The sequence below is a fragment of the Falsiroseomonas sp. genome, assembly GCF_051859025.1.
GTDB lineage: Bacteria > Pseudomonadota > Alphaproteobacteria > Acetobacterales > Acetobacteraceae > Falsiroseomonas.
On sequence record NZ_JBHYGL010000023.1, the window covers coordinates 220,677 to 334,021 of the forward strand.

92 protein-coding genes (2 of these 92 cut by a window edge) are annotated in these 113,345 nt (G+C 70.5%); 34 read left to right on the forward strand and 58 right to left on the reverse strand.

What is annotated here, in order from left to right:
* Positions 1-1,303: the 5' portion of an ABC transporter substrate-binding protein gene (locus tag ACTIE5_RS19205; RefSeq protein WP_439551480.1), read on the reverse strand. It extends 161 nt beyond the left edge of the window; the window shows 1,303 of its 1,464 coding nt (coding positions 1-1,303); its start codon is at positions 1,301-1,303; its stop codon lies beyond the left edge, outside the window.
* Positions 1,304-1,377: 74 nt separating this feature from the next.
* Positions 1,378-1,692, reverse strand: a complete 315-nt coding sequence (sugE, locus tag ACTIE5_RS19210; protein WP_439551324.1) for a quaternary ammonium compound efflux SMR transporter SugE — start codon at positions 1,690-1,692, stop codon at positions 1,378-1,380.
* 85 nt (positions 1,693-1,777) lie between these two features.
* Here sugE and ACTIE5_RS19215 point away from each other — a divergent pair, with 85 nt between their 5' ends.
* Positions 1,778-3,064 carry an NCS2 family permease gene (locus tag ACTIE5_RS19215; protein ID WP_439551325.1) on the forward strand — a complete coding sequence of 429 codons (1,287 nt, stop codon included), beginning with the start codon at positions 1,778-1,780 and terminating at the stop codon, positions 3,062-3,064.
* Positions 3,065-3,073: 9 nt separating this feature from the next.
* On the opposite strand, the gene ACTIE5_RS19220 is transcribed toward ACTIE5_RS19215, so the two are convergent.
* Positions 3,074-3,712: a calcium-binding protein gene (locus ACTIE5_RS19220; protein WP_439551326.1), complete on the reverse strand. Its 639-nt coding sequence runs from the start codon at positions 3,710-3,712 to the stop codon at positions 3,074-3,076.
* 606 nt (positions 3,713-4,318) lie between these two features.
* Between ACTIE5_RS19220 and ACTIE5_RS19225 the strand changes: the two genes are divergently transcribed.
* From ACTIE5_RS19225 to ACTIE5_RS19235, 3 genes are all read left to right on the forward strand, one after another.
* Positions 4,319-5,929, forward strand: coding sequence for an MFS transporter (locus ACTIE5_RS19225; protein ID WP_439551327.1), 1,611 nt, complete (start codon positions 4,319-4,321; stop codon positions 5,927-5,929).
* Between the two features lie 63 nt (positions 5,930-5,992).
* On the forward strand, positions 5,993-6,499 hold the full coding sequence (dps, locus tag ACTIE5_RS19230) for a DNA starvation/stationary phase protection protein Dps (RefSeq protein ID WP_439551328.1): 507 nt from the start codon (positions 5,993-5,995) through the stop codon (positions 6,497-6,499).
* 22 nt (positions 6,500-6,521) lie between these two features.
* A complete protein-coding gene (locus tag ACTIE5_RS19235; RefSeq protein ID WP_439551329.1) occupies positions 6,522-7,280 on the forward strand; it encodes a DUF3750 domain-containing protein in 759 nt (252 codons plus the stop codon).
* A gap of 60 nt (positions 7,281-7,340) precedes the next feature.
* Here the strand turns inward: ACTIE5_RS19235 and ACTIE5_RS19240 are convergent, their stop codons facing one another.
* Positions 7,341-8,681, reverse strand: coding sequence for an LLM class flavin-dependent oxidoreductase (locus ACTIE5_RS19240; RefSeq protein WP_439551330.1), 1,341 nt, complete (start codon positions 8,679-8,681; stop codon positions 7,341-7,343).
* Between the two features lie 121 nt (positions 8,682-8,802).
* On the opposite strand from ACTIE5_RS19240, the gene ACTIE5_RS19245 reads away from it, so the two are divergent.
* Positions 8,803-9,783, forward strand: a complete 981-nt coding sequence (locus ACTIE5_RS19245) for a Bug family tripartite tricarboxylate transporter substrate binding protein (RefSeq protein ID WP_439551331.1) — start codon at positions 8,803-8,805, stop codon at positions 9,781-9,783.
* Here the strand turns inward: ACTIE5_RS19245 and ACTIE5_RS19250 are convergent, their stop codons facing one another.
* The 12 genes from ACTIE5_RS19250 to ACTIE5_RS19305 all read right to left on the reverse strand — a co-directional run bounded on the left by ACTIE5_RS19250 (position 9,784) and on the right by ACTIE5_RS19305 (position 21,857).
* A complete protein-coding gene (locus ACTIE5_RS19250) occupies positions 9,784-11,028 on the reverse strand; it encodes an amidohydrolase family protein (RefSeq protein ID WP_439551332.1) in 1,245 nt (414 codons plus the stop codon).
* A complete protein-coding gene (locus tag ACTIE5_RS19255; RefSeq protein WP_439551333.1) occupies positions 11,028-11,696 on the reverse strand; it encodes a cysteine hydrolase family protein in 669 nt (222 codons plus the stop codon). The genes ACTIE5_RS19250 and ACTIE5_RS19255 overlap by 1 nt, the downstream gene beginning before the upstream one ends.
* Positions 11,693-12,529 (reverse strand): ABC transporter ATP-binding protein, encoded by an 837-nt coding sequence (locus ACTIE5_RS19260; RefSeq protein WP_439551334.1) that lies wholly within the window; start codon positions 12,527-12,529, stop codon positions 11,693-11,695. Before ACTIE5_RS19260 ends, ACTIE5_RS19255 begins: the two co-directional genes overlap by 4 nt.
* Positions 12,530-12,531: 2 nt before the next feature.
* The gene (locus ACTIE5_RS19265) at positions 12,532-13,572 is read right to left on the reverse strand and encodes an ABC transporter substrate-binding protein (protein ID WP_439551335.1); all 1,041 of its coding nucleotides are present in this window, start codon (positions 13,570-13,572) and stop codon (positions 12,532-12,534) included.
* Positions 13,573-13,589: 17 nt separating this feature from the next.
* Positions 13,590-14,375 carry an ABC transporter permease gene (locus ACTIE5_RS19270; RefSeq protein ID WP_439551336.1) on the reverse strand — a complete coding sequence of 262 codons (786 nt, stop codon included), beginning with the start codon at positions 14,373-14,375 and terminating at the stop codon, positions 13,590-13,592.
* Entirely contained in the window at positions 14,372-15,250 is an 879-nt protein-coding gene (locus ACTIE5_RS19275; RefSeq protein ID WP_439551337.1) for an amidohydrolase family protein, read from the reverse strand. The genes ACTIE5_RS19270 and ACTIE5_RS19275 overlap by 4 nt, the downstream gene beginning before the upstream one ends.
* A gap of 54 nt (positions 15,251-15,304) precedes the next feature.
* Entirely contained in the window at positions 15,305-16,456 is a 1,152-nt protein-coding gene (locus ACTIE5_RS19280) for a Gfo/Idh/MocA family protein (protein ID WP_439551338.1), read from the reverse strand.
* Between the two features lie 62 nt (positions 16,457-16,518).
* A complete protein-coding gene (locus tag ACTIE5_RS19285; protein ID WP_439551339.1) occupies positions 16,519-17,532 on the reverse strand; it encodes a cytochrome d ubiquinol oxidase subunit II in 1,014 nt (337 codons plus the stop codon).
* Positions 17,529-18,884, reverse strand: coding sequence for a cytochrome ubiquinol oxidase subunit I (locus ACTIE5_RS19290; RefSeq protein WP_439551340.1), 1,356 nt, complete (start codon positions 18,882-18,884; stop codon positions 17,529-17,531). The genes ACTIE5_RS19285 and ACTIE5_RS19290 overlap by 4 nt, the downstream gene beginning before the upstream one ends.
* 3 nt (positions 18,885-18,887) lie before the next feature.
* Entirely contained in the window at positions 18,888-19,451 is a 564-nt protein-coding gene (locus ACTIE5_RS19295; RefSeq protein ID WP_439551341.1) for a GbsR/MarR family transcriptional regulator, read from the reverse strand.
* Between the two features lie 78 nt (positions 19,452-19,529).
* Entirely contained in the window at positions 19,530-20,990 is a 1,461-nt protein-coding gene (hydA, locus tag ACTIE5_RS19300; protein WP_439551342.1) for a dihydropyrimidinase, read from the reverse strand.
* Between the two features lie 6 nt (positions 20,991-20,996).
* A complete protein-coding gene (locus tag ACTIE5_RS19305; protein ID WP_439551343.1) occupies positions 20,997-21,857 on the reverse strand; it encodes a 6-bladed beta-propeller in 861 nt (286 codons plus the stop codon).
* Between the two features lie 206 nt (positions 21,858-22,063).
* On the opposite strand from ACTIE5_RS19305, the gene ACTIE5_RS19310 reads away from it, so the two are divergent.
* The gene (locus ACTIE5_RS19310) at positions 22,064-23,020 is read left to right on the forward strand and encodes a tripartite tricarboxylate transporter substrate binding protein (protein WP_439551344.1); all 957 of its coding nucleotides are present in this window, start codon (positions 22,064-22,066) and stop codon (positions 23,018-23,020) included.
* Here the strand turns inward: ACTIE5_RS19310 and ACTIE5_RS19315 are convergent.
* Entirely contained in the window at positions 23,017-23,787 is a 771-nt protein-coding gene (locus tag ACTIE5_RS19315; RefSeq protein ID WP_439551345.1) for an HpcH/HpaI aldolase family protein, read from the reverse strand. The two genes, ACTIE5_RS19310 and ACTIE5_RS19315, sit on opposite strands and share 4 nt — an antisense overlap.
* Before the next feature lie 100 nt (positions 23,788-23,887).
* Here ACTIE5_RS19315 and ACTIE5_RS19320 point away from each other — a divergent pair, with 100 nt between their 5' ends.
* The 3 genes from ACTIE5_RS19320 to ACTIE5_RS19330 are packed head-to-tail and all read left to right on the forward strand — an operon-like array spanning position 23,888 to position 25,861.
* Positions 23,888-24,592 (forward strand): carboxymuconolactone decarboxylase family protein, encoded by a 705-nt coding sequence (locus ACTIE5_RS19320; protein WP_439551346.1) that lies wholly within the window; start codon positions 23,888-23,890, stop codon positions 24,590-24,592.
* The gene (locus ACTIE5_RS19325; RefSeq protein ID WP_439551347.1) at positions 24,592-24,981 is read left to right on the forward strand and encodes a RidA family protein; all 390 of its coding nucleotides are present in this window, start codon (positions 24,592-24,594) and stop codon (positions 24,979-24,981) included. Before ACTIE5_RS19320 ends, ACTIE5_RS19325 begins: the two co-directional genes overlap by 1 nt.
* Before the next feature lie 16 nt (positions 24,982-24,997).
* Positions 24,998-25,861: an HpcH/HpaI aldolase/citrate lyase family protein gene (locus ACTIE5_RS19330; RefSeq protein WP_439551348.1), complete on the forward strand. Its 864-nt coding sequence runs from the start codon at positions 24,998-25,000 to the stop codon at positions 25,859-25,861.
* Positions 25,862-25,916: 55 nt separating this feature from the next.
* Here the strand turns inward: ACTIE5_RS19330 and ACTIE5_RS19335 are convergent, their stop codons facing one another.
* Positions 25,917-27,062 carry a Gfo/Idh/MocA family protein gene (locus tag ACTIE5_RS19335; RefSeq protein WP_439551349.1) on the reverse strand — a complete coding sequence of 382 codons (1,146 nt, stop codon included), beginning with the start codon at positions 27,060-27,062 and terminating at the stop codon, positions 25,917-25,919.
* 195 nt (positions 27,063-27,257) lie between these two features.
* Here ACTIE5_RS19335 and ACTIE5_RS19340 point away from each other — a divergent pair, with 195 nt between their 5' ends.
* The gene (locus tag ACTIE5_RS19340; RefSeq protein ID WP_439551350.1) at positions 27,258-29,579 is read left to right on the forward strand and encodes a serine/threonine-protein kinase; all 2,322 of its coding nucleotides are present in this window, start codon (positions 27,258-27,260) and stop codon (positions 29,577-29,579) included.
* A 249-nt stretch (positions 29,580-29,828) separates the two neighbouring features.
* On the opposite strand, the gene ACTIE5_RS19345 is transcribed toward ACTIE5_RS19340, so the two are convergent.
* From ACTIE5_RS19345 to tssA, 11 genes are all read right to left on the reverse strand, one after another.
* Positions 29,829-30,920 carry a hypothetical protein gene (locus tag ACTIE5_RS19345; RefSeq protein WP_439551351.1) on the reverse strand — a complete coding sequence of 364 codons (1,092 nt, stop codon included), beginning with the start codon at positions 30,918-30,920 and terminating at the stop codon, positions 29,829-29,831.
* A 23-nt stretch (positions 30,921-30,943) separates the two neighbouring features.
* Positions 30,944-31,612 (reverse strand): OmpA family protein, encoded by a 669-nt coding sequence (locus ACTIE5_RS19350; RefSeq protein ID WP_439551352.1) that lies wholly within the window; start codon positions 31,610-31,612, stop codon positions 30,944-30,946.
* An 82-nt stretch (positions 31,613-31,694) separates the two neighbouring features.
* Entirely contained in the window at positions 31,695-33,251 is a 1,557-nt protein-coding gene (locus tag ACTIE5_RS19355) for a class I SAM-dependent methyltransferase (RefSeq protein WP_439551353.1), read from the reverse strand.
* A complete protein-coding gene (tssG, locus tag ACTIE5_RS19360; RefSeq protein WP_439551354.1) occupies positions 33,248-34,228 on the reverse strand; it encodes a type VI secretion system baseplate subunit TssG in 981 nt (326 codons plus the stop codon). Before tssG ends, ACTIE5_RS19355 begins: the two co-directional genes overlap by 4 nt.
* Entirely contained in the window at positions 34,225-36,054 is a 1,830-nt protein-coding gene (gene tssF, locus ACTIE5_RS19365) for a type VI secretion system baseplate subunit TssF (protein WP_439551355.1), read from the reverse strand. Before tssF ends, tssG begins: the two co-directional genes overlap by 4 nt.
* 3 nt (positions 36,055-36,057) lie before the next feature.
* Entirely contained in the window at positions 36,058-36,528 is a 471-nt protein-coding gene (tssE, locus tag ACTIE5_RS19370) for a type VI secretion system baseplate subunit TssE (RefSeq protein WP_439551356.1), read from the reverse strand.
* A 35-nt stretch (positions 36,529-36,563) separates the two neighbouring features.
* Positions 36,564-37,343 carry a type VI secretion system accessory protein TagJ gene (locus tag ACTIE5_RS19375; RefSeq protein ID WP_439551357.1) on the reverse strand — a complete coding sequence of 260 codons (780 nt, stop codon included), beginning with the start codon at positions 37,341-37,343 and terminating at the stop codon, positions 36,564-36,566.
* A gap of 29 nt (positions 37,344-37,372) precedes the next feature.
* Positions 37,373-38,905, reverse strand: coding sequence for a type VI secretion system contractile sheath large subunit (gene tssC, locus ACTIE5_RS19380; protein WP_439551358.1), 1,533 nt, complete (start codon positions 38,903-38,905; stop codon positions 37,373-37,375).
* Positions 38,906-38,927: 22 nt separating this feature from the next.
* Positions 38,928-40,421, reverse strand: coding sequence for a type VI secretion system contractile sheath large subunit (tssC, locus tag ACTIE5_RS19385; protein ID WP_439551359.1), 1,494 nt, complete (start codon positions 40,419-40,421; stop codon positions 38,928-38,930).
* 3 nt (positions 40,422-40,424) lie between these two features.
* Positions 40,425-40,931: a type VI secretion system contractile sheath small subunit gene (gene tssB / locus ACTIE5_RS19390; protein ID WP_092958817.1), complete on the reverse strand. Its 507-nt coding sequence runs from the start codon at positions 40,929-40,931 to the stop codon at positions 40,425-40,427.
* A gap of 203 nt (positions 40,932-41,134) precedes the next feature.
* Entirely contained in the window at positions 41,135-42,253 is a 1,119-nt protein-coding gene (tssA, locus tag ACTIE5_RS19395) for a type VI secretion system protein TssA (RefSeq protein ID WP_439551360.1), read from the reverse strand.
* A gap of 173 nt (positions 42,254-42,426) precedes the next feature.
* On the opposite strand from tssA, the gene tssH reads away from it, so the two are divergent.
* Both tssH and ACTIE5_RS19405 read left to right on the forward strand, forming a co-directional pair.
* Complete coding sequence (tssH, locus tag ACTIE5_RS19400) at positions 42,427-45,084, forward strand: type VI secretion system ATPase TssH (protein WP_439551361.1); 2,658 nt, start codon at positions 42,427-42,429, stop codon at positions 45,082-45,084.
* A 65-nt stretch (positions 45,085-45,149) separates the two neighbouring features.
* Complete coding sequence (locus tag ACTIE5_RS19405; RefSeq protein WP_439551362.1) at positions 45,150-45,629, forward strand: Hcp family type VI secretion system effector; 480 nt, start codon at positions 45,150-45,152, stop codon at positions 45,627-45,629.
* 79 nt (positions 45,630-45,708) lie between these two features.
* Here the strand turns inward: ACTIE5_RS19405 and ACTIE5_RS19410 are convergent, their stop codons facing one another.
* Positions 45,709-48,663, reverse strand: coding sequence for a caspase family protein (locus ACTIE5_RS19410; RefSeq protein ID WP_439551363.1), 2,955 nt, complete (start codon positions 48,661-48,663; stop codon positions 45,709-45,711).
* 2 nt (positions 48,664-48,665) lie between these two features.
* Complete coding sequence (locus ACTIE5_RS19415; RefSeq protein WP_439551364.1) at positions 48,666-49,739, reverse strand: hypothetical protein; 1,074 nt, start codon at positions 49,737-49,739, stop codon at positions 48,666-48,668.
* A gap of 206 nt (positions 49,740-49,945) precedes the next feature.
* Between ACTIE5_RS19415 and ACTIE5_RS19420 the strand changes: the two genes are divergently transcribed.
* From ACTIE5_RS19420 to ACTIE5_RS19460, 9 genes are read left to right on the forward strand one after another with little or no spacing between them, the layout of a single operon-like run.
* Positions 49,946-51,928 (forward strand): type VI secretion system Vgr family protein, encoded by a 1,983-nt coding sequence (locus tag ACTIE5_RS19420; RefSeq protein ID WP_439551365.1) that lies wholly within the window; start codon positions 49,946-49,948, stop codon positions 51,926-51,928.
* A 2-nt stretch (positions 51,929-51,930) separates the two neighbouring features.
* Entirely contained in the window at positions 51,931-52,521 is a 591-nt protein-coding gene (locus tag ACTIE5_RS19425; protein ID WP_439551366.1) for a DUF6931 family protein, read from the forward strand.
* 1 nt (position 52,522) lies between these two features.
* Positions 52,523-52,825 carry a PAAR domain-containing protein gene (locus ACTIE5_RS19430; protein ID WP_439551367.1) on the forward strand — a complete coding sequence of 101 codons (303 nt, stop codon included), beginning with the start codon at positions 52,523-52,525 and terminating at the stop codon, positions 52,823-52,825.
* Positions 52,826-52,832: 7 nt separating this feature from the next.
* Positions 52,833-54,239, forward strand: a complete 1,407-nt coding sequence (tagH, locus tag ACTIE5_RS19435) for a type VI secretion system-associated FHA domain protein TagH (RefSeq protein ID WP_439551368.1) — start codon at positions 52,833-52,835, stop codon at positions 54,237-54,239.
* A 47-nt stretch (positions 54,240-54,286) separates the two neighbouring features.
* A complete protein-coding gene (gene tssK / locus ACTIE5_RS19440; protein ID WP_439551369.1) occupies positions 54,287-55,627 on the forward strand; it encodes a type VI secretion system baseplate subunit TssK in 1,341 nt (446 codons plus the stop codon).
* Positions 55,624-56,991, forward strand: coding sequence for a type VI secretion system protein TssL, long form (gene tssL, locus ACTIE5_RS19445; protein WP_439551370.1), 1,368 nt, complete (start codon positions 55,624-55,626; stop codon positions 56,989-56,991). Before tssK ends, tssL begins: the two co-directional genes overlap by 4 nt.
* Position 56,992: 1 nt before the next feature.
* Entirely contained in the window at positions 56,993-60,493 is a 3,501-nt protein-coding gene (gene tssM / locus ACTIE5_RS19450) for a type VI secretion system membrane subunit TssM (RefSeq protein ID WP_439551371.1), read from the forward strand.
* Between the two features lie 2 nt (positions 60,494-60,495).
* On the forward strand, positions 60,496-61,005 hold the full coding sequence (tagF, locus tag ACTIE5_RS19455) for a type VI secretion system-associated protein TagF (protein WP_439551372.1): 510 nt from the start codon (positions 60,496-60,498) through the stop codon (positions 61,003-61,005).
* Positions 61,002-61,721: a PP2C family protein-serine/threonine phosphatase gene (locus ACTIE5_RS19460; protein ID WP_439551373.1), complete on the forward strand. Its 720-nt coding sequence runs from the start codon at positions 61,002-61,004 to the stop codon at positions 61,719-61,721. The genes tagF and ACTIE5_RS19460 overlap by 4 nt, the downstream gene beginning before the upstream one ends.
* A 164-nt stretch (positions 61,722-61,885) precedes the next feature.
* On the opposite strand, the gene ACTIE5_RS19465 is transcribed toward ACTIE5_RS19460, so the two are convergent.
* The 3 genes from ACTIE5_RS19465 to ACTIE5_RS19475 all read right to left on the reverse strand — a co-directional run bounded on the left by ACTIE5_RS19465 (position 61,886) and on the right by ACTIE5_RS19475 (position 63,962).
* Positions 61,886-62,644, reverse strand: coding sequence for an SDR family NAD(P)-dependent oxidoreductase (locus tag ACTIE5_RS19465; protein ID WP_439551374.1), 759 nt, complete (start codon positions 62,642-62,644; stop codon positions 61,886-61,888).
* Positions 62,645-62,646: 2 nt separating this feature from the next.
* Positions 62,647-63,420: a crotonase/enoyl-CoA hydratase family protein gene (locus ACTIE5_RS19470; RefSeq protein WP_439551375.1), complete on the reverse strand. Its 774-nt coding sequence runs from the start codon at positions 63,418-63,420 to the stop codon at positions 62,647-62,649.
* A 71-nt stretch (positions 63,421-63,491) separates the two neighbouring features.
* Complete coding sequence (locus ACTIE5_RS19475; protein ID WP_439551376.1) at positions 63,492-63,962, reverse strand: MarR family winged helix-turn-helix transcriptional regulator; 471 nt, start codon at positions 63,960-63,962, stop codon at positions 63,492-63,494.
* Between the two features lie 120 nt (positions 63,963-64,082).
* Between ACTIE5_RS19475 and ACTIE5_RS19480 the strand changes: the two genes are divergently transcribed.
* The 3 genes from ACTIE5_RS19480 to ACTIE5_RS19490 are packed head-to-tail and all read left to right on the forward strand — an operon-like array spanning position 64,083 to position 67,599.
* Positions 64,083-65,951 carry a feruloyl-CoA synthase gene (locus ACTIE5_RS19480; protein WP_439551377.1) on the forward strand — a complete coding sequence of 623 codons (1,869 nt, stop codon included), beginning with the start codon at positions 64,083-64,085 and terminating at the stop codon, positions 65,949-65,951.
* Complete coding sequence (locus tag ACTIE5_RS19485) at positions 65,948-67,177, forward strand: thiolase family protein (RefSeq protein WP_439551378.1); 1,230 nt, start codon at positions 65,948-65,950, stop codon at positions 67,175-67,177. The genes ACTIE5_RS19480 and ACTIE5_RS19485 overlap by 4 nt, the downstream gene beginning before the upstream one ends.
* A complete protein-coding gene (locus ACTIE5_RS19490) occupies positions 67,174-67,599 on the forward strand; it encodes an acyl-CoA thioesterase (protein ID WP_439551379.1) in 426 nt (141 codons plus the stop codon). Before ACTIE5_RS19485 ends, ACTIE5_RS19490 begins: the two co-directional genes overlap by 4 nt.
* A gap of 3 nt (positions 67,600-67,602) precedes the next feature.
* Here the strand turns inward: ACTIE5_RS19490 and ACTIE5_RS19495 are convergent, their stop codons facing one another.
* On the reverse strand, positions 67,603-68,592 hold the full coding sequence (locus ACTIE5_RS19495; protein WP_439551380.1) for a Bug family tripartite tricarboxylate transporter substrate binding protein: 990 nt from the start codon (positions 68,590-68,592) through the stop codon (positions 67,603-67,605).
* 132 nt (positions 68,593-68,724) lie between these two features.
* Between ACTIE5_RS19495 and ACTIE5_RS19500 the strand changes: the two genes are divergently transcribed.
* The 3 genes from ACTIE5_RS19500 (at position 68,725) to ACTIE5_RS19510 (ending at position 72,100) form a co-directional block, all read left to right on the forward strand.
* Entirely contained in the window at positions 68,725-69,735 is a 1,011-nt protein-coding gene (locus ACTIE5_RS19500; protein ID WP_439551381.1) for a tripartite tricarboxylate transporter substrate-binding protein, read from the forward strand.
* A gap of 175 nt (positions 69,736-69,910) precedes the next feature.
* Complete coding sequence (locus tag ACTIE5_RS19505; RefSeq protein ID WP_439551382.1) at positions 69,911-71,434, forward strand: ArnT family glycosyltransferase; 1,524 nt, start codon at positions 69,911-69,913, stop codon at positions 71,432-71,434.
* Between the two features lie 21 nt (positions 71,435-71,455).
* The gene (locus ACTIE5_RS19510; protein ID WP_439551383.1) at positions 71,456-72,100 is read left to right on the forward strand and encodes a glutathione S-transferase family protein; all 645 of its coding nucleotides are present in this window, start codon (positions 71,456-71,458) and stop codon (positions 72,098-72,100) included.
* 19 nt (positions 72,101-72,119) lie between these two features.
* Here the strand turns inward: ACTIE5_RS19510 and ACTIE5_RS19515 are convergent, their stop codons facing one another.
* From ACTIE5_RS19515 to ACTIE5_RS19545, 7 genes are all read right to left on the reverse strand, one after another.
* Positions 72,120-72,917 (reverse strand): YdcF family protein, encoded by a 798-nt coding sequence (locus ACTIE5_RS19515; protein WP_439551384.1) that lies wholly within the window; start codon positions 72,915-72,917, stop codon positions 72,120-72,122.
* Positions 72,917-73,789 (reverse strand): glycosyltransferase family 2 protein, encoded by an 873-nt coding sequence (locus tag ACTIE5_RS19520; RefSeq protein ID WP_439551385.1) that lies wholly within the window; start codon positions 73,787-73,789, stop codon positions 72,917-72,919. Before ACTIE5_RS19520 ends, ACTIE5_RS19515 begins: the two co-directional genes overlap by 1 nt.
* Positions 73,789-74,667 (reverse strand): glycosyltransferase family 2 protein, encoded by an 879-nt coding sequence (locus ACTIE5_RS19525; protein ID WP_439551386.1) that lies wholly within the window; start codon positions 74,665-74,667, stop codon positions 73,789-73,791. The genes ACTIE5_RS19520 and ACTIE5_RS19525 overlap by 1 nt, the downstream gene beginning before the upstream one ends.
* Entirely contained in the window at positions 74,664-75,770 is a 1,107-nt protein-coding gene (locus tag ACTIE5_RS19530) for a glycosyltransferase (protein ID WP_439551387.1), read from the reverse strand. The genes ACTIE5_RS19525 and ACTIE5_RS19530 overlap by 4 nt, the downstream gene beginning before the upstream one ends.
* The gene (locus ACTIE5_RS19535; protein WP_439551388.1) at positions 75,767-76,837 is read right to left on the reverse strand and encodes a glycosyltransferase family 4 protein; all 1,071 of its coding nucleotides are present in this window, start codon (positions 76,835-76,837) and stop codon (positions 75,767-75,769) included. Before ACTIE5_RS19535 ends, ACTIE5_RS19530 begins: the two co-directional genes overlap by 4 nt.
* Positions 76,834-78,435 (reverse strand): flippase, encoded by a 1,602-nt coding sequence (locus tag ACTIE5_RS19540; RefSeq protein ID WP_439551389.1) that lies wholly within the window; start codon positions 78,433-78,435, stop codon positions 76,834-76,836. The genes ACTIE5_RS19535 and ACTIE5_RS19540 overlap by 4 nt, the downstream gene beginning before the upstream one ends.
* Positions 78,436-78,508: 73 nt before the next feature.
* Entirely contained in the window at positions 78,509-79,258 is a 750-nt protein-coding gene (locus ACTIE5_RS19545) for a sugar transferase (RefSeq protein ID WP_439551390.1), read from the reverse strand.
* A gap of 598 nt (positions 79,259-79,856) precedes the next feature.
* On the opposite strand from ACTIE5_RS19545, the gene ACTIE5_RS19550 reads away from it, so the two are divergent.
* The gene (locus tag ACTIE5_RS19550) at positions 79,857-81,458 is read left to right on the forward strand and encodes a DUF6311 domain-containing protein (protein ID WP_439551391.1); all 1,602 of its coding nucleotides are present in this window, start codon (positions 79,857-79,859) and stop codon (positions 81,456-81,458) included.
* On the opposite strand, the gene ACTIE5_RS19555 is transcribed toward ACTIE5_RS19550, so the two are convergent.
* Entirely contained in the window at positions 81,437-82,480 is a 1,044-nt protein-coding gene (locus ACTIE5_RS19555; RefSeq protein ID WP_439551392.1) for a glycosyltransferase family 2 protein, read from the reverse strand. The genes ACTIE5_RS19550 and ACTIE5_RS19555 overlap by 22 nt on opposite strands.
* A 144-nt stretch (positions 82,481-82,624) precedes the next feature.
* Here ACTIE5_RS19555 and ACTIE5_RS19560 point away from each other — a divergent pair, with 144 nt between their 5' ends.
* Positions 82,625-83,152: a MarR family winged helix-turn-helix transcriptional regulator gene (locus tag ACTIE5_RS19560; protein WP_439551393.1), complete on the forward strand. Its 528-nt coding sequence runs from the start codon at positions 82,625-82,627 to the stop codon at positions 83,150-83,152.
* Here ACTIE5_RS19560 and ACTIE5_RS19565 read toward each other — a convergent pair.
* Positions 83,128-84,075: a glutathione S-transferase family protein gene (locus ACTIE5_RS19565; RefSeq protein ID WP_439551394.1), complete on the reverse strand. Its 948-nt coding sequence runs from the start codon at positions 84,073-84,075 to the stop codon at positions 83,128-83,130. The genes ACTIE5_RS19560 and ACTIE5_RS19565 overlap by 25 nt on opposite strands.
* Between ACTIE5_RS19565 and ACTIE5_RS19570 the strand changes: the two genes are divergently transcribed.
* A complete protein-coding gene (locus ACTIE5_RS19570; RefSeq protein ID WP_439551395.1) occupies positions 84,075-84,860 on the forward strand; it encodes a cyclase family protein in 786 nt (261 codons plus the stop codon). The genes ACTIE5_RS19565 and ACTIE5_RS19570 overlap by 1 nt on opposite strands.
* Before the next feature lie 234 nt (positions 84,861-85,094).
* Here ACTIE5_RS19570 and ACTIE5_RS19575 read toward each other — a convergent pair whose 3' ends face one another.
* From ACTIE5_RS19575 to ACTIE5_RS19605, 7 genes are read right to left on the reverse strand one after another with little or no spacing between them, the layout of a single operon-like run.
* Positions 85,095-86,051 carry a radical SAM protein gene (locus tag ACTIE5_RS19575; protein ID WP_439551396.1) on the reverse strand — a complete coding sequence of 319 codons (957 nt, stop codon included), beginning with the start codon at positions 86,049-86,051 and terminating at the stop codon, positions 85,095-85,097.
* Between the two features lie 60 nt (positions 86,052-86,111).
* Complete coding sequence (locus ACTIE5_RS19580) at positions 86,112-86,873, reverse strand: ABC transporter permease (protein ID WP_439551397.1); 762 nt, start codon at positions 86,871-86,873, stop codon at positions 86,112-86,114.
* The gene (locus ACTIE5_RS19585; protein WP_439551398.1) at positions 86,873-87,838 is read right to left on the reverse strand and encodes an ABC transporter substrate-binding protein; all 966 of its coding nucleotides are present in this window, start codon (positions 87,836-87,838) and stop codon (positions 86,873-86,875) included. The genes ACTIE5_RS19580 and ACTIE5_RS19585 overlap by 1 nt, the downstream gene beginning before the upstream one ends.
* Positions 87,839-87,852: 14 nt before the next feature.
* Entirely contained in the window at positions 87,853-88,614 is a 762-nt protein-coding gene (locus ACTIE5_RS19590) for an ABC transporter permease (RefSeq protein WP_439551399.1), read from the reverse strand.
* The gene (locus tag ACTIE5_RS19595) at positions 88,604-89,377 is read right to left on the reverse strand and encodes an ABC transporter ATP-binding protein (RefSeq protein ID WP_439551400.1); all 774 of its coding nucleotides are present in this window, start codon (positions 89,375-89,377) and stop codon (positions 88,604-88,606) included. The genes ACTIE5_RS19590 and ACTIE5_RS19595 overlap by 11 nt, the downstream gene beginning before the upstream one ends.
* 42 nt (positions 89,378-89,419) lie before the next feature.
* Positions 89,420-90,850 carry a glutamine synthetase family protein gene (locus ACTIE5_RS19600; RefSeq protein ID WP_439551401.1) on the reverse strand — a complete coding sequence of 477 codons (1,431 nt, stop codon included), beginning with the start codon at positions 90,848-90,850 and terminating at the stop codon, positions 89,420-89,422.
* Entirely contained in the window at positions 90,847-92,178 is a 1,332-nt protein-coding gene (locus tag ACTIE5_RS19605) for a Rieske 2Fe-2S domain-containing protein (RefSeq protein ID WP_439551402.1), read from the reverse strand. The genes ACTIE5_RS19600 and ACTIE5_RS19605 overlap by 4 nt, the downstream gene beginning before the upstream one ends.
* An 84-nt stretch (positions 92,179-92,262) precedes the next feature.
* Here ACTIE5_RS19605 and ACTIE5_RS19610 point away from each other — a divergent pair, with 84 nt between their 5' ends.
* A complete protein-coding gene (locus tag ACTIE5_RS19610; protein ID WP_439551403.1) occupies positions 92,263-93,054 on the forward strand; it encodes an IclR family transcriptional regulator domain-containing protein in 792 nt (263 codons plus the stop codon).
* A 6-nt stretch (positions 93,055-93,060) separates the two neighbouring features.
* Here the strand turns inward: ACTIE5_RS19610 and ACTIE5_RS19615 are convergent, their stop codons facing one another.
* Genes ACTIE5_RS19615 through ACTIE5_RS19640 form a run of 6 tightly spaced genes read right to left on the reverse strand, consistent with a single transcriptional unit; the run spans position 93,061 to position 109,538 of the window.
* Positions 93,061-94,287 carry a cytochrome P450 gene (locus ACTIE5_RS19615; protein ID WP_439551404.1) on the reverse strand — a complete coding sequence of 409 codons (1,227 nt, stop codon included), beginning with the start codon at positions 94,285-94,287 and terminating at the stop codon, positions 93,061-93,063.
* The gene (locus ACTIE5_RS19620; RefSeq protein ID WP_439551405.1) at positions 94,287-95,738 is read right to left on the reverse strand and encodes a cytochrome P450; all 1,452 of its coding nucleotides are present in this window, start codon (positions 95,736-95,738) and stop codon (positions 94,287-94,289) included. The genes ACTIE5_RS19615 and ACTIE5_RS19620 overlap by 1 nt, the downstream gene beginning before the upstream one ends.
* The gene (locus ACTIE5_RS19625) at positions 95,735-106,285 is read right to left on the reverse strand and encodes an amino acid adenylation domain-containing protein (RefSeq protein WP_439551406.1); all 10,551 of its coding nucleotides are present in this window, start codon (positions 106,283-106,285) and stop codon (positions 95,735-95,737) included. Before ACTIE5_RS19625 ends, ACTIE5_RS19620 begins: the two co-directional genes overlap by 4 nt.
* 19 nt (positions 106,286-106,304) lie before the next feature.
* Positions 106,305-107,453: a hypothetical protein gene (locus tag ACTIE5_RS19630; protein WP_439551407.1), complete on the reverse strand. Its 1,149-nt coding sequence runs from the start codon at positions 107,451-107,453 to the stop codon at positions 106,305-106,307.
* Entirely contained in the window at positions 107,450-107,695 is a 246-nt protein-coding gene (locus ACTIE5_RS19635; RefSeq protein WP_439551408.1) for an acyl carrier protein, read from the reverse strand. The genes ACTIE5_RS19630 and ACTIE5_RS19635 overlap by 4 nt, the downstream gene beginning before the upstream one ends.
* Positions 107,688-109,538, reverse strand: coding sequence for an HAD-IIIC family phosphatase (locus ACTIE5_RS19640; protein ID WP_439551409.1), 1,851 nt, complete (start codon positions 109,536-109,538; stop codon positions 107,688-107,690). The genes ACTIE5_RS19635 and ACTIE5_RS19640 overlap by 8 nt, the downstream gene beginning before the upstream one ends.
* A gap of 216 nt (positions 109,539-109,754) precedes the next feature.
* Here ACTIE5_RS19640 and ACTIE5_RS19645 point away from each other — a divergent pair, with 216 nt between their 5' ends.
* From ACTIE5_RS19645 to ACTIE5_RS19655, 3 genes are read left to right on the forward strand one after another with little or no spacing between them, the layout of a single operon-like run.
* Positions 109,755-110,129: a MaoC/PaaZ C-terminal domain-containing protein gene (locus ACTIE5_RS19645; RefSeq protein WP_439551410.1), complete on the forward strand. Its 375-nt coding sequence runs from the start codon at positions 109,755-109,757 to the stop codon at positions 110,127-110,129.
* A complete protein-coding gene (locus ACTIE5_RS19650) occupies positions 110,122-111,744 on the forward strand; it encodes a radical SAM protein (protein WP_439551411.1) in 1,623 nt (540 codons plus the stop codon). Before ACTIE5_RS19645 ends, ACTIE5_RS19650 begins: the two co-directional genes overlap by 8 nt.
* 46 nt (positions 111,745-111,790) lie before the next feature.
* Positions 111,791-113,110, forward strand: coding sequence for an MBOAT family O-acyltransferase (locus ACTIE5_RS19655; protein ID WP_439551412.1), 1,320 nt, complete (start codon positions 111,791-111,793; stop codon positions 113,108-113,110).
* A 3-nt stretch (positions 113,111-113,113) separates the two neighbouring features.
* Here the strand turns inward: ACTIE5_RS19655 and ACTIE5_RS19660 are convergent, their stop codons facing one another.
* Positions 113,114-113,345, reverse strand: partial view of an SAM-dependent methyltransferase gene (locus ACTIE5_RS19660; RefSeq protein WP_439551413.1) — the 3' end only. 665 nt of this gene lie beyond the right edge of the window; only the last 232 of its 897 coding nucleotides appear in the window; its start codon lies off the right edge, out of view; the stop codon is at positions 113,114-113,116.

The following is a 113,345-nucleotide window of genomic DNA, read 5'->3' on the forward strand; positions in this document are numbered from 1 at the left end:
GCTGCCGTACTGCCGCGTCCGTCGCCTGCCGTGCCCGCAAAAAGGCTCCATCCACCGTGGCATTGGCGTAGCCCGTGCGGTTGAGGAACCCATCGGAGGCGACCCAGGCCGCGATGTTGCCGTCCGGATCGGCGCGCCCGGACCAGATGCCGAAGGCCGCGTCGTATTGTCGCGCATTGGCGCGGGTGACGATGGAGGACGCCTCCATGGTGACGATCCGCAACCGGAACCCGGCCTCCGCCGCCATGGATTGCATGATCTCCGCCACCTGGCTTTCGACAGGGCTGTTCGGCACCAGCAGGGTGAATTCCGGGTTGGTGGCGCCGGCTTCCCGCAGCAGCGCCTTCGCGGCCTCCACATCGCGGGGCGGGATGGGGAGGTCGGCGAAATGGAAGGCGGTGCCGGGCGGCTCCGGCTGGTTGTTCGGGACGAACAGCCCCTGCAACGCCACCTGGTTGATGATGCCGCGGTCGATGCTGAGTTCGAAGGCCCGCCGCAGCCGCCCATCCCGCAGCGCGCCAGCCTGGTTGATGTAGAGCAGTTGGTAGGCGATCGACGTTGCCTCTCGCACAACCACCCGAGGCGCCCGGCGGGCCGATTCCACATCGGATGGCGCGATGCGCTCGATCAGGTCGAGTTGCCCCGCGCGCAGGTTCAGCAGGCGGACATTGTTGTCCGGGATGGGGAGGATCACGAGGCGCTGCACATGGATGTTGGCGGCGTTCCAATGCTCCGCCACGCGTTCCATCTCGATGCGCTCCTGCGCCACGCGCCGCACCAGGCGGAAGGGGCCGGAACACACCGGCTCCTCCGAAATCCGCGTGCCAAGCCGGGCCAGCGCGGTCGGGGACAGGATCATCCCCGCCCGGTCCGACAGAACGGATAGCAGCGGCGCATAGGGCTCCGACAGCCGGATCACGACGGTTCGCGGATCCGGCGCCTCCACCGCCGTCACCGGGCGCAACTCGGACCGGCGCAGCGATTCCGGTGCGGTGCGATAGCGGTCCAGGTTCACCTTGACCGCCGCCGCATCCAGGGGGGTGCCGTCATGGAAGCGGCCATCGCCGCGAATCGTCATCCGCAGCGCATGGCCGTCTTCCTCCCACGCCCAGGCCGTGGCGAGTTCCGGCCGGAAGGCCAGGTCCGGCCCGACATCGACCAGGCGGTCGCATAGCGCCGTGAAGACGACTCGCTCGACAAAGCCGGAGGACCGGGCGGGGTCGAGCATGTTGGGATCGGCGCCGATGCCGATCCGCAGCGTTTGCGCGCCGGCAGTTGTCACCAAGCCTGCCGCCAAGGCCATTCCTGCCAGCACTGCCCGCATCGCCGGTCCCCCATGCCCCAGGTCCAGGCTAGCAGCGTGCCTACTCGCGGCAATCAGCTTCCGAGTTTCAGTGTCGCGATCCCGGCTGCGATCAGGGCGATGCCGCCGATCCGTGCGGCTGTCGCGGCCTCACCCAGCACCAGCATGCCGACAACAGCGGTCCCCACCGCGCCGATGCCAGTCCAGACGGCATAGGCTGTTCCGACCGGAAGCGTCTTCAGCGCGATTCCCAGCATGCCGATGCTCAGTGCCATGGCGACCAGGGTGAGCACCGAGGGCACCAGGCGAGTGAAGCCTTCGGTGAATTTCAGCCCGATCGCCCAGCCCACTTCCAGCAGCCCCGCCAGCCCCAGCCAGACCCACGCCATGCCCTTCGCTCCCTGATGAGTCTCTCCACAAGGCCGCGATCCGGCCTAGGGTTTCGCTGCATCGCAGCGCAAGGGAGTCGCCCCCATGGACCGCTTCTTCGAACTGACAGCCCGGGGCACGACGCCCCGGACGGAGATCCTGGCCGGGATCGCGACCTATCTGACCATGGTCTACATCGTCGTGGTCAATCCCTCCATCATGGCGGCCGCGGGCATCGATCCGGGCGCGGCCTTCGTCGCCACCTGCCTGGCCGCGGCCATCGGCAGCGCGCTGATGGGTCTGCTGGCGAACTTCCCGATCGCGCTCGCGCCGGGGATGGGCCTGAACGCCTATTTCGCCTTCGCCGTGGTGGGCGCCATGGGGATCCCCTGGCAGGTAGCGCTGGGCGCCGTCTTCCTCTCGGGCTTCCTGTTCTTCCTGGTTTCCATCTTCCGGATCCGGGAATGGCTGGTGAACGGCATCCCGCTCTCCCTCAAGCTCGGGATCGCGGCGGGGATCGGCTTCTTCCTGGGCCTGATCGGGCTGCGCGGCATGGGCGTGGTGGTGGCGAACCCCGCCACGCTGGTCGGCCTCGGCCCGCTTTCGGCCACCAGCACGCTCATTGCCTGCGCGGGTTTCGTGTTGATCGCCGGGCTGGTGGCGCGGAATGTCCCTGGGGCCATCGTGCTCGGCATCATCGGCACCGCCGCCATCGGCCTGCCCTTCGGCCTTACGGAGTTCAAGGGCATCGTCTCCGCGCCGCCCTCCCTGGCGCCCACCTTCCTGCAGATGGACATCGCTGGCGCCATTGGCATCGGCCTGGTGGGGATTGTCTTCACCTTCTTCCTGGTGGACCTGCTCGACAACACCGGCACGCTGATCGCCACCACCCACCGGTCCGGCCTGATGAACAAGGACGGCACTGTGCCGAGGCTCGGACGTGCCCTCATGGCCGATAGCGGGGGTGCGATGATGGGTGCCGCGCTCGGCACCTCCACCACCGTCAGCTACATTGAAAGCGCGGCCGGCATCCAGGCCGGCGGCCGCACGGGGCTTACGGCGCTGACCGTCGCGGGGCTGTTCCTGCTGACCCTCTTCCTGGCGCCGCTGGCGACCTCCATCCCCGGCTTCGCCACCGCGCCGGCGCTGGTCTTCGTGGCCTGCCTGATGGCGAAGGGGTTGCAGGACCTGGCCTGGGACGACACCACGGAGTACCTGCCCGCGATCCTGACCGCGCTCGCCATGCCCTTCACCTTCAGTATCGCGACGGGCATCGGCCTCGGCTTCATCACCTATGTGCTGGTGAAGACGGTGGCGGGGCGGGCAGGGGAGGTGCACGGCGCCGTCTGGCTGGTCGCTGCACTCTCCACCATCAAGTTCGCGGTGATGTGATGGTGGACGTCAGACGATCCGGATCACGTGGTCGAGGTCCGCCAGCAGGTCGTCCTTGGTGATGCCCTGAAGCGTGATGCTGTCCCCGTTGGAGAAGGCGATCACGGCATTGCCCTGGATCTCGGTGACAAGCGGGGCCAGGTCCGCGGGATCGGCGACGCCGGTGGCGTTGATGCCACCCTTGATCTCCAGCACGTCGCGGGCGAGGTCGAAATCGGTGATGATGTCGTCGCCGAAATTGCTGTCGTAGTAGAATGTGTCTTCCCGCGCGGCGAAGCCAGGACCGTCGCCCGTCAGCACGTCATTCCCGGCGCCGCCCACCATGTAGTCCTCGCCCTGGCCACCCAGGATGGTGTCGCGTCCCGCCTCGCCGAACAGCGCGTCATTGTCGCTGCCGCCCTGGATCAGGTCGTGGCCCGACCCGCCATAGATCGTATCCCGGCCGGCATCGCCAAAGGCCTCGTCATTGCCGGAGCCGGCATAGACCAGGTCGCGCCCGGAGCCCGCATGGATCGTGTCGTTCCCCCCGCCCGAGTTGACGGTGTCCGCCCCGCCAGCCGCCTCGATGTAGTCACGTCGCGACCCGGCGGAGGTCGTGTCGATCGTGTCGTCACAGGCGGAGCCGTGGATGGAGGCGAAGCCGGTCATGTCATCGCTCCTTGAGGGGGCAGGCGGGACGTGGGGAATATGGTCGTTTTCGTCGAGGATAATCCTATATTTTGGACATCTGTCGCGTCAACACCTTTCTGCTCCCTTAAGGCGCGGTAGTGCCCTCATGCCGGGATATGTCGGGCCACGAGACGCTTCCTGCGAGCCGCAGCCGGCGATGTGAGTAACGAGAAATCCTTTCGTCATCAATCTAATGATGTCCGGTACCACCTGTGTCTTGCCGAGTGTGCGGCATCCACCAGCAACACGGATTTCGTCTAAATAAAATATTTTGTTCTTTTTTATTGTTCCGGACCGTCGCCGTGGCCTCACATCCCGACCGACCGATGTCGTGCCGCCAGGCATCGCCTCGCCAGCGGTCACGGCGGTATCCGGCGTTCACCGGCGGCTGCGCTCAACGAGCGGCTGCGAGCACCACGCAGCGCCTAGCCGACATCCAGCGCCGCCACCGCCAGCATGGAGCGCGCCTCCACTGCTGGCAGGACCGGCAGTCTGGAATGGCCGAGGCCCGAGACCCGAGGGTTACGTCACCTCGCGCTGCTTTGCGCTTCCCGCGGCGCGGCCGCTGCTGCCACCCTGCCGCCGATGCAACTCCCCGCCGCCCTTCTGCCCCTCCGCCATCCGGCCTTCCGGCTGCTCTGGCTGGCCAATCTGTGCAGCAACACCGGGATGTGGATGCAGAACACCGGGGCAGGGTGGATGATGACCTCCCTCGCACCATCACCCCTCATGGTCAGCATGGTGCAGGTGGCGAGCCTGCTGCCGGTCTTCCTCCTCGCTTTGCCCGCCGGCGCCTTGGCCGACATCGTGGACCGCCGGCATTACCTGATCGCCGCCCAGGCCTGGATCGCGGCAGCAGGCACCGTCCTGGCTCTGCTCGCCTGGCAGGGAATGCTCGGGCCCTGGGGCCTCGTCGCGCTCACCTTCGCCATCGGCGCCGGCACCGCCATGAATTCCCCCGCCTGGTCCGCCACCACGCCGGAGGTCGTGCCGCGCCAGGACCTCGCCAGCGCCATCGTCCTCAATGGAATCGGCTTCAACATCACCCGCGCCATCGGCCCCGCCATCGGCGGCTTCACCGTGGCATCCGCGGGGCCGGAGGCGACTTTCGCCCTTAACGCCCTGTCCTTCATGGTTGTCATCGTCGCGTTGCTGTTCTGGAAGCGGGAAGCGCCGCGCGCCGGCCTGCCGAAGGAGCATTTCCTCTCCGCGATGCGCGCCGGCATCGGCTTCACCCGGAACAGCCCGGTCCTGCGCGCGACCATCCTGCGCGGCTTCATGTTCTTCCTCTTCGCCGCCGCGGTTTGGGGCCTGCTGCCGCTGTTGGTCCGCCAGCAGCTGGGCCTTGGCCCCGAATGGCTGGGGCTCATGCTGACCTCGATGGGCGTGGGCGCCGTCGGCGCCGGCTTCCTTCTGCCTTCGCTCCGATCGCGACTCGACCGCAATGGTACCGTCACCGGTGCCGCCATTCTGGGGGGCATGGCGCTGGTCCTGCTTGGCCAGGCGCATCACTGGTTTGTCGGCCTGCTGGCCATGTTCCTGTATGGCGTCGCCTGGATCACCGGCGCCTCCACCCTCCAGGCCTCCGCCCAGCTTTCCGTCCCGGGTTGGGTGCGCGCGCGGGCCATCGGCATCTATCAGTTCGCCACCTTCGGCGGCCTCACCTTCGGCTCGGCCCTCAGCGGCTGGGGAGGCGAGGTGTTGGGCATCGGCTGGGCGCTCGCCCTCTCTGGCGCGCTCTGCGCCATCAGCGGCGTCGCCGTGCACCGCTTCTCCATCGAACCCCCCGCCGCCCCGCCGCGGGACAGCAGCCCGCCCCCCGCCATCCCGGCGCCGGAACCCGCCGCGCCCGCCTTGGCCTCCATCCTGGCCGATGACAGCAGCCGGGTGCTGGAGGTGGTGCGCTACCAGATCGACCCCGCCGATCGCGGGACATTCCTCGCCATCATGGCGGAATGCCGCCAGGTCCGGCTGCGCAGCGGTGCCCTCGGGTGGCGGTTGTTCGAGGATGTTGCGCATCCCGAGCGCTGGGTGGAGTTCTGGCTGGTGGAAAGCTGGACGGAACACCTGAGGGAGGCCGGGCGGATGACGGAATCGGACCTCGCCATTCTCGCCGCCGCCGCCGCCCTTCACCGCGGCCCGGTGCCGCCGGAGGCCGCCCGCTACCTCAACGTCCCGCCCGTCCCGCCGTCATGATGACATGCAACGACCGTCGCCGATCGACGTTGGGCCCGCTGGAACAACAGCGGAGACAACCCCATGCCGAAGACCGCCACCAAGGTCGCGAACCGCAATGACCTGCAGGACAATGCGAAGCAGACCTCCATCAGCGTCCTGTCCGCCTGCCTTACCGACAGCATCGACCTCTACAACACCACTCGCCACGCCCATTGGAACGTGAAGGGCCCGCATTTCCACGCGCTGCACATCATGTTCGAGGAATTCTACGGCACGCTGGAAAAGGACATTGATGAGGTCGCGGAGCGCCTGGTGCAGCTTGGTGGCACGGCCATGGGCACGAGCCAGTCCGTCGCCAGCGGCACGCGGCTTGCGCCCTATCCCGCCGACATCAAGGCCGGCATGGACCACCTGAATGCGCTGCTCGACCGCTACAGCGCCGTCGCCAAGGGTGTGCGGGAGGGGATCGACCAGGCGGATGAGGCCGGGGACGCCGATACGGCTGATCTCTTGACCGCCGTGTCCCGCAACATCGACAAGGCGGTGTGGATGATGGAAGCAACCGCCACGCCGACCGGCGAAGGCTGAACAACCGCCAGCGCGGCGCCTGATGTCCCCATTGCGCGTCGCGCTGTTGCTGTTCCTGCTGTTCTGGCTGCTGCCGCTCGGCGTCGCCGGGATGCTGCACCTGCGCAACGGTATCGGCGATGGCTGGTGGGCAGCGGACCGGTCCAGCGCCGGCCTGCTGCCGCCGCCGGACCCCGATGCGGCGGTGGTGCGCATCCTGGCCGCGCCCACGGTCCGCTGGCGCGGGATCTTTGCCAGCCACTGCTGGATCGTCATCAAGCCCGCCGGCGCCAGCCGCTACATCCGCTACGACTACACCGCCTGGGGCGACCCCATTCGCGTAAACGGCTTCGAACCGGATGGCCGCTGGTTCGGCCGGCTGCCCGAAGTGGTCTTCGCCGCCGATGGCCCAGCCGCCGAGGCCCTGATCCCCCGCATGCAGGCGGCGATCGAGGCCTATCCCCACCGCGCCCGCGGTGACTATCGCGCTTGGCCGGGCCCCAACTCCAACACCTTCGTCGCAGCGATCATGGATGCGGTGCCAGATGTCCGAGCCACCTTGCCGCCCACCGCCATCGGCAAGGATTTCCCGCATGACGGACGCTGGCTGCGCCTGACCGCCACCGGCTTCCGCGCCACCCTTGGCGGCTATCTAGGCCTGACGATCGGCCTGGTAGAAGGCATCGAGATCAACATCCTCGGCGCCGTCGCCGGCATCGATTTCCTCAGGCCCGCCCTGAAGCTGCCTGGCCTGGGACGCCTCGGCACGGGCATGCCCGTCGCCCCGGTCACGGGGCGGTAGCAGCCGGCGGCTGCGCCATCCCGCACGGCCTGAAGAACGCCGCGTGACACGGGGGCATCCTTACCGAAGCGGCGGCGCAGGACTGACCAGCCCCAGATTCTCCCGCAAGGTCCTGCCCTCATAGGCCGTCCTGTAGATCCCGCGCCGTTGCAGTTCCGGCACTACCCAGCGGACGAAATTCCGCATCGGCGTGGGGTAGTAGGGCGACAGCATCACGAACCCGTCCGCCGCGCCTGCCTGCAGCCACTCCTCCATCAGATCGGCCAGGCCCCTTGGCGTGCCCACGAAGACCTGGTGCCCGTTCGATGTCGCGTAGCGCCGCGCCAGTTGCCGGATGGACAGGTTCTCCCGTCGCGCCAACTCCACCAGCATCTTCTGCCGCGCATGCGCCGCATTGCTCTGAGGCAGTTCCGGCAGCGGCCCGTCCAGCGGGAAATTGCGCAAATCGAGGCCGCCTGACAGCCGCATGATCGATGGCAGTACCACCTCATCCGTCATCATCGACAGGAGGTGCTCATACATTGCCCGCGCCTCGCTCTCCGTCTCCGCGAGGACATAGTTGAGGCCGGGCATGATCTTGATGTCGTCCGGCGACCGGCCGTGGCGCATCGCGCGTTCCCGCACATCGGCGCGGAAGGCCTGCGCTTCCTTCAGCGATGTCTGCGCCGTGAAGGTCACATCCGCCGTCCGCGCCGCCAGTTCCTTCCCCGGCTCCGATGACCCCGCCTGCGCGATGATCGGCCTGCCTTGCGGGGACCGCGCGACGTTCAACGGCCCGCGCACCCGGAAATGCTTGCCCACATGGTTCAAGATGCGCAGCTTCGCGGGGTCGAAATACCGACCGCTCTCCTTGTCCCGGATGAAGGCGTCATGATCCCAGCCTTCCCAGAGCCCCACCACCACATCATGGAACTCCGCCGCCCGTTCGTACCGCAGCGCGTGGTCGAGATGCGCATCCCGCCCGAAATTCTGCGCTTCATCCTCGTTCTGCGACGTCACCAGGTTCCACCCCGCGCGCCCCTTGCTGAGATGGTCGATGGACGCGAAGCGGCGCGCGATATGGTAGGGCTCGTTGTAGGAGGTCGTGCCCGTCGCCACCAACCCGATATGCGTGGTCGTCACCGCGAGTGCTGCCAGCAGCGTCATCGGCTCGATCCGCACCGTGCGCGCCGCGCCAGCCGCCGCTTCCGTGTCCTTCCCCGCCAGCGTGATGGCCGGCGGCACCGCGGCGCTGTCCTGGAAGAACACCATGTCCATCAGACCGCGCTCGGCCTCCCGGACCACGTCCAGGTACTCCTCGAACTCCAGATCCGTCGGCACCGCATCCGGCATCCGCCACCCCGCGACATGCGATCCCGGTGGGTTGAAGAAGGCAGCGAGCTTGAGCTGACGAGGCGGCATGGAAGGCGCATGTCCCGGCGATAAGGCGCCGCAGTCTCCCGCCATATCGCGCTGCACGGAAGGCCCCTTGCCGCGACTGCGTGAAGTGATCCACGCTGCCGGCAACAGGAGGAAACGTCACATGACCAGCATCACCCTGGGCCGTCGCGGCCTGGCAAGCCTTGCTGCCGCGCTTGGCATCGCCGGCACTGCCACCGCGCAACCCGCCTGGCCCCGCGGCCCCGTGCGCTTCATCTTCCCCTTCACGCCAGGCTCCGCCGTCGATGTCGTGGCCCGCCTGATCGCGCAGGACCTTGCGGAGCGTCTCGGTCAGCCCTTCATCGTGGAAAGCCGCACCGGCGCTGGCGGCAGCATCGGCACGGAAGCCGCGGCCCGCGCACGGCCGGATGGAGACACCTTCCTCGTCGGCTCCCCTGGCAACATGGCGATCAACCCGGCCATGATGCCGAACCTCACCTTCGACGTGTCGCGCGATTTCGCGGCGGTGACGCATCTCGTCACCTTCCCGCAGGTGCTGGTGGTGTCGCCGAACCTGCCCGCGCGCACGCTGACCGAGTTGGTCGCCTACTCGAAGGCGAACCCGGGCCGCCTCAACTACGCCTCCTCCGGCGTGGGCGCGACGAACCACCTGGCGATGGAGATGCTCCGCGCCGCCACGGGGCTGGAGGCAACGCACATTCCCTATCGCGGGGGCCTTGTCACCGTGCAGGCTATCCTGTCCAACGATGTGCAGATGTGCGTGGAGGGTATCCTGACGCTCCCGCCCTTCCTGGCCGAGAACAAGGTCCGCGCCATCGCCGTCACAGGTGCCACGCGCTCGCATCTGTTGCCGGATGTGCCGGCCGTCGCGGAAACTGTCCCCGGTTTCGATGCCGGTGCCTGGGTGATGTTCTTCGCCCCCGCCGGTACGCCGCCCGCAATCATCGAGAAGCTGTCGGCGGAAACGCGCACCTCCCTCGCCAAGCCCGGCATCCGCGCGCGCCTCGCGGAACTCGGCGCGACGGTCACGGGAACGACGCCGGAGGAAGCCGCGACGATCCATCGGCAGGAATTGCTGAAGTGGCGGCGCGCGGTGGAGGTTTCCGGCGCCGCCGCGGGTTGATCAGTGCGGCCTGTGCAACTCGACGGGCTGGCGGGTGAAGGTCCGCCGCCCGCGCTTGAAGCCCATCAGCGTCGCCGATAGCTGGCGAAGGGCCGCAATCTCATCAACCGCGTCGACGACGACGAGGTCCGCGGGGTTCCCGATCGCGACACCATAGTCGCCGTTGCGGATCAGCTTCGCCGCGCCATCCGTGATCATCCCCCAGGCCGCCGCTACTTCGCGATCCGCGCCCTGCTGCACCACATTCGCGAACATGTTCGCCTGCCGCAGCAACTGCCCATCCCCGAATGGCGTGAAGGGATTGAGGATGTTGTTGGAGGCCAGGGAACAGGTGACGCCCTGCGCCACCAGCCTGGTGGCATCCACCACGCCGCGCGGCACGGCATGGTCAAAGGCGCGCGCCATCAGATAGAGATCCGTGGCCGGCAGCACGGTCAGCGCCACACCCGAATCCGCCATCCGCTTCGCGACGCCATCGAAGGCCGGCAGGGTCAGGTGCGCGAGCTTCGTCATGTGACCGACCGCAACGCGCCCCCCCCATCCATACTTGTCCGTCAATTCGCAGACGAGTTCAGTATCCAGGTCGTCCGGCACGTGCCCACTGTCGAGATGCATGTCGATATCGACATCGAAATCCCGGGCGATCTCGAAGACGCGCCTTATCTGTCCCTTGCGGTCACTGTCGAAATTCGGTGCCGCGCCGATCACACGTGCGCCGGTCTTCAGCGCCTCGATCATCAGTTCCTCGGTGCCGGGATTGTTGAGCATCCCCTCCTGCGGCATCACGCAGATCTCGATGTCCATCGCCCAGGCATAGGCGTCCACCAGCGCCTTCACGCCCTGGAAACCCCGGATGCCGACCTTGGGGTCGACCTCCACATGCGTGCGCATGCGCGTGGTGCCGTGGCTGATACACTTCTCCAGCGTACCGCTCGCGCGGCTCGTCACATCCTCCACGCTGAAGCTGTGCTTCACCTCGGACACCATCTGCATGGCTTCATGCGGAAAGCGCCTGGTCTCGCAGCGGCAGCGGTCGAGGATGCAGGATTTATCCAGATGGATATGCGTCTCCACGAACCCCGCGCAGACCAGTCTGCCGCCCGCATCCGCGCTGTCCCTGGCGGTCCCCGTCAACGCCTGCGCGATGGCGGCGATGCGCCCGCCGACGACGCCGATGTCGACAGAAGGCGCATTCTTCGCCGTACCCGGCAGGCGGGCATTCCGCAGCAGCAGGTCGAAATCCATCAAGGCGTTCCTTGCGCGCCACAGGCGGCGATGACGTCGGCGGAGGGCACCAGCCACCCGAGCGCCGCCTCGATCAGCTTGACCGAGGCGTCGTGGTAGTCCGCCCCGTTCATGCTGGCACAGATATCGGGCATCAGCACCACACGGAAGTCACGGTTGAAGGCCTCGAAGCAGGTGCACAGTACACAGTTGTTGGTGTTGACGCCGCCGATCACCAGCGTCTCCGTACCGAGGTTCTTCAGCAGCAGTTCAAGGTCCGTGTTGTGGAAGGGGCTGTAGCGGTGCTTGAACACCGTGTGCTCGCCAGGCCGGGGCGCCAGTTGGGGCACCACCTCCGTCACGACGGCACCCTCCACCGCCAGCGTCTTGCGCGGCTTCGCCAGGCCCGGGATGGGCGCGCGGTGCTGCGCCATCCAGAAGGGGTTGCGATTGTCGATCACCTCGCCCGTGTCGCTGTTCCAGCGGTGATGCGTGCGCACGAAGATGACCGGCCGCTTAGCTGCCGCCCAGGCTTCCCGCACCTGCACCGCCGCTTCGATGATGCGATCCGCATCCGGCTTCGCGACCAGCAGGTGCCCCATTTCATGGTCCAGGTGGCTGCGATTCATGTCCACCAGCAGCAGCGCTGCCCGCGCCATCACCTCCGGCGTCAACACGGGATGCGTCATGCCATCATCCGATACAGATCCCGGTTCAACTCCGCGACCAGCGCGGCAAACTCGTCACTCAGCCGCATCTCCGGCACCCGCGGCCGCGACAGCGGCACCGGGATGATCCGCGCGATGCGCCCCGGCCGCGGCGTCATCAGCACGATGGCATCGGACAGGAAGGCCGCTTCCGCCAGCGAATGGGTGACGAACAGCACCGTCTTGCGGAATTGCGCATGGATGCGCATCAGCTCGATCCCCATGCGGTCGCGCGTGATCTCGTCCAGCGCCGCGAAGGGCTCATCCATCAGCAGCACCGTCGGGTCCAGCGCCAGCGCCCGCGCCAGCGCCGCGCGGGACTGCATGCCCCCCGAAAGCTGGCCCGGCCGCTTGGCCCCGAAACCATCCAGCCCCACCAGTTTCAGCAGGGCAGGGACGTCCGGCTCCACCAGGCCCGGCCTTGGCGCCTTCTCCGCCACGATGCGGTACAGTAGCCGGACGTTATCCTCGATCCGCAGCCAGGGCATGAGGTTCGGCGCCTGGAACACGGTCCCGATCCGCCCCTGCCGGCGCAGTTCCGCCGCCGGTGTGCCGGCGATGGTGATGCTGCCCGAGGTCGGCGCCAGGAGATCCCCCACCGCCTTCAGAAGCGTCGACTTTCCGCAGCCGGAAGGACCGACCAGCGATACGAAGGCGCCCTCCGGCACCGCCAGGTGGATGTCGCTCAGCGCCTGCACCGATTCCGTGCCGCCGGCGCCGTAGACGACCTGCACGCCCTCCACCGTGATGAAGGGCGCCGCGCCCTCGGTGCCCGGCGCGCCCGCGAAGCCTCGCGGGCTGGTCACATCGCTCACGCTCAGCTGGCCGCCCTGCCATGCACCAGCGCCGAAAGGCGCAGTGCTTCCGGGATGCGATCCACGAAATCATTCGTGTAGAGCTCCCGCGCCGTTGGCCGCCTCTGCAGGTCGCCGCCCTCCATCAGGTAGTTGATGGAGCTTTCCCACTTGCTTTCATCGAAGCGCCCGAAGCGCTGGCCGAAATCGGGGCTGCGATAGAGGTCGTAGATGATGCGCAGCTTGCGCACCTCAAGCGCATGGTTGCGGTCGGGTGCGACCTCGATGACGTAGTTCATCGCGGTATCCATGTTGTCCCGCGTCCAGATCAACGACTTCATCGTCGCGCGGACGAAGCGCTCCGTCAGGTCGCCGCGCTGGGCCTCCCGCTCATTCGCCACGATCTGCGTGCCGGCGAACTTCACGCCGAAATCCTTCAGCGCCATCACGTTGCAGGGGAAGCCCCGATCCTCCAGCGTCAGCGGCTGTCCGTAGCTGAAGCCGAAGCCGCATTCCGCCTGGCCGGCTGCCACGATCTGCACCTCCGCGCCCCGGCTCACGGTCAGGAAGGTGATGTCATTGCGCGTCAGCCCGCCGGAGGCCAGCAGCGGGTCCAGCAGCCCGCGCACCTGGCTCTGGAACCAGGTGATCTTCTTGCCCCGCATGTCCGCAGGCTTGGTGATGTTGCTGGTCTTCAGCGAGAAGACGGAGAATGGATTGTCCGGCTGGTCCGCCATCACCGCGATCACAGGCAGGTTCGCGGCGCGGGACTTGATGTAGCCATCCGCATTCGCGACCAGGAACTGCTCCCGCCCAGCGGCGATGAACACCTCGTTCTGCTGCCCCGCCGCGGCGGGCCGGATTTCGAGGTTGATGCCCTCGCTCCGATAGATGTTCTGCTTGAGGCCCGCGTAGTACTGCGCATGCATGCCCCAGGGCGTGAAGTTCAGCCGCAGGATCGCATCCTGCAGGCGCCCTTGCGCGCGCGCGGGCCGCAGGCCGATCGGAATGGGCCCTGCCAATGCGCCGAGGGCCACGAAGCTGCGTCGTCCGATACCGCTCATCGTGTTCTCTCCCATGTTCAAGCCTGGACGCGAGTCGCTTCCTCAGCGGGGCGGCGCCAGGACAGTGCCCGTTCGACCGCGCCCATGGCGCCGAAGAAGCTCATGCCGATGACGGCCAGCAGGATGATGGCGGCGAAGCTGCGCGCCGTGTTAAAGTTGAAGCTGCCGGAAAGGACCAGGTAGCCGATGCCGTCCGTCGCCGCCAACCATTCAGCCACGATGGCGCCCAGCACCGCGAGCGTCGTCGCGATCCGCAGCCCCGCGAAGATGTAGGGCACGGCATAGGGCAGCCGTAGCCGCAGGAAGGTCTGGCGGCTGGTCGCGTCCACGCTGCGGAACACGTCCATCAGCCCCTGATCCACCTGCTTGAAGCCCGCCATGGTATTGATGACCACCGGGAAGAAGGCGATGGAGGCGACGACAAGGATCTTGGATCCAGCCCCCGCCCCGATCCACAGCAGGATCAGCGGTGCGATCGCGATCTTCGGCACGGATTGGCTTGCGACGAAGATCGGCATGACCATCCGCTCCACCAGCGGCCACCGGATCATCGCCATGCTCGCCGCCAGGGCAAAGATCACCGCCGCGATGTAGCCCGCCAGGATACCCCACACAGTCTGCACGGCATGGCCGAAGATCATCCGGTAGTCCTTGATGAACTCCGCCACCACGTCGCTCGGCGCCGGCAGCAGGAAGCGCTGGATGTCGAGCCCGACCACCGCCGCTTCCCACAGAACCAGCAGCGCCATCAGCGTCAGCACCGCGGCACCCTGGCCCGCCGCCCAGCGCCGCAGCGCACTCATGCCGCGAGCCCCGCCTCGGCCAGGAGCTTCGCCGGGTCCTGAAGGCTCATGTCGAAGGGGCTGTCCGTGCCGAAGATGATGCGGTCGCTGCCCACCATCTCCGCCAGGAAACGCAGCGGCGCCGCCTCGAACAGCACCGTGTCATACAGGAAGCGCTTCGCCGCCAGCGAAGGCCGCTCCGGCGCCCGCCCATGCGCCGCCGCTTCCCACGCCCGCTCCATGCGCCCGAGGATGAAAGGAACCGTTCCCCCGCCATGCGCCAGCATCACGCGCAGCGCGGGATGTTTCATCAGCGTCCCGGCCTCGATCAACCGCGCCGCGGCCACCGTCGTCTCGAAGGGATTGCCCAGCGGATTGCCGAGCTTGAGGTCATTCAGCCGCCCGCCATCCCGCACCTGCCAGGGATGGATCATCACCAGCCCCGCGCCTTCCGCCAGCGCCGCCCAGACCTCCCCATGCACCGCCTTGTCCAGGTCCATGCCATGGACATGCGCGCCGATCGCGAAATCCGCCGTGCCGTGCACGGTGCGACTGCGCGTGATCTCCGCCAGCGTCGCCGCCGTATCGCCCAGCGGCAGCACCATCATCGCCGTCATCCGCATGCCGGCCACGGTCTCCGCCAGCCAGTCGTTCATCGCCGCGATGCGCCGCGCCTGCTCCTCCGCCGGCAGTTCATACAAATAGAGGATCGGCGGCACGGAGACGATGCGGCTGACGATCCCCTGCGCCTCCATCTGCGCATGGTTGCCGTCCACATCGAAGAGCAGCGGTGGAGGTTCCTTCGGGAACGGCATGAAGTGGCGGCCCATCGCCTCCGCCAGCGCATCGCGCGGCGCCAGGTGGCCGTGGTGGTCGATCAGCGCGCCCAGCTTCATTGTGCCTCCGTTGGAGGGGATCGTAAGCCGCCCACCCCCACCGTCAATGCAGCATCACGCACTCAATTCCGGCAAATCGATCCAGCGCCTTTCGCGATCGCTGCGATAGCAGGCGTCGATCAATTGCAGCCCCTTCGCGCCGGCGATCAGCGGGGAAGGGAAGGGGGCATCCTCCGCGACATGGCGCAGGAACATCTCCCATCCACGGCGGTAACTGTTCGCGTAGGGCCCCATGTCCGGCACTTCCTGCCAGTGCTCGGCGTGCCGGTTGTCCACCAGCGCATCCACGTCCCAGCGAGGCTTCGGTGTTGCCGCCAGCGGCTGAACATGCGCGCGGTGCAGCGAACAGGTGGCGGATCCCATGGTCCCGTCCACCTTCACGGTCAGCATGTCCTCCCCCTTCACGCGTGTGGCCCAGGATGCGCTGACCTGCACCAGCACGCCGCCATCCAGTTCGAAGGTGGCGAAGGCCTCGTCCTCCACATCCACCGTGTAGGGGCGCCCCTTCTCATCCCGTCGTTCGGGGATGCGCGTCGCGATGCGGCAGGACACGCTGCGCACAGGGCCGAGCAGGCTTTCCACGATGTAGCGCCAGTGCGGAAACATATCGAGGACGAGTCCCCCGCCCTCCGCACGCCTGTAGTTCCAGCTCGACCGCTGCGCGGGATGCAACGCGCCGTCGAAGATCCACCACCCGAAGTCGAGCCGCGCCGACAGCACGCGCCCCAGCACCCCCGTCTCCATCACACTCTTCAGCTTCATGAAGCCGGGCAGGTAGATCTTGTCCTGCACCACGCCGTGCCTGACGCCGGCGGCATCCGCCGCGCTCGCGATCTCCAGCGCCTCCTCGACCGTGGAGGTGACAGGCTTCTCCAGATACACATGCTTGCCGGCGCCGATCGCGGCCAATGCGCGCTGGTGCCGCCCGCCGGTCGCGCTGACATCGAAGTAGATCGCATTGGCGGGATCGGCCAGGCAGGCGTCGCGATCCGTGCTCCATTCCAGCCCGCCATTCGCGGCGGCCAGCGCAGCCAGCTTTTCCGCATTCCGGCCGAGCAGCACCGGTTCCGGCATCAGGCGAGAGCCGTCAGCCAGCGCCAGCCCGCCATCGCGCCGCATCGCCATCAGCGATCGGCCGAGATGCTGGTTCGTCCCCAGCCGTCCTGTGACGCCGTCCATGATGATGCGGATGCTGCGCGTGGCCATGCCGTGTCCCCCGTTGATGGGGGACACGGTAGGAACGGCCGGCGCGTCCTGTCAAAGCAGGCTCAGTCGTAGCTGAGAGCCTGCGCCTTGCCGCCGAAGATGCGCCAGGCGAAGACGGTGTATGCCAGGATCACCGGCAGCACGAAGGCCGCGCCGGCCAGGATGATGGACAGGCTCTCCGGCGCGCTCGCCGCATCCCAGATCGTCAGGCGTTCCGGCACCACATAGGGGAAGAAGGACCAGGCCAGCCCTGCGAAGAACAGCAGGAACAGCCCGACCGCGCCCCAGAAGGGCAGCCGACGCAGCACGTCATTCGGCAGAGGCATGTGTCGCAGCAGCTGCGCCAGCCCCACCAGCAACGCCGCTGTCGCTGCCGGCAGCAGCGCCAGCAGGAACACCACCGGCATCTCGAACCACCGTGTCGCGATCCGTTCGCTCACCAGCGGCGTCACCGCAGAGACCAGCAGGATGCCGATGCCCAGAGGCCAGATCGCGCGACGGGCCCAGAGGATGGCGTGCCGCTGCAACTCGCCCTCGCAGCGCCAGATCATCCAGCAGGCGCCGATGAAGGCGTAGGCGATCGCCAAGCCGATCGCCGTCATGGCCGCAAAGCCGGTCGCCGCCCAGCCCTCAGCGAAGCCCAGCACATAGCGCCCCAGCATCCAGCCCTGCGCCAGCGCGGCACCCAGCGATCCTACGAAGAACCAACGGTCCCAGCGCCGCTTGCCGTGTTCGTCCGTGGCCTTGGCACGGAATTCGAAGGCCACACCACGCAGGGTCAGCGCCACCAGCATCACCGCAACGGGTAGGTAAAGCGCCGTCAGGATGATGCCATGTGCCACGGGGAAGGCCACCAGCAGAAGCCCTACCCCCAGCACCAGCCAGGTCTCGTTCGCATCCCAGAAGGGGCCGATGGCCGCGATCATGCGGTCCCGGTCGGGCTCCGCAGCCCGCGTCTCCAGCAGGATGCCCACGCCGAGGTCGAAGCCATCCAGCACGACATAGGCCAGGATCGACACGGCCATGAGGCCCGCAAAGATCACTGGCAGCCATTCCGCGGGAAGGAAGGGGGTCATGCCACCATCTCCCCCGGCGCGCTGCCGGGCTTCATCATCGAAGAGTCGGTCGCCTCCGCCATGCGGCCCTTCTTCGCCAGGCGGTAGATCGTGGTGATGTAGGCGCCGAGCAGCAGCACATAGAGCACGAGGTAGGTGACGAGGGTCGAGGCGATGGCCATGGCCGGCACCGGCCCCGCGGCCTGCGCGGTGGTCAGCACGCCCGTCACCAGCCAGGGCTGGCGGCCAATCTCCGTCACATACCATCCCGCCAGCGTCGCCACCCAGCCGCCGAAGGCCATCACGGCGAAACCGCGCATCAGCAGTACCGGCAGCGTGCCTCGCTTCCACAGGTACCAGGCGCCCGCCCAGCCCATGGCGATCATCAGCAGCCCCATCCCGACCATGACCCGGAAGGCGTAGAAGACCGGCGCCACTGGCGGGTGCTTGCCTTCGAAGTCATTGAGGCCCGGTACCACGCCCGCGGGGTCGTGCTTCAGGATCAGGCTGGCGCCGGAGGGGATCGCGATCTCGAAGCGGTTCGTGCGGTTGGCCTCGTCCGGGATGGCGAAAAGGATCAGCGGCACATGCCCGCGCGTTTCCCAATTGCCCTCCATCGCCGCAACCTTGGCCGGCTGGTGTTCCAGCGTGTTCAGCCCGTGCAGGTCTCCCACGAAGGCCTGCACCGGTGCGAGCACCGCGCCCATCACCACGCCGGTACGCAGCGCCGCCATCACCGCCGGCGCGCGATCCCCCTTCAGCCAGCGCCAGGCGGAGATGCCCGCCAGCAGGAAGGCGACCGTCAGCGCGCTCGCCATCAGCATATGCGTCAGGCGATAGGGCATGGAGGGGTTGAACACGATCGCCGCCCAGTCCACGGCATGGGCGACGCCATCGCGCATCTCATGCCCCTGCGGCGTGTGCATCCAGGAATTGAGGACGATGATCCAGAAGGCGCTCATCGTCGTGCCGAAGGCGACCAGGAAGGTGGCGCCCGTATGCACCCAGCCCGGCACGCGCCGGAAGCCGAAGAGCATGATCGCCAGGAACGTCGCTTCCAGGAAGAAAGCCGTCAGCACTTCATAGGCCAACAGCGGCCCGGCGATGTTGCCGACGCGCTCCATGAAGCCCGGCCAGTTCGTGCCGAACTGGAAGGACATGGTGATGCCGGACACGACGCCCAACGCGAAGGACAGTGCGAAGACCTTCACCCAGAAGCGGTAGGCATCCATCCACGCTTCATTGCGCGTGGCGTTGAAGCGCAGCTTGAAGAACAGCAGCACCCAGCCCAACGCGATGGTGATGGTCGGGAACAGGATGTGGAACGAGATATTGGCGGCGAACTGGATGCGCGCCAGCAGGATGGGATCCATGGCTCAACCTCCCTTGCGCGGCCGCACCAGGCCGACGACCTTGTCCTTCGCCTCCAGCAGCCGTGTCACCTTGGCGCCCAGCGCCAGCAAGGCTGCCAGACGTTCGGTTTCCAACCGCTTCACGTCCTCGTACCAATTGGTCAGGCGCTCGATCAGCCCGTGCATTTCCGCCATACGGGCCTGGGCGTGGCGCTCATCCTCACTGCCGGGCGTCTGCATCAGCAATTCGCGCAGAACGGAGAGCGTCGGGTCCACCTCCCGTTTCTTCCGCTCCTCCGCGAGGGTGCGGAGGATCAGCCAGACATCGTCGGGGGTTGTGAAGTAGTCGCGCCGGTCATCCGGGATGTGCTTCAGCAGCACCAGGTTCCATGCCTGCAATTCCTTCAGGCCCATCGATACGTTGGACCGGGAGACCCCCAGCGCCTCCACGATCTGTTCCGCATTCATGGGGGACGGGGACACGTAGAGCAGGGCGTATATCTGCCCCACCGTTCGGTTGATGCCCCAGCGACTGCCCATTTCGCCGAAATGGAGCACGAAGGACTGGACGAGCGGAGGAAGCTTCATGGCTGACCGTCATTTCAGGAATTTCTGAAATGGCGAATCATGCCGGAAATGTCAAGCTTCCCTGGCGCCCGCCCTCGGCTATTGCAGGTCGGGGTGCATCACCACTTGGCGGAAGGGATCGTAGCCGGAGGGGAAGTGCCCGGCGGGCTTCAGCCATTCATAGGGCTCCCGCTTCAGCCACCGCCCCTGGCCCTCATGGCCGAGGTATTGGCCGCGGTCATGCACCACCTGGCCGCGCAGCAGCGTCGTCTCCGCCCAGCCCGTCAGCACCATGCCCTCATAGGGTGTGTAGTCCACGGCGTGGTGCAGCCCGGCATTCGTCACTGGCGCCGTCCTGTCCCCATCCCACACCACCAGATCGGCATCGGCGCCGATGGCGACGGTGCCCTTGCGCGGATACAGCCCGAAGGCCCTGGCGGCATTGGTGGAGGACAGCGCGACGAACTCGCTCGGCGTGATGCGCCCCTTGGCGACGCCTTCCGACCACAGGATCGAAAGTCGCGTCTCGACGCCTGGAATCCCGTTCGGGATCTGGTCGACGTTGGGCTCCGTCCCCCAGCGCTTCTTCCCGTCGACCGCATCGAAATTCACTGGCGCGTGGTCGGAGGTGACGACATCGATCACCCCGCGCTTCAGATAGTCCCACAGCGACCCGCGTTCGGCGCTGCCGCGCGGCGCCGGGCCGAACACATACTTCGCCGCCTCGAATCCCGGCCGGTTCAGATCAGCGGCCGAGAGCGCGAGGTATTGCGTGCAGGTCTCCGCATGAACCCGCACACCGCGACGTTGCGCCACCTCAATCTCTGCCGCCGCTTCCGGCGCGCTGACATGGAAGATTTGGATCGGCGTATCGATCAGTTCCGCCAGCGACGCGATGCGATGCACCGCCTCCCGCTCCCCGATCGCGGGCTTCAGCACGGCCTGGTATTTGGGGTGCTTGAACCCACCCGCGGCCAGCTTCTCGCCGAGGTACTGGTGGATGCCCCAGTTCTCGGCGTGGACCGTCACCAGCGCGCCATGCTCCCGCGCCACTTCCATGACGCGCAGCAGCGCCAGGTCATCCAGCCAGTTTGTCTTCCCCGTCATGAAGACTTTCACGGATCGATGCCCCGCCGCGATCAGCGCCGGCAATTCGTCGTGCAGCACCGCTTCTGTCGGGTTCGTCACCCACAGATGAAACGCGTAATCCACCGCGCAGCGCGTCGCCCGTTCTGTGTAGGCGGGCACGATATCCGCGAGTGTCCCGTCCCGGGGTTGCAACGCGAAGGCGATGATGGTCGTGGTGCCCCCGCAGGCCGCGCTGCGCGTCGCGGTGAACAGATCGTCGGCATTCACCACGCCGCCGCTCATCCGCTGTTCCGCGTGGCAGTGGCTGTCGATGCCGCCCGGGATCACGAACTTCCCGCCAGCGTCCAGGCTCTCCCGCCCCTGCAATCCATGGCCGAGGGCCGCGATCACGCCGCCCTCGATGCCAATTTCCGCCCGGAAAACGTCGCTGGCGGTGACGATGATGCCGTTGCGGATGACGAGGTCATGCATGGTCGCTCAGCCCTTCCGCGCCAGGCGCGTCACGCGGTTGTCCCGGATTTCGGCCAGCAGGATGTTGCCCTTGCTGTCCTGCGCCAGCCCGTGCCCCGCATTCAGCACCGGCCTGCATCGGCCGATCAGCTTTCCCTCCGGCGATAGCCGCGTGAGGCGCGGGATCTGGTCGCTCACCAGAATGCACCCATCCGGTTCGACCACGATGCCCATGGGGTGGAACAGGTCCGTCGCTTCCCGGATGAAGGCGCCATCGGGATCGAAGAACTGGATGCGGTTGTTCTCCCGGTCGCAGACGATCACCTCCCCCTGCTTCCCGAAGGCCAGATCATGCGGCGTGGTGAATTCTCCCGCGCCCGCGCCCGGCGTGCCCCATGTCTTCAATAGCGTGCCGCCGGCGGAGAAGCGATGCACCACGGAATTGCCGTAGCCATCGGCCACATAGATGTCGCCATTCGGATGCGCCGCGGCATTGGCGGGATGGCTGAAGGGCCGCCCGGGCCGGTTCCGCTCCCCCAGCCGCAGCACCAGATCGCCGGCGGCATCCAGCACCTGGATCTCATGCCGGTCCCGATCCGCGACTAGCACCTCGCCCGCGGGCCCGATGGTGATGCCGTGCCCATCCGTCACGCCGGGCAGTTCAAGGCTGCGCAGCACGGACCCGTCCGGCGCCACCACCACGATCACCGGCAGGCCGGCGGGATCGCTGTAGCGATCGTAGCGCACCAGCACATGCGCATTGTCATCCGCATCCACCGCGACATCGGTGATGCGCCCGCCCTTGAAGGCCGCGCCCTCCAGCGCCCAGGGGCGCTCCACCTCGTACAGATCGTCGCCCAACCCGACGATCAGCTTCTCCTCGCGCATCACGCGACCCCCTTCGCATTCCGGCATCGCGCCCTCGCCTTTTCGGCAAGAAGCCGGCGGCATGGACACATCCGATACGCCAGTGATATGCTAGCTTCACGCCACGACGATACGCCCAATTCCCGTATCGCCATCCCGACGACAGATCGGATCGTGGTGAGGAACGCACAGTCTCCCGTCGCACCGTTGAACGAGGACTGGTCCCCATGCACGTCACCCGCCGCGCCGCGCTCGTCGCCCCGCTTGTCCTGGCTACGCCGCGCCTGGCGCTTGCCGCCTGGCCGGAGCGTCCCGTCACGCTCATCGTGCCCTTCGCCGCGGGCGGCGGCACTGACATCTCCGCCCGCGTCATGGCGCAGTATCTCGAACGCGACCTCGGCCAGCCCTTTGTCGTGCAGAACCGGCCTGGCGCCGGCGGTGCCATCGGCCTCGGCGCCCTCGCCGCCGCGACGCCGGATGGATACACGCTCGCCATCATCAACACCCCCGGCATCGTGACGATTCCCATCGAGCGCAATGCCGGCTGGACGATGGACAGCTTCACGTTCATCGCCGGCGTCGTCGATGATCCCGGCACCTTCTCCATCCACCCGGACAGCCCGATCCGGACGATGACGGACCTGGTCGAGGCCGCGAAGCGCGAGCCCCGCCGCGTCACCGTCGCGACCCAGGGCGTGGGTTCCGCCGGCCACATCAACACGCTGCTGCTGGAACAGGCGACGGGCGCGCAGCTGGAACCCGTGGTCTACCAGGGTGCCGCGCCCGCGGCGCTGGCGCTGCTGCGCAAGGAAGCCACCGTCGCCACCGCCAACCTTGGCGAGGCCCTGACCTTCGCCCGCAACCAGCCCTGGCGCACCCTGGGCGTCATGGCCGAAAGCCGCAACGCCATGGCCCCCGATGTGCCAACGCTGCGCGAAATGGGCATGGACATCCTCGGCGGCAGCCTGCGGGGCGTCGGCGGCCCGCGCGGCATGGCGCCCGATGTCGTCGCGCGACTTTCTGCCGCCATCGCCAGGGTTGTCGCCAACCCGGAATTCGTCAACACCAGCGAGCGCGCCTTCCAGCCGCTCCGCTACCTCAACGCCGCGGACTACGTCGCCTATCTCCGTGCCTCGGACGCCACGCACCGCGCCCTGTGGCGCACCCGCCCCTGGAACGTCTAGGCGCTGATCGAACGCACCTTCGCGGTCGCTGCCGATTGCAGCAGCGCCGCGTCATGCCCCGCCGATATCCAGCGGAAGCCCATCTCCTTCGCGCGGGTGAAATGCGCATCCTCCGTGATGCCGCCGATCCCCGGCACCTTGCCCGCCTCCCGGCACGCCGCCGCCACGCGGGCCGCTGCTTCCCACAGCACCGGATCCTCCTTCATCCCCGGCCGTCCGAGATCGGCGCTCAGATCCGACGCGCCGAGGAACAGCACGTCGATCCCCGGCACCGCCGCGATCGCCGCCGCATTCTCGACGGCCTGCCGCGTCTCGATGATCACCACCACCAGCGTCTCCGCCGCCAGCGCCGCCACCGCATCGCCCTGGCTGATCGCGCGCCTTCGGAAATGTGGGAACATCGGGGGCAGGGGCCTCCGTCCCTCCGGCGCGAAGCGCGTCGCCCGCGCCACGCCTTCCGCCTGCGCCACATCCTCGATCCGGGGGATCATCACGCCGAGCGCCCCCGCCGACAGCGCCTGGCCGATCGGGCCCGCCTGCGCATCCGGCAGGCGCATCAGCGGTGCGATGCCCGAATCTAGCGCCGCCAGCATGATCTCCCCCGCCGCATCGCCGCCGATCAGGTTATGCTCGCGGTCCAGCACCAGCGCGTCATACCCCGCCTGCGCCATGATGCGCGCGACATCGCCCGTCCGCGCCAGCTGCAGCGTCACGACCACCGCCGTTCCGCCCTGCGCCAGGCGTGCCTTCAACCCGTTGATCACCATGATGCGAAGCCTGCCGCCGGCGCGCGCGCGCGTCCACCCCGTCTTGCCGCCGCCGGCCTTGCATGGTCATGGTCACGCGAACACGGGAGAAGCCATCCTCATGACCGGCATGCCTGACGCCGCGGAAGTCGATCGCCGCCTGGCCGAGGTCCGCGCCAAGCGCGGCTACCTCCTTCCCCATCACGGCCTCCTCGCCATCGCCGCCCCCGCGCTTCTTGCGGGATACGATGCCGCCTACACCGCGCTGACCTTGACGCCGAGGACGATGGACGAACGGTCGAAGGAATTCGTCTGGCTCGCCGTCCTCGTCTCCACGGATGAGGCTCTGGCCACGCACCACATCGCCAAGTTCCGCAATGGCGGCGGCACGGATGCCGAGATCGAACTCGCTGTCCGCCTCGCCGCCTTCGCGGAAGGCGCCAGCCGCTTCGCCTTCGCTTCGGAGAAATGGGGCCACCATCTTCCCGCCTACAACCGGGAAGCCGCCTACCGCGCCGCGCTCGATGCCGCGCAGGCCGGCAGCACGATCCCCCGCGGCCTGGTGGAGATCACCCTCGCCGCCGTGCAGACCACGCGCCGCGCCTGGTGGGAATTGGCCGTCCATATCCGCGGCGCCTATTCGGAAGGCGTGCCGGAACTCGAACTGGCGGAGGGCCTCTCCTACGCCATGTTCCCCGGCAGCATCCCGAACTTCGTCGATGCCTGCGGCGTCTGGCAGGGCATGATCGAGCGTAACGAAGTCCCTGCCTCTGAATCCTTCCGCCTCTGGGGCGCGGAAGCCTCCCGCCAGAAGGGCTTCGGCTGATGCGCGCCATCGTCCCCCCCGGCATGGAGAACTTTCCCCAGTCGTCCGGCTACTCCCCCGGCATGATCTGCAACGGGTTCCTCTTCATGGCCGGCCAGCTTGGCCGCGACGCGCAGATGAACGTCATCCCCGACGCGGAGGCGCAATTCGCCCGCGCCTTCGAGAATGTCGGCCGCATCCTCACCGAGGCCGGCTGCACGGTGCGCGACATCGTGGACCTCACCACCTTCCATGTCGGCCTGCAGTCCCATATCGGTCTGTTCAAGCAGGTGAGGGATCGCTTCATGCAGGGCCACCAGCCCCCCTGGACCGCCATCGGGATCGTTGAACTCTCCCGCCCCGGCCTGCTGGTCGAGATCAAGGCGACCGCCCGCCTGCCGAACGCCTGAACAGGACGCGCCGCCCATGACCACGCCCCGCATCTTCCTCTTCGCCCCCGCCAATGTCGCCCGCCGGGCGGAAGGCGCGATGGCATCCGCCGCGGATGCCGCGATCCTGGACCTCGAGGACGCCGTTCCCCCGAACGAGAAGATCGCCGCCCGCGACGCCCTCGCACCCCTCCTTGCCACGCCCCGCAGCGGCACCGCGCTGCGCTATGTCCGCGTCAACGCCGCCACCACGCCGCTCTGCCTGGCCGACCTCCAGGCGGCGCTGGCCGCGGGGGCAGAGGGCATCGTCCTCCCCAAGGCCGACAATGCCGAGGATCTCGCCGCCTTCGCCTGGTCTTTCCGGCAGATCTGCGGCACGCTCGGCCGCGATCCCGCTGGCATCGAGATCCTTCCGATCGTGGAGACCGCCCGCGGCCTGGTGAACATCGCCCAGCTGCCCTGGCGCGCCTGCGGCATTACCCGCGTCGCGCTGGGCACGGTGGACCTGCTCGCCGATCTCGGCACCGGCGCATCGGATGCCGATGCCGCCATCCTCCACGCGCAGCGCCTCTGCGTCGCCGGCTCCCGCGCCGCGGGCCTGGCCGCGCCGATCGATGGCGTCCACCTCGACGTGAAGGACGCCACGGGCGCGGAGGCCGCGATGCGCGCCTCGCTCGCCATCGGCTTCGGCGGCAAACTCGCCATCCACCCCGCCCAGGTCCCGCCGCTCCGCGCCGGCCTGATTCCGCCCGCCGCCGAACTGGAATGGGCGAGGGAGGTGGACGCCGCCTACGCCGCCGCCCAGGCCAGCGGCAGCGGCGCCATCATCGTGCGCGGCAAGCTGGTGGATGAACCCGTGGCGAAGCGCGCCCGCGACCTCATCGCCATGGCGGGCGCCTGAAAGTCCTCTCCCCCCGCGGGGGGAGAAGGTTGGGTGAGGGGGGGCTCACGCAACCTCACCCCAGCTTCGGCAGGTCCACCCAGCGCCGCTCGGCCGCGCTCCGATACGCCGCTTCCGCCAGCTGCACGCCCTTCGCGCCCTCCGTCAGTGGATAGGGGAAAGGGGCGCCTTCCATCAGGTGGCGGATGAACTTCTCCCACCCCGCGCGGTAGCTGTTCACCATCCCCGTCGGCACGGGCACCGGCGTCCAATCGTCGAAGAAGCTGCGCGTCATCTTGATGGCGGCGGAGATGCCCTCCACCGGCGTCTGCTTCTCATCCTGGATCCAGCATTCATACGGGCCGCCCACGGCGGAGCCCTTGGTGCCATCCACCTGCACCTGGATGCCCGCGTCGCGCCGGACGCGCGTGGCCCATGAACAATTCACCGATGCCATGACGCCCTCCGCCAGTTCCAGCTTGGCGAAGACCGCGTCTTCCACATCCACCTCATAGGGTGCGCCATGCTCATCGCGCCGGCGGGGGATCTGCGTGCGTGCCACGGCGGAGACCGCCTGCACCTCTCCCACCAGATGATCCAGCATGTACCGCCAATGCGGGAACATATCGAGGATCAGGCCCCCGCCATCCTTCTGGCGATAGTTCCAGCTCGGCCGCTGGCCCGGATGCTCCTCCCCGTCCCAGATCCAGCGTCCCATCTCCAGCCGCACCTCCAGCAGCCGGCCGAGCACGCCGGAGCGGATGATGGATTGCAGCGTGGCGAAGCCCGGCAGGAACAGCTTGTCCTGCACCGTCCCGTGCTTCACGCCAGCCGCATCGGCCGCTGCCACCAGCGCCATCGCCGTCGGCACATCGGGGGCGATCGGCTTGTCCGTGTAGATGTGCTTGCCGGCCGCGATCGCGCGCTTCAGCACATCCACACGCCCGCCCGTGGCGCCGACATCGAAGAACAGCGTGTCCTCCGCATTCGCCAGCGCCGCACCCAGATCGTCCGTGAACCGATGAAACCCCGTCGCCTGCGCCACCGGCGCCAGGCGTTCCGCGGATCGCCCCACCAGGATCACATCCGGCATCACACGGTCGCCGTTGGACAGCGGCAGCCCGCCTTCCTCCCGCATCGCCACCAGCGCCGGCAGGTGCTGCCTGCGCGCCAATTCGCCCGTGGCGCCATTGAAGATGATGCCGAGCCTGCGCACAGCCATGCCGCTATCCCCTGGAAGAATCCCCGGCGGCGACGCTAGGCGAAGCATCCCCCGCCGTCCACGTGAGCCACCCAACTGAGCCACCGACGTGACGCTTCCCGCCGCCGCCGCGCGCCCCTATTGTTGCAACCATCGATACTGGCGGGGATCACCGCCTTCACGCAAAGATCGCGGCGCAGGCCGCAGGCGGGGTCCATGCTGCCGAGCGAGCTGTCAGGCAAATACGAGGCACGCGGCACGCTCGGCGCCGGCGCCATGGGCACGGTGGTCGAGGCCTTCGACCGCATGATCGAACGCCGCGTCGCCGTGAAGCTGGTGAAATTGCCTGGCGGTGGCGATGCTGAGGCCGAGGAAGCCCATGCCCGCTTCCGGCGGGAAGCCCAGGCCGCCGGCCGCCTCAGCCATCCCAACATCGTCGGCGTCTATGACTACGGGGAGAATGCCGACACCGCCTGGATCGTGATGGAGATGGTGGAGGGCGGCTCCCTCAAATCCATCATCGACCGCGGCGACCGCATGCCGGTGGCCGAGGTGGTGCGCCTGATGGAGGAGATCCTCTCGGCGCTGGCATATTCCCATGGCCGCGGCGTGGTGCACCGGGACATCAAGCCCGCCAACATCATGCTGGCGGGCGACCGGTCGGTGAAGATCGCGGATTTCGGCATCGCGCGGATCGAGAATTCCTCGATGACGCAGGTCGGCACCGTGATGGGCACGCCCGCCTACATGGCGCCCGAACAGCTGCGCGGCGAAGCCGTCGATGCCCGCGCCGATATCTGGGCCGCGGGCGTCGTGCTCTACCAACTGCTGACGGGGGAGAAGCCCTTCGAGGGCAACTACACCGCCCTGATGCACCGCGTCCTGAACACGGAGCCCCCGCCGCCGAGCCAGCTGGCCGTCAGCGCGCCGCGCGGCTTCGATGCCGTGCTGGCCCGTGCCTTGGCCAAGCGCCCCGATGACCGCTTCCCGAGCGCGAGCGCCTTCGCTGAGGCGATCCGAAACGCCGGCAGCGCGGAGGCCACCGGCTTCGGCTTCGGCGGCGCCGGCAAGCTGCCCGGCCTTGATGACGCGACCATGGTCGCCGCCCCATCCCGCGCGCCGGCGCCGCCACCCGCAGCCGCGCCCGCACCGATGCGCCCGGCTTCGGGCGGCACCTCCCCGGCGCTGATCGGCGGCGGCCTGGCGGTACTGGTCGCGGCCGGCGCCGCGGCCTTCTTCCTGATGGGCAAGGACCCGGCTCCGGCGCCCATCGCCAGCCTGCCCGCCGCCGCGAGCGAACCCGCGACGCCGACCCCGCCGCCCGCCGTCACGCCACCCGCCGTCACGCCACCGGCCCTGCCAGTTCAGGCCCCGGTGCCGGCCCCGGTACAGGCGCCGAGCCTGCCCGCCGCGCCGCCCGCGCCGCCGCCCGGCATCGTCACCCAGGCTGGCCCCCCCGCTGGCCCGCCCGCTGGCTCCCCCGCAGGCCCCTCGGCCGCGGCACCGCCGCCCCCCGGCCTTGGCGTGCTGGCCCCCCAGGCCGTCCCGCCGCCGGTCGCGGCCCCGGCCCCGGCGCCGCTGCCGGTCCAGGCACCCGTGGCCCCACCGCTGGCGAGCGCCCCGCTGCCCGCCGCCCAGCCGCCCGCCACCCAGCCGCCCGCCGCCCCGCAACCCGCGGCCCAGCCGGCGCCGCAACCTGCGCCGGTCGCCGCGGCGCCCCAACCCGCCCCGCAGCCCGCTTCCCAAGCAGCCCCTGCCAGGCCGGCCGCGGAGAACCCGCCCGGCCCCGTCATCGCGGCCCTGCCGACCCCCTCGCCGTCGCCCGCGCAACCAGCGCCCCAGCCGGCCGCGCCCCTTCCCGCCGCTTCGCCCGTGGCCCCGCGCGTGGATTTCCGCGCCGCCGCCCAGGCCGCCGCTTCCGCCGCGCCCTGCAGCCTGCTGGACGGCACATTCACCGACCAGGCGGTCAGTGTATCCGGCGTGCTGCGCCGGGGAGGGGATGCGCAGATCCGCCGCGTGCTGGCGGACCGGGGCGTGCCGTCCAGCGCCGCCACGCTCAGCCTGCAATCCTTCGATGGGCCCTATTGCGGCGCGCTCGACATGCTGCGCCAGGTTGCTGCCCCGGCCGGCGCCGCGCCGCGCGTGCAGATCGCCGGCACGCAGCCCCTGCAGCACGCCGACCTGCTGCGGCTGGACGTGCAGATGCCCGACCGGGCCAGCTACCTCTACGTCAGCTACATCATGAAATCGAACGAGATCGTCCACCTCGTTCCCTCCCAGCCCCAGGGTGCCGGGGCGCGGGTCCGCCTCGGCGATCCCCGTCCCGGCTTCCCGGGGTGGGAGGTGGATGAGCCCTATGGCACGGACCTCATCGTCGTCTTCGCCTCCGAACGCCCGCTGTTCCCCCAGCCGCGCCCGGTGATCGAATCCCTGGACGACTACCTGGCCGCCCTCGGCACCGCGCTGCGCGACGCCCGCACGCAGAACAGCGCAGTGGCGGCGAGGGCGGTGGTGGTGGAGACCGTGCAGCGCCGCTGAGCGGGAGGAAACTCTCGCATTCCGCTGCGGATTCCTGGTATGTTCTGGGGGCCGGCGGGCGATCCGCGCCCGGTATCGGCGGGAGAGGTCCTGAAACCCTGCTAAAACGACTAAAAGGGCTAAATGCCCTTTAGGAATCCCGGAAGTTTTTCAGTAATTCTAATGGGTTGAGCCGGACCGGGCGATCCGGCTTTCAGAATCTAAACCCACTAAAGGCGTTGAGTGCCTCCGTGGTCACACCCCGGCCCCTCAGTCCAAACCCGGCGCCCCCCGCCGCATCAGCGCCCGCATCCGCTCCACCTGCTCCGCCGGCAGCCCGAGATGCGTGGGGCTGAAGAAGCGAGGGTCGGGCGTGTGCAGCAGATAGGCCTGCGCCTCGTCCAGCATCACCTCCTCATTCCCCCGGTCATACTGTTCGCGGGCGAGGAATTGCCGGAAGGCCTCGCGCTCCGCCTCCGTGAAGCCTTCCCGCCAGACCCGGCGGATGTGCTCGGCATAGGCGGGGCGGGTGGCGAAGTAGCCATGGCTCAGCTCGTGCCGCAGCACGCTGGCCCGCGCGCCGTCATCCATCAGCGGGCCGGGTGCGGCCATGGAGATCAGGGCGATCTCCCGCTCCCGCGGCAGCAGGCCCCGGGCCAGGCGGAACTGGGCTTCCACCCAGGCCTCCTCCGGGGACAGCGCCAGGCCGTCCCGCGCCGCCAGGGCGAAGAAGCGCTCCAGCTCCGCGCCCCGGTAGTTGTGGCCGTAGTAGTAGGTGGCGGGGGTATCCCCCGCGCGAGCAATGGCGGCGGCCATCTCCGCCGGCGTCAGCACGCGGTCGCGAGGCAGCCCGGCCTTCTCCACCAGCGCCGCCACCCGGTTCAGTGCCGCGCCCTGCTGGTCGAGGCTCGGGAAGTCCAGCACGAAGACCGCCGTCTCCTCCGCCAGGCGCAGCATGGCCGGGGCCGCCGCGCGATGCGCCAGGATCGCGGCCAGGTCCATCAGCACGGGCATGCGGGAGAGGCGCGAGGGCGCCTCCGCGGGCGGCGCCTGGGCCGCGACCTGGGGCGGCGGGGTGGCCGCCACCGGGGGTGCCACCGGGGGTGCCACGGGGGGCGTGACCGGCGGGGCCGTGGCCGGGGCGGGCGTTTCCGTTGCCGGCGCCACCCAGGCCCACCAGGCAGCGCCCGCCACGCCGCCCACCGCCAGCACGCCGGCGACGGCCAGCGCCATCGGCCCGCGCCGCCGCGGGGCGGGCTGCGGCGCGGGCGCCGGGCTGCCCCAGGCGATGGCGGCCGGTTCGGGGGGCACCGGGCGCCGGGGCGTCAGGCGGACGGTCTCGTCATCGGCAGGTCCGCTCATGGTACCTCTCCGCCCGGCTGGCGTCAGTCGTCCAGGTTGATCACCTGCACGCGGCGGTTCCGGGCCTCGTCCCAGCCATCGGGAGTCGGCACCAGCAGCCTGGTCTCGCCGAGGCCCACCGCCTCCAGCCGCGCGGGCGCGACGCCGTGCTTGGCCACCAGGTAGCCCCGCACCGCCTCAGCGCGGCGTTCGGACAGGCGCTGGTTGCTGGCGGCATCGCCCACGCTGTCGGTATGGCCCTCGATCCGGAAGCGGAAGGGCGCGAGGTCCGGGGATGACAGTGCCCGGCCGAGCGGCGCCAGCGTCGCCTCCGCCTGCGGTGTCAGGTTGGCGGAGCCACTCGGGAAGGTCACGGTAATGGACACGGCCGCGACCCCCGCCGGCGCCGTGGTCCCGGGCGCCACCGCAGCGACCGGCGGCGGGGCAACCGGTGGCTTACCGGCATCGGGGGACGCGACGGCTGCCGGGGGTTCCGCGGTGGCGCCAGGCGCCACGGCCGCCGGTGCCACCGGGCTGGCCGGCGCCGTCGCATCGGCCGGCGCGGGTAGGCGGATGCCGCGGGTGCGGGGCCGCAGCTGCTCGATCAGTTGCAGCGCCGCCGGGTCGTTCTGCGCCATCGCCGGCGCCGGCAGGCCGATGCCAAGGCCGGAGGCCAGCAGCATCCCGGCCAGGGGAAGGGGAGCGTAGCGCATCGATGGTCTCCTCAAGGGGGCGGCGCCGTGGCGCCGTGCAGGCAGGGGGGTGCGCAAAGGCGGTCAGGTGGAGCGGAAGCGGTCATGCAATGCCCATGGCGCGCCACAGCGGCCAGCGTTGCCGCAGCACGCCCAGGACCGCTTCCTGCACGCCGGCCAGGGCTTCCGGCGGCGGTGTCGGGCCGGGTGGCACCAGGCGGTCCATCAGGGCCGGCACGTCCACCGCGCCATCGGGCCCCGGCGGGTGCTGCGCCATCAGCGTGGCCACCGCGACCTCCAGCGGGTCCGCGAACAGCCCGCCGCCCAGGACGGGGGTCGCCAACGCTAGGCGCGAGCCTTCGCCGGCCAGCGGGCTGACGCCATGCGGTGCCAGGCGGCGCATGGAGGCCGCGTTCATCCGCCGCGCGGCCGCCACGCTGTCGGCCGTCACCGCGCCGGGGTGCTGCCACATCGGCATCGCCACATGGCTGCCGACCAGCATCGCCAGCGTTTCCTGCGGCGTGGCGCCGCCGCAGCCCGGCAAAGCACGCAGCGCGGCGATGGTCTGCGGCCCCTGCAGCAGGGCTTCCCGCATCGGGCCGATGATGTGCGGCGGCAGGGCCGCTTCGCCGGCCTGTGCCACCAGCTTCACCTCGCCCTGCCTGAGGCTGGTGGGCAGCAGCGTGATCGCATCCGACGCGGCTTCCGCGCCTACGCGCCGGATGCCGCGGACATAGACATCCCGTCGGAAGGCCCGTGGCACGCAGAGATCGGTGATCAGCTCCCGCGCCGCCTGGTCCGGTGCCTCCCGCCACAACGCCTGCTGCCCGCCAGACAGCGTCATGGAGGGAAAATTCTCGGACAGGGTGGCGCTGCCCGCGTATTCGCAGCGCGCACTCCCCATCGCCGCGGCCACATCGGCGAAGAAGGCCGGGCGCCAATGCTCGGTGGCGAATTCATGCAGCAGGTAGCCGGGGCGGGCATCGCCCATCTCCCCCATCAGCATGCTGCGCCAGACGGAGGGCAGCAGGTTCCGCGCTTCCGCCGCCACCAGCCGCTCCACCTGCGCCCGCGCCGCGCCGAAGGCATCGCTGCCAAGGGGGGCGCTGCCAGGGGGGGCGTTGGCCAGCATGCTGCGCACCAGCCGCCACAGTGCCAGCCCCGTGGCGGCGCCTGGCATGGCGTTGTAGGTCATCAGCACCACGCCGCCGGGCTGCAGCCGGCGGCGCAGCAGGCGCAGCACGCCGTCCCGCACCCGGTCATCCACCCAGGACCAGAGGCCATGGACCAGCACCAGGTCGAAGGCGGGCAGCGCCTCCAGCGCCGGCCCGTCCAGCTCCGCCAGGTCCGTCTCCTCGAACCGCACGTTGGACAGGCCGGCTTCGGCGGCGAAGGACCGCGCTTCCGCGATGTGGGCCGGGTTGTAGTCGAAGCCGATCACCTCGGCCGCCGGGCAGCCGGCCGCCAGCACATTGGCGCTGTAGCCGCTGCCGCAGCCGATCTCTGCGATGCGCAGCGGCGTCTCCGGCCCCACCTCCCACGCCACGCCCATCATCGCGAGCGTCGCGCGCAGATGGGCGGGGGATTGGAAGCCGTGCCAGGCGGGCGGGTAGGGCTCCGCCACGGGATAGCCGCGGGACCAGGCGGCCGGGGTGCTCATGCGGACATGCTCTCCGTCTCGGGGGCGGGCGCCACCGGCCCCAGCATCGCTTCCGCCGCGTCGCGCCGGCGGGGGTGGGGGCTGGTCATCCAACTGGTCCAGCCGAGCCGCGCGCCCGTGGCACCGCCCAGCGCCAGCGGCGGCACCGCCCCCGCCGCCAGGATGGGGTTGAAGGCGAAATCCTGTTCCAGGCCGAGCTGCAGCCGCACCAACTCCACCAGCCGCCCATGCAGGGGCGATCCCGGCAGCAGCGCCCGGAACTGCGCCAGGCTCAGCGGCCCGAACTCCACCAGGAACCGCGCGCTTGGGTCCCAGATCTGCGCGCCGGCCACGGCATCGACGCCCAGCTGGCCGCCGCCACCCATCCGGCCGAGGCGCGGCAGCCGCGACTGCTCCGTCGGCGGCAGCCGGACCCAGCCGCCGGCGAATTCGACGATCCGCACCGCCATGCCGGATTCTTCCGCCAGCAGGCCGCGCAGCCGTTCCGCGCTGCGGCTGCGGGAGGCGAGGGCACCGGCGTGGTGGAGCAGCGCCGGCAGCGGCGTCGCCAGCCGCGCCACCAGATGCGGCGTGCCGAGCCCCGCCGCCGCCGCCAGCACCGTCTCCGCCGGCACCGGGTTGCGGGCGGGCCGGTACTTGGCGCCGGCCTTGACGAACAGCCCGGTGAAGCGCCGTGCCAGGAGATCCAGGAAGCGGTGCAGTGCCGTGGACCGCCGCCGCGCCTCCGCCGCCACCAGCGCCGTGTAATGCCGCGGCAGCACGCCGCCCGGGCCGATCAGGCCGAAGGTGGGGGAGGTGATCTGCCGCTCCTCCGGCACCGCCGCCGAAACCTCTCCGCCCGGCGCGCCGAGCCGGGGGCTGGTGCGGAAGTCGATCTCCGTCGGGTCCCGCCCCGGCGCGACGATGGCGGCCGCCTGGTCCAGGCTGAACCGCGCCGGTTCCCGTTTCAGGCGATCGAGGGGCGAGGGTTCGGTCACAGCAGCACCCGCGTCCCGCTGCGCGCCGGCCAGGCCGCCACGCTGCCGCCGCGCCCGCGCAGCACCGCGCCGGACCGGACGAAGGCATTGACCGAGACCTGCAGCGCCAGGAAACGCTCCAGCACCCCCGCCAGCAGGAACAGCCCGCCCGCCGTCCAGGCCTGGGGTTCGAAGGTCATCGTGATGTCGAGCCCGCGCGCGAAGCTGCCCGGGCGCACCCCCGGCAGCCGCGCCACGCCCGGCCTCGCCTGGACGGACACCAGGCCATCCAGCGCCAGCCTTGTCTCCGCCGTGTCCCGCAGATCGTGCAGGCGCATCATCTCCCGCAGCGCCATCGCCGCTTCCGCACCACCCGTGACGCCGAGGTGGTTGAGCGCGAGGTGGGAGACGAGCCGCCAGCCGCTGCGTTCCCGCAATTGCGGCCGGAGAGTCGGCGTAGGCGGAGACAGGCATTCAGCGCCCGCCGCCGGCGCGGTGGGGTCGGTGATCCGCAGCCGCGGCTGGCCGCCGCCGAAGGGCAGCAGCGAAGGCAGGTCCCGGTTGCAGCACAGCGCATCCACGCCCAGCACGCCATCGCCTGGCAAAGCGGGGTCGAAATGCGGATCGCGCAGCATCAGCCGCGTTTCGCTGCCGCCCAGCACGCCGGGCGCGGGCCGGCGTGCCGCGATCCAGTGGACACCAGGCGCGGCGCTGTCGGCGCCTTCCTCATGCCGCAGGCGGTGGAAGGCGGGCACGCGCTTCGGGCGGGGATCCTCCGGCCGGCTCAGCCGCACCGTCTCCACCGCATAGACCTCCAGCGCCGCCGGGCGCCTGGCATCCGGCACCACCAGCCAGTCGCTCTGCGTCCCATCCAGCGCGATCGGCTCGCAGGCTTGGCGGAACAGGTTCACCGCCGGCGTGCAGCCCAGCGCGATGTGCTCGGCGGAGACGCTCCGCTCCAGCTCCGCCACCGCGCGCGAGAGGTAGATGAACACCTCCATCCGCCCGCTCCGCTGCACCAGGCTGCGCGCCTCCAGCCCCTCCAGCTCCAGGTAGAGGAACTTCTCGGGGAAGGCGAAATACTCGGTCAGCAGGCGATGGCCGGTGAAGGCGCGGGGCGGCCAGGGAAGCGCGGCCTCCTCCGGCTCGAACCCCGCATGGCGCAGGCATTCGCGTGGCAGCAGGGTGGGGCGCGGATCGCCCGGCCCATCCGCCAGCGCGATCCCGACGGTGGAAGTGCAGAGCAGTTCCAGCAACTGCGTCGGCAGCGGCGCGGCGCCGCGCAGGTGCAGCCGCAACCGGTCCAGCCCCGTCGCCGCGATGGGCAGGTCCGGGATGGTGGTCGCCAGGGTCAGCCGCAGCACCGCGACCGCCCCCGCCGCCTGCGGATTGGGCGGCGCCGGCAGCGGCAGGCCCGACAGGCGCGCGGCCTCCACCATGATGGGCCACAGCGTCACGTCATGGCAGGTGCGATAGGTCAGGCGTTCGCCGCGTACCGGCTCCGTCTCGACGGTCGTGCCGCGCGGCACGCGGGATGCGCCGGTCGCTTCCGGCTTGGCCAGCAGCCGCAAGGTGGTCAGCGACGGCACCGGCGCCAGCAGATGCGGGCAGAGCAGTTCCAGCAGCGCATCCGTCAATTCGGGCAGTTCGTCATCCAGCCGGTGCTGCACCCGCGCGGCCAGGAAGGCGACGCCTTCCAGCAGGCGCTCCACATGCGGGTCGTCCACCGCATCCGGCGTCATGCGCAGGCGGCCCGCGACCTTCGGGTTCGCTTCCGCGAATTCGCCCGCCAGGCGGCGGATGGCGGCGAGTTCCCTGTTGTAGAAGGGAAGAAGATCGTCCGACATCGCCTATCCCTCCCGCACCGTCACGTCGCGGGACACGGGTTCCAGCAGCGTCTCGAAGCTCACGGGTTCCGGCACCGGGTCGGCGCGCAGCACCGCTTCCACCTTCAGCCGCAGCGCCCGGCCGAGATTCTCCTCATCCTCGATCAGCGTCACCTGCACCGCCATCAGCCGCGGCTCAAAGCGCCGGATCGTCGCCTCCACTTCCCGCGCCAGGGCCTGGCGGCGTTCCGGCACGGCATAGGCGCCGGATGTCGCGTCAGGGATCCCGTAGCCCAGCGGCGATAGCGCCAATTCCGCCAGCGCCGGCGGCAGCGGGCGGCGGCGGCGGCGCGCATTCAGCACCGCCTCCAGGTCCCGCCGCACGGCGTTCCGCAGCAGGTCGAGCGCCACGGCAGCGCTCGGCGGCGGTAGTTCCGGTGTCGCCGGGTCTGCATCCAGCAGGCGATCGAGCAGCGGCAGCCGCGCCCGTTGCACCGGGTGGCGCGATCCGCCGCCAGGGCGTGAACCGCTCAATCGAACACCAGCGATGTGGCGCTCGCGATCGGCGCCGCTTCCTCCCCCGCCAGCAGCACGCGCTGGCCGCGGCCGCGCACGGGCCCGGCATCCTCCGTCCAATCCGTCGCACGGCCGAGCTTGAGGCCCACATCCGCCTCCGGCCCCGGATAGAGCGCGGGCATGAACACCACGCCTTCCGTGCCGTCCTTCAGCTCGATCATCGTGCGCCGCCAGTAGAGGTCGCGCGGCCGGCGCGGCGGGTCGAAGGAAAGCGACCGCACCCGCTCCACCGGCACCAGCATGTGGTCGCCCGCGGTGGTCAGGACCTCGAACTCCGCGGCCATCAGATCATCCGCATCGCGGAGATCGTCGAAGGGCGTGTCGCCGGCCTTGCCGGGCGTGCGGGGGCGCAGCGCCTCCACCTCCGCCGCCGCATCCGCCGCGCCGGCCAGGTCGCCGGCGCGCAGCGCGATCCGGGCGCGCAGCGCCGCCTGCTGCGCCGGCGTCGCATCATCGCCCTGGTATTTCGGCGCGCGGCCTTCGCGCAGCACCTGGCCGCGCACGACTTCCGCCCGCAGCAGCCGGCGGAATTCAAGGACGGCGGGATTGGGTTCATGCAGCGCGGCGGCGTCCAGCATCCGGTCGGCGCGCTCCGCCTCCCCGCTGAACAGCAGAAGCTCCGCCAGCAGCCAGCGGGCATCGGCATCGGCCGGCGCGGCCTTCACCGCGGCGGTGGCGGCGGCCAACGCCGCGGCCAGGTCTCCGGCACGGAAGGCATCCCCTGCGGTGGTCATCGTGTCTTCTTCCCTGGGGCTGTCATCGGTTAGGCCGCCACGCGGCGGGGGGCGAATTCGGTGACGAGGCGGAAGGCCGCGCCGACCTCGTCCAGCTGATGGTGCGGCTGCAGGTGGATGGTGCAGCCATAGACGCCGGGCTTGCCGCGGCGCTCCCGCACCTCGATCTTCGCGTCCAGCAGCGGATACTTCGCCGTCACCTCCGCGCCGCCGGAGCCGAGCCCGCTGACGAAGCGGTTCAGCCAGTTCTGCAACTGCCGCTCCACCTCCTCCGCCTCCCGCCCCGAACCCACCATGTCGCGCCCCATCAGCTTGATGCAGTGCGCGAAGCGACTGACGCAGAGCAGCGAATTCACCTGCGTGGACAGGCGCTGGTTCGCCTCGGCGATCGCGGTGTTCATGCGGGGCGGGCGATGGAGGGAGGGTAGCGCGCCGAAGCTTGCCTCCGCCTGCGCTTCCAGCGCGGAAAGCGGCACCAGGCGGCCATCGCTGATCTGGCGTTCCTGTTCATCCGTCAGCGCCAGGTCCAGCGGGGGCCGCGGCGGCGGGCCATGCGGCGGGTCGGAGGCGAAGCGTTCCCAGGCCAGGCCATCGACAACGCCGCCTGCCGCATCCTCCTGCGGCTCCGCGCCCCGGACCTCCCCGGGCCAGCCGAAGCGTTCGAAGGCGCGGATGGCGACCGCGGCCAGCGCATAGACCGGCGTGGTCCAGACCCGCTGCGCCGCACCGGCGGCATGGCCGCGATAGCGGAAGCGATCGGCCCGCGCGCCATCATCGGCCCAGGGCGCGCGCGCCAGCACGCGCGGCAAGGCGACGCAGAGGAAGCGCATGTCGTCCTGCGCCGCCGCATTCCGCCAGCGCGCATGTTCGGGCCCCTGCAGGACGCTCGCGATGTCGAAGGCGGGCCCGGCATCGGCGAAGGCGTCGAGCCCGACGAGTTCCGGCGAGGCTGCCAGCACGATGGGCGTGAAGGCCGCGGCCGCCACGCCGGCCAGCGCCGTCAGCGCGCCGACATCGTCGGTGGGATGGGTGGGGGAGGGGAGGTGGCGGATCTCGTAATCCGCCGCGATCAGCCCGAAGGGCTCGCCGCCGGCGGTGCCGAATTCCTCCTCATAGACCTTGCGGAACATCTGGCTCTGGTCGAATTCGACGGCGCGTTCCAGGTCGCGGCAGATCTCCGTCCACCGCGCCGTCAGCAGCTTCACGCGGATGCGCCCGCCGCCGCCCGCCATGCGGTCCACCAGCCAGGCAAGGCCGCGCCAGGAACCCTCCAGCCGCCGCAGCCTTGCGGCGTGCAGCACGGCATCGAGTTGCGTGGAGAGCATCTGGTCGATCTTCGCGATGTCGCGATCGATCGCGCCGCGCAGCGCCTCCGCCGGCTGTTCATCGCGCGCGATGGTGGCCAGGCGCGCTTCGCCGAACCAGTCGCGCAGGACGCAGCCGGCATCCTGCGACGCGATCAGCGTGGCAAGCGCGCCCCCGGCCGCGCCATCGGCGCGGCCGAAGAACCGTCCGGTGAGGACCGCCTCTCGCAGCGGCGGCGGCGCGGCCTCCGCGGGCATGATCGGCCGTCCTGTTCCGGGGTCAGGACTTCTGCGGAATCCGCGCGACCATGCGCATGGAGGTGGAGAGTTCCTCCATCTGCAGCCATGGGCGTAGATGCGCGACGGCGTTGTAGACGCCGGGCTTGCCCGGCACCTCCTTCACCTCGATCTGCGCTTCCCGCAGCGGATACTTGGCCCGCGATTCCTGGCCTGCGCCTTCCATCGGGTTGACGTAGTTCTGGATCCAGCGGTTCAGCCAGGTCTCGCAGTCTGACGCTTCCATGAAGGACCCGATTTTGTCCCGGGCCATCACCTTCAGGAAGTGCGCGAAGCGACTGGTTGCCATCAGGTAGGGCAGGCGGGCGGAGATGGCGGCGTTCGCCGTCGCTTCCGGCCTGTCGTACTTCTTGGGCTTCTGCACGGATTGCGATCCGAAGAACACCGCATAATCCGTGTTCTTGTAGTGGCAGAGCGGCAGGAAGCCGAGGGCGCTGAGCTCCGCTTCCCGCCGGTCGGTGATGCCGATCTCGGTCGGGCACTTCGCATCCGCATCGCCGTCGTCGGAGGTGAAGACATGGTTCGGCAGGTTCGCCACCTTGCCGCCGCCTTCCGCGCCGCGGATCGCGGTGCAGAAGCCGTACTGCGCGAAGGCATCGGTCAGCCGCGCCGCCTTCACATAGGCCGCGTTCATCCAGCAGTATTCGTTGTGGTTCATCGACTTCGCGCTGCCATCGGCATTGCGCGGCGCTTCCTCATACGCGAACTCCTCCACCGGCTTGGTGGCGGCGCCATAAGGCAGGCGGGCGATGACGCGTGGCATGACGAGCGCGACGAAGCGCGAATCCTCCGTCTCCCGGAACGACCGCCACTTGGCGTATTCCTGCGTCTCGAAGATCTTCGCGAGGTCGCGTGGCTTCGACAGTTCGCGCCAATCCTCCATGCCGAACATGCCGGCGCCGACGCCGGAGATGAAGGGCGCGAAGGCGCCGGCCGCGACGTTGGAGATCAGCCGCAGCGTCTCCACATCATCGGGATGGGCGGTCCATTCGTAGTCGCCGACGATGGCGCCGTAGGGCTCGCCGCCGGGCGTGCCGAACTCGTTCTCATAGAGCTTCTTGAACAGCTGGCTCTGGTCGAACTCCACCGCCCGCTGCAGGTCGCGGCTGATGTCCTTCTTGCTGGCCTGCAGCATCCGGATCTTCATGCTGGTGCCCGTCTCGCTGTTGGAGACGAGGTAGTGCAGCCCGCGCCAGCTGCCTTCCAGCTGCGTGAAGCGGGGATGGTGCATCACCGCGTTCAGCTGTTCGCTGACCTTGGCATCGATGGCGGCGATGGCGCGGTCGAAGGTCTGGGACAGGTTGCGGCTGAAGGTGACGGTGCCCTTCAGCGCTTCCTCGGTCAGCGCCTTGATCAGTTCCTGCGCGCGGTCGCGTTCCGTCTGCTTCGTCGCGCCGATGACCTGGTCGAGCAGGCCGAGGCCCGTCTCCTCGGTCGTCGTGCCGGCGGCGCCGGGCTGTGACTGGGTCGAGCTCATCGCTCAGCCCTCCTTCTTGTCGAGGCCGAGTTCGGCCGACAGCGCATCCAGCTTCGACTTGTCGTTCAGCACCTGTTCCAGCAGGCCTTCCAACTCCTCGGAGCGATCGACCTTGCTCATGAGGTCGCGGAGCTTCGCGCGCGTCTCGAGCAGCGCCTTCAGCGCCGGCACCTGTTCCGCGACCTTCGCAGGGTCGAAATCATCCATCGACTTGAACTTGAGGTTCACCGCCATCTGGCTGCCATCGCCGGCCAGGGTGTTGTCCACCTTCAGGTTCAGGCCGGGCGCGATGCGGGCCATGACGTCGTTGAAGTTGTCGCGGTCTATCTGGACGAACTTCCGCTCCGCCAGCGGCTTCAGTGGCTCCGCCGGGTCGCCGGCATAGTCGCCCATCACGCCGACGACGAAGGGCAGTTCCCGCACGATGGCGGCGCCTTCCGTCTCGACCTCATAGGTAATGTGGACGCGCGGCTTGCGCACCCGCGCCAGCTTGTCATGAACGCTCGTCATGGCTTCTTGCCGCCCCTTGTTCGTTCCTGCCCTACTCCGCGCCACGCCGCGCCGGATGCGCAGGCGTTGTCGCGGAAGGACGAATTCTGTCCGGCCACCTTAGCCCAGCGGCTGACGGGGGCGTCAACCATGCCGGGCAGCAGTATGGCCCCTGTTCCCGTGATGCGCGTTTCGCGTGTTTCACCACGGCGCCCGCCGCATCGTCATTCCGTCGCTTCCGGCCTGATGCCAAGGCGGGAGAGCATGGCATGGCGCGCCTCCTCATCCGGCATGATCTCCGCCAGCAACTCCGGCAGTGACATCCGCCCGCGCCGCACCGCTTCCTCCAGCGTGTAGGCCAGCGGGGAATGCGGTTCCGTCGCGCGAAAGAAATCGGCGATGCGTCCCAATTCGCGCAGCGCGTCCTCCCGCGTGCGAAGGGCGCCACCACCACCACCACCACCGCCCGCGGCGGCCATGGCAGGCGCGGGGCCATCGACGGTGCCGGTCGCCACGACATCGATCACGGGCGATGCGTTCGCCTCTTCCGGCCCCAGCAGCCGGCGCGTCACCTCGATGATCCGCTCGACAATCACGGACACGTTGCGGGTGGAGGGCGATTCGCTGCCGAAGCGGCTCTCCGTCACTTCCTCCATCGCGCGCCATTCATCGAGCGCGGCGACCGCCGATGCCGCGACACCGGCGAGGAAGCCGCGGTCCAGCCTTGCCTCGGCCTCCAGCGTCGCCAATTCCGGCACGCCCGCATCGCGGCGCGCCTGGCGCCGTTCGTCGTTCAGGATGCCGTCCGTCTCCTCCGCCTGGTCCCACTGGTAGAGGCCAAGCGGCGACCCATCGGCACGACGGAACAGCGGCAGGCGGCGCAGCGGCTGCATGATGGTGCCGTCCACGCCAGCGCCGGCCAGGCCACCGATGGGCGAGGAGCGGCCGTCCAGCCCCTCATCATCCGGCAGCGGGAAGGCCGAGTCCCAGAAGCCGTCGCACAGGCCGCGGATCAGCGCCGCGCTGGCGGCAAGCCCATCCAGCCCGTGATGACGCACCACCGCCTCCGACAGCCAGGATGCGATCTCCAGGTCCTTGCTGCGCGACGACAGCGCCTCCGCGCCGATGCGGGCGACGTCGCGCCATGCCTCGGCGACCGGCGCATCGGCATCGCCATCGGCATCGCGTGCCCGTTCCTCAGCGCGCGCCGCGGCGCGCGCGTCGCGCAGGCGCTGATACGGTGAGGAGGGCGAGTAATCCGCGCGCAGATCCTCGCCCGCTCCACCATCGCCATGGTCGAGCGGCGCGAGCAATATCTCGATATCGATGGGATAGCCCGTCATGTCGTTCTTATAGCCCCGCCCCGCCGTGACTTTTGTGTTGCGCTGTTTCGCGCTGCTAGTTTCGCTCTGGACCCGCAACTGCGCGTTGTGGATGCTGTCGACGGTCAGCCTGCCATCGGCCGGCGACGCGGACCAGCAGGTTTTTCGCCGGCACGGCTGAGGATAACAATCGAATGGTCGCAGTCGATCTCAAATCCGTTGTCGGCCGGCTGAGTGAGCTTGGCCGCCGGCAACTGGAAGCCGCGGCGGGCCTCACGCTGTCCCGCAGCCACTACAATGTGGAAGTCGAGCACGTCCTGCTGAAGCTGGTGGAGACGGCGGGCAGCGATATCGCCGCCATCCTGCGGAAGCGGGAAGTCGATGCCGGCCGCGTCGGCGCGGAACTGACCCGCGCGCTGGACCGTCTGCGCACCGGCAATGCGCGCGCCCCCGCTTTGTCGCCCGATATCGTCACCTGGCTGCGCGAGGCCTGGCTGATCGCATCCCTCGAAGCCAATGCCTCGCGAATCCGCAGCGGACATCTGCTGGCCGCGCTGCTGTCGGATGATGCACTCGCTCGCGCGCTGAAGGATAGCAGCCCCACCCTCTCCGCGCTGCCGGCCGATGCGATCCGCCGAAACCTGGTCGAACTGGCCGCGGGCAGCGAGGAAGGCGCGCAGGCCGAAGCCGCTGCCGCTGCGGCACCTGGCGGCGCGGCGCCCGCCAGCGATGCACCGCGCGGTGGTGGCCCGCTGGAGCAATTCTGCACGGACCTGACAGCGCAGGCGAAGGCGGGGAAGATCGACCCCATCCTCGGCCGCGATGCCGAGATCCGGCAGATGGTCGATATTCTCACGCGCCGCCGCCAGAACAACCCGATCCTGACCGGTGAGCCCGGCGTGGGAAAGACGGCGGTGGTGGAGGGCCTGGCCCTGCGGATCGCCTCAGGCGACGTGCCGGCGGCGCTGAAGAACGTGAAGCTGATGTCGCTCGACCTCGGCCTGCTGCAGGCCGGCGCCGGCGTGAAGGGCGAATTCGAAAACCGCCTCAAGGGCGTGATCGACACGGTGAAGGCATCACCGACCCCGATCGTCATGTTCATCGACGAGGCGCATACGCTGATCGGCGCCGGTGGGCAGGCCGGCCAGAACGATGCCGCCAATCTCCTGAAGCCGGCCTTGGCGCGCGGCGAATTGCGCTGCGTCGCCGCCACCACCTGGGCCGAGTACAAGAAGTACTTCGAGAAGGACGCCGCGCTCACCCGCCGCTTCCAGGTCGTGAAGGTGGAGGAACCGTCGGAGCCGCTGGCGATGGCGATGCTCCGTGGCCTGGTGAAGACGCTGGAGAAGCACCACGGCGTGCGCATCCTCGATGAGGCGATCGAGGATGCGGTGAAACTCTCCGCGCGCTTCATCCCCTCCCGCCAGTTGCCGGACAAGGGCGTCTCCCTGCTCGACACCGCCTGCGCCCGCGTGGCGATGAGCCAGGCCTCCGTCCCGGCGCCGGTCGAGGATCGCGTCCGCCGGATCGAGCTGGTCACGACGGAACTCGGCGCCATCGGGCGCGAACTTGCGACCGGCGCCGACCACGCCGCGCGCATCGCGGTGCTGGAGGCGGACCGCGCCAAGGCGCAGGAGGAACTGGATGCGCTGAATGCGCGGTGGGAGCAGGAGAAGGCGCTCGTCGCCCGCATGCGGGACCTCCGCGCGCGGGCGGAAAGCGCTGCGCTGGACCTCACCCCTGGCGCGCCGGCCGAAGACCAGGCCGCGATCCGCGCCGAACTCGCGGAAGCCGGCGCGGCGCTGAAGGCGCTGCAGGGCGAGGAGCCGCTCGTGCATCCCGTGGTGGATGGCCAGGCCGTGGCCGAGGTGGTCGCGACCTGGACGGGCATCCCGGTCGGGCGCATGGTCTCCGACGAAATCAGGACGGTGCTGAACCTGAAGCAGAAGCTGATGGAGCGCGTCGTCGGACAGGACCATGCGCTGGACGCGATCGCGCAGGCGATCCGCACCAGCCGCGCGGGGCTGACCGATCCGCGCAAGCCCATCGGCGTCTTCCTGATGGCCGGCACCTCCGGCGTCGGCAAGACGGAGACGGCGCTGGCGGTCGCGGATCTGCTCTATGGTGGCGAACAGAACCTGACAGTCATCAACATGAGCGAGTTCAAGGAGGAGCATAAGGTGTCGCTCCTCATGGGCTCGCCCCCCGGCTATGTCGGCTATGGCGAAGGCGGCGTGCTGACCGAAGCCGTGCGCCGCCGTCCCTATTCCGTCGTGCTGCTGGACGAGATGGAGAAGGCCCATCCCGGCGTGCAGGACGTGTTCTACCAGGTCTTCGACAAGGGCCAGATGAAGGATGGTGAAGGGCGGGACATCGATTTCCGCAACTGCGTCATCATCATGACCTCCAACGCCGGCACCGACACCATCGCCAAGCTCTGCGCGGATCCCGACACGGCGCCGGACCCCGAGCCGCTGCGCGATGCACTGCAGCCGGACCTGCTGAAGGTGTTCAAGCCGGCCTTCCTCGGCCGCTGCAACACCGTCATCTACTACCCGCTGGCGGATGAGATCCTGAAGAAGATCTGCATCCTCAAGCTGCGCAGCATCGGCAAGCGGGTGATGGAGAATTACGGCGTGCCGCTGGTGTTCGAGGACAGCGTGCCGGAGACCATCGTCTCCCGCTGCAAGGAAGTCGAAAGCGGCGCGCGCAACATCGACAACATCCTCAGCCGGACCCTGCTGCCCGAACTTTCCTCGGGCATCCTGGCGCGACTGGCGGAGGGGCAGGAGATCACCCGGGTGCAGGTCGGCGTCGATGATGCTGGCGGCTTCCGGTACGACCTCGGTTAAGCGCCCCGCGGCCGAGGCAGACCGAGGCGGGGACGGCCAACAATGCAGCAGCGAAGGAACGGACCATGGCGGTTTTTGTGAAATACGGCGCGCTCAAGGGCGAAGCGACGGCGACCGGCTACAAGGACTGGGCAGAGGTGAACAGCTTCCAGTGGGGCGTCGGCCGCGGCATCTCCTCCGGCGTCGGCGGCGGTTCCAAGCGCGAAGCCACCGCGCCGAGCGTCAGCGAGATCGTCGTCACCAAGACGATGGACGCCTTCTCGCCCCTCATCCTCAAGGAAGCGATCGGCGGCAAGGCTTCGAAGGTCGAAATCCACATGACGCAGACCGACGAAAGCGGGAAGCACATCGCCTACCAGAAGTACATCCTGGAGAACACGCTGGTCAGCGGCTACAGCATCAGCAGCGGCGGCGACCGGCCGAGCGAGTCGATCTCGTTGAACTTCTCCAAGTTCGACAGCGAGTATCTGAAGATCGACGACAAGTTCAAGGCGGAGACCACGGGCCATGTGATCTACGACCTGGCCATGGCGAAGTCCGGCTGAACGGCCCGGTGCCGGGGGCGACCCCGGCGCTTCCCCTGCCTCCGCAACGCCGCGCCACCCTGGCGCGGCGTTGTTGCGTTCAGCGGGGCACCACCGCGATCGGGAAGCTCCGCAATTCGCGGCTCGCGGTGCGGAAGACGGCGTCCTGGCTGTGCTGCTTCTCCCGCGCCAATTGCGGCACGCGGCGCATCACCCATTCGCCGAGCGCCAGCGCGCTGACCCGGCCTTCCCCATCCGTCGCGGCGCGGCCTTGCAGCGCCTCCCGCACCGCATAGGCGAAGACGCCGTTGCGATCGTCGTAGCTGTCCAGCGCTTCCTGCACGCTGGTCGATGCGGCCAGAAGGAAGCGCCCCGTCTCGTTCCCCAGTGCGGAAAGCTGGTCCATCGTCAGCTGGCCGGCATGGCAGGTGTCCAGCAGCAGCAGCCCGTCCCGCGCGCGGATTCGGGCGATGGCGGCCACCAGCTGCGAATCCTCGATCCCCTGCCTCCGCAGCGTGGTCCAGTTGCTGGTATCCGTCACGTCATGCGGCAGGAACAGGAAGCGCTGGTCGGGTTCCGTGCGCACGCCATGCCCGGCGATGTAGAGGACGAAGGTGTCAGTCGGCAGCGTTGTGCGCGCCACCTCCTCCAGCGCGTCCATCACGCCGCGGCGCGTCGCCTGGCGGTCCCGCAGCACGGTCACGCGCACGTCGCGGAACAGCGTGCCGGCGCGGGCACGCAGCGTATCCGCCACCGCTTGCGCATCCGGCACCGCGTAGTTCAGGTTCAGCGCCGCATTCGCGTATTCATTCACCCCGATTGCCAGAACGATGAGGCGTCCCGCATCCGCCGCGGGCTCCGGCTCCCCGGCCCGGCGGACATCGAGGGCAGGGCCCTCCGCGAACAATGCGCGGTCCTCCGCATAGAGCCGCGTCGTCACTCGGTTGGCGCCTGCGTCGAGCGGTACCTCCGCCTGCAACTGTCCGGCCGTCGCTTCCGCCCGCACCGCGATGCGATCATTGACCAGCACGTCGAGCGGACCGAGGCCGAGGCCGCGATCGGTAACGGTGAAGCCGAGCCGCAGCGCGGTGGCGCCCGTGGGAAGGCTGCGCGCATCCCATGCGACGGGCGTGCAGCCCTCGGGCGTCACGGCGCAGGCGCTGCGCGGTGCCAGCACCGGCAGGCGTCCGACGCGGGCGCGCAATTCGCCTAGCTGCGCCAGACGTTCGCGCGCAGGTGCGCCATCCCCCGCGATCCGCGCGCGCACGGCGGCGGGGGCGTAGAGCGCGCGATACGCCTGCTGGAAGCTGGCCCATTCCGGCGTCTGGGCGCGGCCGCCATTCAGGTGCAGGCCGACCAGTTCCTGCCCGCCATTGGCCGCGTGGTCGAACAGCCCCTCCGGCGTCCAGAGCACCCAGCGCAGCGACTGCGCGTGGATGAACAAGGCGGCCTGTTCCACGATCCGGCCGGCGCCGATCCGCCACCATCGCACGGTGCCATCGCCCAGCGCGCCCACCGCCACGTCACCGGCGATGGTCAGCCCCCAGACCGCACCGGGAACGGGGAGGGAGGCGATGGCGCGACCGCCCGCATCGAACAGCCGCAGGCTGTTGTCGGTGCCGATGAGCACACCCGCATCATCCGAAAGCAGCGCCGCGCTGCGGGAGAATTCGCCATCGCCGAGCCGCAGCGGCACCTGGCCGATTCGCGGCCGGTTGGAGTTCCGCCAATCCGCGAGCGGCAGGCGGGCGCTGCCGGTGCGGGCCAGCGCGAAGCCGGCGCCGTCCCCCGCATCCCGCGCCAGCGCGCCGGCCAGCGAATCGAACATCAGCGGCGCATCGCCCGGCCGCAGCGCGATGCGAAGCCGCGTGCCATCGGCGGAGGTGGCCAGCGCGGCGCCGGTGTTGCGGAAATCGGCGCCGGGCGGCCGCGGTGCGATCGCCAGCGTGCCATCCGGCGCGACGCGCCCCCAGCCCGGATCGGCGGCGGCATAGGCCACGCCGCCGGTCGGCAGCGGGATGAGTTGCGCGATGGCATCGCGCGCTGCGGCGATATCGCTGGACGGGCCCAGGCCGAAATCGGTCCAGCGGCGGATGACGAAGTCGCGCCGCGCCTCCGCCGAACCGGCGGAGGATCCCGGCGCCGCGATGCCACGCGCGCCGGGCGCGGGCGCGCTCCGCCGCGCATAGCCGGCGGCATGCAGCTGCACGCCGCCGCGGCCATCATGCGCCCAGGTCACGGCGGGCAGGCCTTCCCCGGCCAGCCCCGCGACATCGGGTGCGAAGATGCTGCGCAGGTCGCTCGCGGCCATCACCTCCACCCGCAACCGATCCTCGAAGCCCAGCGCCAGCAGCGCGCCATCGGGCGACCAGGCGAGGCCGAAGGGCCGCGCCCCCTGCACCGGGGCGCGATCCGCGGTCTTCCGCCCGGCGCGGTCATAGACGCGCAGCCGCCCATCGGCGCCGCTCGCTGCCAGGCGTTCGCCGGCGGGGTCGAAGGCCACCATGCGGGCGGGGCCGGTGAAGCCCGTATCCTCCCACAGCGGCGTGCCGCTGCGCGCATCCCACACGCGGATGCCAGCCCGCCCGCCCAGCGCCGCGGCGACGCGGCTTCCATCGGCGGAGATGGCGAGGTGCTGCACCGGCGCCGGTAGGCCCGGCAGCCGCGCCACCAGGCGGCCATTGGTGGTGTCGAACAGGTAGATGGCGAAGCTGCGGTCCCAGGCGGCACCGGTCCAGCCCGCCACGAAGGCCCGGCGCCCATCCGGGGTGAGCGCGACGGCGTAGAGCTCCCCCTCCGCCTCCGTCCCGATCGGCGGGCGCAGCACCGCGCGCAGCGTGCCATCGGGCAGGTCCCAGAGCCGCAGCGTCTTGTCGTCGGAGACGCTGGCGAGGATCCGCCCCTCCGCATCTGTCGCGAGCCTGGCGACGGGCGCGGTATGGGCCGCGGCCTCGACGCGCAGGAAGGGCTGCTGGGGTGGCTCCGGCGCCGCCTGGGCGACGGCGCCGCCGATGCCGGCCAGCAGGAGAAGGGCCGCGGCCGCCAGACCGCGCATGGTCAGCTCGCCAGTTCGAAGCCCGCGCCCTGCGCGAGGCGTTCGGTGTTGTCGAGACTCTGGGAGAAATTGTCGCGCCGCGCGATGTTGCTGGCGGCGAGGGATCGGAAATCCGTGCTCGTATTGGCGCTGGGCGGCGGCGGCGCGGCACCGAGGTTGCGCGCTTCCGGGAAGGCGCTGGCCGGCGCGTAGCCGCGCACGCCCGATGCCGTCTCCACCATCGTGAAGCCATTGGCGGCCGGGCGCAGCGTCACCGCTTCCCGCGCCGAGATCTGCGTCACTTCCGGCGCATTCGTGTCGGGGCGCAGCTTCAGCGCGACGCTGCTGCGGGCCTGCACCGGCACGGCGCGCGACACGCGGGCGCCGGACATCACCTGGTCCTTGGTGCCGGGGGCGATATTCTCGATCGCCACGTCGAATTGCTGGCCGCGTTCGCCGATCTTGTCGTTGATGCTGCGGGCCAGGGCCAAGTCGCGCTGCGTGCGGGCGCGCACACCGGCCAGCTGAGCTTCCGCCTGCGGGCGCTGCAACTGCCCGGCGCGGAAGGCCTCGCGGATTCGCTGCGCGGTGCCGAACCGGCAATCCATCAGCTGGGTGTAGGCGATCCAGGTGCGGTCGAGCTGCGCATTCTCCGCCGCCAGGTCATTGGCGACTGCCGTGCTGAGCGATGCCTGGTCCTGCGCCTGCTGCTGGCGGGCGGAGAAATAGCCCGCCGTACCGCCCACCACCGCGCCGCCAACGGCGCCGATGGCCGCGCCGGCCGCAATGTTGCGCCCGCGCCCGCCGGATGCGGCGGCCAGCAGCGCGCCGAGCGCCGCGCCGCCGACCGCGCCGATTGCGGCGCCGCGGATCATCTCCTCGCCGAAGAAATTGCCGGTGCTGTCGAGGGCGACGACCTGCGCGCGGCAGGCATCCGTCCCGTCATCCGCGCCGATGCGGCCTTCCCGCGTGCTGACGCAGGCGGTCAGCATCGCTGCCGCGGTGAGCATGGCGATGCTGCGTTGCAGTCTGCCGCGCCGCGGGGTGTCCACCGTGGAGATCAGCGGGAGGGAAAGCGAAGCGGGGATGGTGGACATTGCGCTGCCTTCGGTAACCGACTGTTTCGGGAAGGCTACCAGCCCTTCCGCCGCGCTGCCATCCCGGAATGCGACCGGCGCAGCATGGCGCAACACGCGACACGAAGCAGGCCTTGCTTTCGCATCCGCAGCGGCGTGTCTATCCTGGTTCGCGACGCGATCCGGTCCTCGGCACCACGGGGAACGCAACGGAGGGCCTGGCCGGCATGCAGCCTCCCCGACTACTGACCATCAAGTCACCCCTCGGGGACGGTGCGCTGACCGTGATCAAGCTCAGCGTGACCGAGGAGCTGGGGCTGCCCTATGCGATCGAGGCCGAGGTGCTTGCGCCGGGCGCCATCATGCCGCCGGAGAAACTGCTGAACCAGGACGTCACCATCACCGTCACGCAACGCGGGCCGAGCCCGCTGGTACGCCATTTCCACGGCGCGGTAGCGGAATTCCGCAAGCTGGCCCCCGGCGCGGCGGGGCGGATGACCTATCGCCTTGTGGCGGTGCCGCATCTCTGGCGCCTTGGCCTGCGGCGCAACTGCCGCATCTGGCAGGATCAGTCGGTGCGGGACATCGTGACGGCCGTCCTGAAGGATCACGGGCTGCCGGCGCCGACCTGGAACATGGTGGAGGTCGAGCCGATCCCCTACTGTACCCAGTTCAATGAAACCGACCTCGCCTTCGTCTCGCGCCTGCTGGAGGAGCACGGCCTCACCTACTACTTCAAGCACGCCGAGGGCCGGCACGAGCTGTGCGTCGCCGGCGCCGCCACCGCCTTCCCGCAGGATGAACGTGGCGACATCATCGCCCATCACGGCGAGGGAAGCCTCGACACCTATGGCGGCTGGCGACGGATGAACCGCGTGCGCGGCGTGATGACGCGCCTCGACGACATGGATCAGGAACGCAGCAAGCCGTCAGAGGTGCTGACCAAGTCCCGCCCCACCCGCACCTACTTCGAGGAACCCACGATGCCGGCGGCGGGGGAGAATTTCTTCTGGCCCGGCGGCATGAGCACGCGCCCCGGCCTCAACCCCGCCGAGGTGTCGATGACGGACCAGGAGGCGCGGAGCGAGGAATACGGCGCGACCTCCATCGACCCCCGCAATGCCGCCGGCAACCGCGTCGCCATCGCCGTGAAGCTGGAGGAGGGCAGCGTCCGCAGCCGGCAATACGTCATCACCGGCGTGCGGCACGAGGCGGTGGATACCTCCGGCCTCGTCGCCGGTGCCGGTGGGGAGGAAAGCTACCGCTCGGCTCTCTCCCTCGTCTTCGCCGGGCGTCCCTGGGCCCCGCCGCCGCGGCATCCGCGCCCTGCCATGCCGGGCATGCACTCCGCCAAGGTGACCGGCCCGGCGGGCGAGAAGATCCATGTGGACGAATTCGGCCGCATCAAGGTGAAGTTCCGCTGGGACCGCTGGGGGAAGGATGACGACACCTCCTCCTGCTGGGTGCGCGTCATGCAATCCGTCGCGGGAAGCTGGGGCGGCGCATGGACCCTGCCGCGCGTGGGGGATGAGGTGCTGGTGGCCTTCCTGGATGGCGATCCGGACCGGCCCGTCGTCGTCGGCTCCGTCTACGGCAAGGATTCGCCGCCGCCCTTCAAGCTGCCCGCCAACAAGACACAGACAGGCTACGTCACGCGCAGCTACAAGTCGGACAGCGCGGCCGATGCCAACATGCTGCGCTTCGAGGACAAGAAGGGCTCGGAAGAAGTCCTCCTCCATGCCCAGAAGGACCTGACGGTCGAGGTCGAGAACGACGAGGAACGGACCGTCGGCCATGACCAGACGGAGACCGTGCAGAACGCCCGTACCGTCACCATCAAGGATGCGGACGACAAGCTGACCCTGGAAAAGGGGAACCGCAGCGACACGATCAAGATGGGCAACGACACCCTCTCGATCGACACCGGCAACCGGTCCACCACGCTGAAGATGGGCAACGACACGACGGCGCTGAAGATGGGCAATCTGTCCATCAAATGCGACCTCGGTGCCGTGACGATCGAGGCGATGCAGAGCATCACGCTGAAGGTGGGACAATCCACCATCGTGGTCGACCAGACCGGCGTCACCATCAAGGGAATGATGATCCAGACTGAGGCGCAACTCCTCCACAAGCTCAAGACCCTCATGCTGCAGGAAAAGGCGGATGCCCTGGTGCAGCTTGAGGGCGGCATCGTGATGATCAACTGACCATGGCCGAGACCCTTCCCAAGCTGGCCTCCCCGCTTCCGCCGCTGCTCGCGCGGCTGGAGCTTGAGCCGCCGGCGCTCGCGATGCTCGAAGGCCTGGCGACGGCGGCCGAGGGCATCGTCAGGCTCGAAGCCGCGGGGCTGCGGAACGAGGCTGCGCGGCTGGCTGCCCATGCGCTGCCGAAGCGCGAAGCCGTGTGGTGGGGCTGCATGTGCGCCCGCGGCGTTCCCGACCCCGCTTTGCTGCCCGTGGACGCCGATGCGCTGCTCGCCGCGGAAGCCTGGGTGCGCAAGCCGACTGAAGAAAATCTGCGCCGCGCCGCAATGGAAGCCGCGCAGCGCACCGCCTTCCGATCGCCGGAGGCCTGGGCCGCCGTCGGTGCCTTCTGGTCCGGCGGCAGCATGGCCCCCGCGGGCCAGCCCGTGGTGCCGCCGCCGGATCACCTGACCGGCGTCGCCGTCAGCGGTGGCGTGGTGCTGGCCGCCGTGCGACTGCGCCCCGAACGCGCGCAGGACCGCCTGGCGCGCTTCCTGGCCGCGGCGCGCGACATCGCGGCCGGAGGCGCCGGGCGCATCGCGCCGGAGGAGAATTGAGATGCCAGGACCCCCCGCCGCCCGCATCAGCGACATGCATCTCTGCCCGATGGTGACGCCCGCGCCCGTGCCGATCCCGCATATCGGCGGCCCGATCCTGACCGGCGCGCCCACCGTCATCACCGGCAAGATGCCGCAGGCGCGAATCAGCGACATGTGCATGTGCGTCGGCCCGCCCGATGTCATCATCAAGGGCAGCGCCACCGTGCTGGTGTGCAAGATGCCCGCCGCGCGCATCGGCGATAATTGCGCGCATGGCGGGGCGATCGTGATGGGGTTCCCCACCGTGCTGATCGGCGGCTGAGGCGACGATGGCGGAGATCACTCTTTCCGTATTGCGCTGCCCCGATGCGGTGGTGCCCGAACAACGCCGCGCCAGCGGCGGGGAGATGAGCCTCGGCCGAGGCGCCGAATGTGACTGGGTGCTGGCGGACCCGGACCGCGTGCTGTCCAAGAAGCATTGCGTGCTGGAGTTCTTCGGCGGCGGCTGGCAGATCCGCGACACCTCGACCAACGGCACCTTCGTCAACCACGCGCAAGCGCCGGTGGGGCGGGACCAGGTCAAGCCGCTGATGGATGGAGACCGCCTCAGGCTCGGCAGCTACGAGATTGAGGTGCGGATCGTGGACGCACCGGCCGCCGCGGGTGGCTGGGGCGGCGCGGCGGATCCTTTCGCGTCCCAGGGGCGGGACAGTTTCGCGCCGCAGCCGCGGGACGGTTTCACGCCGCAGCCGCGGGACAGTTTCACGCCGCAGCCGCGGCAGGCTTACGCCGCGGAGCCCGAGAACCCCTTCGCGGCCCCCGCACAGCGCTTCGATGCCGCGCCGCTGCCCGGCATGACGCCACCGGCGCCGCGCGGGCTGCTGCCCGACGATTTCGATCCCTTCGCCGACAACGCCGCGCCGATGCCGGACCACGCGCCCTCCACGGCGGAGGCCTTCATGGTCCCGCCGTCGCGCCCGGTCGGGAAGGCGATGATCCCGGATGACTGGGACCTCGGCCTGACGCCAGCCGCGCCGCCGCCTGTCGCGATCCCGCCCGTGCTCGCCGCCAATCCCTTCGCGGAAGCGCCGATGGCCCCGCCGCCGCCCATCACGGCGCCGCTGCCCGTCCCGCCCGCGCCTCAGCCCGCTGCGATGCCGGGTGACGCCGCCGCCGCCCTCGCGGCGCTGTTCGATGGCGCCGGCCTGCCCCCCGCCATGGCTGCGCGCGCGCAGCAGGATCCCGATGCCGCGCTGCGCGCCGCGGGCGCCATGCTGCGCGCCGCCGTCGCGGGGCTGCGCGCCCTGCTGATCGCGCGGGCCGATGTGAAGCGCGAATTCCGCATCGAGCAGACGATGCTGCGCGCCACCGACAACAACCCGCTGAAATTCGCGGCGACCGAGGAACAGGCCCTCGCCGCGCTGCTCGACCCGCGCTCTCCCGCGCTGCGCGCGGTGCAGGAGACGGTGGATGACCTGACGGCGCACCAGGTGGCCGGCCTGGCGGCGACGCAGGCCGCGGCTCGCGCGCTGCTGGAACGCCTGGCGCCCGCATCGCTGGAAGCGGAAGACCCGGGCGGCGGATTGCTGCCCGGCGCGAAGGAGAAGCGGCTGTGGGAAGCCTACAGGCGCCGCCACGCGCAGCTCGTGGACCAGTTCGAGGATGATTTCGACAGCGCCTTCGGGAAGGCTTTCGCCCGCGCCTATGAACAGGCGACGGGCAAGCGGGACCGATGACGCGTTCGCCGTGCCGCGGCACGGCCGATAGGGGATGACGTAAGCGGATGGTCTGGCACGACAAGGTGGTCTGGCAGGAGGGCATGTTCCTCCGCGCGCAGCACTTCCAGCAGCAGGACCGGCACATGGAGCATCTGCTCCAGGCGCGGGCCGCACCGCTGCGCCCGCATCCCTGGGGCGTCACGGAGTTCGCGCTGGATCGGGACCTGCTGGGCGCGGGGCGCTTCGCGCTCTCCGGCGCGGCCGGCGTGATGGAGGACGGCACCCCCTTCGCCATCCCAGGCACCGCTGATGCTCCCGTACCGCTCGATCTGCCGGAAGGCACGCGCAACTGCGTCATCTACCTGGCGCTGCCGCTGCGCCAGGCCGGCAGCCCTGAAGTCGCAGCGCCGGATGCGGGGCCGGAGGCGATGCGCGCGCGCCACACGCTGCGCGCCTTCGAAGCCTTCGACACGCATTCCGACAGCACCATGCCGGCGGAGCTTTCCATCGGCAAACTCCGCATGCGCTACATGCTGGAGACGGAGGAACGCGCGGGCTATGCCTGCCTTGGCCTGGCGCGCGTCGTGGAAGTGCAGGCGGATCGCCGCGTCGTGCTCGACGAACGCTTCATCCCGCCCTGCCTCCGCATCTCCGCCGCCTTCGTGCTGAACAATCTGGTGGCCGAACTCGTTGGCATGCTGGGGCAGAGGGGTGAGGCCCTGGCCGCGCGGCTCGGCCAGCCTGGTGCGCAGGGCGTCGCGCAGGTTTCGGATTTTCTCCTGTTGCAGACGGTGAATCGCTGGCAGCCGCTGATCGCGCATTGGGCGGATGCGGGAAACGTCCACCCGGAATCACTCTTCGCCGCGCTGGTGCAGCTGGCGGGCGAACTCGCTACCTTCACGGCGCCGGACAAGCGCGCCACCTCCTACCCCGCCTATCGGCATGACGATCTGCAGCGCAGTTTCGCTCCTGTTGTCGCGGACCTCCGCCGTTCGCTGTCGCAGGTGCTGGAAACCAACGCTGTCGCGATCCCGCTGCAGGACAGGAACTTCGGCGTCCGCGTCGGCGCCATCACCGATCGTAACCTGCTGCGTGCGTCGCAATTCGTGCTGACGGTCGCGGCGGACCTTCCCGGCGAGCAGATTCGCAGAATCTTCCCGAACCAGGTGAAGATCGGCGCGGTCGAGCATATCCGCGAACTCGTCAATGTGGCGCTGCCCGGCATCGCGGTGCGGCCGCTGCCCGTGGCGCCGCGGCAGATCCCCTTCAACGCCGGCGCGGTCTATTTCGAGCTCGATCGGGGCTCCCCGCATTGGCAGCAGATGCAGTCCTCGGGTGGCTTCGCCGTGCACGTCTCCGGTGAATTCCCGAATCTGCGCATGGAGCTCTGGGCGATCCGGGCATGAGCGATAATCCCTTCTCCGAACCCGACGACAGCGACCGCACGGTCGTTCGCGGACCAGCCGGTTCGCCACCCCCGCCACCGCCGCGCGCATCAGCCGCGCCGGCCGCGCCGCAGCCCATGGCGCCGCGCATGGCCGGGGAGGCCGATGCGCTGCCCAAGGTCGGCCTCTCTCCCATGGCCGCCGCCGCCGCGCCGCTGCTTGACCTGCTGGCGCGCATCGGCGCCGGGCCGCAAGCCGCGCAGGTGCAGAACCCGGAGGAGTTGCGCGAACGTGCCATGCGCGCGCTGAAGGCGTTCGAGGGCGAGTGCCGCGCGATGGATGTCTCGCCCGACCAGCTTCGCGCCGCGCATTACGCGTTGTGCGCCGCGCTGGACGATGTGGCGCTGGCCACGCCCTGGGGGCAGGCGAGCGGCTGGGCGACGCGATCCCTCGTCTCCTCCTTCCACCAGGAAGTGCGCAGCGGCGAACGCTTCTTCGACCTGCTCGCGGGGATGCAGAAGGACCCCGGGCGCTACCTGAACGCGCTGGAGATCTGCTACCTCTGCCTCGCCTTGGGCCTGCAGGGCCGCTACCGCCTGGCGCCGCGCGGCCATGCGGAGCTGGATCGGATCCGGGAGGGTCTCTACCAGCTTCTCGTGCAGCTTCGCGGGAACTGGGAACGCGATCTGTCGCCGCGCTGGCGGGGTGTCGATGCGCCGCATCGCGGCCCTGGCCGCAGCGTGCCGGCCTGGGTCGCCGGCGCCGTCGCCGTGGCACTGCTGGCCTTCGGCTATGTCTTCGTCAGCGACAGCGTGAATGCGAAGGGCGATGACCTGCAGGCGCGCCTGGCGCAGCTGCCGCCCGGCGCGCCGCCCGCCATCGATCGCACCGCGCCGCCCGTGCCGCCCGCGCCCCCGCCGCCACCGCCACCGCAGGCAGAACCCGATCTGATCCAGAAGGTCCGCACCTTCCTGGCGCCGGAGATCCAGCAGGGGCTGGTCGTGGTGGAAGGCGATGCGGGGCGTCTGCTCGTCCGCATCGCGGGGCGCGGCATGTTCCCCTCCGGCAGCGCCAGCGTGGAGGCGAATTTCGTGCCGCTGCTCACCCGCATCGGCCAGGCGCTGCGCACCGAACCCGGGCGCGTCATGGTGCTCGGCCATTCCGACAACCAGCCCATCCGCACCGTGCGCTTCCCTTCCAACTTCGCGCTCTCCGCCGCGCGCGCCGAGGCGGCGAAGGACATCATCGCGGCCGCCACCGGCGCGCCCACGCGCTTCACCGCCGTGGGCCGCGCGGATACCGAACCGCTGACGACGAACGCGACGCCGGAGGGGCGGGAGACCAATCGCCGCATCGAAGTGGTCCTGATGCGGGAGGGCCGCTGACATGAAGGCCTTCCTCACCATCCCCGCCATCGGCGGCCTGGTCGGCGCCCTGCTGCTGGTGCCGGTGATCTGGCTGTTCGCACCGGTGTTCCTGGGCATCGAGGCGCTGTGGCTGCTGGCCTTGCTGGCCGCGCTGCCGGTGCTTGTCTGGCTGGTCGTGATGATCATCGTGGTGCGCCGCCGCGCCGGCCGGGATGCCGCGCTGGTCGCCGGCGCCACCGAATCCCGCGCCGCCGAGAACAAGGCCGCTGCCGAAGCCTCCGCGGAGGAAACGGCCGTCGCGGGCCGCCTGGCGGAGGCGCTGGGCGCGCTGAAACAGGCCGGCGGCGGCAAGGGTGGCTACCTCTATGAACGGCCCTGGTACGTCATCATCGGCCCGCCGGGCAGCGGCAAGACGACGGCGATCCAGAACAGCGGGCTCGATTTCCCGCTGGCGGCGGGGCGCGTCGCCGGTGTCGGCGGCACGCGCAATTGCGACTGGTGGATCGCCGAACAGGCGGTGCTGATCGATACCGCCGGCCGCTACACGACGCAGGACAGCGATGCGAATGCCGACAAGGCGGGCTGGGAACGCTTTCTTCAGTTGCTGCGCAGCCAGAGGCCGAAGCAGCCCCTGAATGGCGTCGTCGTCGCCTTCGGCGCGGACATGATCAGCCGGCTGGACGCCGCGCAACGGGACCAGCACGCGCAGGCCGTGCGGCGACGAATCCGGGAGCTGGAGCAGAAGCTCGGCCAGCGCCTGCCGGTCTATCTGCTGGTCAGCAAGGCGGACCTCGTCGTCGGATTCTCCGAATTCTTCGATGATCTCGACAAGGAAACCCGCGCCCAGGTCTGGGGCGTGACCTTCCCCGCCCAGGCGGGGCCAGAGGGGCACGCCGGCAAATTCGGCGACGAATTCGCCGCGCTGGTGAAGCGGCTGCAGGACCGGCTGCTGGAGCGGTTGCAGGCGGAGCGTGGCCCGGAACAGCGCGCGCGCATCGGTGGCTTCCCGGCGCAGTTCGCCTCGCTGGAAGCGCCGCTCGGGGCCTTCGTCAACGCGGCCTTCGGCGGATCGAAGCTCGACCCCGCGCCCTTCCTGCGCGGCATCTACTTCACCTCCGGCACGCAGGAAGGCACGCCGATCGACCGGCTGACGGGGGCGCTCTCCCGCGCCTTCGGGCTCGATCCGCGGCGGCCCGCCGCCATCATGGGGCAGAAGGGGCGGAGCTACTTCCTCGGCCGGCTGCTGCGCGACGTGGTGTTCAACGAGGCGCGGCTGGCGGCGCTGGATGGGGGCCAGGCGAAGCGCGGACGCCTGGTGCAGATGGGTGCCTGGGCCGCGGCGCTGCTTCTCGTGCTGGGCGGCGGCGCCTGGGGCTTCATGGCGATGAATGCCGAAGGCGCCCGCGCCGCCCGCCTGGCGGAGGCGCTGGGCCGCGCGGAGCAGGCCGCGCAGGGCCTGCCGCTGGATCGCGTGATGGCGGCGGATGAGTTGCCGCGCGTGGTGCCCTACCTCGACGCCGTGCGTGCCCTGCCGCCCTCCGCCCGCGCGGATGGCGCGCTGCCCGGCCTCAGCCAGGAAGCGAAGCTGATCGAGGGTGGCGAGCTTGCCTACAAGCGCGCGCTGGACCGCGTGCTGCTGCCGCGCCTGCTGGCGCGGCTGGAGGCGCAGATCCGCTCCGGCATGCAGCGCCCGGACTTCCTGTATGAGGCGACGCGCATCTACCTGATGCTCGGCCGCCAGGGCCCGCTGGACCGGGCACTGGTCAAGGAATGGATGGCGCTGGACTGGCAGCAGAGCTTCCCCGGCGCGGTGGCGGCACCGGTGCGGGATGCGCTGGCGGTGCACCTGGATGCGATGCTGGCGGGCGATTTCATCACCTACCCGCTGGATGGCGCGCTGGTGGACCAGGCCAGGCGCATCTTCTCCCGCCTTCCCATGGCGGAGCGCCTGTATTCGCGGCTCCGCACCAGCGCGGGCAGCGCGCCCGCCTGGAAGCCGGCCGACAGCCTCGGCCCCGCCGGGCAGCGCTGGTTCGCGCTGGCGTCGAACCGCCCGCTGGCGGAGGCGCAGGTGCCCGGGCTGTTCACGGTGGAGGGTCTGCATCGCGGCCTGCTGCCGCGCCTGCCTTCCGCGATCATCGAAGCCGCGAGCGAAAGCTGGGTGCTCGGCCCGGAAGCCGCCGCGGGGCTCGCCGGCGATCCGCGCCAGCTCGAACAGGCGGTGCTCCGCCTCTATGCGGAGGATTACGCCCGCGCCTGGCAGGCGGTACTGGCGGACCTCGTGCTGCCGCCCTTCCGCAACCTGAACCAGGCGTCGGAGGCGCTGAACCTTCTCGGCGCGCCCAACTCCCCCATCCGGGACGTGCTCCGCAGCGCGGCGCGGCAATTGTCGCCGGGCACGCCGCCCGACCCGCCCGGTGGTGCGGCGGGCGCTGCGGCGGCGGGCGCGGCCCAGGCGGCGGCACAGGCGGCTGCCGGCTCCGGCGGGCGCATCGCGGCGGCGCTGGGCGCGGCCGCGCAGCCTTCCTCCGCCGCGCCGGTCGCGACGGTGGTGGAGGAGCGGTTCCGGCCGCTGCGGGAAGCCTCGGGCCAGCCGCTCGATGCCACGCTCCAGATCGTCAACGACCTCTTCGTCCAGGTGCAGCGCCTGGCCAGCGCGCCGCCCGGCACGGTGCTGCCGCCGGCCACGGGGCTCGACCCCGGCCAGCGCCTTTCCGCGGAAGCGGCCAGGGCGCCGGAGCCGCTGGGGCGGTGGCTGCAGGCCATGTCCGCCTCCACCGCCAATGCGCGGTCGGGCGGCGCGCGGGCCAGCATCGCCGCGGCGGGCGGCCAGGCGCTTGGCCCCTTCTGCCGGGGGCTGGAGACGCGCTTCCCCTTCCGCCGCACCGTGGACGCGCCGGAGATGCCGCTGGACGACTTCGTGCGCCTCTTCGGCCCTGGCGGCGTCTTCGACCAGTTCTTCGCCCAGCATCTGAGAAACTTCGTGGACACGACGCAGCGGCCCTGGCGCCTGGTGGCGGCGGATGGGCTGGCGCCGCCGATCTCCCCGGCGGACCTGATGCAGTTCCAGCGCGCGGCGGCCATCCGGGACGGGTTCTTCCCCTCCGGCCTGGTCGGTGCCGCCATGGGGCTGCGGTTCGAGCTGCTGCCCCAGGGCATGGACCCCGGCGCCACCGGCGCGACGCTGGAGGTGGAGGGCACGCGCGTGCCCATCGCCCGCGGTGCCGTCGCCGCGCGCCCGATCCCGATGATCTGGCCGAGCCGGGGGGGCGTGACGCTGACCTTCGATCCTGTGCCCGTCACCGGCAATCAGATCGCGACGGATGGCGCCTGGGCGGCGATGCGCTTCGTCTCCCGCGGGCAGCTGACGCAGATCGGCGCGGCGGGGGACCGGTTCCGGCTGCGGATGGTGCAGGGGGAGCGCAGCGCGGAGTTCGAGCTGCGCGCCTCCTCCGTCATCAACCCCTTCGCGCTGCGGGAACTGGCGGAGTTCCGCTGCCCCGCCTTGCCGGCACAATAGCCATGGCGACGGGGCTCTATGGCAAGCTGCCAGCGCATGGCGATTTCGTGCGCCGGGGGCTGCCGGACGGTTTCCTCGGCCCCTGGGATGGCTGGCTCCAGGCCGGCATCGCCGAGGCCCGTGATGCGCTGGGCGATGGCTTCCCCGCCGCCTGGGCCGCCGCCCCCGCCTGGTGCTTCCGCCTGCCCGCCGGCGCCTGCGGGCCGGATGCCGTGGCCGGCGTGCTGGTGCCGAGCGAGGATCTGGTGGGTCGGCTGTTCCCGATGACCCTCGCGCGCCCTTTGCCGCCAGCGGAGGCCGCGCCCGGCGCCGCCTGGTATCCCGCGCTGGAGCAAGCCGCGCGGCTGCCTGGCCAGGACGCCGATGCCCTGCTGGCCGCCATCGCCGGCATCCCCCCCGGCGAGGATGACCCGCCCGGGGAAGGTTGGTGGCGCCTGGATGGCGCGCGGTGGGACTGGCCGGCCCTGCCGCCGCCCGCCTTGTTCCGCGTCCTCGCGGAGGGCGGCGGATGAGCGTGACCCTGGCCGGCGAGGCCGTGACCCACCCCGGCACCGTGCGCCCGCGCAACGAGGATGCCTTCGTCGACCGCGGCGATATCGGCCTCTGGGCCGTCGCCGATGGGGCGGGCGGGCATGGCGCGGGCGATGTCGCCTCCGCCGCCGTGGCGGAGGCGCTGCGCGATCTGCCGGCGGGGCTTTCGGCGGCGGAGTTGCTGGCGCAGGTGCGGCTGCGGATCGGCGCCGTCCATGCCGCGTTGCAGGCCAGGGCGGCCGAGGCTGGGCCGGGGCGGATCATCGCCACCACGCTGGTGCTGCTGCTGGCCCGCGGCGGGCATTATGCCTGCCTCTGGGCCGGCGACAGCCGGGCCTATCTGCTGCGCGACGGGGCCTTCACCCGCCTGACCCGCGACCATTCGCTGGTGCAGGATTTGGTCGATGGCGGCGTGATCGACGAGGAAGCGGCGGAGGGCCACCCGCAGGCCAACGTCATCACCCGCGCGGTAGGCGGGCAGGGGGGGCTGGAGTTGGACAAGGTCAGCGCCCGCTTCGCCGCCGGCGACCTGTTCTTCCTGTGCAGCGATGGCGTCTTCAAGGCGGTGCCGGAAGCCGAGATCGGCACCATGCTGGCGGCCGGGCAGGGGGCGGCGGCGGTGATCGAGGCCGCGCTGGCGCGCGGCGCGCGGGACAATGTGACGGCGGTGGTGGTGCGGGCCGGCGCCGGTTTTTAGAAATACTGCGGACTAAGGGGTTTTAGCACCTTTAGCACCGATTCAGCGGTTTCCGGGCCGCTGCCGGCCCGACTTCCAGATGAAGGGCGCTTGCCGGAGGACGGGGCACGGCCCGTGATGTTAGGAATATAGACCGAACATCCGGGCCGGCGCCACCGGAATCCTCAGGCCGGCGGCAGGCGCAGCGCGCCGTCCAGCCGGATCGTCTCTCCGTTCAGCAGCGGGTTGGCGGCGATGGCCATGACCATCGCGGCATATTCGTCCGGCCGGCCGAGGCGGGAGGGGAACAGCGGCATCCGGCCCAGGCTCTCCCGCGCCTCTTCCGTCAGCGTGTCCATCAGCGGCGTGTGGAACAGGCCCGGCGCGATGGTGACGACGCGCACGCCGAACTTCGCGAGTTCCCGCGCCGCCGGCAGCGTCAGCCCAACGATGCCGCCCTTGGAGGCGCTGTAGGCGCATTGGCCGATCTGGCCCTCATAGGCGGCGATGGAGGCGGTCGCGACCACCAGGCCCCGCTCCCCATTCGCCAGTGGCGCATTCGCCGTCATGCGCGCGGCGGCCAGGCGCAGCAGGTTGAAGGTGCCGATGAGGTTCACGCGGATCACGCGTTCGAACAGCGCCAAATCATGCGGGCCGTTGCGGCCGGCGACGCGCGCCGCGGGCGCGATGCCGGCGCAGGCGACGGCCAGGCGGAGCGGCGCGAGTGCGGCCGCGGCCTCGATGGCCTTCGCCACCGGCGCTTCCTCCGCCACATCGCCCGCGACGGCCACGCCGCCGATGCGCGCGGCCACGGCCTCGGCGGCCGCCTTGTTGATGTCCATCACCACGACCTTCGCGCCGGCGGCGGTCAGCGCCTCCGCCGTCGCGGCGCCAAGGCCGGATGCGCCGCCGGTGACGACGGCCGATGCGCCCTGCATATCCATCCCTATTGCTCCCCCGCCTTGGCCGCCCGCTTTTCCAGGAAGGCGGCGAGGCCAGCCTGCGCTTCCGGCCCGGTCTGCGCCATGGCCGCCATCATGCTCTCGACGAAGAGGCCATCCTCCTCGCTCATGTCCTGGATTCGCGGCAGGGCCTGGAGCACGCCCATCACCGTCAGCGGCGCCATCTTCGCGACCTTGGCGGCGAGTTCTTCCGCCTTGGCCGGCGCCCCGCCGGCTTCGGTGACATAGGTGACGAGGCCCGCGCGTTCCGCCGCCGCGGCATCCAGCGCGCGGCCGGTCAGCATCATGTCGGCCATCCGGCCCGCGCCGATCAGGCGGGCCACATGCACGGAAGCGCCACCGCCCACGAAGATGCCGCGCGTGCCCTCCGGCAGGGCGAAGAAGGCCGTGGGGTCCGCGACCCGGATGTGGCAGGCGGCCGCCAGTTCCAGGCCACCGCCGACGCAGGCGCCATGGATGGCGGCGATGGCCGGGATGCGGCCCGTGCGGATGCGCCGGAACACCGCGTGCCAGCCGCGGGAGTGATGGAACACTTCCTCCGCCGTGCGGGCCTTGTGTTCGCCAAGGTCGAGGCCGGCGGAGAAGCAGGGGCCGTTGCCCTGGATGATGATCGCCCGCGCGTCACGCTGGGCGCGGACCGCGGCGGCATCGATCGCTTCCAGCAGCGCATCGCTGATGGCGTTGCGCTTGCCGGGCCGGTTCAGGGCGATGCGGGCGATGGTGCCGCTGATGTCGAGGGTAACCAGGGCCTCATCCACGGGCGTTTCCCCTTTTAGTTATGCGCCATAACGATAAGGGGGCGGGCCCGCGGGGGCAAGGGTCGCGCTGATCAGCCGCGCGCCAGCAGGCGCAGCGCGTTGACCAGGGTGGCGTGTTCCTCGGGCGTCAGGCCCTCGGCCAATTGGCGTTCCACCTCGGCCTCCCCCACCTTGCCGCGCTTCAGCAGGGCGCGGCCGGCCGGGGTGATCTGCAGGGTGTTGGCGCGGCGGTTACCTTCCTCCTCCGCCCGCTTCAGCAGGCCCTCCTCCTCCAGCGACGCCAGCAGCACCGTCAGGTTGGAAGGCTTGATGCGCAGCGCCTCCGCCAGCACGCTTTGGCGGATGGCGGGATTCGCCTCCAGCATCAGCAGCACGGCAAGCCGCCCGGGTGTCAGGCCGAGTGGCGACATGGTGCGGTGGAAGGTATCGAAGGCGGTCTGCTGCGCGAGCCGCAGGCGGAAGCCGAGCTTGCTGTCGAGCGGAGAGAGGTCGGGCGCCTCGGCGGGCGCGGCCGCGCTGGCCTGGCGGCGGGGCTTGGGCATGGCAGTGGGATACACGCTGTGGCCGTGATCGTGGAAGGGGGGGCCTTGGAACCGGGTCCGGACCATACTATTATGACACATAACAATTCAGGACGCCGCCCGTCGGCGCCGGAGGAGAGGATGTCCATCCCCATCACCCCGCGCATGGCTCCCCGGCGCCGCCTGGGTGCCGCGCCCGTGCGCTTCGACCGGCGTGCCGATGGCGCGCTGCTGGTCACGCCGGAGCCGCAGCTTGGCCCCTATCCGCGCCGGCTGACGGAACGGCTGGAACTCCATGCGGCGCTCGCGCCCGATCGCACGCTGATCGCCAAGCGGGCCAGCGCGCCCAAGGGGCAGCCTGGCGGCGAATGGCAGCGCATCACCTATGGGGCGATGCTGGCGAAGGTGCGCGCCGTGGGGCAGGCGCTGCTGGATCGGGGCCTTTCGGCGGAACGGCCGCTGGTCTTCCTGTCCGGCAATTGCCTGGACCAGGCGGTGCTGACGCTGGCCGCGCTGCATGTCGGCGTGCCGGTCGCGCCCGTCTCCCCTTCCTACGCGCTGCTCGCCAAGGATTTTCAGAAATTGCGCCACTGCCTGGCGCTGCTGACGCCGGGAATGGTTTTCGCGAATGACGGCGCGCGCTTCGGCGATGCCATCGCGGCTGTGGTGCCGGAGGATGTGGAACTGCTCGTCTCCGCCAACCCGCCTGCCGGGCGCGCGGCGACGACCATGGACGAATTGCTGGCGACGGTGCCTGGCCGCGCGGTGGATGAAGCCGCCGCCGCGGTCGATCCCGATGCACCCGCGAAAATCCTGTTCACCTCGGGCAGCACGGGGCTGCCCAAGGGCGTGGTGAACACGCAGCGCATGATCTGTTCCAACCAGCAGATGCTGCTGGAAGCCTTCCCCTTCATGGGGGAGGAACCGCCGGTGCTGCTGGACTGGCTGCCCTGGCACCACACCTTCGGCGGCAACCACAATATCGGCATCTGCCTCTACAATGGCGGCACGATGTACATGGATGACGGCCGCCCGGTGCCCGGCGGCTACGGCGAATCGCTGCGCAATCTGCGCGAGATCGCGACCAGCATCCACTTCAACGTCCCCCGCGGCTTCGAGGAACTGGTGCACCACCTGAAGGAGGATTCGGCGCTCCGCCGTATCTTCTTCAGTCGCCTCCACATGATGTTCTATTCGGCCGCCGGCCTGCCGCAGCACATCTGGAACGAGCTCGACAGGATGGCGCTGGCGGAACGCGGCCATACCATCCCGATGATCACCGGCCTTGGCGCCACGGAAACCGCGCCCTTCGCGGTCTGCGTGCGGGAGGAGTTTTCCGAATCCGGCGCCGTCGGCCTGCCGGTGCCGGGGCTGACGATGAAGCTGGCGCCCATCGCCGGGAAGATGGAGGCGCGGGTCAAGGGGCCCTCCATCACCCCGGGCTATTGGCGGAACCCGGAAGCGACGGCCAAGGCCTTCGACGAGGAAGGCTTCTACTGCTTCGGCGATGCGCTGGTGCCGCTGGATCCTGAGGACCTGCACAAGGGATTCCGCTTCGACGGGCGGATCACCGAGGACTTCAAGATGGGCACGGGCACCTGGGTCAGCGTGGGCCCGCTGCGGGCGAAGCTGGTCGCGGCGCTGGCGCCCTATGTGAAGGACGCCGTGATCGCGGGCGTGGACCGGGAGTTCCTCGGCGCCATCCTGCTGCCGGAGGCGGAAGCCGTCGCCACGCTGGTGCCGAAGGGGGAGGACCCCGCGACGCATCCGGCGCTGCGTGCCGCGCTGGCGGAAAAGCTGGCGGCGCTGGGCGCGACGGCGACGGGCTCGTCCCAGCGCATCGCGCGGGCGGTGCTGCTGACATCGCCCCTGTCGCTCGATGCCGGTGAGATCACGGACAAGGGCTCCATCAACCAGCGCGCCGTGCTGACGGCGCGGTCTTCGCTGGTGGAAGACCTCTACGCCGATCCGCCGCCGCCCCCCATCATCATCACCCCGGAGCTGTCATGACCGCGCTGATCAATGAATGGCGGGACGCCTGGCTGCTGGCCGGCGCCCGCACGCCCTTCGCCGATCTCGGCGGGCCGCTCGGCCTCGTCTCCCCCATCGATCTCGGCATCAAGGCGGCGCGCGCCGCCATCGGCAAGGCCGGGATCGATGCGGCGGAGATCGGGCATGTCGTCGCCGGATCCGTCGCGCAGGCGAGCTTCGACGCCTACATGCTGCCGCGCCATGTCGGGCTTTATGCGGGGGTGCGGGAGGAAGTGCCCGCGCTGCTCGTCCAGCGCGTCTGCGGCACGGGGATCGAGGCGCTGGCCCAGGGTGCCAACGCCGTGGAACGCCAGGGTGCGGGCGTTTCGCTGTGCGTGGGGGCGGAGAGCATGAGCCGCAACCCCATCGCCTCCTACACCCACCGCAACGGCTTCACGCTGGGCGCGCCGGTGGAGTTCAAGGATTTCCTGTGGGAGGCGCTGCTCGATCCCGCCTGCGGCCTTTCCATGGGCGGCACGGCGGAGGAGTTGGCGAAGCGCCACGGCATTTCCCGCGCCGAGGTCGATGCCTTCGCCGCCCGCAGCTTCGACCGCGCGCTGGCGGCGCGGGAGGCCGGATTCTTCGCGGATGAAATCGTGCCCGTGACCAGCGAGGTCTTCGCCCGCGAAGGCCTGGCGGATCGAGGCATCGCGCTGTCGCGGCGGACGCCTTCCGTCGATGCCGATACGCACCCGCGGCCATCGCCGGTCGAGACATTGGCAAAAATCAGGCCTGCCTTCGGCGGCGTGCAGACCGGCGGCAATTCCTCGGCCGTCGTCGATGGCGCGGCGGCGGCGCTGGTGTGCAGCGGGGCCTTCGCGAAAGGGCGCGCGCCGCTGGCGCGGCTCGTTGCCTCCGCCGCCGTGGGGTGCCCGCCGGCGATCATGGGCATCGGGCCGGTGCCGGCCATCCGGGCGCTGCTGGCGCATACGGGCCTCAGCCTCGACCAGATCGACCTGATCGAGATCAACGAGGCCTTCGGCGCGCAGGTGATGGCCTGTTCGCGGGAGCTTGGGCTGGATGAGGCGAAGCTGAACGCGAATGGCGGCGCGATCGCCATCGGCCATCCGCTGGCGGCCACGGGCATCCGGCTCGCGGTGACCTGCGCCCGCGCGCTGAAGCGCCGCGGCGGCCGCTACGGCATCGCCTCCGCCTGCATCGGCGGCGGGCAGGGGATCGCGCTGCTGATCGAGGTGGCGTCATGACGGCCTTCATCAATCGCCGCCCCGTCACCATCGAATGGGGGGATTGCGACCCCGCGGGAATCGTCTTCTACCCCCGCTACTTCGCGATCTTCGATGCCTGCACGGCGGCGCTGTTCCAGGCGGCGCTTGGGATGCCGAAGATCCAGTGGACGGAGAAGTTCGGCATCGTCGGCATCCCCATGGTGGATACCCGCGGCAAATTCTCCGTCCCCTCCGCCTATGGGGATGAGGTGGTGGTGGAAAGCCGCATCACCGCCTTCCGCCGATCCTCCTTCGATGTGGAGCACCGCCTGCTGAAGGCGGATGGTGCGCTCGGCGTCGAGGGCTTCGAGACCCGCGTCTGGGTGGCGCGGGACCCGAACAATCCGAAGGGCATCAAGGCGGCGCCGATCCCGGCAGAGGTCGTCGCCGCCTTCGGATAGTCGTCAGGTTTCCGGCTGGAAGCCACTGGCGCGCACGACGGGGCCCCAGAGGTCCCGCTCATGCCGGATGCGGGCGGCGAATTCCTCCGGCCCCTGGATGGTCGGCAGGAATTCCAGCCGGTCCAGCACCAAACGCACCTCCTCCGTCCGCACCGCGGCCTGGATGGCCTGGTGCAGCGCGGCGACGACTGGCGCCGGGGTGCGGGCGGGGGCGAAAAGGCCCATCCATTCGCTGATGGTCAGGCTGGGGTGCCCGGCTTCCGCCAGGGTGGGCACATTCGGCAGGCGCGGCAGGCGTTCGCGGGCGGAGATCGCCAGGATGCGCACGCCCTGGCCGTGATGCGGCAGCAGATCCGACACCACCGCCACCACCAGCGGGATGCGCGCCGCCAGCGCGTCCTGCACCGCCGGCGCGGCGCCGCGATAGGGCACGTGGGTCAGGCGCGCGCCGACCGCGCGGCCGATCATGTCGCCCACGAAATGCGGGCCCGATCCGGTACCGGGGGAGCCATAGGGCACCTCCGCCGGTTGCGCGCGCAGCCAGGTGGCAAGCTCCGCCAGGGTGCGGGCGGGATGGCTGGCGGGCACCGCGACGGCAAAGGCGAAGTCGCACAGCGTGCAGACCGGCACGAAATCCGTGAGCGCGTCGTAGCGCACCTCCCGCGGGAAGATGTGCGGCTGCAGCGTCATGACGCTGGCGGGCGTCACCAGCAGGGTCGTACCATCCGCCTCGGCCGCCCTCGTCGCATCCACCGCCAGGCGGCCGGAGGCGCCGGGCCGGTTGTCCACGACGGCGGAGGGCGCATAGGCACCGCGCAGCCTTTCGGCATAGATGCGGGCGACCAGGTCCGTGGGCCCGCCGGCGGCGAAGCCCACCAGCACACGGGCAGGGCGGGGCACGGCCTGGGCGCGGGCGCCGGTGGGCGTGACGGCGGCGAAGGCCGGCGCGGCCAGGGCTGCCAGCGCCAGGCGCCGGCCGATGGATGCGTTCATGGTCCGTGATCTCCCTTGCGGTGCCGATGCACCTTGCTTTGCTGGTAAACTTATGGCGCATAATGGTTGCATTCAAGCGGAACGTGGCGCGGTGGCGCGGCAGTTTCGCGCAAGGACAGGGAAGGAACCTCCATGACCCTCATGATCAAGCGGCGTGCCGTGCTCGGCGCGCTGGCGCTGCCCGCCCTTGCCGGGGCGACCTTCACCGGAGCCACCTTCACCGGCCAGGCACGGGCGGAGGCCATCAACCGGCCGGCGCGGCTGATCGTCGGCTTCCCGCCTGGCGGGTCCTCCGACATCGTGGCCCGGCTCTATGCCGAGAAGCTGCGCGGCCTCTATGCCCCCAGCGTCATCGTCGATGGGCGCGTCGGCGCGGCCGGCCGCATCGCGGTGGAGGCCGTGAAGGCCGGCGAGCCCGATGGCACCATCTTCCTGCAGACCCCGGCCTCCATGCTGACCCTGCAGCCGCATGTCTTCCCGCGGGAGGTGCGGTACGACGCGTTGACGGACCTGATCCCCGTCTCCACCGTCTGCTCCTTCCCCTTCGCCCTCGCCGTTCCGGCCAGCCACCCCGCGAAGACGCTGGCGGAGCTGGTGACCTGGATGAAGGCGCAGCGGGGTGAGGTGCCCTTCGCCTCCCCGGCCGCGGGCTCGGCGCCGCATTTCCTCGGCGTGTCCTTCGGCAAGACCATCGGCGTGCCGGTGACGCATGTGCCCTATCGCGGCGCGGTGCCGGCGGTGCAGGACCTCATCGGCGGGCGGCTGCCGATCTTCGTGGGCGTGCTGGGCGATGTCTCCCCCCAGCATGGCACGGGGGCGCGGATGCTGGCGGTGTCGTCGCCGCAGCGGAACCCGCGCTACCCGGATGTGCCGACCTTCCTGGAACTCGGCTACCCCGATCTGTCCAAGGATGAGTGGTTCGGCGTGCTGCTGCCGGCCAACACCCCGGCGCCGATCGTGAACGGCCTGCACGCCGCCATCGTGCAGGCGTCGCGGATGCCCGACCTGATGGCGGCGCTGGACCGGCTGGAATTCCTGCCCACCGTCTCCGCCAGCCCCGCGGAATTCCGGGCCCGCATCGCGCGGGAGCGTGCGGAATACGGCCCGATCGTGCGCGACAGCGGCTTCCAGCCGGAAAACTGAAGGCCAGCCTGCCTTGGCCCTGCCGCGATGCCGCCCGCGTGGCGCCACGCGGCGGGGCCAAGGTTGAACGGAAGCGGGGTTGCATCCGCCCGCGCCCTCTGGGATGGGTTTAGCGGGCGGGTGTTTCACGCCCGCGTGAGGCCCCATGCCCGACGGCCAGAATTTCCGTATGCCCGTGAGCACCCGTTCGCCCCTGATCGGCGATGCGGGCGCCATCCTGTTGATCATCGTCGCGACGGTGCTGCTGCGCCTGACCAGCTTCGTCCCGGCCGTGGTGGATACGGATGAGGGCCTGTACCTGGTGCAGGCGCGGGAATGGCTGAATGGCGGCTGGCCGCTGGTGGCGGCCTGGGACATGCACCCGATCGGCGCGCCGGCGATGTTCGCCCTGGCCTTCCTGGCCTTCGGCGTGTCCGTGGAATCCGTGCGGCTGCTCGGCATGATCTGCGTCGCCGCCACGGGCTGCGCCCTGTATGGCGCGGCGCGGGCGGCGGGGGCGCCCAGGCGGGTCGGCATGGGCGCCGCCGTCATCTACGCGGCGCTGTCGGTGCTGCTGGGCGGGCTCTGCACCAATACGGAAATCCTGATCGCCCCCTTCGTCGCCGCCACCATGGCCCTGGCCATCCGCGGCGCCGCGCAGGCGGTGGGGCCGGCACCCCGCGCGCCGGGCTGGGCATCGCTGGTCGCCATGGGCCTGCTGATCGGCTGCGCGCTGGTGGTGAAGCAGGTGGTGGTGCCGGAAGGCTCGCTCGCCTTCCTGATCCTGGTGCTGCCGGCGCTGCTCCGGGGCGTGCTGCCCTGGCGGCGGGCGGCGCTGATGGCGCTGGCCTATGCGGGACTCTGCGCCTTCCCCTTCATCCTGGCGGGCTTCGTCTATTGGACGCAGGGCTGGCTGGACCAGTACCTCGATGGCTCGCTCATGGCGCCCTTCCGCTATTCGCTGGAACGGATCGAGGGCCCGGAAGCCGCCCGGCGCATCGGCGCGGCAGCGCTGCAACTCGGCCTGGCCTTCGCGGCGGCGCTGGTGGCGGTGCTGGCCTGGCGGCCGCGCTGGGCGCCTGGGCCCATCGTGCTGCTGACCGGCGCGGCGGTGGTGTGGTTCGCCATCGCCTCCGCCGCCATCGCGGGGCCGGGCTTCTTCTTCGCGCATTATTTCCTGCTGTGGCTGCCGCCGCTGGCGCTGCTGGCCTCGATCGGGGCCTGGTGGATCGCGCAGGCGCTGGCGCGGCCGGAACGCGCGCGGATCGCCTTCCTCGCGGTGGTCGGCGTCATCGCCGCCCAGGCCTGGCTGGTGGAGGCCACCGGGCGGCTGGAACGCGGCCCGGGCCTGATGCACCCCGATCCGGTGCGGCTGGTCTCCGCCAGGGTGGCGGAGGCTGCGGGCCCCGGGGGCGACGCCTTCATCGCGAACTACCACCCGAGCGTCTACGTCATCTCCGGCGCCCGCCTGTCCACCCGCTTCCCCTTCCCGGCGCATCTGACCGGGGTGTTCGAGGATCTGTCGGATACCAACACGGAGGCGGAACTGGTCCGCGTCCTCGCCTCCCGCCCCCGCGTCATCGTCGTGGATCGCGGCTGGATGCACACCATGCGCCCGGCCGCGGCGGCGCAGGTGATGGCCGCCGTGGAGCAGGGATACGACTTGTTCGCGACGGTCGCGGAATACCGCGGGCCGGTCGAGATCTACCGGGCGCGATAGCCCCGGGCTGGAGGGCTGCCGATGTTGACCGTCTGGGGCCGCCGCACCTCCTCCAACGTCCAGGCCCTGATGTGGGGCATCGGCGAAGTCGGCCTGGCGTATCGGCGGATCGAGGCCGGGCACATCCATGGCTTGACCGATACGCCCGCCTTCCGCGCGATGAACCCGAACGGGACCGTCCCCGTGCTGCGCGACGGCGATGGCGACCCGATCTGGGAAACCGGCGCGATCCTGCGCTACCTGGCAGGGCGCTACGCGGCCCCACCCTTCTGGCCGGCGGAGGGCGCGGGCCGCGCCCGCGTGGACCAATGGGCGGAATGGGCGAAGATCAACATCACGCTCGGCTTCACGGAGCCCGTCTTCTGGCGGGTGGTGCGGACCGCGCCCTCTCGCCGCGATCCCGCGGCGATCGCGGCGGCGCTGGCGAAGCTGGACCCCTTCCTCGACATTGCGGAGGCGCAGCTGGCGCGGGGTGCCTTCCTGGCTGGGGATGATTTCACCCTGGCCGACATCCAGTTCGGCCATGTGCTGTTCCGCTATTTCGACATCGCCATCGCGCGGCGGGATCGGCCAGGGCTGCGCCGCTACTACGATGCCCTGGCGACACGCCCGGCCTATCGCGAGCACGTCATGGTGTCCTACGAGGAACTGCGCGTCCTGGATTGAGGCGTCAGGGTGCCGGGAATCAGGGCGCCGGGAACAGCGCCTCCGTCCGGCCCATCAGCCGATAGGCGACCAGCCCCGCATATTCCCGCAGCGCCCATTCCGCCTGGTTCAGCCGCGTCGGGAAGGGGCCGAAATAGTCGAGGCCGTAGCCACCCATCGTCGTGTAGTTCACCGGCCAGGGCGTGATGGTCCACCCGGCCTGGCGGAACACGCCCATGGCGCGCGGCATGTGGCTGGCCGACGTCACCAGCAGCCAGGTCTCGCCCGGCTTCGGCTGCGCGACGCGGAAGGACAGCACCGCATTCTCATGCGTGTTGCGGCTTTCGCTTTCGAACACCAGGCGGTCCGCGGGCACGCCGAGGTCGGTGAAGAGCAGGCGGGCGGTATCGGCTTCCGTCGGGCCGCCGGGGACCAGTGAGGCCGATCCGCCGGTGAACATCAGGCGGGCGCCGGGGTGGCGGCGGGCCAGCGCCACGGCTTCCGTCATCCGTTCCGCCGCGCCGTTGAGGGCGGGGATGCCGTGGCGTTCGGTCATCTCCTGGTCCACCGCGCCGCCGAGCACGACGATGCCGGTGACGGGGCCGGGGAGCGTCGCCGGGCGGGCGAAGCGGGTTTCCAGCGGCACGGTCAGCCAGGCGGCGATGGGGGTGGCGAAGACCAGCGCATACCAGCCGAGGCCCAGCAGCAGCGGCCAGCGGCCGAAGCGCCGCCCGCCCCAGACCAGCGCCAGGCCCAGCAGCGCCAGCAGCAGCGCCGCCGTATTCGGCGCCAGCACCATCCACAGCGCCTTGGAGGCGATGAAGGTGAGCGTTTCCACTAGAGGTCCATGATCCGCATGGGATGCGCGCGCCCGCGCAGCAGGTCCCACAGCGCCACCAAATTGCCCTTCAGGCGGCCGAAGCGGTCCACATGGGGTTCCGGCGCGAAGGACCGCAACGCGTTCATGGCGATGTGGCGCCCGGCGGAGGGCAGCGCGTGGCTCCAGGGAAAGGTCCCCTTGCGGGCCAGGTAGATCGGATTGACCACCTGGCTGTAGCCGAGCCTGTTGCCCGCCACGCGCCCCGACTTGCTGCCGAGATGCACGCCCCGCGCGCCTGCCAGCCGCAGGATCGACCCGTGCCGGCCGAGCGCGCGCGTGACGTCGATATCCTCGTACCACGCATAGAGGGGCAGCTGTTCGTCGACCCGGATGCCATGGGCGCGCAAAGGCGCCATCCGAAACGCCATGTTGCAGCCATAGCCGTTGAAATGCGGCATGACGGCCAGCGCATCGGCGTCGTAGCGGTCCTCGGCCAGGATGGCGCGGCCTTCCGGTACGGAAATCCCCGGCCCCTTGGCGCCATCGGCGATGACGGTGCCGGTGGTGACCACGCAATCCGGATGCAGGTCCAGCACGCGCTCCGTCACCGCCAAATAATCGGGGGCGGGCAGGAAATCATCGTCCAGGAACAGCACCGCGTCGCAATCGGTGGCGGCATCGAGGATGACGTTGCGCTGCCGCGGCAGCCCGGCGGGGGAGGCGATGAACTCCACCACCGGGAAGCGTTCGGCGAGGCCCGTCACGTCATCCGCCGTGACGTGGCAGATGATGACGCGGTCCGGCGCGCGGGATTGCCGGCGCAACTCCGCCAGCACTTCGCCGAGGATGACAGCGCGGCCGCGCGTGGCGATCCCGATGGCGATGCGCATCAGGGCTGTCCCTCGATGGAGGCGCGCACCAACCCGTCCCGCGCATCGCGCCGAAGAAAACCGGCGGCGCGGCCGGCGAAGGTCATGGCATAGTAGGCGGCATCGCGCGGGCGGCCCTTGAGCAGCGAGACGACGACGCCGCCCAGCGGCCGGATCGCGAAGGGCAGCCACACGCCGGGCGCCACGCCATGGCGGCGCAGCGCGAAGCCGAGGCCGCGGCCATAGAGGCGCGCGCGCGCCGTCGCGACATCCGAAAGGCGCTTGTCTGGATGCACGACGCGCAGCGCCGGTTCGTAGCGCGCGGCGTGGCCGGCATGGATGGCGCGCAGCACGAGGTCATTGCCCTCCGCCGATCCGATGGGCGTGCCGGGTCCCATCCCCTCATCAAAGCCGCCCATGGCCAGCGCCACGGGGCGGCGGAGCCAGAGGTTGAACTCGATCACGCTCGTCCAGACATTTTCATCAGTGATCGCCCCGCGAGAATCGCGCCAGCGGCCGCTGCCGAGGCCGCCTTCGGGGCTGGCGGCGGGGCCGGTCAGCACCATCAGCGCGGGATCGTCGGCGAAGGCCTTGTCCACCATCGCGAGTGTTCCGCGCGGGAAGAGGCAATCATCGTCGGGGAAGGCGACGATCTCGCCGACCGCTTCCCGCAGGCCGAGGTTGCGGGCGTGGTTGGCATTGGCGATGGCGGATCGGCGATGCGTCAGGCGCAGGCGCCCGGCATAGGGGGCCAGCAGCGCGTCCAGGCGATCATCGTCGTTCTGGTCCACGATGATGCATTCGGCATCCTCGCGGCCCTGCGCCAGCAGGCTGTCGAGGAATTCCGCGATCTCCGTCGTGCGGCCGCGGGTCGCCATGACCAGGCTGAAGCGGGTCATCGCGCGGCGAGGCCCGCATCGACCAGCGCCGTGATGCGGTCGCGGAAGACGGCGCGGCTGAAACGCTCCGCATTGGCGCGGCAGGCCTCGGGCGCGATCGGCAGGCTCTCGAACCGCGCAACGGCGGCGCGGATGGAGGCGGCGGATTGTTCGGGGAACAGCACGCCGGTCGTGTCCGCCACCACGATGTCGCTGGCGCCGCCGCGGCCATAGACGATCAGCGGCGTGCCGCAGGCCTGCGCCTCCACCATGGCGATGCCGAAATCCTCCTCCGCCGCGAAGACGAAGGCGCGCGCACCTTGCAGCAGGCGGACGAGGTCGGGTTGCGGGACGCGGCCCAGGATCTCGATGTTTCGCGCATCACCCGCGGCTTCGCGGACGCGCTGCATCTCCGGCCCGTCGCCGGCGATGACCAGGCGCTTGTCGGGCAACTCGCGAAAAGCTTCGGCGACGAGGTCGATGCGCTTGTAGGGGACCATGCGGGAGGCGACGAAGTAGAAATCCTGCTTGGCGGGCTCGAAGGGAAAGCCATTGATGTCCACGGGCGGGTGGATGACCGTGCTCTCCCGCCGCCAGGATTTCCGGATGCGCTCCGCGATCCAGGCGCTGTTGGCGGCGATGATGTCGGGGCGCGCGGCGGAGGCATGGTCCCAGGCGCGCATGCCATGCAGCAGTCGGCGCGTCAGCAGGCCCTTCAGCCCCGTCTCCATCCGCGCCTGGCGCAGATACTGGTTCTGCAGGTCCCAGGCATAGCGCATCGGGCTGTGGACGTAGGAGACATGCAGCGTCGCCGGCCCCGTCAGCACGCCCTTCGCCACGGCGTGCGAGGAGGAGAGGACGAGGTCGTAGCCCGAGAGGTCGAACTGCTCCACCGCCATCGGCATCAGGCCGAGGTAGTAGCGGAACCACTGGCGCGCGCGCGGCAGGCGCTGGATGAAGCTGGTGGTGGGCACGCGGCCGCCCAGGAAGTGCCGGTCCTTCTCGGCCAGGAAGTCGCAGACGACGAACAGCTCCGCCTGCGGCCAGATGGCCAGCAGCTGTTCCAGCACACGCTCGGACCCCGCATAGGTCTCGAGCCATTCATGGACGATCGCGACCCTCATCGGGGCTCCACCAGGTCAAGCAGGCGCCGCGCGGCGGCGGGCCAGGAGAAGGTCTCCGCCCGGGCGCGGCCCGCGGCGCGGAGATGGTCCGAAAGCCCGGGTTCGTCCAGCAGCCGGGCCAACGCCGCGGCGGGCGTGCGTTCAGGCCCGCTGGGCCCCTCCGCGTCGAACCACAGCGCGGCGTCGCCACACACCTCCGGCACCGCGCCGGCGGAGGCGGCGAGGACGGGGCAGTGGCACCACATCGCCTCCAGCGGCGGCAGGCCGAAGCCTTCGTAGCGGGAGGGGAAGATGAGGCAGAGCGCGTTCTCATACAGCGCGCGCAATTCCGCATCGCTGACGCGGCCCAGCGCTTTCGCCGCATCGACATCGCCGGCATTGCGGAAGACGCTGGCATCGGCCGCGCCCGCCACGGCGAGCGTCAGGCCGCGGCTTGCCAGCAGCGCCACCGCATCGCGCAGCGCGCCCAGGTTCTTGTGCCCGGCGCGCGTGCCCACGGCCAGCGCGTAGGAGCGCGGCGAAAGGCCATGCTTCGCCAGCACCGCTTCGTCGGCGGGGTCGCGCAGCGCGTGCTCGCCCCCCTCCGCGATGACGCCGATGCGGTCGGCATCGACGCCGAGGCGGCGGGAGAGGCGGGAGCGGGAGAAGTCGGAGACGGTGATGATCTGCGCGCCCAGCCGCGGCAGCGCCAGGTGCAGTGCCCGGTACCAGCTGCGGAAGGCGAGGGAGTAGGAAGCGGGCGTGTCGAAGGCCCCGGCATCATGGATGACCACGGCCTGGCGCGCGCCGCGCAGCAGCGGCGCGGTGTTGCCGAGGTTCAGCAGCAGGTCCCGCCCGGCGGCGCGCGGCAGTTCCAGCTGTTCCCAGGCCTGGCCGGACAGCCGGCCCAGGGTCTCCACCGGCAGCCCGGCGAAGGTCAGGGGCGCGCCCTTCGGCGCCAGCAGCCGCAGCCGGGGCGCCTGCCCGGCCTCCGACAGCGCGGCCATGGCGGTCGTCACTTCGCGGGCGAAGCGCTGCACGCCGGACATGTTCTGCGTCAGGAAGCGGGCATTGATGGCGATGGTCATGCTTGTTCCCCGCGCAGCACGGCGCGGATGCGCCAGGGGCGACGGATCAGGCCGCGCGCGTCACGGCGCTCGGCCGGGGTGAGGGCGGGCAGCCCCGCGGCGGTGAAGGCAGCCAGCGCCAGCAGCCCGAGTGCCACCAGCGGCCAGGGCCCCACCGGCAGCAGCAGCAGCGCGAGGCCCGCGCCACCCGCCAGCAGCGGCGCGGCAAGCCGGCGCGCCGCATCGGCGGCGGCGGGATAGAAACGCGCGACCAGCGCGAGCCGGCCGAGGCAATCCGTGGCGCAGCGCAGCGCCCAGGCCGCGGCCGCGCCCTCGATCCCCATCCACAGCAGCAGGGCGGCGGAAAGCGGCAGGAAGACCAGCGCCTGCGCCAGCTGCCACTTGGCGTTGAGGTCCGGCCGCCCGATCGCGTCCAGCAGCGCGCCGGGGGCGAAGGCGGCGCAGGAGAAGAAGATGCCCACGGCCAGGATCTGCAGCACGCGGCCGCCGCCGGCCGCGAATTCCGCCCCGAGCCAGAGGTGGAGCACCTGCGGCCCGGCGGCCACCAGCACCAGGCAGGCGGGCAGCACCATCGCCATCACCATCAGCGCGCCGCGGCGCAGCAGGCCGGCGGTCGCCTCGGCATGCGTCGCGAAGGCGCTGGCCATGGCGGGCAGCAGCGCCTGCGCCACCGCCACCGGCAGGATCCACATGCGCATCACCAGGTCGAGCGGCGTGGCGTAGAAGGCCACCGCCGTCAGCGTCAGCAGCGCGCCCACCAGGAAGCGGTCGGCATAGAGCAGCGCCTGGGTCAGGATGCCCGACGCACTCATCCAGCCGCCCATCCGCACCAGCGGCCCGACCAGCGACCAGCGCGGCCAGGTGGGCCGCAGGCCCGGCAGGTCCTTCCGCGCCAGCCAGGCGTAGCAGACCGTGTTCGCCAGACGGCACAGCAGCAGCGCCAGGATCACGCCCACCAGGCTCTGCCAGACCATCAGCACCAGCACGGGGCCGAGGTAGTAGAAGATGGCGACCGGAATGGTGACGAGGTTGGCTTCCCGGAAACGCTGATGCGCCGCCAGCGTGCCCCAGAGCGCGGCATTCACCACCACCAGCGGCGCCGCGGCGCAGAGCAGCCGGAAGGCGGTTGTCGCTTCCGCCTGCAAGGCCGGCGGCGTGTTCAGCAGGCCGGAGACGAGCCAGGGAATGAACGCGAAGGCGATGGCCGCGACGGCGGCGCTCAGCAGGAACAGCGCGCTGATCGCGGCCCCCGCCAGCTCCGCCGCGCCCTCGGTCTCCCCGGCCCCGATCCGGGCCGACAGCGCGCGGGTCAGCGCCGCGCCGACGCCGAGGTCGAAGACCCCGAAGACGCCCACGAGGGCGAGGGCCAGGGTAAAGAGCCCCCAGCGATCCAGCCCCATCTGGTGGACCAGCACGGGCGTGAGGGCGAGGGCCAGGAGCAGGGGCAGACCCCGCCCCGCCGCGTTCCAGAGCGTGCCGGACAGAAGCCGGCCGCCGGAGGCGCGCTGTTCGGCCACGCCGGAGGCGTTCTGACCAGCCACGCCGGAGGCGTTCTGGTCGACCACGCCGGAGGCGCCCTTTTCGGCCATATCGGCCATGGCGTGCGCCATCCCTGTGAAAGGGCCCGCGGCTGGTGCCGCGGGCCCGGATGCGGGTTGCTCGGTGTGGGGCTTAGTAGGCGCCGCGGCGGGCCAGCACGGCGGCCGGGGTGCGCAGCAGGATGCGGATGTCGTTCAGCAGCGACGGGTGCATCACATAGGCCACGTCGAGCGCCACGCGCTGGGCGTAGGAGGTATCGCTGCGGCCGCTGACCTGCCAGGGGCCGGTGATGCCCGGGCGCACCGCCAGGTAGTGCTGCGCGGCCTGGCCGTAATAGGCCGCCAGTTCCGCCGCCTGCACGGGGCGCGGGCCCACCAGGCTCATGTCGCCCTTCAGGACGTTGATGATCTGCGGCAGTTCATCGAGCGAGGAGGCGCGCAGGAAGCGGCCCACCCAGGTGACGCGCGGGTCGTTCTTCAGCTTGCGGGTCGATTCCCATTCCGCCCTTGCGGCCGGGTCACGCTCGATCAGCGCCGCCAGGCGGCGATCGGCATCGGCCACCATGGAGCGGAACTTGAGGCAGCCGAACAGCCGCCCGCCGCGGCCCACACGCTCATGCGCATAGAAGACCTTGCCGCCATCCATCTTCACCAGGATGGCGAGGATGAGGAAGACCGGCAGGGTGACGAGCAGCAGCGCGCCCGCGCCGAGGATATCCAGCGCCCGCTTCGCCGCCAGGCGGCGCAGCTCCGCCGGGGCGGGGCGCTCGGCTTCCGACCGCGCCTGGCCGGGCATGCCGGGGGCGAAGATCGGGTGCGACAGCGCGGATCGCTTCGTCTCGGGCTCGGGCGTGAGCGTCTGGACGGCTTCCAGGCCTGGCATGGGGTCCTCGTGGTGCGGCGGGGGAGCCGCTTCAGGGTTGACTGGGTCCGGTCCGGTACCTTTCCGTCTGCGTCGCGAGGCGAGGGGGCCTCGGTTGGCGGGCGGATCGGTCTTCAGGACCATTCCTTCGACGGTAAGGGTTAGCCTTACTGACGGGCGGGTTTGAGACGGGGTTGGGGCGAGATTGTGGCGGCGCGGCAATCTGGCGGGGAGTCATTGAAATTTCGTCCCTCACGCGCTTTTCGCGGGCACTTCATGGCAGGCCGTGCCACAATTTCGCCATGCCCCAGTACCGACCGACCATGGGGGCCCAAAGAGGCCCGGTACCCAACCCCCCGATCGCCCCTTGGCCGGGCCCGTCCCGGCGGCTTGAGGCGTGGCGGCCGGCATCGAGGCCCGAAAAGGGCTCCCCCGCCGGCGGGATCGCCCTCGCGGTGCTGATGTCGGCGCTTTTCTGGGCCGGGCTCGCCACCGTCATCTAGGCGTCTTGCTGGCATCCAGGCGTCTTGCTGGCAGCGGGGCCGGCGGCGTAAGCGCGTCAGGGCGTGCCGCGCCAAGGAATCGCCCCCTGAACCACTCCCCCCCCTATGCCGGCCCCTTGGGCACCCGTGACGCGGCGGTATCCTATGCGGCGGCGCTGGTCATCGGCCTGGCCCTGGCGCTGACGGTCTTCCCCCTCGATTTCCTGTTCCCCAGCGCGGGGCTGCCCTGGCGGCCGGCGGGCGATGCGGCGCAGCACATGGTGGCGCAGCGCTACCTCATCGCCGATGCCTGGCGCTGGCCGCCGACCGAGGTCGCGACCCTGAACACCCAGGAAGGCGGGCTCAACACCGTCTTCGCCGATTCGATTCCGCTGCTGGCGCTGGTGCTGAAGGCGATTCGCGCCTTCCTGCCGGATGGATTCCACGGCGTCGGCCTGTTCTACGGCCTGGCCTGGGTGGCGCAGCCGATCGCCGCAATCTGGGCGCTGCGTGGCGTGGGGGAGACGCGGATCCTGCCCGCGATAGGCGTGGCGCTGGCAGCGGCCTCCATGCCCGCCTTCATCGGGCGATTCGGTCATGCGGCGCTGTGCGGCCATTTTCTCCTGCTGCTTGGCCTGGGCTTCTACCTGCGCCTGGTGCGGCGGCCGACGGCGGGGCGCTGGGTCGGCGCCGGCGCGTTGCAGGTCGCGGCGCTGCTGGTGCACCCCTACCTCGCCGCCATGACCCTTGCCCTGCTGGGCGCCGTGCCGGCCACGCGGCTGCTGCGGGGTGAGGCCTTCATCGGCCCGGGCGTGGCCGTGGGCGTGGCGCTGGGGGCGGTGGTCGGGGTAATGGCGGGGTTCGGCTACCTCGGCGCGCAGGGCGATGGTGGCTACGGCATGTTCGCCATGAACCTGCTCTCCCCCTTCTGGCCGGCGGGGTCCTGGCTGTCCGGCTGGCCCTGGTCCCCGCAGCTGGACGCCACGGGGCATGGCGGCTGGGAAGGCTACAACTGGCTGGGCTTCGGGCTGCTGGGCGCCTTCGTCCTCGGCGTGGTGATGCGCCCGGGCGGCGCCTGGCGGCTGCTGCGCAAGCATGCCGGGCTGGCGTTGGTGATGGCGGGCCTGACGGCGCTGGCGGTGACGCATCGCGTGGGGCTGGGGCAGGAGATCGTGCTGGATCTCGGCCCTGCGCCGGGGATGCTGGAGCAGTTCCGCGCCTCGGGCCGCTTCTTCTGGCCGGTGGGCTATGCGCTGCTGGTGGGCGCGATGGTGCTGCTGGCCAAGGCGGGCCGGGCCGGGCCGGTGCTGTGCCTGGTGGCGGGGCTGGTGCAGCTGGCGGATGCGGCGCCGCTCCGCCGCGCGATCGGCGATTGGGCGGGCGCCAGGCCGGCCTGGGATATCGATGCCCCCGCCCTGCGCGATGCCTTCGCCGATGCACGGTCATTGACCCTGCTGCCATCCTGGCCCTGCGTGGACCATGCGACGGGGGGGGAGACCTTCAGCCTGCTGCTGGAAACCCTGGCCCTGGCCTCCGAACGGGCGGTGCCGGCCAGCACCATGTATGTCGCGCGCTGGCGCACGCCCCCCACCTGCCGCGACCGCGCGCTGGCCTCGGCACCCTTCGCCGAGGGCGAGGTCCGGGTGATCCTGCCCGCCGCCCTGCCGAGCCTCGCGCCGCTGGTGCCCGACGGCACCGCGCGCTGCGGGCCGGTGGGTCAGCTCATGGTCTGCCGCTGATCCGGTGATTCGCTCGGCGCGTGGCGTTCGACGATGTAGAGGGGGCGTCCCTTCGTCTCGTTGAACACCCGGCCGAGATATTCCCCGATGATGCCGAGCGTCATCAGCTGCACCCCGCCCAGGAACAGCACCACCGCCATCAGGCTGGGATAGCCCGCGACCGGATTGCCGAAGAGGATGGTGCGGATGATGAGCTGCAGCCCGTAGATGCCCGCGATGATGGCGGTGACCAGGCCGAGATAGGTCGCGACCTTCAGCGGCCCCACGGTGAAGGCGGTGATGCCTTCCAGCGACAGGTTCCACAGCCGCCAGTAGTTCCACTTCGTCTCCCCGGCCGCGCGCGGCGCGCGATCATACAGCACGGGGGTGGAGGGGAAGCCGACCCAGGCGAAGAGCCCCTTCATGAAGCGGTGCTGTTCCCGCAGGCTCAGCAGCGCATCCAGCGCGCGGCGGCTGATCAGGCGGAAATCGCCGGTATCGGCGGGCAGTTCCACCTTGCCGCCGACCTTCTGCATGACGCGGTAGAAGGCCTTGGCCGTCGCCTTCTTCAGCCAGGTCTCCCCTTCCCGGGCGCGGCGGCGGGCATAGGCCACGTCGAAACCCTGCCGCCAGGCAGCCACCAGGTCCGGGATCACTTCCGGCGGGTCCTGCAGATCGGCATCGATGACGATGACCGCCGCCGTCGCCGCGGCATGGTCCAGCCCCGCGGTCAGCGCGATCTCCTTGCCGAAATTGCGGCTGAGATTGACCAGCGCGACGCGGGGGTCGGATTCCTTCAGCCCCTCCATGATCGTCAGGGTGCGGTCCCGGCTGCCGTCATTCACATAGACGACCTCCCAGGGCAGGCCGATCGCCTCCATCACCGGGGTCAGCCGGGCATGGAAGATGGGCAGCACCTCCTGCTCATTATAGGCAGGCACCACGACGGAAAGGACCGGGCGTGCCTCCGCCGGGCTGGTCGTGGCGGGGACCGGGCCGGGGGAGGCGGCCAGGGGCGTTCGGGTGGCGAGTTGCGTGGACATGCGCAATGAATCCTTCCGCCATGCGGCGGTTCCACGGCGATCTGCGGGCAGGGTGACGGCAGGTCAACCGGTTTGCGCGGCCCGACCCGCGCAGCTTGACGCGGACGTTGACGGCGGGCGGCGGTGCCGCGACGATTCAGGCCGATGCCAAGCCCCAAGCAAGCCGCCGGCCACCCCCCCGATGGGGCCACCCCCGCAACCATTCGTGATCTGCTGTCCTACCGTATCCACCGGCTGGCGAATGCGCTGAGCCGGGGTGCCGCGCTGCGCTACCGCCAGGAATTCGGCGTCAGCCTGATGGAATGGCGAATCCTGGCGCTGCTCGGCGGCTTCGCGCCGCTGACGCTGCGCGACCTGGCGCGGGAAAGCGGGCTGGACAAGGCGCAGGCCAGCCGGGCGGTGAAGGCGCTGGTGGAGCGCGGCCTGGTGGAACGCGAATCGGGATCGACCGATGCGAGGGAGGTCGCGCTGCGTCTTTCCGCCGAGGGAATGCGCGTGGAGCAGGGGCTGATGCGCGCGGCCCGCGAACGCGATGCCGCCTTCCGCGAGGCCCTGCCCGCCGGCAGCCTGGCGACGCTGGAGGAGGCGATCCGCCTACTGACGGCGGAGGCGCGCCGCCAGGCAGCCCTGGTTGACGAGGGGGGGGATCAGGGCCCGCGCGACCCCGGCTGACCCAGGTCCAGGATCGGCCCCGCCGGCACGATGCCGCTGGGGTTCAGGTTCCGGTGGCTGCCGTAGTAATGGTGGCGGATGTGGTGCAGGTCCACGGTCCCGGCCACGCCGGGCCAGTGGAGCAGCGACCGCGTATGGTCCATCAGGGCCTTGTAGTCCGCGATCCGGCGCAGATTGCATTTGAAGTGGCCGTGATAGACGGCGTCGAAGCGGATCAGCGTGGTGAATAGCCGCCAATCGGCCTCCGTGATCCGGTCCCCGCAGAGGAAGCGCTGGCGCGATAGCCGGTCCTCCAGCCAGTCCAGCGTCTCGAACAGCGGCAGGATGGCGGCGTCATAGGCGGCCTGGGTGCGGGCGAAGCCGCAGCGATAGACGCCGTTGTTGAGGGTCTCGTAGATGCGGGCGTTCACCGCCTCGATCTCCGGCAGCAGGTCTGGCGGCGCGTAGTCGCCGGGGGTGGCGCCGATGCCGTCGAAGGCGTCGTTCAGGATGCGGATGATCTCCGCCGATTCGTTGTTCACGATGCGCCTGGTGTGGGTGTCCAGCAGCACGGGGACGGTGACGCGGCCGGTGAAGCCGGGGCTGGCCTGGCTGTAGACCTCATGCAGGTGGCGCGCGCCGAAGACGGGGTCCGGCACCACGCCTGGGGCATCCTCGAACCCCCAGCCCTGCTCGCCCATGTGCCAATGGGTCACGGAGACGGGGATCATGTCCCCCAGCCCCTTCAGCGCGCGGAAGATCAGCGTGCGATGCGCCCAGGGGCAGGCGAGCGAGACATAGAGCCGGTAGCGCCCGGCCTCCGCCGGGAAGGGGCCGTGGGCGCCGATCCGGTCGCGGAAGCTGCTGGCCTGGCGCTGATAGGCACCGCCCTCGCCGGGCTTGCGGTCCTCACTCGTCCAGGTGCCGTCCACGAGCTGGCCCAATGCGCGTCTCCCGATGCCTGGCGGGGCATGTGGGGCTGGACGGCGCGCGCGTCACCGGCCCTGATGGCGGGCGCGATGACGCGGGAGGTAATTGCATGGAATTCGTCGATCTGAGCCGGGAGATCTTCCACCGGACGCAGACCCACCCCTCCCACCCGCCGGTGGTGATGACGGTCTGGAACGACCACGGGGAGAAGAAGGTGGCGGGGAAGACCACCTTCAGCAGCAAGGCGATGTCCCTGGCGATGAGCGACCATGCGGGCACGCATGTGGACGCGCCGGTGCATTTCGATCCCAGGCCTGGCGCGGCCTCCATCGACCAGGTGCCGTTGGAGAAATTCTATACGCAGGGCATCTGCCTCGACCTGTCCCATGTGCCCCTGAAGCACGCCATCACGGTGGCGGAGATGGAGGCGGCGCTGGCGGCGAGTGGGCAGGAGATCCGGCCAGGCGACACGGTGCTGATCCATATGGGGGTGAATGCCCGGCTGCTCGGCAAGCCCGGCTACCTGCATGATTTCCCGGGCCTCGCTCTGGAAAGCGTGCATTGGCTGGCCGATCGCGGCATCGGCATGTTCGGGGTGGAGGCGATCAGCCCGGCGCCGGAAGGAGAGCCCAACTTCCTGGCGCATATGGCCTGCGCCGAACGCGGCATCACGCATATCGAATGCCTGTTCAACCTGGAGGCGCTGGTGGGCCGCGGCCGGTTCCGCTTCGTGGCCTTCCCGCTGAAGATCAGGGGCGGCACGGCGAGCCCGATCCGCGCGGTGGCGATCTTCGAATAGGCAGCAGGGGCCGGGAAATCCTGGCCCTGGCCGTCAGTTCCTGTTATGTTCTGAGCATCAGCGGGGGCACCGCGGCCGGCGCCCCCGCTGAACCGGTGCTAAACGCACTAAAAGCCCTAAATGGACTTTACTCCGCGACAGTTTCTGAAGCGTTATCAGAGGCTTGCCGGCAAGTCGGGCCGCGGCATTTAGTTTTTTAGAATCTAAAAGCCCTAAATGCGCCGTGCCCCGCCCTCAGCGGCTGCAGGCGGCGCCGCCGAGCACGCAGAACTTGGCGCAATGCGGGTGGTTCAGCGCCACCGGCCGCGCGGCCTCCGCCAGCGTCGCGCCCAGTTCGAATTGCGGATCGTAGGGCAGCAGGGTGCAGGCCACCACCGCGGAGGCGGCCGCGCCCCGGCGCTTCACCACCATGCGGGAGGAGGCGCACATCAGGCTATCCGGCGATTTGTGGAGGATGCCCCAGCAGGCTTCCGTGATCTCCGGCACATCCACCCTGGCGTCCATCTCCGGGAACAGCATCAGGGCCACGGGGTCGGTGGCATCGATGGGGATGGCGTGGGCGGCGAACAGGGCCGCGAAGCCCGCGCGCATCGCGGCCTCATCCTGCCCGCCGAAGCTGGCGCGGCCGGCGACATGCAGCGGAAAACCTTCGCGGGCGAGCCAGGCCAGGCCCTCGATCGTCCTGGCGAAGCTGCCCTCGCCGCGCTCGGCATCGTGGTGGAGGGCGTCGAAATGGTCGAGGCTGACGCGGAGCGTGAGGCGATCCGTGCCGAAGCGGTCGCGCAATTCCAGCAATGGCTGCGCGTAGCGGCGCAGGGGCTGCATGGCGTTGGTCAGGACCAGCGCGCGCAGCCCCGGTCGGGCCAGGACATCGGCCAGCATGGGGACCATGGCGGGGTTCATGAAGGGCTCGCCGCCGGTGAAGCCGACCTCATCGAGCGGCAGGCCATCCGCCTCGGCCTCGTCCAGGAAGGTCGTGACATCGGCGGCGGAGAGGTAGGACAGCGCGTCGTTGCGCGGGCTGCTTTCGATGTAGCAGCCCTGGCAGGCGATGTTGCAGAGCGTGCCGGTATTGAACCAGAGGGTGCGCAACCCCTTCAGCGCCACGGTCGCGCGGCGCTCCCCCTTCAGCGTCGTGACGGGGTCCTGGAACTTGCCGGGGAGGAGGGGCTTCGGCAGGGCGATGGACAAGGGCGGTGCTTTCGAAGCGGCTGGTCTGAAGATAGGGCTTCGCCGGGAATAGGGGAGAGGTTACGCGGCCGCCCGCGCCTGCGCGTACCACCACCGGATCAGCCGCCGTTCCACCGCGACGAAGCCGCGGTTGAGGACGTAGCCGAGGGCGGCCAGGAGGACGATCACGCCATACATCTCCGGCGCGCGTCCGGCGAACTGCATGAGGACCAGGTAGCTGCCGATGCCCTGCTCGCCGGCGATCATCTCCGCCACCACCGTCACGACCAGCGCGAGCGAGAGCGCCACGCGGAAGCCGGCAAGGATGGCGGGCAGCGCGGCGGGCAGGATGATGAAGGCCGCGCGGCGGAGCGGGCCGATGCCGAAGGTACGCCCCATGGCGATTGAATCGGGCTCCACCGCCTGCACGCCCTGCATCGTGTTCGTCAGGACGGGGAAGAAGACCGTCAGCGCCACGACGGTGATCTTCATGGGATCATCGAGGCCGAGGAACAGCACCAGCGGCGGGATGATGGCCGGCACGGGAATGGGGCGCAGCAATTCGACCACCAGGCCGAACAGGCGCGCCGCCAGCGGCACCAGCGCGAAGGCGAGGCCGACCAGCACGCCCGCCACGCCGCCCGCCGCCAACCCGGCGAACATGCGCCACAGCGATCCGCCGATGCGGGTGGGCAGTTCGCCCGTCGCCATGTCGGCGGCGAGCGCCGCCAGCACCTGGCTCAGCGCCGGCCAGTTGGGAGAATCCACCCAGCCGAGCCGGGCGGAGGCCTCCCACAGGCCGAGCAGGCCAAGGATGAGCCAGGTGCCGGAGGTGATCCGCATCAGCCGCGGGCTGTGCGGAAGATGAGGGAGGCGCTTGCGGGATAGCGGCCGCCGAGGCCGTAGCGCGTCATCGTCGCCACGATCTCGTCCAGCTCCGCGGGCGTCACGGCCTTGGGATAGGCGGGCAGCGCGGTGTTCTGCAGGCGCGCGAGGGGGACGCGGGAGAAGGCGGAGATCAGTTCCAACAGCGCGGGCTGGCCCTGGCGTTCATTCACCCAGTCCACGCCCCGGTGCAGCGCGCGGCCGAAGCGGTCGAACAATTCGCCGTTGCGCGCCAGGTCATCGGCCATGGCGACGTATTGCGCGTTGGTGCCGCCGGGCGCCGTCTCGCTCATCGGCCAGCCGATGCGCTCCAGCCGGTCGCCATGGGTTTCGAGGGCGGCGGCGACGAAGGGCTCGGAGAAGATCGCGGCATCGACCTGGCCGCCGGCGAGGGCATCGGCCATCTGGGGGAAGGGGACTTCGACGGTGGTGACGCGGCGCCAGTCTCCGCCGGTCTTCTCCACCCAGGCCATGCCGCGCAGCCAGACGATGTTGTTGCGGGTGTTGGAGGCCAGGCGCTTGCCCTCCAGGTCCCGCCCGCTGGCGATGCCGCTGCCCTTGCGGACCAGCAGCGCCAGGATGTCGGGCGGGCTGGACTTGGCGCGAGAGGCGCCGGAGACGAAGCGGAAATCGAGGCCTTCGCGGATGCCGAGCATGATGGAGACGACGTTGGAGAAGACGACCCGGAACTGGCCGGCGACCAGGCCCGGCAGGCCGGTGGCGCCGCCGGCGGTGGTGGAGGTGTCGATCTCGATCCCCTCCGCCGCGAAATAGCCTTCGCGGATCGCGGCGTGCAGCGGCGCGACATCCAGCACGGGGATCACGCTGACGCGCATGCGGGTGAGCGCGCCCTGCGCGAAGACGGGTGCTGCGAGCGGTGTCGCGAGCGCGGCGGCGAGGGCGATGCGGCGGGTGATGCTCATGTGGGTTCTCCTTCTCAGCGGCGCTGCCAATGCAGCGCGCGACGTTCGGCGAGGACGAAAAGCCAGTTCAGCGCGAGGCCCAGCACGGCGAGGATCACCAGCCAGGCATACATGTCGCGCACGCGGAAACTCCTTTGCATGTCGAGGATGAGGAAGCCGAGGCCACCTTCGCCCGCCAGCATCTCCGACAGCACGGCCAGCACCATCGCGAGGCCGAGGCTGATGCGCATGCCGGCCAGCACCAGCGGTAGCGCGGCGGGCAGGACCAGATGCAGCAGCGTGTGTGATACGGGCCAGCCATGGGTGCGCGCGGCATCCAGCATCACGCGATCGACGCCGCGCACGCCCTGAAGCGTGTTCACCAGCACAGGAAAGGTGACGACCAACGCCACGGAGGTGACCTTCATCGCGAAGCCGATGCCGAGGAACAGCATCAGCGGCGGCACCAGCGCTGATTTGGGGATCGGGCGGACCAGCTCCACCAGCGGCTCCAGCATCCGGAAGACGGATGGCCACCACCCCATGGCGAGGCCCGCCGCGATGCCGATGGCGCTGCCGATGGCGAAGCCGGTGAAGACCAGGCGCAGCGTCTGCAGCATCGGTGCCCACACATCGCCGGCCTCGAGCAGGTCCCACAGCCGCAGCGCGATGGTGCTGGGCGGGGGCATGAGCGCGCGGCGGATGAGGCCGGCATCGACGGCCCATTCAAGGCCCAGCAGCAGCGCGGCCAGCACCAGCACGCCCGGTAGCGGCGAGAGCAGCCGTTCAACCCGCATGGCGCGCCAGCAGCTTGTCCAGCAGATGGTGGCGCAGCTCGAGAAAACGCGGATGCTCCCGCGTCGCGATGGGGTCGCGCGGGCGGGGGAGGGCGACCTCGATCTCCTCCGCCACCGTAGTCGGGCGGTTCGTCAGCACCACGATGCGATCGGCGAGTTGGATCGCCTCCTCCACATCATGCGTCACCAGCATGATCGTCAGGCGGCGGCGGGACCAGATGTCCAGCACCAGCGATTGCAGGTCGAGCCTGGTCAGCGCGTCCACGGCGCTGAAGGGTTCGTCCATCAGCAGCATCGCGGGCTCCGCCGCCAGCGCGCGGGCGATGGCGACGCGCTGCTGCATGCCGCCGGACAGCTGCCAGGGGAAGTGGTCGCCGAAGCCATCGAGGCCCACGAGCTTCAGCGGTTCGTCGGCCGCTTCGCGCGCGCGGCGCCGGCCGAGGCGGTGTTCGGTCGCGAAGGCGACATTGTCCCGGACGCTGCGCCAGGGCAGCAGGGACCGGCTGTATTGCTGGAAGACATAGACGGCTTCCGGCGGCGGCGCGGTGACGGCGCGGCCGGCCAGGCGCACGCTGCCGCTGGTGGCGGGCAGAAGCCCTGCCGCCATCTGCAACAAGGTCGATTTACCGCATCCCGAAGGGCCCAGCACCGCGAGGAACTCGCCCTCCTCCACGGAAAGCGAGACGCGGTCCATCACGCGCGCCGGCGGCCCGCCGCGCGTGGGGTATTCCTTCGTGACCTCATCCAGTTCCAGGAACCGCATCGTGTCTTCCCATCAGAGGAAGCCGTGCGGCGTTTTCCGCCCTTAAAAGAGTTCGAAGTATTCCCGCTGTTCCCATTCCGAGACCTCGGCCTCGAACCGGGCAATCTCCGCGCGCTTGAGGCGGAGATAGTAGTTGATGAAGGCGTCGCCGAAGGCGTCGCGAGCGACGGTGCTGGCTTCCAGCGCCGACAGCGCCTCCGCCAGGTTGCGCGGCAGGGGGGCGGCCTGGGTCTCGTAGGGGGTGTCGGCCGGCGTGCCGGGATCCGCCTGCGTCGCGATGCCGTGCAGGCCGAAGGCGAGTTGCGAGGCCATGTAGAGATAGGGGTTGGCCGCGGGTTCGCCGACGCGGTTCTCGATCCGCGTCGCGGCATCGCCGGGGGTGCCGAGGGCGCGGAGCATGACACCGCGATTATCGATGCCCCAGATCGCGCGGTCCGGCGCCAGGCTGTTGGGGCGGTAGCGGCGGTAGCCGTTCAGCGTCGGCGTCGCGAAGGCGGCGGCGGCACGGGCTTCCGCCAGCAGGCCGCCGAGGAAGTGCTTCGCGATCGGCGACAGCAACCCGTCTCCGTCTCCGTCGGCGGCGAAGACGTTGCGGCCGGTGGCGCGGGATTTCAGGGACTGGTGCAGGTGCCAGCCGCTGCTCATCACGTTCGGGATGCGCGGGCGGCACATGAAGGTGGCGTGGTAGCCGTGGCGGCGGGCGACCTGTTTCACGGCGGAGCGGAACAGGATCATCAAATCGGCGCTGGCCAACGCATCCTGCGCGGCGAAGGTGAACTCCACCTGGCTCGGACCGAACTCCACTTCCATGGAGCGCAGCGGCAGGCCGAGCGCCTGGATCTCCTTCCGCAGGATCTCGAGCGCGGGGTCCAGCTGGTCGTAGCGAAGCTCGGTCAGGTAGTTGTAGCCCTGCGTCAGCAGGGAGACATCGGGTGGCGTGCCGGGCTGGCCGGAATCCTCCGGCGCCATGCGGGGGTTGGTCACGCGGAACAGGTGGAACTCAACCTCCAGCCCCGTGACGTAGTCGAAGCCCAGCGCCTCAGCCTTCGCGATCTGCTGCCGCAGGAGGTGGCGGGTAGAGAAGGGTACGACGCGGCCATCGGGGTAGTAGGCCTCGCACTGCATCCAGCCGGTGTGGGGCGCCCAGGGCAGGCGGCGGAAGCTGGCGGGGTCCGGGACCAGCAGTGCGTCGGCCGCGCCTTCCAGCGCCCGTTCGCCGAGGCCCCCGCCGGCGCTCCATACCGGGAAGACGGTGCGGTGCGACGTGTCCTTCAGTAGCAACGTGGTCGTCATCGCCACGCCGGATTCGAGGGCGCGCTGCACCTCGCTCGCGACGATGGTCTTGCCGCGGAGGATGCCGTGCTGGTCGGGCCAGGCCAGGCGCACCACCTCGATGCCATCCTCCGCGATGCGGTCGAGGACTTCCGCGCGGGCTTCGGCCGAATGCAGGCCGTGTGTCTGGCAAAAGCTCATTCGGCGGCGAGGGCGGGCGGGGCCCAGGGGGCGGCGCCACGGCGGCGCTCCACGGCCTGGCGCCAATGGGTCTCCCACGTCGCAGCGGGGGCCATGGTGTCGATGGTGCCGGGGCCCGTCAGGCCCGCCGTCGCGTCTTCCTGGAGCAGCGCGGGTCGCTTGCCTTCCTCCACCGCCGCCATGGCGCGCATCAGCAGGCGGCGATTGGCGGCGATCGCCTTGTCGCTGCTGGCCAGCGTCTCCCGCGTGCGGTCCTGGATCGCGCCCTGCGATTCGACCGCCCATTGGTCGTGGACGTTGATGTCCTCGCCCATGCCTGTGTAGGTCTTGCTGGCCTGCTCCTCGGCATCGAAGCCATAGTCGTTCTGCCGGCCCTTCTTCGGCAGGTAGTCGGGCAGCGCGTAATTCTCCAGCCGCTGCGCGCGCATCCGTGGGCGGTCCACGGGGCCGGCGAAGCTGGTGAAGATGGCGATCCAGTAGCAGCGCGTGTCATCCACCGGCATGTGCCACTGGGTGATGGTCATCTCCGCGCTCATCGGGATGACGAAGGCCTGGGGGAAGAACAGGTTCGTCACGCGCACATGCGTCGTCGCATCATTGATGCCGCGCAGTGCGGTGACGCGCAGGCCATAGGGGGTGTTGTCCACCTCGATCCGCGGGCGGGGAAATTCGCGCAGCACATAGGTCATCGGCAGATCGGAGCCGTCGCTGGTGGCGCGGAACTGCTTGCCGTAGCTTTCCTTCTCGTCCCCATCGTCGAAGAAGCGATGCAGGAAGCTGGCGTGCGCCGGGTCGATGCCGACCTCCAGCGCCTGCAGCCAGTTGCACTCGATGAGGCCCTTGAAGGCGAAGGTATGGGTATCGGGCGCCGCGAAGCAGTCGAAGGCGGGGAAGGGCGGTGCCGCGCTCTCGCCGAGATAGGCGAAGATGATGCCGCTGCGGATCTCCACGGGATAGCTGCGCTGCTTGATGCGGGTGCAGAGCGTGCTGCCCTCGGGCTCCGCCGGCGTCTCGAGGCATTTGCCGGTCACGTCGAAGAGCCAGCCATGGAAGGGGCAGCGGAGGCCGCCATCCTCCAGCCGCCCGAAGGCGAGGTCGGCGTTGCGGTGCGGGCAGTCCCGGTCCAGCAGGCCGATGCGGCCGGCCTCGTCCCGGAACAGCACGAAATCCTGGCCGAGCGCGCGGACGGGGCGGACGGGGCGCTTGCCCTCCAACTCATCGACCAAAGCGACGGGCTGCCAGTAGTGGCGCAGAACCTTGCCGCCCGGCGTGCCGGGGCCGACCCGGGTCAGCCGTTCATTCTGCTCCGCACTGATCACAGGGTTCACTCCGGGACAGGTGTTCACTGACCGAACGCTTGTGCGAGGATAGAGCGAGGCCGGCGGAACCGGCAAGACAGAGTTGGAGGGTCCATGCCCCGGATCGGGGAGGAACATGCCGCGCGGCGGCGGGAAGCCGGTCATGGTGCCGACTTCCTGGAAGCCCTGGCCCGCGGCCTGGCCGTGCTGCAGGCCTTCGGGCCGGAACGGCGGCAGATGACGTTGGCGGAGGCCGCGCGCGCCGTGGACCTGCCGCGCGCGACGGTGCGCCGCGCGCTGCACACGCTGGTGGTGCTGGGGCATGTGGAGAGCGATGGCAGGCTGTTCCGGCTGACGCCGCAGGTGCTGCGCCTGGCGGCGGGGTATCTCGGTGCCAGCGGCGTCTCCACCGTGCTGCAGCCGTTGTGTGAGCGCCTGGCGGCGGAGGCCGGCGGGCCGTGTTCCGCTGCGGTGCTGGATGGGGCGGAGATCGTGTTTGTCGCCTATGGGCGACCGCGGCTGATGCTGAACGTCTCCACCATGGTCGGCAGCCGGCTGCCGGCCTTCTGCACGGCGCTGGGCCGCGTGCTGCTGGCGCATCTGCCGGAAGCGGCCTGCGCCGCGGCGCTGCGCCCCTTCCTGGTGACGCCGCGGACGGAGACGGACCCGGCGCGGCTGCGCGAGCTGGTGGCGGCGGCGCGGACGGAGGGCCATGCGCTGGTGGAGCAGGAGGCGGAGCTGGGCTTCCGGTCGCTGGCCGTGCCGCTGCCGCGGCAGGATGGGCGTGTGGTCGCCGCGCTCAACATCGGCATGCCGATGGAGGGCGAGACGGCGGAGGCCTTCCGTGCGCGCTGGCTGCCGGTGCTGCGGCGGGAGGCGGAGGCGGCGGCGCCGCTGCTGCTGTGAGGCGCCTCAGCCGCAATCGATGATGAGGCGCGTGAGGCCGCGGACCAGGATGCTTTCCTGCCGCTGCGCCGCGATGATCGCGATGCTTGGCAGGCGCTTCGCGATGCGGTCGAAGACCAGCTCGGCCTCCAGGTTTGCCAGGCTCGACCCCGCGCAGGTGTGGATGCCGGCGCCGAAGGCGAGGTGGCGGGTTTCCTGGCGGGAGAGGTCGAGGCGATCGGCATCCGCGAAGACATCGGGGTCCCGGTTCGCGGAGCCGAGGCCGAAGCCGATGGTCTGGCCCTTGCGGATCGAGGCGCCGAGGAACTCCACATCCTCCAGCGCATGGCGGAACGCGATCTGCTGCGGGCTGTCGTAGCGCAGCAGCTCACTGACGACGAGGCGGCCCTGCGTCTCGCCGGCACGGAGCCGCGCATATTCGCCGGGGTTCCGCGCCAGCGCATGCAGGCCGTTGCCGATGAGGAGCGACGACGCCTCATGCCCCGCAAACAGGAACAGCACGCAGGAGGCGAGCAACTCCTGCTCCGTCAGGAAGCTGCCGGAATCATGCGCGGCGATGAGCAGGCCGAGGAAATCATCCTTCGGCTTCGCGCGCCGTTCGCGGACCAGCGTGCCGAAATAGGCGACGAGTTCCGCGGCGCGCCGGCTGCCGGCGGCGATGCGTTCGGGGGTGCGGACCAGGTCGAGGGAGAGCGTGATCTCCCTGACCCAGCCGCGCACCAGCGGATGGTCTTCCTCCGGCACGCCCATGAGGTCGGAGACGATGTCGATCGACAGGGGGGAGGAGAGGTCGGAGATGATGTCGAAGGGGCCGTATTCCGGAACGACCTCGAAGGCCGCGTCGATCAGCACCTCGATCCGCGGGCGCATGGCGTTGACCTGGCGCAGCGCGAAGACGGGGGCGGCGATGCGGCGGAGGCGCGCGTGTTCGGGCGGGTCCTTGAAGAGCATCCACTGCGCGATCATGGCGTAGAGCGGGCGGTGCGGTTCGGGGATGGGAGTGAAGGCCTCCGGCGGCAGGACCTTCGCGACCTCCCGCCCGAAGCGGTCATCCTTCAGCCCGGCATTGACGTCGGCATAGCGGCTGACGAACCAGAAGCCGGCATAGCCCTGCGCGGGTGTGGTGGCCCAGCCGATCGGGTGTTCGCGGCGCAGGCGGTCATAGGTGGGGTAGGGATCCTCGACGAAATCGGGATCGAGCGGGCGGAACACCGTCCGTCGCAGGCCGGACATCAGGCGGCGCCCTTCGGCAGCGTCGCCTCGATCAGCGCGGCGAGTTCGCCGACATCCTTGACGCGATAGGCGGCCAGGCGCGGGAGCTTCACGCCGAAGGTCTTCTCCACCGCGGAGAGGATGCGCATGTGGCCGAGTGAATCCCATTCGGGCGTGGTCTTGGCGCAGGTCGCGGCATCGATGTCGGCTTCGTCGATCTCCAGCGTCCCCGCCACCAGTGCGCGCAGCGCCGCGAAGATATCCTCCACCATGACAGGCCTCATTCTTTTCCGCAGCAGCAGCGGGAGTGTGTTCCAACCGAGATTACCCGCGGCATAGCCGATGATGGGCTGCGCGCGGCGGGCGGGGTCAAGCGCGATGGCATCGAGGCGCGCCAGCAGAACCTCGAACGCAATGCGGGCTTCGAGGCGCGCGAGGGGGCCACCGGGACAGGTGTGGATGCCGGTGCCGAAGCCGAGATGGCCGCGATTGTCGCGCGCCAGGTCGAGCGTATCGGGATCGGTCCAGCGCGCCTCGTCCCGGTTCGCGGCGCCCGGAAACAGCATCAGCATGGCCCCCGCCGGCAGCGCCGTGCCGCCCAGCACCACGTCGCGCGTGACGCGCCGCGCGATGCGTTGCAGGGGCGGGCGCAGCCGCGCGAGTTCCTCGACGAAGCGGGGGATCAGGTCGGGCTGTTCCTGCAGGCGGCGGAACAAAGCTGGGTTCGTGGCCAGCCAGTGCAGGCCGCTGGCGATCATGTTCGCCGTCGTCTCATGCCCGCCGATCAGCAGCAGGGCGCAGAGGTTGCGGAGTTCGTCGCGCGTCAGCGTGCCGCGCTGTTCCTCCTGCACCAGCGTGCCGAGGATGTCGTCGCGGGGATTCGCCAGGTGATCCTCGATGGCGGTGTCGAGGATGCGCATCAGGGCATCGAGGCCGATGCGCGCTTCCGCCAGCAATTCGGGCGGGCCCATGCCGGTGGCGGCGAAGCCGGCCAGCAGCGCGTCGCGGGCATAACGATTCATCGCGTCCCTTTGGGCGTCCTGCTGGTCGAGCGGGACACCAAGCATCTCGCAGATCACGGTGACGGAGAGCGGGTTGGCGAATCCCTCCACCACATCGCCGCGATTGGGCAGCGCATCGGCCAGCTGCTCCGCGATGGCGGCGATGCGCGGTGCCAAGTGCTGGATGGCGCGCGGCGTGAAGGCCTTGTTGACCGTGCCGCGCAGCCGCGTGTGGTCCGGCGCGTCCTTCATCACCATGGACATGATCGGCACGTCCATGCCGAGGTCGGAGGCGAAGGTCGTGGCATCCCGCAGCACCGCCTCCACGTCGTCATGGCGCGTCACCAGCCACATCGGCGGGCGGTCGAGGCGATGCACGGGCGAATGCTGGCGCAGGCGCGCATAGGCGGGGTGCGGGTCCGCCTGAATGGCGGGGTCCAGCAGGTCGAAATGGATCGGGCAGCCGGTCATGGCGCGGCCAGGATCACGTCGAAGCCGAGGCGGGACGCGACGGTGCCCTCCGCCGCGATGACGTCGCTGGCGCGGAACCCGGCCCCCGCCAGCGCGTCCTGCCACTGGTCGCGCGACAGCAGTGGGTGCAGCGGCCGCAGGGCCAGGTCGGTGCGGTCATCGAAGCCGGCCTGGAGGCCCATGCCGAGGTCGAACCAGGGGAAGAAGCGCGTTTCCTCCAGCAGCAGCAGCAGACCGTCTGGCTTCAGCCAGGCGCGGGCATGGCGCAGCGCGCGGGCGATGTCGGGCGCGGCGTGCAGTGCGGAGGAAGCGAGCACCACGTCGAAGCGGCGCGCATCGGTGGGTGGCTGGTCCATGTCCAGCTCGCCGAATTCCAGCCAGTCCCGCCCCGTGAAGCGGCGTGCCGCGCGGCGCAGCAGATGGGCGTTGAGGTCGGTGAAGCGGTAGCGGATGCGGCCCGTCGGCAGATGCGGCTCGATCGCCGCCAGCGTCGTGCCGAGGCCACCGCCGAGTTCCAGCACCTCGATCGGGCGCTGCCCGGCCAGGCGCGCCAGGATCGCGGCGATGGCGGCGTTGGGTTCGGCGAAAAGTTTCCCGTAGATGTCGGGCGTTTCCTCGGCGAGGTAGATGGAGGCGGCGTGCTCGCTGCCGGTCAGCAGGCCGGGCAGGCCCGCGATGACGCGGTCCAGGAAATCCCGTGCCTCCGGCCCGAAGCGCAGGCGATCTACGCCGAGGATGGCGTGGGTGGAGGGCGGCACGGCATCGGCGCCGATGCGCGCGACCTCCGGCAGCATCCGGTCCAGCCAGAAGCGGTAGCGCGGGATGATCCCATGGCGCGCGATCAGCGTCGGGGCGTCCAGCGGCGCCGTGCCGCCCGTGATGCGGCGGATCGCGGCGGCGGCGGCGGCGGCGGCCTGGTCGCGGAAGGTATCGGCGGTGACGGCGAATGCCGCGTCCGAGACGGGCTGCCCGTGGCGCCTCGCGGCCTCCGTGCCGGCCTTCAGCAGCGCGGGGTCGATGGCGATGGCGGCTTCCGCCAGTTCGGTCATCAGCGCGGCCATCAGCGGCAGGTTCTCCGCCGAGAGCATGGCCAGGTGGTCGCCGGGCAGGCGGCGCAGCGTGATGCGCCCCTGCACGACATCGCCCCAGCCGAGGAAGGGGTCCTGTGCCGCGGCGGCGCTGTCGAGGCCGGCGAGTTCGGCCGGGAAACCCTCCTCGCTGCGGATCAGGGCGACATCGCCCTCGATCGGTTCGGGGCGATAGGCGCCGAGGGCGCGGAAATTCGCCTTGAACATCGCCACCATGCGGTCCAGCGGCAGGGTCAGCGGGCCGAAGCGCCCGGCTTCCTGCATCGCCACCGCGGTGCGGCGGAAGCGGGTTTCCGCATCCGCGCCGTCCACCGGCACTGCCGCGCCATACAGTGCCTCCAAAGCGCGAGTCATGGCGGTGTAGGCGATCTCGTCGGACTGCACCGCATCGAAATGCGCGGTTGTGCGCAGCGTGTCGCCCAGCAGCAGCAGGGGCACATCCTCCCCCATCGCGCGCAGGCGACGCGCGACCTCGATGGCGATGAGGCCGCCGAAGGAATGGCCGGCGAGGAGGTAGGGGCCGTGCCGCTGTTCCTGGCGCAGCCTCGCGACGACGTGGTCGGCCTGCGCCTCCACGCTGTCGAGCGGCGTCTCCCCTTCCGCCATGCCGGGCAGCTGGAGGGAGACGATGGCGAAGCGGCTGACCGCGGCGGCGAGGTCCCGGAGGTAGAAGGGAAGCGACAGGATGCCCGGCATCAGCACCAGCCGCGGGCGCTGGTCATCCCGCGCGGCGCCGAAGGTGACGAGGGTGCTGGTGGCGGCGCGGCCGGATTGCAGTTCCCCGGCCAGGGCGTTGATGGTGGGGCGGGCGAAGATGGCCTGCAGCGGGATGGCGCGGCCGAAGCGCTCCGCCAGGCGGCGCTGGATGGAGACGAGCGAGAGCGAGGTGGCGCCGAGTTCGAACAGCGACCGGTCCGGCTCCGGCACCGCCACGCCCAGCACAGCAGCGACTTCCGCCGCCACGTCCCGCGCCAGGCCCGCACCCTGTCCAGCGGCGCCATCCACCAGCGCCGGGACCAGCGCCTTGCGGTCCACCTTGCCGTTGGAGGACAGCGGGACACGGTCGATCGGCGTCAGGCTGGCGGGCACCATGTAGGCAGGCAGGCGCTGGCGCAGATGGGCGCGCAGCGTGGCGCCGAAATCGTCCGGCGCTCCGTCCGGCTTCGGCACGTAGAAGCCGTGCAGGACGCGATCCCGGCCGCCGCCCACGGAGGGGGCGGTGACGACCGCCTGGGCCACCGCGGGGTGGCTGGCGAGCGCGGCCTCGATCTCGCCCAGCTCGATGCGGTAGCCCTGCACCTTCACCTGGAAATCCTCGCGGCCGAGGAATTCGATGGGGGTTGGGCCGGTGCCTTCGCCATGCCGGCGGAAGCGGCCGAGGTCGCCGGTGCGGTAGCGCCGTTCCCCGGTCAGCGGGTTGCGGATGAAGCGTTCGGCGGTCAGCACGGGGTCGCGCCAATAGCCGCGGGCCAGGCCGGCGCCGGAGATCTCGATCTCCCCGATCGTCCAGTCCGGGCAGGGCTCCCCGCGCGCGTTCACGACATGGAGCATCTGGCCGGCAAGGGGCAGGCCGTAGGGGATGCTGGGCCAGGCAGGATCGAGGGCATCGATCTCCTGCGCATTGGACCAGATGGCGGCTTCCGTCGCGCCGCCCAGCGCCACCAGCCGCGCGGCGGGGGCCTGGGCGCGGAGCTTCGGGATCAGGTCGAGCGGCACCCAGTCGCCGGACATCATCACCAGGCGCAGGCGGTGGTCGGGCGGCAGGCCGTATTCGACCTGCATCGCCACCAGCGCCGGCACGCTGTTCCACACCGTGACGGCATGGCGGGCGCAGAGGTCGCCCCAATGGGAGGGATCGCGGCTGGCCTCCGGCGCCGGCAGCACCAGCGCGCCGCCGGCGGCGAACAGGCCGAAGATGTCCCAGACCGAGAGGTCGAAGCCCAGCTGCGACAGGCCGAGCGCACGGTCCTCCGGCCCGATCGCCCAGCGGCGGTTCACCTCCGCCACCGTGGCGATGGCGGCGGCGTGTTCGATCATCACGCCCTTGGGCTCTCCGGTGGAGCCGGAGGTGTAGATGACATAGGCGAGGCGGGTCGGGTCCTCGACCGGCGGCAAAGCGGGCAGGGGGGTGGCGGCGCGGGCGGTGGCGAGCGCGGCATCGGCCAGCGCGTCATCCTCCACCAGCAGCGCCTCCCCGCGCTGCACCAGCAGGGCGCGGCGGTCGGCGGGCAAGGCGGGATCGACGGGGAGGTAGGCGGCGCCAGCCTTCAGCGTGGCCAGCACGGCGACGATCTGGCGCCAGCCCTTGGGATAGCCGATGGCGACCAGGCGGTCGCGCGTATGGCCCTGCAGCCGCTGCACAAGCACGGCCGCGAGGTGCGCGGCGGCGGCATCCAGCGTCGCGTAGTCCAGCGCGATGTCCGGCGTGATGAGGGCGGTGGCGCCTGGCGTGGCGGCGGCCTGGCGTTCGAAGCCGGCCTGCAGGAGTTCGGGCGCGGTGGCGGGCAGCAGGGCCGCGCGGGACAGCGGTGGCAGCATGGCGGCGACGCTGCGGTTCCAGCCTCGGCCGGTGGCGAGTTCATCCAGCAGCCCGCGCCAGGCGGCGACCATGGCGGGGACGGTGTCGGGCGGGAACAGCGATTCGACCACGTCCCAGGAACAGAGAAGCTGGCCGTCCTCCTCCGACACCTGGTGGTCGATGATGACCTGGGGGGTGGAGGAGACGTTGAACACCGTGCGGCCCAGGCGGTCGAAGCCCGTCGCGTCGGTGGCGGGCGCGTCGCCGGCGCGGCGGAAGCCGAGCGCGCTGGTGAAGACATAGGGGCTGTAGGCGGCGGCCTCCCCGGATTGGCGCGCGGCCTGGCGCAGGACCTCGATCCCGCTGACGGTGGCGTGGTCCATGTCCTCCGCCAGGCGGCGGGCCAGGGCCTCGGCGCGGGCGGCGAAGCCGGCGGGGCGGGCATCGACCTCCAGCAGGATGGTGGAGGTGAAGTCGCCCAGCACGCGCGGCATGTCCGGATGGCGCGGCGGGCGGTTGAAGGCGGTGACGGTCAGGCAGAAGCGGTCCTGACGCGCCCATGCGGCCAGTGTTTCGGCATAGGCGGCGGCAAGCAGCGTCGGCAGCGTCAGCCCATGCGCGCGGGCCTCCCGCCTCAGGGCTTCCGCCTGGGCAGGGGGCAGGATGGCGCGGTGGCGGCGGAAGGGGCGGCGCGTGCCGTCGGCCATGTCGCCCAGCAGCGGCAGGTCAGGCCCAGGCGGCAGGCGGCGCGCGTTCCAGTAGGCCAGGTCGCGGCGATAGGCGTCGCTGTCGCGGAAGGCGATTTCCGCCAGCACATGGTCGCGGAAGCCGATGCCGATGGGCGGCAGGCTGGCCGCCGGATCCTCGTACAGCACGCCCCATTCCTGCCGCAGCGCATGGATGGAGGCCGCATCGAGGGCGATGAGGTCGAAGGACAGATGCAGCCGCGTGGTGGCGTCGAAGCGCGTGGCGCGGATGTCGAAGAGCGGCCACTGGTCGGTCTCTGCCACGCGGGCGGCCAAGCTCTCCCGCCGCGCGGCGAGGGTCGCGGCCGGATCGCCCTCGATGGCGAGGATATCGATGGCGTAGTGGGGCACGCTGGGCAGAATGCGCTGCGTGCCGTCCCGCAGGATGATGGCGCGCAGCATGTCGTGGCGGCGGATCAGCGTGTTCAGTGCGGCCTCGGCGCGCGCCAGGTCGATCACCGTGCTGTCGAATTCGGTGTAGAGCGTGCAGGCGGTGGCGCCGAGTGCCAGATCCCCGCGGCGGCCGAGCCAATAGGCCTGCTGCATGTCCGTCAGCGGGAAGGGCTCGTGCCGCTTCGCGAGGTCGGGCTGGATGTGGCGGGGCGCCGCCGTGATGGGCGCTGTTGCCGGCGCGGGCGCGGTGCCCAGGAGGCTGGCGATGGAGGCGCCCTCGATCAGCGTCCGCACCGCGACATCGATGCCGGCCTCGGCCTGCAGGCGGTTCCTGATCTCCACGGCCATCAAGCTGTCGAGGCCGAGATCGTGCAGCGGCGTGTCGGCATCCGGCGTCGTGGCGAGGCCCAGCACCTCCGCCACGATTCGCGCGACGTCGCCGCGCGGGGCCGCCGCCGGTGCCGCGCCTGCCGGGGTGAGGGAGGCGATGGTGGCGCCCTCGATCAGCGTGCGGACGGCAACATCGATGCCGGCCTCGGCGGCCAGGCGGTTCCTGATCTCGACGGCCATGAGGCTGTCGAGGCCGAGGTCATGCAGCGGCGTGTTGGCGGCGGGCGCCGTGGCGAGGCCCAGCACCTCCGCCACGATGCGGGCAACGTCGCCGCGCGGAGGCACCGCCGGTGCCGCGCCAGCCGGCGCGAGGGAGGCGATGGTGGCGCCCTCGATCAAGGCGCGGACGGAGACATCGATGCCGGCCTCGGCGGCCAGGCGGTTCCTGATCTCCACGGCCATGAGGCTGTCGAGGCCGAGGTCGTGCAGCGGTGTCTCGGGATCGGCAGGCCCGGCGAGGCCCAGCACCTCCGCCACGATACGCGCGACATCGGCGCGTGGCATCGATGGCGCGGCGGCGGCGGGTTGCGGCGTGGGCTTCGCCAGGGGCGCCGGCGCCGCGCGCGGCGCGGGGGCCGTGGCGACATCCTGGAACAGGCGGGGCGGCATCGCGCCGAACAGCGTGGCGAAGCGGCGCCAATCGACCGAGGGCAGCAGGATCAGCCGCGCGGCATCGGCGCCCAGCGCCGCGCCGAACAGGCGCTGCCCTTCCTCCGGCGCGATGGAGCCGAGGCCCAGGCCCTCCGCCTGGCGATCGAAGCCGAGGGCCGCGGCGGAACCGGTCCCGCGCCAGACGCCCCAATCCAGGCTGATGACGGGAAGCCCCCCGGTCCGGCGCAGGCTGGCGAGGCCATCGAGGAAGGCGCTGGCGAAGGCGTGGTTCACCTGGCGGGCGGAGCCGATGACGCCGGCGGCGGAGGCGCAGAACACGAGGTGCCGCGGCCGCGCGGTTTCCGGCAGGGCGCGTATGGCGGCATCCAGCGCCAGCGCGCCGGCGATCTTGGCGCGCAGCACCGGGGCGATGGTGGCTTCGTCCTGCGCGGCGATGGGCGCATCCGCCAGCAACCCGGCGGCATGGACCACGCCCTGCAGACCGGGCGTTTCCGCCAGCAGCCGCGTGATGGCGGCGGTATCGGCCACATCGGCGGCGATGTGCCGCACCGGGACCGCCAGGGCGGGCGGGGTGGCGGCGCGGCGGCTGAGCAGCAGTATTTCCGTGGCGCCATGGGCAGCGAGCCAGGTCGCGATCTCCCGCGCCAGGCCGCCGCTGCCGCCGGTGATGAGCCAGGTGCCGGAGACGCGGGCGGGCGCACGTGGCGCGGGGGCAGGGCGCAGGCGCGGCACGGTGCGGCAGCCCTCCGCATCCCAGCCGATCTCCGCTTCGCCATCGCCGGCCAGGACTTCATCCACCAGCGCCTCCGCGCTCGGCGGCGCGACGATCAGGCGCGGGGCGAGGGCGGGGGCTTCCAGCGCGAGGGAGCGGACGAAGCCGGGCAGGCCGGCATGGCCGAGGCTGCCATCGGCGACGATGACCAGGCGCGGCGGCACGGGCCGGGCCATGGCCTCCCGCGCCATCGCGACCAGATCGGCCAGCAGCGCCTCCTGCCCGGGCGCCGTCGCGGCGGCGGGCGGCAGGATATGGAGGAGGCCATCGGCCTGGCTGGCGCTGGCCAGCCGCGCGCCTGCCCCGGCCAGCAGCGCGGCTGCGCGGCCGGCCTCCCCCGCGACATGCCAGGTTGCACCGGGGGTGGGGCGTTCGGGCAGGCGGCGGGCGAGGATCACTTCGCCGGTCGCATCCGGCGGGACCTCGAAGCCTGATTCCGCAAGCAGGGAGCGCCAGGAATCGAGGCTGAGGAGCGGATGGTCCGGGCGGCGGCTGGTATCGGTGAAGCGCCACCAGCCCTCCGTCAGGCCGAAGACGATGTCGATCCAGCGGCGCCGCGCCGTGCTCTCCACCAGCAGCAGCACGCCACCGGGCGCGAGCAGGCCGCTGATGTGCTTCAGCGTGGCACCGAGATCGGCAGTGGCGTGCAGCACATTGGCGGCCAGGACCACATCCGCGCAGCCCGGCGCAAAGCCCTGCGCGGCGGGATCGCGTTCGATGTCGAGCAGCGCCGGCACCAGCCCGGCGCCCGCGAATTTCCGCTGCGCCGCGGTCAGGAAGGCCGGCGAGACATCGGTGAAGCGATAGTGGCGCGCCGCTTCGGGCAGCGCATCCAGCAGCGCGCCGGTGGCGCCGCCGGTACCGGCGCCGACCTCCACGATGCGAAGGCGGCGGCCCTTCGGCGTCGCGGCGGCCAGTCGCGCGGCGGCGGCGCGCAGCAGGCCGTTGACGGTGTGGGCATAGGCGGAGGTTTCGTAGAAGGCGCCGGCCCCGGCCTCATTGGCGGGGAAGAGCAGCCCGAGGGGTTCGGTGCGGCCCGTGAGGACATCGGCGAGGGCTTCGCCGCAGCGGCGCAGCACCGCGACCTCCCCCTGCATGGCGGGGGCGGCGGCGAGGACGGCATCGATGGCAGGGGGATCATCGGGCGGGCTGCGGAGTACGGTCCAGCGGCGGCGATCCCGCTTCAGCACGCCGTCCTCCGCCAGCATCGACAGCAGCCGGTGGAACAGGCGGTGATGGCGTTCCGCGATGCCGAGTGCTTCCGCGAGGGCGAAGAAGGTCAGTTGGGTGCCGGGCTTGAAGGGCAGGCCGAGCCGGCGCAGCGCCTGCACGGCATAGGCGGTGGCGACGGATTCCAGTGCCTCTCCCTGGCGGGCATAGGCATCCATGTCGTGCAGGGTGGCGAGGCGCCGGGCCTCGGGCGCGAGCGCGGCGCCGAGGCGCGCGGCGCCAGGCAGGAAGGCGGGCGGGGCCAGGCCATCCACCAGCGGCGCGGGTTGGCGGGCTTCCTGCCAAAAGGCCTGGCTGCCGGGCCGCGGCAGGAAGCGGAGGCCACGGACCTCCAGCGCCACGCCCTGGTCGTCGATCAGCAGCAGGTCGGCGGTGATGCCATCGCCTTCCGCCTGCGCGGTGACGACGACGCGGGGCGAGGCGCCGGGGCGGCGATGCAGCGCGACATGGCCGATGCCACCCGGGACCAGCGTGGCGCCCGCCTCCGCCGCGACGGCGGCGGCGACGAGTTGGAAGGCGGCGTCGAGCTGCGCGGGGTGCAGCAGGAAGCGCGCATCGGCCGGGCCGGCGGCGAGGGTGGCGGTGGCGATGCCGGGCCCGCGCCGGATGGCGCCGAGCAGGCGGAAGGCCGGGCCGTGCTGGATGCCGCGCTCGGCCAGGGCAGCGTAGAGCGCGTCTGCGTCGAGCGGCGTATCCGCCGTCGCGATGGGCGGCGCGGGTGGCGCGGCGCGGGGCGCCAGGCGGCCGGATGCGTGGATGACGGGGGCGGCGGCGGGATCTTCCGGCCGGTGGCTCAGGATGCGGAAGGTGCCGTCGGTCGCGATGGTGTGCAGATGCGTGGGCGCGCTTTCGGACAGGCGGAGCGGCGTGGTGATGTCCAGCGCCTCGATCGCCTGGCCGGGGAAGGCGGCGAGCGCCATCTCGACATAGGCGCTGGCGGGCAGGATGGGCTGGCCCTCGACCAGGTGCTGCGCGAGGAAGGCGGTGGCGGGGCGACGAAGGTCGAGGATGGCGGACCAGCGGCGTTCGGACGACAGCGGCAGGGGGATGGGGCGGCCGAGCAGCGGGTGCGCGCCATCGTCATCCACCGCCACGGCCGGGGCGGCTTCGGCGGGGGCGTCGATCCAGAAGCGTTCGCGCTGGAAGGGTGTGGTCGGGATGGCGACGCGGCGGCCCTGGGTCGGCGGCAGGCTGGGCGGCGGCGCGTTGGAGGGGATGGCGGCGGCCAGTTCCCCCGGTGCGCGCACCGCGACCCACCAGGGCAGCCGCGCGCGGCCAATCCGGGCGGTGTGGCAGATATCGGCGAAGCGGTCCGTGGTGGTGGAGAGGTGGTCGCGGTAGCGGGCGATGAGGGCGCGGAGCGCGGGCTCCGTCCGGGCGGAGAGGAACAGCACCGGCGCTTCGGCGGGCTCGGCTTCGACCGGTGCCGGCGCGGGCGGCGCTTCCAGCACGATGTGCACATTGGTGCCGGAAAAGCCGAAGCTGCTGACGCCGACGCGCCGCACGCCGCCATGCACGGGCGTTGTCGGGATGCGGATATCGGCGCCGGCGAGATCGATATGCGGGTTGAGCCTGGTGAAATGCAGGCTGGGTGGGATGGCCTGGTGGCGCAGCATCAGCGCCGCCTTGATGAGCCCCGCCGTGCCGGCCGCCGCCTCGCAATGGCCGATATTCGTCTTGACCGAGGCGACATGCAGCGGGCGATCCGCGCGCATCCCGAAGACGGCGCGCAGCGCATGCATCTCGATGGGATCGCCGAGCGCGGTGCCGGTGCCATGCGCCTCGATCGCGTCGATGTCGTCGGGCGTCAGGCCGGCATTGGCGAGCGCGGCGCGGATGACGGCTTCCTGCGCGGGGCCGTTCGGTGCCGTCAGCCCGGCGCTGCGGCCATCCTGGTTGACGGCGCTGCCGCGGATGACGGCGAGCACGCGATCGCCATCCGCCACCGCATCCGACAGGCGCTTGAGCACCAGCGCGCCGCAGCCCTCTCCGCGCACATAGCCATCGGCGCCCGCATCGAAGGTCTTGCAGGCGCCGTCCGGGGACAGCATGCGGCCGAGGCAGAAATTGATCGTGATGTCGGGCGTGAGCATGAGATTCACGCCGGCGACGATGGCGAGCCCGCACTCCCGCGCGCGCAGCGCCTGCACCGCCAGATGCGTGGCGACGAGGGAGGAGGAGCAGGCGGTATCCACCGCCATGCAGGGGCCCTGGAAGCCGAAGCTGTAGCTGATGCGGCCGGAGGCGACGGAGGCCGCATTGCCCGCGCCCGCCGCCGCGTTGCTGCCGGAGCCATGCGCGGTGCGCGACAGCAGCGCGGAATAATCGTTGGTGCTGATGCCGACATAGACGCCGGTGCGGCTGCCGACGAGCGATGGCGGCGCGATGCCCGCATCCTCCAGCGCTTCCCAGGTTACTTCCAGCAGCAGGCGCTGCTGCGGGTCGATGCCGATCGCCTCCCGCGGCGAGATGCGGAAGAACAGCGGTTCGAACCCGTCGACGCGGTCGAGGAAGCAACTTTTCCGCACATACATGCGCCCAGCGCGGCCGGGTTCGGGATCGTAGAGCGCGTCGATGTCCCAGCGGTCCCGTGGCACTTCGCGGCTGCCGTCCCGGCCTTCCAGCAATGCCTGCCACATCGCGTCCGGGCTGTCCGACCCCGCGGGATAGCGGCAACCCATGCCGACGATGGCGATGGGCGCGGTGTTCGCGCGTTCCAGTTCGGCGTTGCGGGCCCGCAGGCGGGCAAGCGCGACGACGGCCTGCTGCATCGGAGTCATGGAAGGGCGGTCGAGCATCGGGCGCGCTCCGTTCCGTTCAGTCGCAGGCGCGCAGCAGCGCGGCCGCGAGGGCCGCGAGCGGCATGGCGATATCGTCTTCCGGGGAGCAGCCGAGCAGCTGCAACTGCCCGCGCCACAGGGTCGGGATCACCACGCCCCCGCCGGCGCGCGCGGCACTCAGCACGAGTTGCAGATCGTAGCCATCCTCCCCCGCCGCGCGCCAAGTGGGGGCGCCGGTGATGGTGAGGCCGGATCGGCGCCATGCCGGTGGCGTGCCAGGGCGTTGCAGCAGGCGCGGCAGGATCAGCAGGCTGTCGCCGGCCTCGCCGGCCTCGATCCGTTCGAAGACCACAGCGCGATTGTCGCGCGCGGCTTCCCAGAAATCGCCCGGCGCGAGGTCGGCATAGACATGGCTGATGGCCATGCCGGGGCCGGGCGGCAAGGCTGGGCGGATGAAGCGGCTGAGATCGACAGAGAAGGCGCAGGCATCCGTGCCGGCCGCATCGCGCAGCGCGATGGCGAGCGCGCTGTTGAGGCTGGCGCCCTCAGCGTCGCACCGTTCAAGGATACGCGCGGTCTCGCTTGCGTCATAGCGATGCAGCGTGAGGCGGGTGCGGGATGCCGGCGGCAGGATGGCGGTGAGGCGCGAGGGGCCGAGGGCTTCCCAGCGCGCGCCGGCGCGGTCCGACCACCAGCCCTCGATCAGGTCGCTGGCGTCCTCGTCACCGAAGACGTTGTCCGGCAGCAATTCCTCGCAGGCCGGCGCCAGATCGCCGACCGGCGTCGCCTCCGCGAAGGCGTGGCCGAGCGCCAGCGCGGTGCGGTAATCCGTCAGCGCGTGGCTGACGGCGATCAGCAGGGTCTGGCCGCCCGGATGGTCTGCAACCACTGCCTCCCAGGGCGGGTTGTCGTCGGTGCCGATCCGCGCATCCAGCAGCTGTTCGGCGATGCCGACCCAATCGGCCTCGGCAGCGAGTGTCGCGCGGCGGATCAAGCCCGGCGTGGTCGCGACCGACCAGCGAGGCCTGCCGCGGCGGCCGATGCGGGCGACGGGAATGTCGAAGCTCGGCGGTGCCTGGGTGGGGAAGCCGCCGGTGGCGCGTTGCAGCACGACGACGCTGTTGGTCGGCGCCACCTGGTCCAGCAGCCAGAACTTCGTCTCGTTCGGGCTGAGGAGGCGCATCATGCGGCGCGGGCAGCCAGGAGATCGGCCATGGCGCCGACATTCTCGAGCTTGCCGACCTCGGCGGGGTTGAGGCGGACCTTGAACTCCCGCTCCACCGCCAGCACCAGCACGATGTGCTGGAGGCTGTCCCACTCATCGATGTCGTCCGCCGTGGTGGTGTCCTGTATGGTGAGGGCATCATCCTCGAACACCTCGCGGAACACGGTGGTGAGGCGTTCGAGGATGGCCGGGCGGTCAGGCATCGTGGTGCACCATGGTGGGCCAGGGGTGGCGATCCGCCGGCGCGGTGAACAGGCGCGCGCCTGCTTCCTCTCCGGCCGGGGTGAAGCCGAGCCGGGGATAGAGACCGGCGACGAGCTGGTTCTTCGCGGAGGGCACGAAGCGGCCGAGGATGCGCGTGGCGCCGCGCCTTTGCGAATCGCGAAGGATGAGGTTGGCGGTGAATTCCTCCACGCCGCGGGCCAGGACGCGGCAGCTCATCACCCAGGTGTGGATCGCCAGGTCCTGGCCCTGCTGGCGGAGGAGGAGGGCGGCGATCAAGCCGTTGTCACCGAAGCGATCGCGCAGGCGGATATGCAGCACCGTCCAGGCGGGGTCGCGCGCCAGGGCGTCAATCTCGGCCTCCGTCGGTCGGGTGCCGGTCAGGTGGAACTGGTTGCTCTTGCCGATGAGTTGCGCGATGCGCGGCAGGTGGAACGCATCTGCGCCGCCGGTGGTCGCCACCATCTCCAGGCTCGCCAGGTAGCCATCCATGTCCACGAAGGCGGCGCGGTGTTCCGCGCGTTGCGCATTCTCCGCATAGAGGCGCGTGCGGGTGGCGTCTTCCGCGTTGAAGGCGATCGCCTCGAACCAGGCGCCGGCTTCGAGGGCGGCTATGTAGTGGGCGGGGTCGTCCGGCATCTCCGGCACCGCGACCTCCGGCAGGTGGCGGCGGACGATGTCGCGCTCCATCGGGTTGTCATCGACGAAGACGAGCGAATCGAGCCCGATGCCGAGCGTGGCGGCGATGTCGCGAACCGCATCCGCCTTGTTGCCCCAGCCCGCGCGGAAGACGGCGAAATCCTCCAGCCGCAGCACCGTGTCGGGGTGTTCGCGGAAGGGGAGGGAGGCAGCGTCCGGTTCGTTCTTCGAACAGGCGGCGAGAATGATGCCGCGGTCCTTCAGCGCCTTCACATGCGCCTGGAAGGCCACGAAGGCTTCCCCCGCCGCGTTGCTGCCAAGCGCGATGCCGGCCAGCCCGTCATCGCCGATGACGCCGCCCCAGAGCGTGTTGTCGAGGTCGAGCACCAGGCATTTGCGGGCCAGGCCCCGCGCGCCGGCGATGAGGCGTGACGCGGCATGGGCGAGCACACCGGAAGCACCCGGCGCCACCGCGTGCTTCGAATGGTGCCAGTAGCGCGCATCGTGCCAGGCGTGGCGGCCATGCCGTGCGGCGACCTGGTCCAGGTCGAACAGCACGACGCCGGAGGGCGCGGCCAAGGCGAGTTCCGCATTCAGCAGGCGGAGCGCGGTGCGCGCGCCCCAGGCGGCGGCGCCGGCCAGGTTGCCGGCGGGATCATCCTCCGGCAGCGGCGCGTTGTTCTCCATCACCAGGCAGCCTTGGGCCCGCAGCGCATCCCACAGCGCGACGCGCGCGGCGACGGCACGGGCGACGGCGGCGCGAACCGCGTCCGGCGCGGCGCCGGGGCGCAATGACAGGTCATGGTCGCGATGCGTGGTGAAGAGCCAGACGAGATCGGGGCGGAAGGCGTGCAATTCGCTGCCGGGATCGATGACGGAGGCGGTGGTGGTATCGAAGGGCGCCAGGTGGATGGTGGGCGCGAAGCCGGCGAGGGTCAGCCAGAGCTGGAGCGGCGGGACCAGGTGATCCAGCGTGCTGGCCCCGGCGATGGCAAGACGGAGCGGCCGGAGGCCCAGGGCTGCGCCATCGACACCGCCGAGGAGCCGGGCCGCGCGAAGCTGGTCGAGGAAATCGGTGTCCGCGCCGATCGTCGCGCGCAGGATGGCGAGGGCCGCCGGCCCGTCGCCCTCGGCGACGGCCGTCCGGGCGCGGGCGATGCCGTCCTTCACCCGGGTGCGGTCCATCGTATCCAAGGGCATCCTGACCCGACCATCCCGCCACGACGTTTCGCTGCAGGATATCCGCGCCGGACTCGCTTGCAAAGCGTCACGCTTGATCGGCGGGATCGTAACGTGGCACAAGGAAATTGGGCTGGGGACTGGAATTGCGTGACCGTCGAAGCGTCAGCTCTGCAGTTCCAGGACATCGTCCCGGGATACCGGGCTGAGATCACGTGTCTCATGGATTTGGACGCCGTCGACGCCTTCGCAGCCGTCACGGGTGATCGCAGCCCCTTGCATGTTGATGCCGGCTTCGCAACATCCCGTGGGTTCACGGGCCGCGTGGCGCATGGGGCGCTGCTGGTCGGCTACGTCTCCCGCCTGGTGGGCATGGTGCTGCCCGGGCGCAACGCGCTGCTGCTGGGGGTCAACATGTCCTTCGTCGCGCCGGTGATCGTGGGTACGCGGGTGACGGTCGCCGGAACGGTGGACCAGGTGTCGGAGGCCGTGCGGTCCCTGGTGCTGCGGATCGAGGCGAAGGACGAGGCCGGCACCGTGGTCGCGCGCGGCAAGGCGACGGTGGGCTTCACCGCGGAGGCCGGCGCGCATGGATGACCAGCTCGACCTCATCCTGGTCACGCAGTCCAATGTCGTGGACTACGAGGGCTTCGGCAACCTGCCGCTGGACCGCAGCGACCTCTACAAGCACCTGGTCTATCCACGGATGGTGCTGCATGAGGGGCGCTTCCGATCCCACCTCGACTACATCAATCGCCGTGTGCATGGCCGCTACTTCGAGCAGGGCGACTGGCAGCAGCGGCGGGAGATGCTGAACATCTGGAACCTGCCCTCCATGGCGGGCGTCCACCTCATCAACTACCTCGCCCAGTTCGGCTATCGCGTGCGGGTCATCAACAACCTCGACAGCGAATGGGACTGGTTCGAGGAGGCGTACCGCAACAGCAAGCGGCCGCCGCTGGTGGGCATCTCCTCCACCTTCTACCTCTCCTGGAAGGAAGTGGGTGGGGTGGCGAAGCGGCTGCGCGCGCTGGACCCGGATATGGACATCGTGCTGGGCGGCGCCTTCGCGAATGCGGAGACGATCAACGGTGACCCAGCCGCCTTCGCGCAGCGGATGCGGCGCTACGGCATCCGCTACGTGCTGCACGCCTTCAATTCCGAGACCGACCTGCGGGACCTGCTGGCGGCGCGGCGCGGCCAGGCGGCGATGGATGCGGTGCGGAACCTGGCGCGCATCGACGGGCGGCTGGATGGCGGCAGTTTCGAACTGGGGCCGAAGGTCTGGAACGAGCCGCTGCTGTCCCTGAAGGATTGCCCGCCGACCTGGGACCAGCACCACCTGCCGTTCCTGAACCGAACCATCCAGATCCGCACGGCCTCCGGCTGTCCCTTCGCCTGTGCCTTCTGTTCCTACCCCACCACCGCGGGGCCCTGGCAGACGGTGGAGGCGGAGCATGTGCGCGCGCATCTGGATAGCCTGACGCGCATCGGCGGCATCGACCGCGTGATCTTCATCGACGATACCTTCAACGTCCCGCCGCACCGCTTCCGCGAGCTGATCAAGATCTTCGCGGAGTACAATTTCGAATGGTTCTCCTTCCTCCGCGTCCAGTACGTGGATGACGAGACCGTCCGGATGATGAAGGACAGCGGCTGCAAGGGCGTCTACCTCGGCATCGAATCCGCCAGCGACAAGGTGCTGCGGAACATGAACAAGCGCGCGACGTCGCGACAGTTCGCCGAGGGCGTGCAGCTGCTGAACAAGCACGACATCGACTACCTCGCCGCCTTCGTGCTGGGCTTCCCGGGGGAGGATGACGGCACCATCCAGGAGAATATCGACTTCATCCGCGACAACGGCGTGCGGTTCTATTCCCTGAAGGAATTCTACTACATGCCCCACACGCTGGTGCATGAGAAGCGCGCGGAATACGGCCTGACCGGCATGGGCAACAAATGGTCCCACGCGACGATGAGCCATGAGCAGGCATCGCGCATCAAGCTGGAGATGTTCCAGGCGATCGAGAGCACCCACATCGATCCCGATACCTCGCTTTGGTACATGGCCTACCTGTACGATCAGGGCTACGATTTCGCGCAGATCCGGCAATGGCAGGCGGAGATCAACGCGCTGATGAAGCGGCAATTGGCCGCGGGCAACCTGTCCCTGCTGCCGGAAGCGACGGAGTTCCCGCAAGCTGCCGAGTGACCTGCCGCCTGCCTGGGACCTGATCTCGCCGGGCTTCCTGCTGGTCATGGCGGCGATGGTGCTGGCCTTCCGCGCCCGGGCCCTCGCCTTCGTCGCGGGTGGGCTGGCGATGGTGGCCTGGCTGGCGCCGACGCCTTTGGCGATGCTGCCGGTCCCGGTGATGGCGCTGGTGGGATGCGCCATGGCGAAGCGGGTGGCGACGCGGCCGCTGCTGCTGGCGCCGGCGATTGCCGCGCTGGTCGGTTTCTTCCTGCTGGTGAGGGAGGTGCTGCCCGCGATGGGCGTGCTGCCGCCCATCGGGCTCGGCGGCAGCATCGGGCTGTCCTACGTCATGTTCCGGCTGATCCAGCTTCTGGTGGATGGCGCGGAGGGGGAGGGGCCGGCGGAGGCGCCGCTACCCTCGTTGATGGCGTGGCTGCTGTTCCCGCCGAGCCTGCTCGCGGGCCCCATCGGCCGCGCGCAGGATTTCCTGGAGGACCTGGCGGCGCCGGCGGCCTGGCCTTCGCGCGAGGATTGGATGCGGCACGGCGCGGGCGTGGCCGGCGGGCTGTTCGGTCTGGTGGTGCTGGCGGCCGCGCCCTGGTGGGTCTTCCACGAGGCGATGATGCGGCTTGACGGGGGTGCGCCGGTCTTCGCCGGGGCGGCGCTCGGCTTCGCGCTGTGGCTCTGGTTGAGCTTCGCGGGGTATTCGCGCCTGGCGGTCTCTCTCGCCGGCCTGATGGGCGTGCGCCTGCCCGAGAATTTCGATCGTCCCTGGTCCGCGGAGACCATGCTGGCGGTGTGGTCGCGCTGGCACATCAGCCTGTCCGACTGGTTTCGCCTGTACGTCTTCAACCCGCTGCTGAAATGGCTGCTGGGCGTGACCGGCGCGACTAAGCAGGCGCATTGGCTGGGGGCGCTGGCCTATGGCGGCACCTTCCTGCTGATGGGGCTGTGGCACGGCATCGGGCTGCGCTTCGCGCTGTACGGATTGCTGCTGGGGGCCGCGGCCGGAGCGAACAAGGTGGCGCAGACGCTGCTGGCGCGGCGGCTGGGCAAGGCGGGGTATGCGGCGCTGAAGCGGCGGCGCGACTATGCGCTGGCGTCATCGGTCGGCGCGGTCGGCACCTTCGTGATGGCGCTGGCCTTCCTGTGGCTGCCGGGCCAGGCCGTCACGCCGGGGCTGTTCGCCACGCTTCCGCTCGCCGCGCTGATCGTCTGCGCGGTCCTGGCCCTGTTGCTGCCGGCGGGGGCGCGGCTGGCGGATCGTGCCGCGCCCGTGCTGGCGGCCCGGCAGGGCTGGGTGGTGGCGTTGCACCTGGCGGCGCTGATCGGCGCGCTGTGGCTGGGGCTGCAGCCGCCGCCCCTGCTGTACCAATTCTTCTGAGGGTCAGCCGGGCTTCCGCGCGGTGGCGAGGATGTAGTCGTAGGCGCTGTAGACCTTGTCGGGGCTGAAGCGCAGCGACAGCTTGTAGGGCATGCGCGCGATCGGGTGGAAGCGCTTCAGCATGTCCGGATCCGTTGCCATGAAGCGGTGCAGTCCGGGATAGACTTCGTGGCGGATGGAGCGGACCTCCACATCGGTGAAGCCGGCGGCGCGGAGCTTCGCGGCGTAGCTGGCG

What these genes read in the sequence shown, in the direction of transcription:
- sugE (WP_439551324.1), bottom strand. Translation starts at nt 1,692, where the DNA reads ATGGCGTGGGTCTGGCTGGGGCTGGCGGGGCTGCTGGAAGTGGGCTGG.
- ACTIE5_RS19215 (WP_439551325.1), top strand. Translation starts at nt 1,778, where the DNA reads ATGGACCGCTTCTTCGAACTGACAGCCCGGGGCACGACGCCCCGGACG.
- ACTIE5_RS19220 (WP_439551326.1), bottom strand. Translation starts at nt 3,712, where the DNA reads ATGACCGGCTTCGCCTCCATCCACGGCTCCGCCTGTGACGACACGATC.
- ACTIE5_RS19225 (WP_439551327.1), top strand. Translation starts at nt 4,319, where the DNA reads ATGCAACTCCCCGCCGCCCTTCTGCCCCTCCGCCATCCGGCCTTCCGG.
- dps (WP_439551328.1), top strand. Translation starts at nt 5,993, where the DNA reads ATGCCGAAGACCGCCACCAAGGTCGCGAACCGCAATGACCTGCAGGAC.
- ACTIE5_RS19235 (WP_439551329.1), top strand. Translation starts at nt 6,522, where the DNA reads ATGTCCCCATTGCGCGTCGCGCTGTTGCTGTTCCTGCTGTTCTGGCTG.
- ACTIE5_RS19240 (WP_439551330.1), bottom strand. Translation starts at nt 8,681, where the DNA reads ATGCCGCCTCGTCAGCTCAAGCTCGCTGCCTTCTTCAACCCACCGGGA.
- ACTIE5_RS19245 (WP_439551331.1), top strand. Translation starts at nt 8,803, where the DNA reads ATGACCAGCATCACCCTGGGCCGTCGCGGCCTGGCAAGCCTTGCTGCC.
- ACTIE5_RS19250 (WP_439551332.1), bottom strand. Translation starts at nt 11,028, where the DNA reads ATGGATTTCGACCTGCTGCTGCGGAATGCCCGCCTGCCGGGTACGGCG.
- ACTIE5_RS19255 (WP_439551333.1), bottom strand. Translation starts at nt 11,696, where the DNA reads ATGACGCATCCCGTGTTGACGCCGGAGGTGATGGCGCGGGCAGCGCTG.
- ACTIE5_RS19265 (WP_439551335.1), bottom strand. Translation starts at nt 13,572, where the DNA reads ATGAGCGGTATCGGACGACGCAGCTTCGTGGCCCTCGGCGCATTGGCA.
- ACTIE5_RS19270 (WP_439551336.1), bottom strand. Translation starts at nt 14,375, where the DNA reads ATGAGTGCGCTGCGGCGCTGGGCGGCGGGCCAGGGTGCCGCGGTGCTG.
- ACTIE5_RS19275 (WP_439551337.1), bottom strand. Translation starts at nt 15,250, where the DNA reads ATGAAGCTGGGCGCGCTGATCGACCACCACGGCCACCTGGCGCCGCGC.
- ACTIE5_RS19280 (WP_439551338.1), bottom strand. Translation starts at nt 16,456, where the DNA reads ATGGCCACGCGCAGCATCCGCATCATCATGGACGGCGTCACAGGACGG.
- ACTIE5_RS19285 (WP_439551339.1), bottom strand. Translation starts at nt 17,532, where the DNA reads ATGACCCCCTTCCTTCCCGCGGAATGGCTGCCAGTGATCTTTGCGGGC.
- ACTIE5_RS19290 (WP_439551340.1), bottom strand. Translation starts at nt 18,884, where the DNA reads ATGGATCCCATCCTGCTGGCGCGCATCCAGTTCGCCGCCAATATCTCG.
- ACTIE5_RS19295 (WP_439551341.1), bottom strand. Translation starts at nt 19,451, where the DNA reads ATGAAGCTTCCTCCGCTCGTCCAGTCCTTCGTGCTCCATTTCGGCGAA.
- hydA (WP_439551342.1), bottom strand. Translation starts at nt 20,990, where the DNA reads ATGCATGACCTCGTCATCCGCAACGGCATCATCGTCACCGCCAGCGAC.
- ACTIE5_RS19305 (WP_439551343.1), bottom strand. Translation starts at nt 21,857, where the DNA reads ATGCGCGAGGAGAAGCTGATCGTCGGGTTGGGCGACGATCTGTACGAG.
- ACTIE5_RS19310 (WP_439551344.1), top strand. Translation starts at nt 22,064, where the DNA reads ATGCACGTCACCCGCCGCGCCGCGCTCGTCGCCCCGCTTGTCCTGGCT.
- ACTIE5_RS19315 (WP_439551345.1), bottom strand. Translation starts at nt 23,787, where the DNA reads ATGGTGATCAACGGGTTGAAGGCACGCCTGGCGCAGGGCGGAACGGCG.
- ACTIE5_RS19320 (WP_439551346.1), top strand. Translation starts at nt 23,888, where the DNA reads ATGACCGGCATGCCTGACGCCGCGGAAGTCGATCGCCGCCTGGCCGAG.
- ACTIE5_RS19325 (WP_439551347.1), top strand. Translation starts at nt 24,592, where the DNA reads ATGCGCGCCATCGTCCCCCCCGGCATGGAGAACTTTCCCCAGTCGTCC.
- ACTIE5_RS19330 (WP_439551348.1), top strand. Translation starts at nt 24,998, where the DNA reads ATGACCACGCCCCGCATCTTCCTCTTCGCCCCCGCCAATGTCGCCCGC.
- ACTIE5_RS19335 (WP_439551349.1), bottom strand. Translation starts at nt 27,062, where the DNA reads ATGGCTGTGCGCAGGCTCGGCATCATCTTCAATGGCGCCACGGGCGAA.
- ACTIE5_RS19340 (WP_439551350.1), top strand. Translation starts at nt 27,258, where the DNA reads ATGCTGCCGAGCGAGCTGTCAGGCAAATACGAGGCACGCGGCACGCTC.
- ACTIE5_RS19345 (WP_439551351.1), bottom strand. Translation starts at nt 30,920, where the DNA reads ATGAGCGGACCTGCCGATGACGAGACCGTCCGCCTGACGCCCCGGCGC.
- ACTIE5_RS19350 (WP_439551352.1), bottom strand. Translation starts at nt 31,612, where the DNA reads ATGCGCTACGCTCCCCTTCCCCTGGCCGGGATGCTGCTGGCCTCCGGC.
- ACTIE5_RS19355 (WP_439551353.1), bottom strand. Translation starts at nt 33,251, where the DNA reads ATGAGCACCCCGGCCGCCTGGTCCCGCGGCTATCCCGTGGCGGAGCCC.
- tssF (WP_439551355.1), bottom strand. Translation starts at nt 36,054, where the DNA reads ATGTCGGACGATCTTCTTCCCTTCTACAACAGGGAACTCGCCGCCATC.
- ACTIE5_RS19375 (WP_439551357.1), bottom strand. Translation starts at nt 37,343, where the DNA reads ATGACCACCGCAGGGGATGCCTTCCGTGCCGGAGACCTGGCCGCGGCG.
- tssC (WP_439551358.1), bottom strand. Translation starts at nt 38,905, where the DNA reads ATGCCCGCGGAGGCCGCGCCGCCGCCGCTGCGAGAGGCGGTCCTCACC.
- tssC (WP_439551359.1), bottom strand. Translation starts at nt 40,421, where the DNA reads ATGAGCTCGACCCAGTCACAGCCCGGCGCCGCCGGCACGACGACCGAG.
- tssB (WP_092958817.1), bottom strand. Translation starts at nt 40,931, where the DNA reads ATGACGAGCGTTCATGACAAGCTGGCGCGGGTGCGCAAGCCGCGCGTC.
- tssA (WP_439551360.1), bottom strand. Translation starts at nt 42,253, where the DNA reads ATGACGGGCTATCCCATCGATATCGAGATATTGCTCGCGCCGCTCGAC.
- tssH (WP_439551361.1), top strand. Translation starts at nt 42,427, where the DNA reads ATGGTCGCAGTCGATCTCAAATCCGTTGTCGGCCGGCTGAGTGAGCTT.
- ACTIE5_RS19405 (WP_439551362.1), top strand. Translation starts at nt 45,150, where the DNA reads ATGGCGGTTTTTGTGAAATACGGCGCGCTCAAGGGCGAAGCGACGGCG.
- ACTIE5_RS19410 (WP_439551363.1), bottom strand. Translation starts at nt 48,663, where the DNA reads ATGCGCGGTCTGGCGGCCGCGGCCCTTCTCCTGCTGGCCGGCATCGGC.
- ACTIE5_RS19415 (WP_439551364.1), bottom strand. Translation starts at nt 49,739, where the DNA reads ATGTCCACCATCCCCGCTTCGCTTTCCCTCCCGCTGATCTCCACGGTG.
- ACTIE5_RS19420 (WP_439551365.1), top strand. Translation starts at nt 49,946, where the DNA reads ATGCAGCCTCCCCGACTACTGACCATCAAGTCACCCCTCGGGGACGGT.
- ACTIE5_RS19425 (WP_439551366.1), top strand. Translation starts at nt 51,931, where the DNA reads ATGGCCGAGACCCTTCCCAAGCTGGCCTCCCCGCTTCCGCCGCTGCTC.
- ACTIE5_RS19430 (WP_439551367.1), top strand. Translation starts at nt 52,523, where the DNA reads ATGCCAGGACCCCCCGCCGCCCGCATCAGCGACATGCATCTCTGCCCG.
- tagH (WP_439551368.1), top strand. Translation starts at nt 52,833, where the DNA reads ATGGCGGAGATCACTCTTTCCGTATTGCGCTGCCCCGATGCGGTGGTG.
- tssK (WP_439551369.1), top strand. Translation starts at nt 54,287, where the DNA reads ATGGTCTGGCACGACAAGGTGGTCTGGCAGGAGGGCATGTTCCTCCGC.
- tssL (WP_439551370.1), top strand. Translation starts at nt 55,624, where the DNA reads ATGAGCGATAATCCCTTCTCCGAACCCGACGACAGCGACCGCACGGTC.
- tssM (WP_439551371.1), top strand. Translation starts at nt 56,993, where the DNA reads ATGAAGGCCTTCCTCACCATCCCCGCCATCGGCGGCCTGGTCGGCGCC.
- tagF (WP_439551372.1), top strand. Translation starts at nt 60,496, where the DNA reads ATGGCGACGGGGCTCTATGGCAAGCTGCCAGCGCATGGCGATTTCGTG.
- ACTIE5_RS19460 (WP_439551373.1), top strand. Translation starts at nt 61,002, where the DNA reads ATGAGCGTGACCCTGGCCGGCGAGGCCGTGACCCACCCCGGCACCGTG.
- ACTIE5_RS19465 (WP_439551374.1), bottom strand. Translation starts at nt 62,644, where the DNA reads ATGGATATGCAGGGCGCATCGGCCGTCGTCACCGGCGGCGCATCCGGC.
- ACTIE5_RS19475 (WP_439551376.1), bottom strand. Translation starts at nt 63,962, where the DNA reads ATGCCCAAGCCCCGCCGCCAGGCCAGCGCGGCCGCGCCCGCCGAGGCG.
- ACTIE5_RS19480 (WP_439551377.1), top strand. Translation starts at nt 64,083, where the DNA reads ATGTCCATCCCCATCACCCCGCGCATGGCTCCCCGGCGCCGCCTGGGT.
- ACTIE5_RS19485 (WP_439551378.1), top strand. Translation starts at nt 65,948, where the DNA reads ATGACCGCGCTGATCAATGAATGGCGGGACGCCTGGCTGCTGGCCGGC.
- ACTIE5_RS19490 (WP_439551379.1), top strand. Translation starts at nt 67,174, where the DNA reads ATGACGGCCTTCATCAATCGCCGCCCCGTCACCATCGAATGGGGGGAT.
- ACTIE5_RS19495 (WP_439551380.1), bottom strand. Translation starts at nt 68,592, where the DNA reads ATGAACGCATCCATCGGCCGGCGCCTGGCGCTGGCAGCCCTGGCCGCG.
- ACTIE5_RS19500 (WP_439551381.1), top strand. Translation starts at nt 68,725, where the DNA reads ATGACCCTCATGATCAAGCGGCGTGCCGTGCTCGGCGCGCTGGCGCTG.
- ACTIE5_RS19510 (WP_439551383.1), top strand. Translation starts at nt 71,456, where the DNA reads ATGTTGACCGTCTGGGGCCGCCGCACCTCCTCCAACGTCCAGGCCCTG.
- ACTIE5_RS19520 (WP_439551385.1), bottom strand. Translation starts at nt 73,789, where the DNA reads ATGCGCATCGCCATCGGGATCGCCACGCGCGGCCGCGCTGTCATCCTC.
- ACTIE5_RS19525 (WP_439551386.1), bottom strand. Translation starts at nt 74,667, where the DNA reads ATGACCCGCTTCAGCCTGGTCATGGCGACCCGCGGCCGCACGACGGAG.
- ACTIE5_RS19530 (WP_439551387.1), bottom strand. Translation starts at nt 75,770, where the DNA reads ATGAGGGTCGCGATCGTCCATGAATGGCTCGAGACCTATGCGGGGTCC.
- ACTIE5_RS19535 (WP_439551388.1), bottom strand. Translation starts at nt 76,837, where the DNA reads ATGACCATCGCCATCAATGCCCGCTTCCTGACGCAGAACATGTCCGGC.
- ACTIE5_RS19540 (WP_439551389.1), bottom strand. Translation starts at nt 78,435, where the DNA reads ATGGCCGATATGGCCGAAAAGGGCGCCTCCGGCGTGGTCGACCAGAAC.
- ACTIE5_RS19545 (WP_439551390.1), bottom strand. Translation starts at nt 79,258, where the DNA reads ATGCCAGGCCTGGAAGCCGTCCAGACGCTCACGCCCGAGCCCGAGACG.
- ACTIE5_RS19555 (WP_439551392.1), bottom strand. Translation starts at nt 82,480, where the DNA reads ATGTCCACGCAACTCGCCACCCGAACGCCCCTGGCCGCCTCCCCCGGC.
- ACTIE5_RS19560 (WP_439551393.1), top strand. Translation starts at nt 82,625, where the DNA reads ATGCCAAGCCCCAAGCAAGCCGCCGGCCACCCCCCCGATGGGGCCACC.
- ACTIE5_RS19570 (WP_439551395.1), top strand. Translation starts at nt 84,075, where the DNA reads ATGCGCGTCTCCCGATGCCTGGCGGGGCATGTGGGGCTGGACGGCGCG.
- ACTIE5_RS19580 (WP_439551397.1), bottom strand. Translation starts at nt 86,873, where the DNA reads ATGCGGATCACCTCCGGCACCTGGCTCATCCTTGGCCTGCTCGGCCTG.
- ACTIE5_RS19585 (WP_439551398.1), bottom strand. Translation starts at nt 87,838, where the DNA reads ATGAGCATCACCCGCCGCATCGCCCTCGCCGCCGCGCTCGCGACACCG.
- ACTIE5_RS19590 (WP_439551399.1), bottom strand. Translation starts at nt 88,614, where the DNA reads ATGCGGGTTGAACGGCTGCTCTCGCCGCTACCGGGCGTGCTGGTGCTG.
- ACTIE5_RS19595 (WP_439551400.1), bottom strand. Translation starts at nt 89,377, where the DNA reads ATGCGGTTCCTGGAACTGGATGAGGTCACGAAGGAATACCCCACGCGC.
- ACTIE5_RS19600 (WP_439551401.1), bottom strand. Translation starts at nt 90,850, where the DNA reads ATGAGCTTTTGCCAGACACACGGCCTGCATTCGGCCGAAGCCCGCGCG.
- ACTIE5_RS19610 (WP_439551403.1), top strand. Translation starts at nt 92,263, where the DNA reads ATGCCCCGGATCGGGGAGGAACATGCCGCGCGGCGGCGGGAAGCCGGT.
- ACTIE5_RS19615 (WP_439551404.1), bottom strand. Translation starts at nt 94,287, where the DNA reads ATGTCCGGCCTGCGACGGACGGTGTTCCGCCCGCTCGATCCCGATTTC.
- ACTIE5_RS19620 (WP_439551405.1), bottom strand. Translation starts at nt 95,738, where the DNA reads ATGACCGGCTGCCCGATCCATTTCGACCTGCTGGACCCCGCCATTCAG.
- ACTIE5_RS19625 (WP_439551406.1), bottom strand. Translation starts at nt 106,285, where the DNA reads ATGCTCGACCGCCCTTCCATGACTCCGATGCAGCAGGCCGTCGTCGCG.
- ACTIE5_RS19630 (WP_439551407.1), bottom strand. Translation starts at nt 107,453, where the DNA reads ATGATGCGCCTCCTCAGCCCGAACGAGACGAAGTTCTGGCTGCTGGAC.
- ACTIE5_RS19635 (WP_439551408.1), bottom strand. Translation starts at nt 107,695, where the DNA reads ATGCCTGACCGCCCGGCCATCCTCGAACGCCTCACCACCGTGTTCCGC.
- ACTIE5_RS19640 (WP_439551409.1), bottom strand. Translation starts at nt 109,538, where the DNA reads ATGGACCGCACCCGGGTGAAGGACGGCATCGCCCGCGCCCGGACGGCC.
- ACTIE5_RS19645 (WP_439551410.1), top strand. Translation starts at nt 109,755, where the DNA reads ATGGATTTGGACGCCGTCGACGCCTTCGCAGCCGTCACGGGTGATCGC.
- ACTIE5_RS19650 (WP_439551411.1), top strand. Translation starts at nt 110,122, where the DNA reads ATGGATGACCAGCTCGACCTCATCCTGGTCACGCAGTCCAATGTCGTG.
- ACTIE5_RS19655 (WP_439551412.1), top strand. Translation starts at nt 111,791, where the DNA reads ATGGCGGCGATGGTGCTGGCCTTCCGCGCCCGGGCCCTCGCCTTCGTC.